96 protein-coding genes, 7 tRNA genes, 3 pseudogenes and 1 riboswitch (1 of these 107 running past the window's edge) are annotated in these 115,343 nt (G+C 56.5%); of the genes and pseudogenes, 59 read left to right on the forward strand and 47 right to left on the reverse strand.

Annotated elements, in window-relative coordinates; all coding sequences use genetic code 11:
• Positions 1–260, forward strand: the 3' portion of a protein-coding gene (locus tag I6L44_RS04355) for a cob(I)yrinic acid a,c-diamide adenosyltransferase (RefSeq protein WP_216953393.1). The gene continues 316 nt to the left of window position 1, outside the view; 260 of the gene's 576 nt are visible here — the last part of the coding sequence; its start codon lies beyond the left edge, outside the window; it ends in the stop codon at positions 258–260.
• Between the two features lie 71 nt (positions 261–331).
• Here I6L44_RS04355 and I6L44_RS04360 read toward each other — a convergent pair whose 3' ends face one another.
• Entirely contained in the window at positions 332–736 is a 405-nt protein-coding gene (locus I6L44_RS04360) for an H-NS family nucleoid-associated regulatory protein (RefSeq protein WP_075115902.1), read from the reverse strand.
• Between the two features lie 302 nt (positions 737–1,038).
• Positions 1,039–1,210: riboswitch (Lysine riboswitch) on the forward strand.
• A gap of 88 nt (positions 1,211–1,298) precedes the next feature.
• On the opposite strand from I6L44_RS04360, the gene I6L44_RS04365 reads away from it, so the two are divergent.
• Positions 1,299–2,879 carry a Na+/H+ antiporter NhaC family protein gene (locus I6L44_RS04365; protein WP_216953394.1) on the forward strand — a complete coding sequence of 527 codons (1,581 nt, stop codon included), beginning with the start codon at positions 1,299–1,301 and terminating at the stop codon, positions 2,877–2,879.
• Positions 2,880–2,970: 91 nt separating this feature from the next.
• The gene (locus I6L44_RS04370) at positions 2,971–3,552 is read left to right on the forward strand and encodes a thymidine kinase (protein WP_005351181.1); all 582 of its coding nucleotides are present in this window, start codon (positions 2,971–2,973) and stop codon (positions 3,550–3,552) included.
• A gap of 80 nt (positions 3,553–3,632) precedes the next feature.
• On the opposite strand, the gene I6L44_RS04375 is transcribed toward I6L44_RS04370, so the two are convergent.
• Positions 3,633–4,970, reverse strand: coding sequence for a flavohemoglobin expression-modulating QEGLA motif protein (locus tag I6L44_RS04375; protein ID WP_216953395.1), 1,338 nt, complete (start codon positions 4,968–4,970; stop codon positions 3,633–3,635).
• A gap of 158 nt (positions 4,971–5,128) precedes the next feature.
• On the opposite strand from I6L44_RS04375, the gene I6L44_RS04380 reads away from it, so the two are divergent.
• Both I6L44_RS04380 and I6L44_RS04385 read left to right on the forward strand, forming a co-directional pair.
• The gene (locus I6L44_RS04380) at positions 5,129–5,584 is read left to right on the forward strand and encodes a YbjN domain-containing protein (protein ID WP_005337119.1); all 456 of its coding nucleotides are present in this window, start codon (positions 5,129–5,131) and stop codon (positions 5,582–5,584) included.
• 134 nt (positions 5,585–5,718) lie between these two features.
• A tRNA-Ser gene (locus tag I6L44_RS04385) sits at positions 5,719–5,806 on the forward strand.
• Positions 5,807–6,100: 294 nt separating this feature from the next.
• On the opposite strand, the gene I6L44_RS04390 is transcribed toward I6L44_RS04385, so the two are convergent.
• The 8 genes from I6L44_RS04390 to I6L44_RS04425 form a co-directional block, all read right to left on the reverse strand.
• Positions 6,101–6,823 (reverse strand): virulence factor, encoded by a 723-nt coding sequence (locus I6L44_RS04390; protein WP_216953396.1) that lies wholly within the window; start codon positions 6,821–6,823, stop codon positions 6,101–6,103.
• 11 nt (positions 6,824–6,834) lie between these two features.
• A complete protein-coding gene (gene mprF, locus I6L44_RS04395) occupies positions 6,835–9,384 on the reverse strand; it encodes a bifunctional lysylphosphatidylglycerol flippase/synthetase MprF (RefSeq protein ID WP_216953397.1) in 2,550 nt (849 codons plus the stop codon).
• 152 nt (positions 9,385–9,536) lie between these two features.
• Complete coding sequence (locus tag I6L44_RS04400) at positions 9,537–9,719, reverse strand: hypothetical protein (protein WP_005337116.1); 183 nt, start codon at positions 9,717–9,719, stop codon at positions 9,537–9,539.
• A gap of 54 nt (positions 9,720–9,773) precedes the next feature.
• The gene (gene rstB / locus I6L44_RS04405; protein WP_216953398.1) at positions 9,774–11,099 is read right to left on the reverse strand and encodes a two-component system sensor histidine kinase RstB; all 1,326 of its coding nucleotides are present in this window, start codon (positions 11,097–11,099) and stop codon (positions 9,774–9,776) included.
• Positions 11,100–11,120: 21 nt separating this feature from the next.
• Positions 11,121–11,831, reverse strand: a complete 711-nt coding sequence (rstA, locus tag I6L44_RS04410; RefSeq protein ID WP_021230547.1) for a two-component system response regulator RstA — start codon at positions 11,829–11,831, stop codon at positions 11,121–11,123.
• A gap of 316 nt (positions 11,832–12,147) precedes the next feature.
• A tRNA-His gene (locus I6L44_RS04415) sits at positions 12,148–12,223 on the reverse strand.
• A gap of 52 nt (positions 12,224–12,275) precedes the next feature.
• Positions 12,276–12,352 (reverse strand) — tRNA-Arg (locus tag I6L44_RS04420).
• Between the two features lie 37 nt (positions 12,353–12,389).
• Positions 12,390–12,466, reverse strand: a tRNA-Pro gene (locus tag I6L44_RS04425).
• A 213-nt stretch (positions 12,467–12,679) separates the two neighbouring features.
• On the opposite strand from I6L44_RS04425, the gene folD reads away from it, so the two are divergent.
• Positions 12,680–13,534 (forward strand): bifunctional methylenetetrahydrofolate dehydrogenase/methenyltetrahydrofolate cyclohydrolase FolD, encoded by an 855-nt coding sequence (folD, locus tag I6L44_RS04430; protein ID WP_005337113.1) that lies wholly within the window; start codon positions 12,680–12,682, stop codon positions 13,532–13,534.
• 116 nt (positions 13,535–13,650) lie between these two features.
• Here folD and cspD read toward each other — a convergent pair whose 3' ends face one another.
• Entirely contained in the window at positions 13,651–13,869 is a 219-nt protein-coding gene (gene cspD, locus I6L44_RS04435) for a cold shock-like protein CspD (protein WP_005300025.1), read from the reverse strand.
• Positions 13,870–14,098: 229 nt separating this feature from the next.
• Here cspD and clpS point away from each other — a divergent pair, with 229 nt between their 5' ends.
• Both clpS and clpA read left to right on the forward strand, forming a co-directional pair.
• The gene (clpS, locus tag I6L44_RS04440; protein WP_005337111.1) at positions 14,099–14,416 is read left to right on the forward strand and encodes an ATP-dependent Clp protease adapter ClpS; all 318 of its coding nucleotides are present in this window, start codon (positions 14,099–14,101) and stop codon (positions 14,414–14,416) included.
• A 59-nt stretch (positions 14,417–14,475) separates the two neighbouring features.
• On the forward strand, positions 14,476–16,728 hold the full coding sequence (clpA, locus tag I6L44_RS04445) for an ATP-dependent Clp protease ATP-binding subunit ClpA (protein WP_216950968.1): 2,253 nt from the start codon (positions 14,476–14,478) through the stop codon (positions 16,726–16,728).
• A 68-nt stretch (positions 16,729–16,796) separates the two neighbouring features.
• Here clpA and infA read toward each other — a convergent pair whose 3' ends face one another.
• The 3 genes from infA to aat all read right to left on the reverse strand — a co-directional run bounded on the left by infA (position 16,797) and on the right by aat (position 18,504).
• Positions 16,797–17,015, reverse strand: a complete 219-nt coding sequence (gene infA, locus I6L44_RS04450) for a translation initiation factor IF-1 (RefSeq protein ID WP_005300033.1) — start codon at positions 17,013–17,015, stop codon at positions 16,797–16,799.
• A gap of 68 nt (positions 17,016–17,083) precedes the next feature.
• A complete protein-coding gene (locus I6L44_RS04455) occupies positions 17,084–17,800 on the reverse strand; it encodes an arginyltransferase (RefSeq protein WP_127006603.1) in 717 nt (238 codons plus the stop codon).
• On the reverse strand, positions 17,797–18,504 hold the full coding sequence (gene aat, locus I6L44_RS04460) for a leucyl/phenylalanyl-tRNA--protein transferase (protein WP_158113151.1): 708 nt from the start codon (positions 18,502–18,504) through the stop codon (positions 17,797–17,799). The genes I6L44_RS04455 and aat overlap by 4 nt, the downstream gene beginning before the upstream one ends.
• Before the next feature lie 19 nt (positions 18,505–18,523).
• Between aat and I6L44_RS04465 the strand changes: the two genes are divergently transcribed.
• Complete coding sequence (locus I6L44_RS04465; RefSeq protein WP_005337104.1) at positions 18,524–18,994, forward strand: glycine zipper 2TM domain-containing protein; 471 nt, start codon at positions 18,524–18,526, stop codon at positions 18,992–18,994.
• Positions 18,995–19,102: 108 nt separating this feature from the next.
• Here the strand turns inward: I6L44_RS04465 and I6L44_RS04470 are convergent, their stop codons facing one another.
• From I6L44_RS04470 to ald, 3 genes are all read right to left on the reverse strand, one after another.
• Complete coding sequence (locus I6L44_RS04470) at positions 19,103–20,350, reverse strand: diguanylate cyclase (protein WP_005351207.1); 1,248 nt, start codon at positions 20,348–20,350, stop codon at positions 19,103–19,105.
• Between the two features lie 62 nt (positions 20,351–20,412).
• Entirely contained in the window at positions 20,413–21,363 is a 951-nt protein-coding gene (gene trxB, locus I6L44_RS04475; protein WP_042062225.1) for a thioredoxin-disulfide reductase, read from the reverse strand.
• A gap of 185 nt (positions 21,364–21,548) precedes the next feature.
• A complete protein-coding gene (gene ald / locus I6L44_RS04480; RefSeq protein WP_058059143.1) occupies positions 21,549–22,664 on the reverse strand; it encodes an alanine dehydrogenase in 1,116 nt (371 codons plus the stop codon).
• Positions 22,665–22,814: 150 nt separating this feature from the next.
• Here ald and lrp point away from each other — a divergent pair, with 150 nt between their 5' ends.
• From lrp to I6L44_RS04550, 14 genes are all read left to right on the forward strand, one after another.
• Entirely contained in the window at positions 22,815–23,306 is a 492-nt protein-coding gene (gene lrp / locus I6L44_RS04485; protein WP_005300047.1) for a leucine-responsive transcriptional regulator Lrp, read from the forward strand.
• A 202-nt stretch (positions 23,307–23,508) separates the two neighbouring features.
• Entirely contained in the window at positions 23,509–26,025 is a 2,517-nt protein-coding gene (locus tag I6L44_RS04490; RefSeq protein WP_272953436.1) for a DNA translocase FtsK, read from the forward strand.
• Positions 26,026–26,104: 79 nt separating this feature from the next.
• Positions 26,105–26,713, forward strand: coding sequence for an outer membrane lipoprotein chaperone LolA (gene lolA, locus I6L44_RS04495; protein ID WP_041202312.1), 609 nt, complete (start codon positions 26,105–26,107; stop codon positions 26,711–26,713).
• 76 nt (positions 26,714–26,789) lie between these two features.
• Positions 26,790–28,127 carry a replication-associated recombination protein A gene (locus tag I6L44_RS04500; RefSeq protein ID WP_216953399.1) on the forward strand — a complete coding sequence of 446 codons (1,338 nt, stop codon included), beginning with the start codon at positions 26,790–26,792 and terminating at the stop codon, positions 28,125–28,127.
• Positions 28,128–28,414: 287 nt separating this feature from the next.
• Positions 28,415–29,710 carry a serine--tRNA ligase gene (gene serS, locus I6L44_RS04505; protein WP_216953400.1) on the forward strand — a complete coding sequence of 432 codons (1,296 nt, stop codon included), beginning with the start codon at positions 28,415–28,417 and terminating at the stop codon, positions 29,708–29,710.
• A 188-nt stretch (positions 29,711–29,898) separates the two neighbouring features.
• A complete protein-coding gene (locus I6L44_RS04510) occupies positions 29,899–30,387 on the forward strand; it encodes a CvpA family protein (protein ID WP_005337086.1) in 489 nt (162 codons plus the stop codon).
• A gap of 21 nt (positions 30,388–30,408) precedes the next feature.
• Positions 30,409–31,929: an amidophosphoribosyltransferase gene (purF, locus tag I6L44_RS04515; protein ID WP_005351229.1), complete on the forward strand. Its 1,521-nt coding sequence runs from the start codon at positions 30,409–30,411 to the stop codon at positions 31,927–31,929.
• Between the two features lie 205 nt (positions 31,930–32,134).
• Positions 32,135–32,893, forward strand: a complete 759-nt coding sequence (miaE, locus tag I6L44_RS04520; protein ID WP_005346385.1) for a tRNA-(ms[2]io[6]A)-hydroxylase — start codon at positions 32,135–32,137, stop codon at positions 32,891–32,893.
• Positions 32,894–33,196: 303 nt separating this feature from the next.
• Complete coding sequence (adk, locus tag I6L44_RS04525) at positions 33,197–33,841, forward strand: adenylate kinase (RefSeq protein ID WP_005337083.1); 645 nt, start codon at positions 33,197–33,199, stop codon at positions 33,839–33,841.
• 98 nt (positions 33,842–33,939) lie between these two features.
• Positions 33,940–34,914 (forward strand): ferrochelatase, encoded by a 975-nt coding sequence (gene hemH, locus I6L44_RS04530; RefSeq protein WP_201946924.1) that lies wholly within the window; start codon positions 33,940–33,942, stop codon positions 34,912–34,914.
• A 34-nt stretch (positions 34,915–34,948) separates the two neighbouring features.
• Positions 34,949–35,341 carry an MAPEG family protein gene (locus I6L44_RS04535; protein ID WP_216953401.1) on the forward strand — a complete coding sequence of 131 codons (393 nt, stop codon included), beginning with the start codon at positions 34,949–34,951 and terminating at the stop codon, positions 35,339–35,341.
• A gap of 185 nt (positions 35,342–35,526) precedes the next feature.
• Positions 35,527–36,831, forward strand: a complete 1,305-nt coding sequence (locus I6L44_RS04540) for an inosine/guanosine kinase (protein WP_216953402.1) — start codon at positions 35,527–35,529, stop codon at positions 36,829–36,831.
• A gap of 179 nt (positions 36,832–37,010) precedes the next feature.
• Positions 37,011–37,373 carry a DUF2750 domain-containing protein gene (locus I6L44_RS04545; protein ID WP_005337077.1) on the forward strand — a complete coding sequence of 121 codons (363 nt, stop codon included), beginning with the start codon at positions 37,011–37,013 and terminating at the stop codon, positions 37,371–37,373.
• A gap of 175 nt (positions 37,374–37,548) precedes the next feature.
• Positions 37,549–38,043 (forward strand): hypothetical protein, encoded by a 495-nt coding sequence (locus tag I6L44_RS04550; RefSeq protein ID WP_042055706.1) that lies wholly within the window; start codon positions 37,549–37,551, stop codon positions 38,041–38,043.
• Here I6L44_RS04550 and I6L44_RS04555 read toward each other — a convergent pair.
• Positions 38,006–39,646, reverse strand: a complete 1,641-nt coding sequence (locus I6L44_RS04555) for an EAL domain-containing protein (protein ID WP_216953403.1) — start codon at positions 39,644–39,646, stop codon at positions 38,006–38,008. The two genes, I6L44_RS04550 and I6L44_RS04555, sit on opposite strands and share 38 nt — an antisense overlap.
• Positions 39,647–39,835: 189 nt before the next feature.
• On the opposite strand from I6L44_RS04555, the gene glgC reads away from it, so the two are divergent.
• Complete coding sequence (glgC, locus tag I6L44_RS04560; protein ID WP_139459496.1) at positions 39,836–41,110, forward strand: glucose-1-phosphate adenylyltransferase; 1,275 nt, start codon at positions 39,836–39,838, stop codon at positions 41,108–41,110.
• Positions 41,111–41,194: 84 nt separating this feature from the next.
• Here glgC and I6L44_RS04565 read toward each other — a convergent pair whose 3' ends face one another.
• Together I6L44_RS04565 and I6L44_RS04570 are read right to left on the reverse strand one after the other, a co-directional pair.
• A complete protein-coding gene (locus I6L44_RS04565; protein ID WP_216953404.1) occupies positions 41,195–43,192 on the reverse strand; it encodes a hypothetical protein in 1,998 nt (665 codons plus the stop codon).
• Between the two features lie 199 nt (positions 43,193–43,391).
• On the reverse strand, positions 43,392–43,943 hold the full coding sequence (locus tag I6L44_RS04570) for a lipoprotein (protein ID WP_216953405.1): 552 nt from the start codon (positions 43,941–43,943) through the stop codon (positions 43,392–43,394).
• Positions 43,944–44,188: 245 nt separating this feature from the next.
• On the opposite strand from I6L44_RS04570, the gene I6L44_RS04575 reads away from it, so the two are divergent.
• Together I6L44_RS04575 and I6L44_RS04580 are read left to right on the forward strand one after the other, a co-directional pair.
• On the forward strand, positions 44,189–44,959 hold the full coding sequence (locus tag I6L44_RS04575; protein ID WP_216953406.1) for a hypothetical protein: 771 nt from the start codon (positions 44,189–44,191) through the stop codon (positions 44,957–44,959).
• Between the two features lie 72 nt (positions 44,960–45,031).
• Positions 45,032–45,274: pseudogene (locus I6L44_RS04580) on the forward strand (transposase); the annotation flags it as partial.
• A 30-nt stretch (positions 45,275–45,304) separates the two neighbouring features.
• Here I6L44_RS04580 and I6L44_RS04585 read toward each other — a convergent pair.
• A protein-coding gene (locus tag I6L44_RS04585; RefSeq protein ID WP_216954356.1) for an IS3 family transposase occupies positions 45,305–46,530 on the reverse strand; the annotation gives its coding sequence in 2 pieces (ribosomal slippage) (positions 45,305–46,179 and positions 46,179–46,530; 1,227 coding nt in all).
• Positions 46,531–46,866: 336 nt separating this feature from the next.
• Between I6L44_RS04585 and dptF the strand changes: the two genes are divergently transcribed.
• From dptF to I6L44_RS04610, 5 genes are read left to right on the forward strand one after another with little or no spacing between them, the layout of a single operon-like run.
• Positions 46,867–48,486, forward strand: coding sequence for a DNA phosphorothioation-dependent restriction protein DptF (dptF, locus tag I6L44_RS04590; RefSeq protein ID WP_216953407.1), 1,620 nt, complete (start codon positions 46,867–46,869; stop codon positions 48,484–48,486).
• 2 nt (positions 48,487–48,488) lie between these two features.
• Positions 48,489–49,817, forward strand: a complete 1,329-nt coding sequence (dptG, locus tag I6L44_RS04595; protein WP_216953408.1) for a DNA phosphorothioation-dependent restriction protein DptG — start codon at positions 48,489–48,491, stop codon at positions 49,815–49,817.
• Entirely contained in the window at positions 49,798–54,906 is a 5,109-nt protein-coding gene (gene dptH, locus I6L44_RS04600) for a DNA phosphorothioation-dependent restriction protein DptH (protein WP_216953409.1), read from the forward strand. Before dptG ends, dptH begins: the two co-directional genes overlap by 20 nt.
• 2 nt (positions 54,907–54,908) lie before the next feature.
• Entirely contained in the window at positions 54,909–56,630 is a 1,722-nt protein-coding gene (locus I6L44_RS04605; protein ID WP_216953410.1) for an ATP-binding protein, read from the forward strand.
• On the forward strand, positions 56,623–57,096 hold the full coding sequence (locus I6L44_RS04610) for a GIY-YIG nuclease family protein (RefSeq protein WP_216953411.1): 474 nt from the start codon (positions 56,623–56,625) through the stop codon (positions 57,094–57,096). The genes I6L44_RS04605 and I6L44_RS04610 overlap by 8 nt, the downstream gene beginning before the upstream one ends.
• On the opposite strand, the gene dndE is transcribed toward I6L44_RS04610, so the two are convergent.
• Genes dndE through dndB form a run of 4 tightly spaced genes read right to left on the reverse strand, consistent with a single transcriptional unit; the run spans position 57,089 to position 62,166 of the window.
• Positions 57,089–57,445: a DNA sulfur modification protein DndE gene (dndE, locus tag I6L44_RS04615; protein ID WP_216953412.1), complete on the reverse strand. Its 357-nt coding sequence runs from the start codon at positions 57,443–57,445 to the stop codon at positions 57,089–57,091. The genes I6L44_RS04610 and dndE overlap by 8 nt on opposite strands.
• Entirely contained in the window at positions 57,438–59,417 is a 1,980-nt protein-coding gene (gene dndD, locus I6L44_RS04620) for a DNA sulfur modification protein DndD (protein WP_216953413.1), read from the reverse strand. Before dndD ends, dndE begins: the two co-directional genes overlap by 8 nt.
• A complete protein-coding gene (gene dndC / locus I6L44_RS04625) occupies positions 59,414–61,078 on the reverse strand; it encodes a DNA phosphorothioation system sulfurtransferase DndC (protein ID WP_216953414.1) in 1,665 nt (554 codons plus the stop codon). Before dndC ends, dndD begins: the two co-directional genes overlap by 4 nt.
• Complete coding sequence (dndB, locus tag I6L44_RS04630) at positions 61,075–62,166, reverse strand: DNA sulfur modification protein DndB (RefSeq protein ID WP_216953415.1); 1,092 nt, start codon at positions 62,164–62,166, stop codon at positions 61,075–61,077. The genes dndC and dndB overlap by 4 nt, the downstream gene beginning before the upstream one ends.
• Positions 62,167–62,264: 98 nt before the next feature.
• Between dndB and dndA the strand changes: the two genes are divergently transcribed.
• Positions 62,265–63,389, forward strand: a complete 1,125-nt coding sequence (dndA, locus tag I6L44_RS04635) for a cysteine desulfurase DndA (RefSeq protein ID WP_216953416.1) — start codon at positions 62,265–62,267, stop codon at positions 63,387–63,389.
• Positions 63,386–64,207, forward strand: coding sequence for a restriction endonuclease (locus I6L44_RS04640; RefSeq protein ID WP_211162445.1), 822 nt, complete (start codon positions 63,386–63,388; stop codon positions 64,205–64,207). Before dndA ends, I6L44_RS04640 begins: the two co-directional genes overlap by 4 nt.
• On the opposite strand, the gene I6L44_RS04645 is transcribed toward I6L44_RS04640, so the two are convergent.
• Together I6L44_RS04645 and I6L44_RS04650 are read right to left on the reverse strand one after the other, a co-directional pair.
• A complete protein-coding gene (locus I6L44_RS04645; RefSeq protein WP_216953417.1) occupies positions 64,204–66,231 on the reverse strand; it encodes a DNA phosphorothioation-associated putative methyltransferase in 2,028 nt (675 codons plus the stop codon). The two genes, I6L44_RS04640 and I6L44_RS04645, sit on opposite strands and share 4 nt — an antisense overlap.
• The gene (locus I6L44_RS04650; RefSeq protein ID WP_216953418.1) at positions 66,231–66,680 is read right to left on the reverse strand and encodes a hypothetical protein; all 450 of its coding nucleotides are present in this window, start codon (positions 66,678–66,680) and stop codon (positions 66,231–66,233) included. The genes I6L44_RS04645 and I6L44_RS04650 overlap by 1 nt, the downstream gene beginning before the upstream one ends.
• A 360-nt stretch (positions 66,681–67,040) precedes the next feature.
• Here I6L44_RS04650 and umuD point away from each other — a divergent pair, with 360 nt between their 5' ends.
• Positions 67,041–67,484: a translesion error-prone DNA polymerase V autoproteolytic subunit gene (umuD, locus tag I6L44_RS04655; RefSeq protein ID WP_025327594.1), complete on the forward strand. Its 444-nt coding sequence runs from the start codon at positions 67,041–67,043 to the stop codon at positions 67,482–67,484.
• On the forward strand, positions 67,465–68,724 hold the full coding sequence (gene umuC / locus I6L44_RS04660) for a translesion error-prone DNA polymerase V subunit UmuC (protein WP_216953419.1): 1,260 nt from the start codon (positions 67,465–67,467) through the stop codon (positions 68,722–68,724). The genes umuD and umuC overlap by 20 nt, the downstream gene beginning before the upstream one ends.
• A 202-nt stretch (positions 68,725–68,926) precedes the next feature.
• Here umuC and I6L44_RS04665 read toward each other — a convergent pair.
• A tRNA-Asn gene (locus I6L44_RS04665) sits at positions 68,927–69,002 on the reverse strand.
• A 2-nt stretch (positions 69,003–69,004) separates the two neighbouring features.
• Positions 69,005–69,080: transfer RNA gene (locus I6L44_RS04670), tRNA-Asn, on the reverse strand.
• A 488-nt stretch (positions 69,081–69,568) separates the two neighbouring features.
• Between I6L44_RS04670 and dauA the strand changes: the two genes are divergently transcribed.
• Both dauA and I6L44_RS04680 read left to right on the forward strand, forming a co-directional pair.
• Entirely contained in the window at positions 69,569–71,305 is a 1,737-nt protein-coding gene (gene dauA, locus I6L44_RS04675; RefSeq protein ID WP_216953420.1) for a C4-dicarboxylic acid transporter DauA, read from the forward strand.
• Positions 71,306–71,488: 183 nt separating this feature from the next.
• Positions 71,489–71,576, forward strand: a tRNA-Ser gene (locus I6L44_RS04680).
• A 360-nt stretch (positions 71,577–71,936) separates the two neighbouring features.
• Here I6L44_RS04680 and I6L44_RS04685 read toward each other — a convergent pair.
• The 9 genes from I6L44_RS04685 to I6L44_RS04725 all read right to left on the reverse strand — a co-directional run bounded on the left by I6L44_RS04685 (position 71,937) and on the right by I6L44_RS04725 (position 81,707).
• Positions 71,937–72,704 (reverse strand): SDR family NAD(P)-dependent oxidoreductase, encoded by a 768-nt coding sequence (locus I6L44_RS04685; protein ID WP_216953421.1) that lies wholly within the window; start codon positions 72,702–72,704, stop codon positions 71,937–71,939.
• Between the two features lie 42 nt (positions 72,705–72,746).
• Positions 72,747–73,436: a porin OmpL gene (ompL, locus tag I6L44_RS04690; RefSeq protein WP_216953422.1), complete on the reverse strand. Its 690-nt coding sequence runs from the start codon at positions 73,434–73,436 to the stop codon at positions 72,747–72,749.
• 95 nt (positions 73,437–73,531) lie between these two features.
• On the reverse strand, positions 73,532–74,398 hold the full coding sequence (locus I6L44_RS04695) for an NAD(P)-dependent oxidoreductase (protein WP_216953423.1): 867 nt from the start codon (positions 74,396–74,398) through the stop codon (positions 73,532–73,534).
• Positions 74,395–75,282 (reverse strand): SMP-30/gluconolactonase/LRE family protein, encoded by an 888-nt coding sequence (locus tag I6L44_RS04700; protein WP_216953424.1) that lies wholly within the window; start codon positions 75,280–75,282, stop codon positions 74,395–74,397. The genes I6L44_RS04695 and I6L44_RS04700 overlap by 4 nt, the downstream gene beginning before the upstream one ends.
• Positions 75,275–76,168 (reverse strand): aldose 1-epimerase, encoded by an 894-nt coding sequence (locus tag I6L44_RS04705; protein ID WP_005346308.1) that lies wholly within the window; start codon positions 76,166–76,168, stop codon positions 75,275–75,277. Before I6L44_RS04705 ends, I6L44_RS04700 begins: the two co-directional genes overlap by 8 nt.
• Positions 76,168–76,956 carry an HpcH/HpaI aldolase/citrate lyase family protein gene (locus tag I6L44_RS04710; RefSeq protein WP_069556388.1) on the reverse strand — a complete coding sequence of 263 codons (789 nt, stop codon included), beginning with the start codon at positions 76,954–76,956 and terminating at the stop codon, positions 76,168–76,170. The genes I6L44_RS04705 and I6L44_RS04710 overlap by 1 nt, the downstream gene beginning before the upstream one ends.
• Before the next feature lie 11 nt (positions 76,957–76,967).
• Entirely contained in the window at positions 76,968–78,722 is a 1,755-nt protein-coding gene (araD, locus tag I6L44_RS04715) for an L-arabinonate dehydratase (protein WP_216953425.1), read from the reverse strand.
• A 64-nt stretch (positions 78,723–78,786) separates the two neighbouring features.
• Positions 78,787–80,244, reverse strand: a complete 1,458-nt coding sequence (locus tag I6L44_RS04720) for a glycoside-pentoside-hexuronide (GPH):cation symporter (protein WP_216953426.1) — start codon at positions 80,242–80,244, stop codon at positions 78,787–78,789.
• Between the two features lie 62 nt (positions 80,245–80,306).
• Entirely contained in the window at positions 80,307–81,707 is a 1,401-nt protein-coding gene (locus tag I6L44_RS04725) for a glycoside-pentoside-hexuronide (GPH):cation symporter (RefSeq protein ID WP_254204261.1), read from the reverse strand.
• A gap of 277 nt (positions 81,708–81,984) precedes the next feature.
• Here I6L44_RS04725 and I6L44_RS04730 point away from each other — a divergent pair, with 277 nt between their 5' ends.
• Both I6L44_RS04730 and I6L44_RS04735 read left to right on the forward strand, forming a co-directional pair.
• Positions 81,985–84,006 (forward strand): alpha-glucosidase, encoded by a 2,022-nt coding sequence (locus tag I6L44_RS04730; RefSeq protein ID WP_216953428.1) that lies wholly within the window; start codon positions 81,985–81,987, stop codon positions 84,004–84,006.
• A 96-nt stretch (positions 84,007–84,102) separates the two neighbouring features.
• Positions 84,103–84,606 carry a GNAT family N-acetyltransferase gene (locus tag I6L44_RS04735; protein ID WP_216953429.1) on the forward strand — a complete coding sequence of 168 codons (504 nt, stop codon included), beginning with the start codon at positions 84,103–84,105 and terminating at the stop codon, positions 84,604–84,606.
• A 145-nt stretch (positions 84,607–84,751) separates the two neighbouring features.
• Here I6L44_RS04735 and I6L44_RS04740 read toward each other — a convergent pair whose 3' ends face one another.
• Together I6L44_RS04740 and I6L44_RS04745 are read right to left on the reverse strand one after the other, a co-directional pair.
• A complete protein-coding gene (locus I6L44_RS04740; protein ID WP_216953430.1) occupies positions 84,752–85,783 on the reverse strand; it encodes a LacI family DNA-binding transcriptional regulator in 1,032 nt (343 codons plus the stop codon).
• A 468-nt stretch (positions 85,784–86,251) separates the two neighbouring features.
• A complete protein-coding gene (locus tag I6L44_RS04745; protein ID WP_216953431.1) occupies positions 86,252–86,977 on the reverse strand; it encodes a DUF2982 domain-containing protein in 726 nt (241 codons plus the stop codon).
• 214 nt (positions 86,978–87,191) lie between these two features.
• Between I6L44_RS04745 and recR the strand changes: the two genes are divergently transcribed.
• The 3 genes and pseudogenes from recR to I6L44_RS04760 form a co-directional block, all read left to right on the forward strand.
• Positions 87,192–87,794, forward strand: coding sequence for a recombination mediator RecR (gene recR, locus I6L44_RS04750; protein WP_019444931.1), 603 nt, complete (start codon positions 87,192–87,194; stop codon positions 87,792–87,794).
• Positions 87,795–87,959: 165 nt separating this feature from the next.
• Positions 87,960–89,873 carry a molecular chaperone HtpG gene (htpG, locus tag I6L44_RS04755; RefSeq protein WP_216953432.1) on the forward strand — a complete coding sequence of 638 codons (1,914 nt, stop codon included), beginning with the start codon at positions 87,960–87,962 and terminating at the stop codon, positions 89,871–89,873.
• A gap of 167 nt (positions 89,874–90,040) precedes the next feature.
• Positions 90,041–91,197, forward strand: a pseudogene (locus I6L44_RS04760) (IS3 family transposase); the annotation flags it as partial.
• Positions 91,198–91,304: 107 nt separating this feature from the next.
• On the opposite strand, the gene I6L44_RS04765 reads toward I6L44_RS04760, so the two are convergent.
• From I6L44_RS04765 to pspF, 6 genes are all read right to left on the reverse strand, one after another.
• The gene (locus tag I6L44_RS04765) at positions 91,305–92,090 is read right to left on the reverse strand and encodes an ABC transporter ATP-binding protein (RefSeq protein ID WP_005333681.1); all 786 of its coding nucleotides are present in this window, start codon (positions 92,088–92,090) and stop codon (positions 91,305–91,307) included.
• A gap of 34 nt (positions 92,091–92,124) precedes the next feature.
• Positions 92,125–93,123, reverse strand: coding sequence for an oligopeptide/dipeptide ABC transporter ATP-binding protein (locus I6L44_RS04770; RefSeq protein WP_005333679.1), 999 nt, complete (start codon positions 93,121–93,123; stop codon positions 92,125–92,127).
• Positions 93,123–94,016 carry an ABC transporter permease subunit gene (locus tag I6L44_RS04775; protein WP_216953434.1) on the reverse strand — a complete coding sequence of 298 codons (894 nt, stop codon included), beginning with the start codon at positions 94,014–94,016 and terminating at the stop codon, positions 93,123–93,125. Before I6L44_RS04775 ends, I6L44_RS04770 begins: the two co-directional genes overlap by 1 nt.
• 35 nt (positions 94,017–94,051) lie before the next feature.
• Positions 94,052–95,011, reverse strand: coding sequence for an ABC transporter permease subunit (locus I6L44_RS04780; protein ID WP_158109240.1), 960 nt, complete (start codon positions 95,009–95,011; stop codon positions 94,052–94,054).
• 2 nt (positions 95,012–95,013) lie between these two features.
• Positions 95,014–96,609, reverse strand: a complete 1,596-nt coding sequence (gene sapA / locus I6L44_RS04785) for an ABC transporter substrate-binding protein SapA (protein WP_041202111.1) — start codon at positions 96,607–96,609, stop codon at positions 95,014–95,016.
• Positions 96,610–96,717: 108 nt separating this feature from the next.
• Entirely contained in the window at positions 96,718–97,746 is a 1,029-nt protein-coding gene (gene pspF / locus I6L44_RS04790; RefSeq protein WP_129503869.1) for a phage shock protein operon transcriptional activator, read from the reverse strand.
• Between the two features lie 196 nt (positions 97,747–97,942).
• On the opposite strand from pspF, the gene pspA reads away from it, so the two are divergent.
• The 17 genes and pseudogenes from pspA (at position 97,943) to I6L44_RS04880 (ending at position 114,490) form a co-directional block, all read left to right on the forward strand.
• Positions 97,943–98,629: a phage shock protein PspA gene (gene pspA / locus I6L44_RS04795; protein WP_005361184.1), complete on the forward strand. Its 687-nt coding sequence runs from the start codon at positions 97,943–97,945 to the stop codon at positions 98,627–98,629.
• Positions 98,630–98,632: 3 nt separating this feature from the next.
• Entirely contained in the window at positions 98,633–98,869 is a 237-nt protein-coding gene (gene pspB, locus I6L44_RS04800) for an envelope stress response membrane protein PspB (protein WP_005333672.1), read from the forward strand.
• A complete protein-coding gene (gene pspC / locus I6L44_RS04805; RefSeq protein WP_005333670.1) occupies positions 98,866–99,270 on the forward strand; it encodes an envelope stress response membrane protein PspC in 405 nt (134 codons plus the stop codon). Before pspB ends, pspC begins: the two co-directional genes overlap by 4 nt.
• A gap of 145 nt (positions 99,271–99,415) precedes the next feature.
• Positions 99,416–100,822: a YcjX family protein gene (locus I6L44_RS04810; protein ID WP_216953435.1), complete on the forward strand. Its 1,407-nt coding sequence runs from the start codon at positions 99,416–99,418 to the stop codon at positions 100,820–100,822.
• Between the two features lie 53 nt (positions 100,823–100,875).
• Positions 100,876–101,907 (forward strand): YcjF family protein, encoded by a 1,032-nt coding sequence (locus tag I6L44_RS04815; protein WP_216953436.1) that lies wholly within the window; start codon positions 100,876–100,878, stop codon positions 101,905–101,907.
• A 190-nt stretch (positions 101,908–102,097) separates the two neighbouring features.
• Positions 102,098–103,021 (forward strand): LysR family transcriptional regulator, encoded by a 924-nt coding sequence (locus I6L44_RS04820; RefSeq protein ID WP_005361174.1) that lies wholly within the window; start codon positions 102,098–102,100, stop codon positions 103,019–103,021.
• Between the two features lie 197 nt (positions 103,022–103,218).
• Positions 103,219–104,364, forward strand: coding sequence for an ABC transporter substrate-binding protein (locus tag I6L44_RS04825; RefSeq protein ID WP_139433233.1), 1,146 nt, complete (start codon positions 103,219–103,221; stop codon positions 104,362–104,364).
• Between the two features lie 143 nt (positions 104,365–104,507).
• Positions 104,508–105,521, forward strand: a complete 1,014-nt coding sequence (locus I6L44_RS04830) for an ABC transporter ATP-binding protein (protein WP_040069348.1) — start codon at positions 104,508–104,510, stop codon at positions 105,519–105,521.
• Entirely contained in the window at positions 105,518–106,486 is a 969-nt protein-coding gene (locus tag I6L44_RS04835) for an ABC transporter permease (RefSeq protein ID WP_058056952.1), read from the forward strand. Before I6L44_RS04830 ends, I6L44_RS04835 begins: the two co-directional genes overlap by 4 nt.
• A gap of 35 nt (positions 106,487–106,521) precedes the next feature.
• Entirely contained in the window at positions 106,522–107,349 is an 828-nt protein-coding gene (locus tag I6L44_RS04840; protein WP_216953437.1) for an ABC transporter permease, read from the forward strand.
• Between the two features lie 29 nt (positions 107,350–107,378).
• Positions 107,379–108,809 carry a gamma-aminobutyraldehyde dehydrogenase gene (locus I6L44_RS04845; RefSeq protein WP_216953438.1) on the forward strand — a complete coding sequence of 477 codons (1,431 nt, stop codon included), beginning with the start codon at positions 107,379–107,381 and terminating at the stop codon, positions 108,807–108,809.
• A 153-nt stretch (positions 108,810–108,962) separates the two neighbouring features.
• Positions 108,963–109,757, forward strand: coding sequence for a phenylalanine 4-monooxygenase (gene phhA / locus I6L44_RS04850; protein WP_043824799.1), 795 nt, complete (start codon positions 108,963–108,965; stop codon positions 109,755–109,757).
• Between the two features lie 52 nt (positions 109,758–109,809).
• Positions 109,810–110,298: pseudogene (locus I6L44_RS04855) on the forward strand (4a-hydroxytetrahydrobiopterin dehydratase).
• A 148-nt stretch (positions 110,299–110,446) separates the two neighbouring features.
• Entirely contained in the window at positions 110,447–111,994 is a 1,548-nt protein-coding gene (gene tyrR, locus I6L44_RS04865) for a transcriptional regulator TyrR (RefSeq protein WP_216953439.1), read from the forward strand.
• 188 nt (positions 111,995–112,182) lie between these two features.
• The gene (locus I6L44_RS04870; RefSeq protein WP_216953440.1) at positions 112,183–112,740 is read left to right on the forward strand and encodes a YfiR family protein; all 558 of its coding nucleotides are present in this window, start codon (positions 112,183–112,185) and stop codon (positions 112,738–112,740) included.
• Positions 112,737–113,966: a diguanylate cyclase gene (locus I6L44_RS04875; RefSeq protein ID WP_216953441.1), complete on the forward strand. Its 1,230-nt coding sequence runs from the start codon at positions 112,737–112,739 to the stop codon at positions 113,964–113,966. Before I6L44_RS04870 ends, I6L44_RS04875 begins: the two co-directional genes overlap by 4 nt.
• 35 nt (positions 113,967–114,001) lie before the next feature.
• A complete protein-coding gene (locus I6L44_RS04880) occupies positions 114,002–114,490 on the forward strand; it encodes an OmpA family protein (RefSeq protein ID WP_005333642.1) in 489 nt (162 codons plus the stop codon).
• Positions 114,491–114,585: 95 nt separating this feature from the next.
• Here I6L44_RS04880 and I6L44_RS04885 read toward each other — a convergent pair whose 3' ends face one another.
• Positions 114,586–115,323, reverse strand: a complete 738-nt coding sequence (locus I6L44_RS04885) for a TerC family protein (protein ID WP_216953442.1) — start codon at positions 115,321–115,323, stop codon at positions 114,586–114,588.
• Positions 115,324–115,343 lie beyond the last annotated feature (20 nt).

Here is a 115,343-nt window from a genome sequence, read left to right on the forward strand (position 1 = left end):
TGCCACCGCTGCGCCAATTTATATTGCCCGGTGGTTCCCGTGCCGCGGCGCAAGCACATGTGGTGCGTACTCTGGTGCGTCATTGCGAGCGCTTGCTGCTGACATTGAGCCGGGAAGAGCGGGTCAATCCCGAGGTGCTGCCCTATCTGAACCGGATGAGTGACTGGTTCTTTACCGTTGCCCGCTATCTCATCTGCGTAGCAGGGGATCGTGAAGTGCTGTGGGTTAAGGCAGCAGATCGCCCGCAATCGGCTATCTGATATTTCACGTTTAAGCTGCAATAAAAAAACCTCGCCAAGGCGAGGTTTTTTTATTCGCAACGCAAAAGCTGTCAGATAGCAAAATCTTCCAGTGATTTGCCTGCTGCCACTGCGCTGGCAATGACCGAAGGCATACGGCCCTGGCCGGTCCAGGTTTTCTCTACGCCATTATCCTGATAGCGATATTTGGCCGGACGTGGCGCCCGCTTGGCTTTTTCTGATTTGCCGGGGTTGGTAGCGACAGCGCTTACCAATTCTGCCGGGTCAATACCGGCGGCTTTCAGCATTTCGCTATATTCGTTAATTTTCCGCAGATGCTCTTCACGGGCCTGACGCTCGGCAGCTTCATCCTGCTGACGTTCGGCAACGATAGTAGAGAGTTTTTCCAGTGCCTCTTCCAGTTGTTCCAGAGAAAGCTCGCGGCAGGTCGCACGCAGACTGCGGATATTAAGCAGTACCTTTAAAAATTCATTCATAGGAGTTACCACGTCGAGTCAGAGAAAAATAATATGTTCCAGCAGATTCTTGCTTGGCGATTTAAATAAGTCAAGCTGGGTTAAATATTATATCCGTGGGGAACATCAATACAGATATTTAATATGGCCAGCAATAGGCTTGGTGATTGGATGCCAATGAAACCGCAGCAGGTGAAAATAGCGTCAAAGCTGGCGTTGTTGCATCATTTGACTACCATTTTCCGACCTTGATCTGTTTATCATGACTATTTAATCAAAAAACTTGCTATAAGCCGCCATCTCGATAAAATGTGCGGCGAATACCTTTAAGTAGAGGCGCGCTGCCTATGAGTATTTGTGCGGAGGGTGATGCCTGTGATGCACAAGGAAAGGAGTCAGCGCCGAAGTGGCCAGGCCATCATACCGGGCTGCTGGTTCTGCATCTAATAGGTGCAGGACTGCCATAGTCATCCACTATGGAGCGCTACCTGAAGGGGCTGAGGAGTATGACCTCCCCATAGGTTTTGTTTCTTTAGATCCTCTCGGTAGATCTCCACCTGTAATCTTTAGGTGCAAAGAGATCATGGACATTAGTCATTTCGCCGACTCCGGTTGGTCCGTTCTTCCCCCCCTGTTGGCTGTCGCGCTGGCGATCATGACCCGCCGCGTGCTTCTGTCCCTTGGTGTGGGCATCGTCACCGGCAGTTTGCTGCTCAATCAGTTTTCACCCCTCGAATCCCTGCATTACATGTTGAATACCGTGCTCAAGATCTTCTGGGTCGATGGCGCGCTCAATCGTGACAACGTCAACATGATCCTGTTTATGCTGCTGCTGGGTGGCCTCATCAGCCTGATGAGCGTCTCCGGGGCGACCCGTGCCTTTGCCGAGTGGGCCGAGCGTCGTGCCAAGACCCGCAAGGGCGCCAAAGCGCTGACTGGCATGATGGTGTTTGCCTTCTTTATCGATGACTTCTTCCACAGCCTGTCGGTGGGGGCTATCTGCCGTCCGGTGACCGACCGCTTCCAGATCTCCCGTGCCAAATTGGCCTATCTGCTGGACTCCACCGCGGCGCCGGTCTGCGTGCTGATGCCCATCTCCTCCTGGGGGGCTTATATCATCGCCCTGGTTGGCGGCATCATGGCGGCCCACGGTCTGACCGAGCAGAGCCCCATCGCGGCGTTTGTCGAGATGATCCCGATGAACCTCTACGCCGTCTTCACCCTGATCATGGTGTTGGTGGTGATCGCCTGTCAGCTGGATATCGGCCCGATGCGTCAACACGAATCGTGGGCGCTGGAAGGCAAGCTGTGGGATGAGTCCAAGGGCCGCCCCATCGGTCTGGATATGGAGAGCCCGGAAGAGAGCAACGGCGGCATGATCGACATGGTACTGCCGATCCTGACCCTGACCGCCGCCACCATCTATTTCATGATTGATTCCGGTGCTGCGGTGCTGAGCGAGAAAGGGCTGCCGTTTAGCGTGCTCGGCTCGTTCGAAAACACCAACGTCGGCTCTTCGCTGGTCTACGGTGCCCTGTGCAGTCTGGTGGTCTCCATCGGTCTGGCGATGCGCCTGAAGCTGGGTGCCAAGAACTGGATCAAGGCCGCGCCGCAGGGCGTCATGGCCATGCTGCCAGCCATCAACATCCTGCTGTTTGCCTGGACCATAGGTGCCGTGGTGCGTGACGTTGAGACCGGCAAGTATCTGGCTTCGCTGGCTAACGGCAACCTGCCGATCGAAGTGCTGCCTGCTGTGGTCTTTATCCTCTCCTGTGCCATGGCGTTTGCTACCGGCACCAGTTGGGGTACCTTCGGCATCATGCTGCCGCTGGCCGGTGACATGGCCGCCGCCAGCGACATCAGCCTGATGCTGCCGATGCTGGCGGCGGTACTGGCTGGCTCGGTGTTCGGGGATCACAGCTCACCCATCTCCAGCACCAGTATCCTCTCTGCTACCGGTGCCGGTTGCCATCACATCGATCACGTGATGACCCAGCTGCCCTATGCACTGGCCATCGCCTTCGGTGCGGCCATCGGTTACCTGGCGATGGGCTTGATGCACTCCAGCCTGGCCGGTTTCAGTGTCAGTGCCCTCTGGTTCGTGCTCTTTACCGGCTATCACCTGAAAAAGGCCAAAGCGCGGCCAGTGCTGGCCACCGCGTAACATTTATAGAGCAAGGGGCCCGCGGGCCCCTTGGTTTTGTCAGGGGCTTTGGTTAGCATGCGCCCCATAAATTCAGTTTCGGAACAGTATCATGGCTTCACTGCACTACAAATTTGCCACCATGAATTCAGGCAAATCCACCCAGCTCATTCAGGCGCACTTCAACTATCTGGAGCGGGGCATGCATCCTCTGGCGATGACGCCAGCCATCGATGACCGTTTCGGGGTCGGGGTGATCAGTGCCCGAGTAGGCCTTGAACTGAAGGTGGACGTGTTCAGCGACAGCTGTGATCTGTTTGAAATGGTGAAAGCGCGCCATGCGAAGAAACATATCGATGTTTTCATCGTGGACGAGGCCCAGTTCCTGACCCGTGAGCAGGTCTACCAGTTAGCCCGCATCGTCGATGAGCAGGATATTCCGGTGATGGCCTATGGCCTCAAGACCGATTTTCGCGGCGAGCTGTTCCCGGGCTCCTACCATCTGCTCTGTCTGGCCGACAAGTTTGAAGAGCTGAAGAGCATCTGTTGGTGTGGCAACAAGGCTCACATGAACTCCCGGGTCAATGAAGCGGGGCAGGTGATGCGTGATGGCGAACAGGTGGAGATCGGTGGCAACGATCGCTATGTGTCGCTCTGTCGCAAACACTATCTCGAAGGTCGGGCTTACAAGTAATTCGGCTGCGATATTTGAATCGTTGAGCAGGGCGCCAATCTGGCGCCCTTTTTATTTTCCCCAACTTCTATCGCTGTGGTTCAGTCGATCTCGATATCCACCGGCGCAATGATGGGGTCGGCCACCGGCAGGCGTTGAAACAGCTGGCGAAAATGGTGCTGTACCCGACCGATATCCACTAGCGACATGCCGGAGGCAAAACCGAACCAGACATAGAGGCCGGTGAGATCGCGAAACATCGGCGGCAAATAGCGGGGTGCGGCAATCAGCCCCTCCAGATAGTGCTGATAGAGCACCGGAATGTCATCCAGTGTCACCTTGCCGACAAACAGCATCGGCAGGATTTCGGGCACCCCTTCCAGTACGGCGCTGCGGATGAAGTTGACCGTCTCCACATAGCCACGCACGTAAGAGAGATCCTTGGTAAAGCAGGCTCCGCCGCCCACCATGCCGCCACGAAAGACCCGCTGGGTGATCTTGTAGGCGTCGTGCTCGCTGGTGCCCTGCTGTACGAAGTGCTTAAACACCTCGATAAAATCGGCGCCGCGCTCGGCCATGTCGATGGCCATCACCCGATCGGAGATGCGCTTGGCCCGATCCGGAAAGGAGCTGAAGGTGAGGGTCTCTATCAGGACAGCCAGCCCCTCCTGACAGGCGGTGATCCGCGGTGAACCGGCGCTCAGCCAAGTGGCATAGGGCTGCTGGCGACCGTTGAGGGTGGTGCCGACATGGACCCACCCCTCGTGCACCTCCAGCACCTGCAAGTCCAGCTCGGAGAAACGGGCGTGGGAGTTGAGCTTGATGTAGTCGCCACCGGCAGCGGCATCGGAGACAATCCCATCGCTCAGCTTCACCTGCACAGTGCCGTCACTGAAGTAGCTCGACAGCTTGCCCTGCAGTTTGGCGACCGCGGCCTCTCCTTCGAACTCCTTGGGGTAGGGGCGCACTAGATGGCGGGCGCCGGGCAGGGAGAAGATATCGCACAGGCGGGCGCCCAGCTCCTTGAGAGTCTTGCGATCCCCGCGCAGGTGATCGCTGGCAGAGCCATAAAGCAGCTGGCTGTAACGCTGAAAATCGGGTTGGCCGCGCTGGCGCAGCATCTCGATCACCACCATGTACTGATCGACCGTCTCTTGCAGGATCCGGCCAAGATCGTCCTGTGGCCCCAGTTTTCTGCGGATCCTGTCCCGCAGCTCCTTGAGTTCCAGATACTTGTTGCGCGGATCGAAGCCGAGGGGGAGGGCATCATAGAAGTGCCTGTCGATAGCGGGCAGCTCCCTGCCACCGCTTGCCAGAAAGCGATCCTGCAGATGGCGTGGCCATTTGATGGCATCCAGAATGCGGATGGGTTTTTGCAGGGTGAGCAGCTCATCCGAGAGTGATTTCAGATGAAGGCGATACTTTTCTTGGATAGTCATGGGGCCCCCTGTGGGGCAAGCGTCGTCGTGGATTTGGCTGAGTATATGCATAGCTCTTGCCAAAAAGAAGCGAGCCGCAGGGTTATTGGGTTGGCGTGCTTTTTGTTGATAGCAAATTGGTTTAGACTGCGCCCCTTGATCCCAATCTTGTCGTGGAAATGATGAATATCCCCAGCTCCGAAATGATAATGCGTTGGTTGCAACAGGCTCGTATCGAGCACTATGTCTGCGACCAGTGTCACGGTATCCACATTGTCTCTTTGCAGTCGGTCGATGGTATTCAGGAGAGCCGGATCTTCGTGGAAGAGGAAGGCCTGCTGTTCTCCTCCGAGCTGGAAGTGCGCCCCTCCGCAATGCTGCCGCTGGTTGCCGAACTGGGCCGACTCAATATGCAGTACCCCTCCCTCAAGGTGTTCCTCGATATCATCGATGACAACCTGCCGCGGCTGGTGGTCGGGCACACCGTCTTTACCAAGGCCGGACTCAGCGTCGAGCAGTTCCTGCTGTTCGTGCAAAGCACCATCGCTGCCACCCACGAACTGGTTGCCGAATGCGAACGTTCCGGCTTCCTCAACCTGCCGGAAATCCAGGTTGCACCGGAATCTGTGCATTAAGTGTTCGAACGGTTCGCCAGGTGAAAAAAGCCGTTGACGCGGGCGGGGCTTTCCCCTAAATTACGCCCCGTTCCAGCGCAACAGCGCAGCGAACACCGTGTTGGCTGAACACGTTAAACCACAGACCAAAATTTGGTGAGGTGTCCGAGTGGCTGAAGGAGCACGCCTGGAAAGTGTGTATACGGCAACGTATCGAGGGTTCGAATCCCTCCCTCACCGCCACATTGCAAAGCCCTGATGGAAACATCAGGGCTTTTTGCTTTCTGGCGCAATCCCCGCGTGGTTGCTGGCATAGGAATGCAAATCCTCATTGTTGATAGCCCAGCATCTGGCTGAACCTCTTGGGCAATCGTAGTGAAAAGCCTCGGTGACTTTGACGCCACGGCCAACCCATTGGTCGATCCTTTTAAAGTTTCCGCCCAATTCAGTAAAAGGGCCTCTCGCAAGAGAGGCCCTTTTCATTGCTCGCTGATTTGCCCTGCTCGGTACTTGAAAGGCATTCCGTGGTGATACGGGTTAATGCTCCACAGTCAGCGGATCCGGGGGCAGGTTCAGATGCTTGGTGATGGCCTGATAGAGCTGGGGGTAGTTATCGTCAAAATGGTGTCCTCCCGGCAGGGTGACGGTGGTGACGTTGGGTTGGTTGAGACGGGGGCAGAGGCGGTCGCCGTTATCGTCATCGGTTCCTTGCAGGCAGAGCATCGGCAGGTCGCGGATGGTTTTCACCTGCGGTTCGGTCGGGTAGCTGCGCACCTTGTGGGTCAGCATATCGCTGACGTGGATCTCGAAGTCCGAGCTGGTGGAGGGGGAGAGCATCACGGCCCCGACCAGCCCCTGACGATAGTGCTCCGGCAACCGGTTGATGACGAAGGGGACAATCTCGGCACCAAACGAGAAGCCTACCAGCAGCCAGTGAGGGCGCTGCCAGCGAGTCTGGTAATCATTGAGGATCCGCTCCAGATCGGCGGTCACCTGCTCCGGGGTTTTCTTCTTCCAGTAGTAGGTGAGGGAGCTCCAGCCCACGACCGGCATGCCGTTCAGCTGAAACTGGGCGCTCAGCCCCTTGTCGAGGGCCGCCCAGCCACCATCGCCGCTGAGAAAGATCACCATGGGGGTGTCGGATGACTGCTTGACCGGCAGCTCAATCAGGCTCAGGTCATCCTTGACCGGGGCGGCGTGCGCCGCAAAAGATGAAACGGGCAGTACGAGACTGAGTAACAGCAATATCAGGGCTCTCATTGGCCATCCTCCTATTTCTTGATCAGCCCTAGCGGGCCGCGGCTAATCAGGGTGATCAGGTGAGTCAGGGTTCTGGGCAGTACCAGCTTGCTGCTGCAGAGCAGGTAGCGGGGTTCCCAGCGGGGCGAAAATTTCTCCTTGTAGCGTCTGAGCCCCTGAAAGTTGTAAAAACGGCTGCCACGCACAAACAGGGTATTGCCAAGGCGGGCCCAGTAGCTGTTGAGCGGGTGATCGTTGAAGCCGGACATGGGGGCCATCCCCAGATTGAAGCTGGCGTACCCTTGCGCCTTGCCCCACAGCAGCAGTTCGACAAAGAGAAAATCCATGATGGGGGCGGTGCCGGTATCCAGGCTGTAGCGCATCAGATCGATGGAGAGCATCTCCTTGTTATCGCTCACCCAGAGGTTGGCAAAGCCGACGATCTGCCCCTCGTGCCACACCAGCGCAGCCGGGCTCAAGGTCAGGTAGTCAGGCTCGAAACGGCCGACCGAGAAACCCTTCTCCTTGCCCATTTTGCTCTGCAGCCAAGTATCGGAGACGGTCTGCAACCTAGGCAGCAGGGGGGCCACGGCGCTTGCCTCGACCTCCTCGAAGGTCAACCCTTCCCGTTTGCCCTTGGCGTGGCTCTGGCGCAGGTTGCGCAGCCGGCTGCCAGCCAGATCGAAGGTGGCCAGATCGACCATCGCCTCTTCACCGAGCTTGAAGGGGATCAGCCCCAGCTCCAGATAGAGCGGAAGATAGCGGGCCGAGACCTGATAAAAGACCGGATTGGCGTCGTGCTCGTCGCATCGCTCGCGAAATTGCCAGAGCAGCTCTTCGATCTGCTCGGGGCGACCGACGGGATCCCCCATCACAATCCAGCTGTTGCCCTCGATGCCATACATCAGGAAGGCGTCGCCGGCGGGGTGGAACAGCAGGGACTTGTCCTGCAGCTGGGCCAGATAACCGTGGATCCCCCCTTCGCGAACCACCAGCTCGTGAGCGCGCGCCAGCGTCTCCTTGTCCGGTTTTTCACCGACCACGCGCAGCGGCGCAAGCAGCTGGGCAGCCCCGGCCACGGCCAGCACTGCCACCACGCTCCCCATGGCGCGCAGGCCGCGGGCAGCCCCGCCGTGGGGCGAGAAGTGGAACCAGAGGGCGTGGTCATACTCCACCTGACGGTAGGAGAAGAGCAGCAGCCACAGCGCCCCCAGCAGCACGGCGCCGACCGAAATGAGCCAGCCCGGTGTGTACTGGGGATAGAGCAGCGACCCCTTGCGATAGAAGAGGGAACGGCAAGGGGTCATGATGAGCAGGAAGCTGCCGAGCAGCAGGGCTGACTCCCAGTCACCCCCCTTGAGCAGGGAGAAGGCGATACCCAGAGCCAGCAGCAGCTGGGTGATGCGAAACGCGGCGTCGTGACGGCGATAGAGGCTGCGCGCCAGCAGGATCAGGAGGATACCGCTCACGCTGCCGAGCACGTGGGAGAGCTCCAGCAGATGGAGCGGCAACACCTGCAGCCACACTTCGATGTGGCTGCGCATGGTCGGGATCATGCCCGAGCAGAGCAGCAGGCTACCGGCGGCGAAGGTTCCCATGCTGATAAGGGCGGGAAGAAATTCGCGCACTGCGCTCATCAGCCCCTGTAGCCGCTGCCAGCGCGCTTTTTGTTGCAGCATCTCCTGACTCGCAAAGAGCAGCAGGGCACAGAGAAAGGGAAGCAGGTAATAGATGCAGCGATAGAGCAGCAGCGAGGCGAGCAGCTTGTCGGTTGGCAGGTAGTTAGCCAGCAACAGGCTCATGCTCGCTTCGAACACCCCGATCCCGCCCGGCACGTGGGCCAGCACCCCTAGGAAGCTGGCCAGCACGAAGGCACTGAGCAGCACAGGGTAGGGGACGCTATCTGCGGGTAACAGGACAAACAGCACGGCGGCGGCGGCCATCCAGTCGGCCAGCGCGACCAACAGCTGCAACAGACGAACCTTGAAGCCGGGCAGGATCAGGCTGTGTTCGCGCCAGGAGAGACGGTGTGTGGGCCAGCAGAGGTAGCAGGCCACCAACAGCAGAGCCATCATGCCCGCCAGCTTGAGCAGGGTATCAGCCCATTGCGGCCAGTCAGGCAGCAACTGTGATACATCGCAGGTCAGTAGGGCGCCACCTCCCCACGCCAACAGGCCGAGGAAGAAGGTGATGGAGCAGAACAGCACCACGCGGGCCACTTCCCCGGTGGCGAGCCCCAGTGCGGAGTAGAGGCGATAGCGTACCGAGGTGCCGGTCAGCAGGGCAAATCCCAGGGTGTTGGAGAAGGTGTAGGCGATAAAGGAGGTGATGCTGACCTGTTGCCAGGGAAGGCGCTTGCCCAGCGCATGGAGCGCCAGCATGTCATAGCTGCAGAGGCAACCATAACTGAGCAGGGTCAGCAACAGGGCACCCGCCAGTCGCAGCAGGGGTTGGGACCAGATGGCCACACGAATATCGTGCCAGTGCCATGCCTGAGTCAGGTGATACAGCACGGTCAGTGCGGTGCCGAGCAGCAGCAAGCTGCACAAGGGGCCTAGCCATTTAAGCAGATGACGCCACATGCCATGTTCCTGTGGTCATTGACCGTTTCCCGCAAAAGGGGAGCCGGGTCGTGGATCCGGTTTGGACGAGGGAGGCGCTCGTCAGGAAATTTCGGGAAGAGATGGAAAGGGAGGCGTCAGCCTCCCTCTGTGATATCCAGTGACCGGTTGGATCACTTGGTTTTCGGCGCGACTTTGACGGCAGGGGTCTTGGCGTGGGTGGCTTTATGGTGTTTTTTCACCACCTTGGTCTGGGTAGCCTGCGGTGTGGCTGTCTTGGTCGGGGTGGCCGCCATGGTGAAACCGGAAGTGAGGGCGAAGACGGCTGCCAGGGTCAGGGGAATGATCTTTTTCATGTTCAATTTCCTTATTCGGGTTGATGTTATGGAGCGTTCTCCATGACAGTCATCCTATGACGGTTGCGGCGGCCCTTCAGTGAGCAGTTGGTGACGGTTTGTATCCAAATGTACAGGCAGGGTGAGGCAGAAGCGGGCGCCTTGGTCACTGGCCAACAGCACCACATCGCCTCCGTGATGACGGGCAATGCTGCGCACGATGGCCAGTCCCAAACCAGTGCCGCCGGTGCGACGATCCCGGCTTTGATCAAGGCGTACGAACGGCTCGAAGATCTGGGGCGCCAGCGCCGGATCGATCCCCGGTCCATCGTCGCTCACCTCCAGCAGATAGTTTTCCTGAAGTCGCGAGATGGAGAGGGTAACCTCGCTCTCGGCGTAGCGCAGAGCATTGCCGATGAGGTTCTCCACCGCGCGCGTCAGCAGACGCTGATCGCCGCACCAGGGCATGTGACGTGGCGGCAGATCGAGGGTGAGCCTCTTCTCGGGGGCCAGCGCTTGCCAGTCGCCAAGATGCGCTTGTGCCCAGTGACTGAGCTCCAGCTCGTCGCGCTGCAACGGCAGCTCCGGCCTGTCCAGCTTGGCGTAGGTGAGCATCTCTTCGATCAGGGCGTCCAGCGCTCCCAGATCTCGCTCCAGCGCCTGCTGCTCCTGTTCGGCAGGGGCAGGATCGAGCATGGCAAGCCGATAGCGCAACCGGACCAGTGGGGTGCGCAACTCGTGTGCGATGGCATCGGTCAGCTGCTTGCGGCTGGCAATCATGGCCTGCAATTGGGTCGCCATTTGATCGAAGGTGCGTCCCACCCGGGCCAGACTGCTGCCCGGTGGCAGATTGGTTCGGCAGGAGAGATCCCCATCGCCTACGCGACGTGCGGTTTGCTCCAACTGCTGCAATCCGTGCCAGTGGGGACGCAACCAGAGCAGAATGGGCAGGCCGAGGGATAGGCCGATCACCAGCAGCAGCCCCACATCGACCCAGTGCAGCTCATGCAGGTAGGAGAGGTAGGGTACAGGGCCGACAATCAGCACCCGGTCAGTATCGGGGATGCGCTGCAGGAAGGTGTCATCCTCCTCGACGATGACAATGTTGCCGGCAGCCAGAAAGGCCTGATCCTCGCTGGCCAAGGGCTGGCGCACCAGCTCGCCGATCTTGAGGGGGAGGGTAAACTGACTGCTCTGCTCGGCCAGTCGATCGGGCCAGCGCTCTGGCGGGGTTCTTGCCAACTCGCCGGTCAACAGGCCAAGGGAGCCTTGCATCATGCGTTCGAGATAGCGATCACCCGCCCGTTCGGCGGTGACCTGATAGACCACGCCAACCAGCAGGATGGCCAGGGTGAAGCAGCCGATCAGCAACAGATAGAATTGGATAAAGAGACGGCGCATGGCGGTGCTCCCGAAAGAGGGTTATTCCCAGGCGTGGGGGACGAAGAGGTAGCCTTTCTGGCGCACCGTCTTGATCCGGGTCGGGTTGTCGGGGTTATCACCCAGTTTGCGGCGCAGGCGGGAGATGGCCACATCCATGCTGCGATCCTGACCGTCGTACTCCCGGCCGCGCAAGCTGCGAAAGAGGGCTTCCCGACTCAAGATTTGGCCCGCGTGGCAGGCGAGCTCCCACAGCAGATCAAAGTCGGCGGTCGAGAGAGCAATGCTCTCGCCATCGAGTCGCACATCTCGCCCCGGGCCATCCACCCGCAGCCGACCAAATTGCAGTTGCTGGGGAACGCTGCTGGTGGCTGCCGGTTGGGTTGATGCTTGCTGGTGCTGGCGAAATTGCACCCTCAGTCTGGCCAGTAGCACCGGTGGTGGTGTCGTTTTGAGGATGTAGTCGTTGGCGCCCAGCTCCAGACTAAGGATCTGGTTCATGTCGCTATCCAGCGAGGTGAGCATTACGATGGGGCCGTCGAAGCGCGGCCGCAGATCCCGACAGAGGGACATGCCATCCTGCCCCGGCAACATGATATCGAGCAGCACCAGATCGGGCTGTTCGGCCTCGACCCGGGCCAGCGCCATATCCCCTCTGGGCTCGAGGATCACGTCCATATCGTGGCGACCGAGCCAACTGCTGATGAGCTGGCCAATCTCGGGATCATCTTCGACAAAAAGAATGCGTTGCATAGAAAAGCTCCAACGGAAAGCAGGAGAAAAGAAGAGCGATCAGCATATCAATGGCGCTTGGGAAATACAGAAAAAGAACCGGGCAGGCTGATGTGTGGGGGAGTGTGGCTGTGTGTATCGATGGGGAGGCGCGAATCGTGACAAATGGGCGGAGCCGCGTTTATCGATCTGGAGGATGATGGCCTTGCAGACAAGGCAAGGCGCTGTCGGGCGTAAAAACAAAAAAACCGGCCAATGCCGGTTTTTCGCGGAGCAGACCAGAAGTCACTGCACCAAGTCGATGGACATCACCTTGCGGTGATTATCGACAGAATAATGGGGTGGCTGATGGGGCTCGAACCCACGACAACCGGAATCACAATCCGGGACTCTACCAACTGAGCTACAGCCACCACTGAAATCTTCATCAACGCTCACCAATCCAGAAGGATTGGGGAACATCAATGGCGCGCCCTGCAGGATTCGAACCTGCGACCCACGGCTTAGAAGGCCGTTGCTCTATCCAACTGAGCTAAGGGCGCTTTGTATCAACACGTCTTAAGGACGAGTCGATGAACATGGTCGGTGATAAAGGATTCGAACCTTTGACCCTCTGGTCCCAAACCAGATGCGCTACCGGACTGCGCTAATCACCGAAAATCCCTGACCAGCATATCGACATGAGTCGTACTGGGCAACGGGCGGGCATCATAGCCAAGCGTAAGGGGCAGCGTCAACGACTTTTTCCCCCAGTAAATTCAAGTGCCTACTTATTACCCGCTACAGGTATGGCGTGCGTCTGCCGCTAACATCCCGGCTAAAAAAATGCGACAATGCGAGGCAGTTGAACACATGGTGAGTGGAGAACGATGTCTGCCAAAATCATAGATGGAAAACAGGTTGCGCAAACGATTCGCAGCCAGGTCGCGGCGCAAGTCCAACAGCGGTTGGCGGCAGGGAAACGGGCTCCAGGGCTGGCAGTCATTCTGGTGGGGGCGGATCCCGCCTCTCAGGTTTATGTCGGCAGCAAACGTCGGGCGTGCGAGGAGGTGGGTTTTCTCTCCCGCTCCTATGATCTGAGTGCAACCGCCAGTCAGGAAGAGCTGCTGGCGCTGATCGACCAGTTGAATGCGGATAGCCACGTAGATGGCATTCTGGTTCAGCTGCCGTTGCCGGATCACTTTGATACCACTCAGGTGCTGGAGCGGATCCAGCCTGACAAGGATGTAGATGGATTCCACCCGTATAACGTCGGCCGTCTGGCACAACGTATTCCGGCGCTGCGCCCCTGCACTCCGAAAGGGATCATGACGCTGATCGAGACCACCGGCGTGAAGACGCACGGTCTGCATGCTGTCGTGGTGGGAGCGTCCAACATAGTGGGGCGTCCCATGACTCTCGAATTGCTGCTGGCGGGCTGCACAACCACGACCTGTCACCGTTTTACGCGGGATCTGGAAGAGCAGGTTCGCCGTGCCGATCTGCTGGTTGTTGCGGTCGGCAAGCCCAACTTCATACCTGGCGAGTGGATCAAACCGGGAGCACTGGTAATTGATGTGGGTATCAATCGCCTGGCTGATGGCTCGCTGGTTGGGGATGTGGAGTTTGAGACGGCGCGCAGCCATGCCTCCTTCATTACTCCGGTACCCGGTGGCGTGGGCCCGATGACGGTCGCCAGCCTGATGGAAAATACCCTGATCGCCTGCAGTGAATATCACGACTGATCATGGCTGGCGATAACCTGTGATCCCGTGAGGAGGCAGGGTTCTCCAGAAATCTGACAATAAAAAACCGGTTGCTCAGAGAGGAACCGGTTTTTTATTTATCCAACGGGTGTTATTTACATATTTTGTGCTTCGTTTGGCACAATCACAGAGGCGTGATTTCCTTTCGGCCCCTGTTGCAGTTCAAAATTGACAGCCTGACCCGCTTTCAGGGTCTTGTAGCCCTCCATTTGAATCGTGGAGTAGTGAGCGAAGATATCCTCACCGCCCCCTTCCGGACAGATAAACCCAAATCCTTTTGCGTTGTTAAACCACTTAACTGTGCCGGTTGCCATACTTCTACATCCTTTTATTGATTACCCAGAAGTCGTTGAGTAACCTGCGCCAGCCCTTTATAACTAGGGACATGGGCCCATAGCAGACGGGCACAGATTAGCAAGTAACCAATCTAGTCTAACTTTTGAGCGAGTCAAGAAGTTGTTAACAGCTGATGTGATCTGGTTAACAAGTCTATTGACAACCTTGTGTTAGACGGTAGTAATCTAGAGGTACCAAAGCGCGATTATGAGCAAGCAGAAAGAACTCTTTGCTAATGAAGAGATTGCAGAAGCAGAGAAAACAAAGCTGCAGCCGCCACCCATGTATAAAGTTGTGTTGAACAACGATGACTACACCCCGATGGAGTTCGTGGTGGAGGTGCTGCAAAAGTTCTTTGGTATGGATTTGGACAAGGCGACTCAGGTCATGCTGAGTGTGCATTATAGTGGTAAGGGTGTCTGCGGCATGTTTACCGCAGAGATCGCCGAAACCAAGGTTGTCCAGGTCAACACCTATGCACGTAACAACGAACATCCACTGCTCTGTACTATGGAAAAGGCTTGAATCTGATGACTTGATGGCGAGTGTGACACCACATTGTAGCTGTACTAGGGGAGGTGCCTATGTTGAATAAAGATCTAGAAAAGACGCTGAACGAGGCTTTCAAACTGGCCCGTGACGAGCGCCACGAATTCATGACCGTCGAGCACCTGTTGTTAGCCCTTCTGGATAACAGTTCAGCCCATGAGGCGCTGAGCTCTTGTGGTGCCGATGTTGAGCAGATGCGCAAGGAGATCCGCGCATTCATCACCCAAACTACTCCGCTCATACCGCGCGACGATGAAGATCGGGAAACCCAGCCGACTTTGGGCTTCCAGCGCGTGTTGCAGCGTGCAGTCTTCCATGTGCAATCCTCCGGCAATACTGAAGTCAGTGGTGCCAACGTACTGGTCGCGATCTTCAGCGAGCAGGAGTCGCAAGCTGCCTATTTCCTGAAAAAAGCCGAGATCAGCCGTCTCGACGTCGTCAATTTCCTCTCCCACGGGGTGCGCAAGGACAGCAAACCGGATGTTGGTAGTAACAATCCGGAGTCCGACGACGATGTATCTGCAGCCCAGATCGAGAGCTTTGCCACCAACCTGAACCAGCTGGTGCTGGAAGGGCGCATCGATCCGCTGATTGGTCGTGATCAGGAGCTTAATCGTACGATTCAGGTGCTCTGCCGTCGTCGCAAGAACAACCCGTTGCTGGTGGGTGAAGCGGGCGTGGGGAAAACCGCCATTGCCGAAGGGCTGGCCTATCGCATCGTCAAGGGTGATGTCCCCGAGGTGATTGCGGGCAGTACCATCTATTCGCTGGATATGGGTTCTCTGCTGGCGGGCACCAAATACCGTGGGGATTTCGAGAAGCGCCTCAAGGTACTGCTCAAGCAGATTGAGCGTCAGGAAGGGGCCATCCTCTTTATCGACGAGATCCATACCATCATTGGTGCCGGTGCGGCATCCGGTGGTCAGCTGGATGCGGCCAACCTGATCAAGCCGCTGCTCTCCAATGGTTTGCTCCGCTGTGTGGGATCCACCACTTATCAGGAGTACGCCCAGATCTTCGAGAAAGACCGTGCGTTGGCCCGTCGCTTCCAGAAGATCGATATTGTCGAGCCGACTATCGATGACACCACTCGCATACTGATGGGGCTCAAGAGTCGCTACGAAGCCCACCACGGTGTGCGCTACACAGCCAAGGCGATCCGTGCAGCTGCCGAACTCTCTGCCAAGTACATCAATGACCGTCATTTGCCCGACAAGGCGATCGACGTGATAGACGAGGCGGGTGCCGGTCAACGGCTATTGCCGGCGAGCAAGCGCAAGAAAGTGATCAATGTGCAGGAGATAGAAACCATCGTCGCCAAGATTGCCCGTATTCCGGAGAAATCAGTTTCTTCCTCGGATAAAGAGGTGCTGAAGAACCTGGAGCGCAATCTGAAGATGGTGGTCTTTGGTCAGGATAAAGCCATTGAGGTGCTGACAGATGCGATTCGCCTCTCACGCTCAGGTTTGGGTAATGAGCGTCGTCCGGTTGGCTGCTTCCTGTTTGCCGGTCCCACCGGTGTCGGTAAAACAGAGGTGACTCAGCAGTTGGGCAAGGCGTTGGGAGTCGAGGTGTTGCGCTTTGATATGTCCGAGTATATGGAACGCCACACCGTTTCTCGCCTGATCGGGGCACCTCCCGGTTATGTCGGTTTTGAGCAGGGCGGTTTGCTGACTGATTCGGTGATCAAGCATCCTCATTCCGTTGTGTTGCTCGACGAAATTGAGAAAGCTCACCCGGACGTATTCAATCTGCTGTTGCAGGTGATGGACAACGGCACCCTGACCGATAACAACGGGCGCAAGGCGGATTTCCGTAACGTCATTTTGGTGATGACTACCAACGCCGGTGTGCAGGAGACCCAACGCAAATCGATTGGCTTCCAGCAACAGGATTTGAGCCACGATGCCATGGCGGTGATCAACAAGACCTTCAGTCCGGAGTTCCGTAATCGGCTTGATCACACCATCTGGTTCAACCATCTCGATATGACGGTGATCCATCAGGTGGTCGACAAGTTCATTGTCGAGTTACAGGTTCAACTGGATGCGAAGGGGGTCTCTCTCGAGGTCTCCGAGCGTGCCCGCCACTGGTTGGCAGAGAAGGGATATGACAGAGCCATGGGCGCCAGACCGATGGGGCGGGTAATCCAGGAGCACCTCAAGAAACCCCTGGCCAACGAGATCCTTTTCGGTTCACTGGTTGACGGGGGAATTGTGAAGGTTGAGTTGGTAAATGACAGCCTCAGCTTTGATTTTCAGGTCAATGTTGAAGCTGTTTCCCACTAAGCGTCAGTGATCAGAAAACGACAAAAAACCCCAACCGAAAGGTTGGGGTTTTTTGCTGAATTCCTGGCTTAGCGAGAGCGGAAAACAATACGTCCCTTGGAGAGATCGTAGGGAGTCAGTGCTACCGTTACTTTGTCTCCAGTCAGGATACGAATGTAGTTTTTGCGCATCTTGCCTGAAATATGAGCGATAACCACGTGACCATTCTCCAGTTCCACACGGAACATGGTATTGGGCAGGGTTTCGAGAATAGTGCCCTGCATCTCAATACTGTCTTCTTTAGCCATTGAATCCTCTTGATAAGCCACAACAAAAAACCGCTGGATCATGCCGGATTTAAGGCTATGTGTAAAGTTTACTCGGGCTTGGTGTCGATATTTTTCCATTCCCCCTGAATTAACAGCTCGTGAGGGAGGTAATTGCGTTTGTAATTCATCTTGCGACACGCCTCTACCAGATAGCCAAGATAGAGCCAGCTTCGCCCGGTTCGCCTGGCCAGATCGAGCTGGCAGAGGATGGCAAAGGTGCCCAGGGAGCGATCGGCATAATCCGGATCGAAGAAGGTGTACATGGCGCTCAAGGAGTGGGGCAGCAGGTCTGTGGTGGCGACACCGATCAGGCGGCCATCTTTGCGCATCTCCAGATAGAGTGGCGGCATCCAGTCACAATGGAGAAACCCGCGATACTGGCTGCGGTTGGGGGGATACATGCTGCCATCGTGGTGGCGTTCGCGGATATAACGTTCGTAGAGCAGGTAATACTCGGGCTTGTCGTCGTAGCTCAGGACGATCTCGATATCTTTGTTGAGCTGGCGGATCCGCTTCTGGCCACGGCTGGGACGAAAGCGCTCGCTGTGAATTCGAAGGGATTGGCAGGCATGGCACGCCGGGCAGTGGGGGCGATAGATGTCGTTGCCACTGCGGCGAAAACCGGCAGTCAACAATCGCTCGTAACCGTTGGCGTTGAGCAGATTGTGATCCATCAGCACCAGCAACTGCTCCTGTTCATGGTCCAGATAACTGCAGGGATGCTTGGGAGTCAGCCCTACTTTTAGGATCACTTCTTCAGTCATAGGCTGATCTCCCCCTCTTGCCAGCAGGAAGCCAACAGTGGTTGATGGCCAAGGCGCGCCAGCTCAGCCAGAAAACGGGCCCGTGGCCACTCCTCGATACCCAGGGTCGCCAGAAACGGGTTTTGCATCTGGCAATCGATGAGGGCGCCGCGATGGCGGGCGAAGTGGCGACAGAGTGCCACCATGGCAAGTTTGGCGCCGTTATCAATCCGGCTGAACATGGACTCACCGCAAAACAGTCGGCCGATAGAGAGGCCATACAGTCCCGCTTGCAGCTCTCCCTCCTGCCAGATCTCGATAGAGTGGGCATGACCCAGTTGGTGCAACTGCTGGTAGGCCTCGATCATGGGTTGGCTGATCCAGGTGCCATCGGCAGTGCGACGAGGGGCGGCGCAGGCGGTAATAACTTCATTAAAGGCGCGATTGACGGAAATATCGAATGGGGTTTTGCGGATAATCTTCTGCAGTGTCCGCCCCACATGGAGTTGGTCGGGACGGATCACTCCGCGGGGATCCGGTGACCACCACAGGGTCGGCTGGTGGGGTTCATTCCACGGGAAGATCCCCTTGTGGTAAGCTGCCAGCAATCTGGCAGGGGAGAGATCCCCGCCGATCGCCAGCAAGCCGTTGGGCTCTTCCAGCGCATGGCTGGGGTCGGGAAACCAGCAAAGCTCATCATCCAGTTGGGTAAGATAGCGAGACATAAGGCAACGAGGTTCATAGATGAAGGCCATTATCCTGATAGTATCCAGCTTGCTCTGCTTTGTCACGGCGCCCGCCGGGGCGGAGGTCTACCAGCGCAATACCGCGCGGCCGGTCAATCAGGTTGTGTTTGGTCAGGTCGAAACGGTGCGCAATATTACCCAGCGCCAGATCCTGGAGTCCGAGCACTCTGGCTGGAAGACGCTGGGTGGTGCCGTGTTGGGCGGTCTGCTGGGCAACCAGTTTGGCGGCGGTCATGGCCGTGAAATCGCCACCGCCGTCGGCGCACTCGCGGGGGCTGCGGCTGCGCAGCAATACCAGTCCGGGGGAACCGTGGTGGAAAACAAGCTGGTGGAGCTGCTGATCCGCAACGAACAAAATGCTCTTATCAACGTGATCCAGGATTATGATCCCGCCATGGTCTTTGCCAATGGGGACAAGGTGCGCATTCTCTACTTCGATGATGGGGTGCGGGTCGACAAGACTTACTGACTTTCGATAGTCTCGGTGATGGGGAGACTGTGGCAGGGAAGGAACCCGCAGACTCTCCTGCTGGAAAGTCTGTCGGGCGGTAATACACGGGACTGATGCCCTGAGGATTCAGATAGCTGTCTCTTGAGAGACTATCTTGTCGCGACCGGTGTTCTTTGCCTGATAGAGCAGCCGATCCGCTACGCTCAGCGCCTCGTCCATGGATATCCGCCCGACACTGATCACGCCGTAACTGGCGCGAACAAAGAGCGGGGTTTCCGGTGACAAGGGTTGCTGGCGCAGCTGCTGGCGCAGCCCTTCAAGACGCTTGATCAACACGGGGACGGTACAGTGAGGCACCATCATGGCAAACTCCTCTCCGCCAAACCGGGCGATCATGGCATCGGGGAAGAACTGGGTCAGTAGCCGGGTCAGATGGCAGAGCAGTTGATCGCCGATGGCATGGCCCCAGTGATCGTTGACCTGCTTGAAGTGATCCACATCGAGCACACAGAGTGCCAGAGGCGTCTGCTGGCGCTGATGCTCTTCAAACCATTTTTGCCCTTCGTTGAACCAGTAGCGCCGGTTGTAGAGACCGGTCAGGTAGTCACGATTGGCTGACTCCTGAATGCTGTTGAACTGCTCGAGCGCTTCCAGATTGTGGCTGACCCGACACTGCAGCTCTTCCGGCTCGAACGGCTGGTTGAGAAAGTCGTTGGCGCCTTGCTTGAGGTAGCGAGCAGAGAGACCGCGCTTGTCCGAGACCGAGATCCCGATAATCGCGAGCTGCTGCTTGCTGTAACGCTCTCTCAGCATCCGCACCAGACTGATGCCATCGATATCCGGCATATAGTAGTCGACCAGTGCCAGCCGGATGTCCGGGTGTTGCTCCAGCATCGCCATCGCTTCACGGGCATGACTGGCCTCATGCACCTGCAACAACTGCTTGCGCAACTGGGCCATGGTGCGGTGACGGGAGGTGCGTGAGTCGTCGACCACCAGCACTTCGATGGACTGGTTGAGATAGAGGCGGTGCACCAGACTGACGGCATATTGCAGCGAATGGCGCGAATCCTTCATCACATAGTCCAGCACGCCGGTTTCCAGCCAGGCGGCACGTTTATCCTCGCTGATGTCGGCAGTGAGGATCACCACCGGCAAACCTCGAGCCAGCAGCTCGTTGACCGCTTCGCCACGGGGCGCATCCGGCAAGGTCAGGTCCACCAGCGCGACCACATACTCCTCTCCCCGACAGTGACGGGCACCTTCGAGGGTATCGAAGGCGTCAATCTCGAGGCCAGTTTGCTGGGCAATGGCCTGAGTCAGCATACGGCGGATGGTCAGGCTATCTTCGACAATCAATATCTTCTGTTTCATTAGACTCCTTTAAATAAAAAAGGCATACCGACTGGTATGCCTTATATCACAACTGCGCTTGTTTATTGCGCGTCGAGGTAGCGTTCGGCATCGAGGGCTGCCATGCAGCCGGTACCGGCAGAGGTGATCGCCTGACGGTAGTTGTGGTCGGCCACATCGCCAGCAGCGAAGACTCCTTCAATGCTGGTCTGGGTGGCAAAACCGTCGAGGCCGCCACGTACCTTCAGATAGCCGTTTTGCATCTCCAGCTGGCCATCGAAGATCTGGGTATTGGGCTGGTGGCCGATGGCGATGAAGACGCCCATCAGCGGCAGCTCGCTGGTGCTGTTGTCCTGAGTGTTGCGCAGGCGCACACCGGTGACCCCCATCTGATCACCCAGCACTTCGTCCAGGGTCTGGTGGGTGTGCAGCACGATGTTGCCGCTCGCAACCTTGTCGTGCAGACGCTTGATCAGGATCTTCTCGGCCCGGAACTCGTCGCGGCGGTGGATCAGGTGCACCTTCTTGGCGATGTTGGCCAGATACAAGGCTTCTTCAACGGCGGTGTTGCCGCCGCCAATCACCGCCACTTCCTGATTGCGGTAGAAGAAACCGTCACAGGTGGCACAGGCAGAGACACCGCGCCCCTTGAAGGCTTCTTCGGAGGGCAAACCCAGATACTTGGCGGAGGCGCCGGTCGCGATGATCAGGGCATCGCAGGTGTACTCGCCGTTGTCGCCCTTGAGACGGAACGGGCGCTGAGTCAGTTCGACACTGTTGATGTGATCAAACAGGATGCGGGTATCGAACTTCTCTGCATGGGCTTTCATGCGCTCCATCAGGGCCGGGCCGGTCAGGCCTTCCGGATCACCTGGCCAGTTCTCCACTTCGGTGGTGGTGGTCAGCTGACCCCCTTGCTGCATGCCGGTGATGAGCAGGGGATTGAGGTTGGCGCGGGCGGCGTAGACGGCCGCGGTGTAACCGGCTGGGCCTGACCCTAAGATCAGCAATTTGCTGTGAGTGACTTGGCTCATGATGTCATTTCCGGGATGTGATGAGTTTGCGCGATTGTAGGTAATTCGTGATCCGGGGTCAAAGGCTGGTGAGTCGATTGCACTAATCGTGTTCACAAGGGGTGACATGCAAAATAAAGGAATAAAAAAACCGCCCATCGCGGGCGGATTTTCACTCATCTCCAACTGGCGCGGGCCAGCGCAGATCAGTTCAGCAGGGTCAGGGGATCCGTGTAGGCAAGGCCATGTGCCACGGCCACTTCCTTGCAGGTGAGTTTGCCCTCCATCACGTTGAGCCCGTGCAGCAGGTTGGGATCGCTCAGCAGTGCCTGACGATACCCTTGCTGGGCCAGCTTGATAATAAAGGGGAGGGTGGCATTGTTGAGCGCCACGGTCGAGGTGCGGGCCACCGCCCCCGGCATGTTGGCGACACAGTAGTGCACCACCTCATCGACAATATAGGTCGGATCCTGGTGGGTGGTGGCGTGGGAGGTTTCCACACAGCCGCCCTGATCGATGGCCACATCGACGATGGCCGAACCCGGCTTCATGCGCGCAATGTGGTCACGGCTGACAAGTTTTGGCGCAGTGGCGCCCGGAACCAGCACGCCGCCGATGACCAGATCGGCCGCCAGCAGATGGCGTTCCAGCGTCTCGCTGTTGGAGTAGACCACCTTGGCCGCTCCCTGGAACTCGTTATCGAGACGACGCAAGGTATCGACGTTGTTGTCGAGGATGGTCACATCTGCGCGCAGGCCAATGGCCATACGAGCCGCATTGGAGCCGACCACGCCGCCGCCGATGATCACCACCTTGGCCGGTTCGACACCTGGTACGCCGCCGAGCAGCACACCGCTCCCACCGCGCGATTTTTCCAGCGCCTGGGCACCCGCCTGAATAGACATGCGTCCGGCCACTTCCGACATGGGGGCCAGCAGGGGCAGGCCGCCACGGCCGTCGGTGACGGTTTCATAGGCGATACAGATGGCGCCGCTTTTCAGCAGGGCTTCGGTCTGGGGCAAGTCTGGCGCCAGATGCAGATAGGTGAACAGGGTTTGACCCGGACGCAGCATGGCACATTCGACAGGCTGAGGTTCCTTGACCTTGACGATCATCTCGGCTTTGGCGAAAACCTCTGCTGCAGAGGCCAAAATTTCGGCTCCAACAGCGATATAATCTGCATCGCTGAAGCCAATGCCGTTTCCGGCACCGCTTTGGACGAAAACAGTATGGTTTCGTGCTGTCAGTTCACGTACACTGGCCGGAACCATGCCTACGCGGTATTCATGGTTTTTTATCTCTTTAGGTACACCGATAATCATGCTATCCCTCGTCTATAGATTGGTGTTTCATGTTGCCAAAATGTTAACCAACATTTGCGCCTAGTATATTCAGGTATTGACAGGATTTGTGACCATAATTATAAAATGACTGGTGATTCTTACCAAAAAATAGCCAAAGGATGGAATAAAATGATGGAAGCTAAGAGTCGGCTAAAGGATTTGGACAGGATTGACCGCAACATTCTTAATGAACTGCAAAAGGATGGCAGGATTTCGAATGTTGAGTTGTCCAAGCGAGTTGGCCTGAGTCCTACACCGTGTCTGGAACGGGTTCGTCGCCTCGAGCGACAAGGTTATATCGAAGGATATGCCGCTATTCTGAACCCTCATTATCTGGACGCATCTCTGCTGGTGTTTGTAGAGATAACCCTCAATCGCGGGGCGCCTGATGTGTTTGAACAGTTCAACAAGGCTGTTCAGGTGCTCGAAGAGATCCAGGAGTGTCATCTGGTTTCCGGTGACTTCGACTATCTGCTCAAGACCCGAGTCAGCGACATGTCGGCTTACCGCCGTCTGTTGGGGGAAACCCTGCTGCGTCTGCCCGGTGTCAATGACACCCGTACCTACGTGGTGATGGAAGAGGTCAAGCAGAGCAGTCGTCTGGTGATCAGCACCCGATAAAGCAGGTTATGCCGTGGTATCTTTTCCATATGAGACACCATGACAGTCAGAAACGAGCGGCCGGTCCGCTCGTTTCTTCTTGTAAAGATAATTGCAAATAGGGCCCCGTCCCATCAGGCTCTGGCTGACAATCGATGGGCTTTTCGGGGATACTAGGCCCCCTTATTTCCTGCATTACATGTTTTCAGAAAGGAGCCGGAGTTTGGCCGATAAAAAGCTGTTTACTCCTTTATCAGGTACACAACGGATCTTCGAAGCCGTCTTGATCGCCATCACCCTGATGGCTGCTTATCTTCTGCTTGCCCTGTTGTCCTATCATCCCGCTGATCCCGGCTGGTCCCAGACCTCCTGGCAAGGGGAGGTGAAGAACCTCGCCGGTAGTGCCGGTGCCTGGCTCGCCGACATCACCATGTTTACCTTTGGTGCCTTCTCCTATCTGGTGCCGCCGCTGGTGGTGCTGCTGGGCTGGAGTCTGTTCTGGCGCCCGAGCCGTCTGCTCGATGTGGATTACCTCACCCTGGGGGTGCGGATCATCGGCTTTATCCTGACCGTGCTCGGCATGTCGGCCATTGCCAGCATGAACTTCAACGATATGCAAAACTTCTCCGCCGGTGGTCTGGTGGGGGATGTGATCGCTTCTGCCGTGGTGCCGCTGTTTGGCGGCGTCGGGGCCAACCTGATGCTGCTCTGCTTCGTGGCAACCGGCATCACCCTGTTTACCGGCTGGTCCTGGCTCACCATCGTCGAGCAGATCGGCGCGGCCTGTACCGGTTCGGTCAGCGCTGTTTACCACTTCCCGACCACCCTTGGCCGCTGGTTGACCGGTGGCTGGCGTCAACCCCGCAACGAGGGGCCGGATCCCTTGCTGGAAGGCGGGGTAGGGGCCATCGCGTTTGATGACGAGGAAGATGAGCCGCACACCAGCTGGACTCGCAAGCCCAAGGCCAAGAATCAGAAGGCTGCCGCCGAAGAGTGGCTGCCGGAACTCGACGACGATACCTTCGAGTTCGACCCACAGTTTGATGATGAAGATGATGAGCCGACTCCGGCTGCCAAACCGAAACGTGCGGTGGCGGCTGCCAATGGGCGCCGTCAGCCGGTACTGGCTGTGGCCGATGACGATGATGAGGACGATCTGGAACTGCCGTGGGCCGAAGGGGACGACGAGGTCGCCGCGCCGGTAGCCGTCGCACCGACCAAGCCCAAGCGTCGTCCGCAATCTACGCTGCCGCCGTTGCCGAGTATCGAGCTGCTCGACCGTCCACCCGCCAAGACCCAGATGATGAGCAAGGATGAGCTGGATCGCATGGGGCGTCTGGTGGAGGCCAAGCTTGCCGACTACAACGTGCAGGCCAAGGTGGTGGGTGTCTATCCGGGCCCGGTCATTACCCGTTTCGAGCTGGATCTGGCGCCGGGCATGAAGGCGAGCAAGATCACCAACCTCTCGCGCGATCTGGCCCGTTCCCTCTCTGCCAGCAGTGTGCGGGTGGTTGAGGTGATCCCGGGCAAGACCTTCGTCGGTATTGAGCTGCCCAACCGGGTGCGTCAGACCGTTTACCTGCGCGAGACCCTCGACTGCGATGCCTTCCGCGATAGCCGCAACCCGCTCACCATGGGCCTGGGTCAGGACATCGCCGGCGAGCCGGTGGTGGTGAACCTGGCCAAGATGCCGCACCTGCTAGTGGCCGGTACCACAGGTTCCGGTAAGTCAGTGGGGGTCAACACCATGATCATCTCGATGCTCTACAAGTCATCCCCCGATGACCTGCGCTTTATCATGATCGACCCCAAGATGCTGGAACTCTCGGTCTACGAAGGGATCCCGCACCTGCTGACCGAGGTGGTGACCGATATGAAGGACGCCGCCAACGCCCTGCGCTGGTGCGTGGGGGAGATGGAACGCCGTTACAAGCTGATGTCGGCGGTCGGGGTGCGTAACCTCAAGGGCTACAACGACAAGGTACTGGCTGCCATCGAGGAGGGGGAACCCCTGCTGGATCCGTTGTGGCGCCCGGGTGATTCCATGGATCAGATGCCGCCGGAGCTGGAGAAGCTGCCCCACATCGTGGTGGTGGTGGACGAATTTGCCGACATGATGATGATCGTCGGCAAGAAGGTGGAAGAGCTGATTGCCCGTATCGCCCAGAAGGCGCGGGCCGCCGGTATTCACCTTATTCTGGCGACCCAGCGTCCATCAGTGGATGTCATCACCGGTCTTATCAAGGCCAACATCCCGACCCGTATTTCGTTCCAGGTGTCGAGCAAGATCGACTCGCGCACCATCATCGATCAGGGGGGCGCCGAATCCCTGCTTGGTATGGGCGACATGCTCTACATGCCGGCCGGGACCTCCAACCCGACCCGGGTACACGGAGCGTTCGTCGATGATCACGAAGTGCACAAGGTGGTGGCGGACTGGAAACTGCGCGGCGAGCCGAACTACATCGAGGAGATCCTCTCCGGTGAGTCGGGTGGCGAAGGTGGCAGCGGCGAATATGGCGGTGGTGGTGACGAAGAGCTCGACCCCCTGTTCGACGAAGCGGTCGCTTTTGTGGTGGAGTCCCGCCGTGGCTCGACCTCCAGCGTCCAGCGCAAGTTCAAGATTGGTTACAACCGGGCAGCCCGTCTCATCGAGCAGATGGAGAATCAGGGCATCGTCAGCTCACCGGGTGGCAATGGTCAGCGCGACGTGCTGGCACCGCCGCCGGTGCGGGACTAAGCCTCACCGTTTCATACTATCCCTGGCCATGCCCTCCGCGGGCGTGGCCTTTTATCGAGAGCGTCTTATGAAGAGCGTGATGAAAAAACAACTGTTGATGGGTACCGTGTTGCTGATGGCCAGCAGCCAGGTGTGGGCCGATGCGGCCAGCGATCTCAAACAGAAGCTGGCGGGTGTCAGCCTCTTCTCCGCCAAATTTGCCCAGACCGTCTATGACAGCAAGGGCAAGGAGCTGCAAAAGGCAAGCGGCGATCTGCTGGTGCAGCGGCCAAACCGTTTCAACTGGCACACCACCTCGCCGGACGAGAGCCTGATCGTGGCCGATGGTCAAGATGTCTGGGTCTATGATCCCTTCGTCGAGCAGGTCACCGCCCTAAAGCTGAAAGATGCGGTGCTCAACACCCCCTTTATTCTGATCGCTGGCAATGACGACAAGTTCTGGAAGAACTATGACGTGACCCAGCAGGGCGATGTCTACACCGTCACCAGCCGTAACAAGGATGAGCTGATTGCCTCCTTCCGAGTCACCTTCGACAGACAAGACAACATCAGTCGTTTCGATGTGAAAGAGGCGCAAGGGCAGTGGAGTGAATTCACCCTGAGCAGCTTCAACCGCAAGCCGGTGCTCAAGGGCAACGAATTTGTTTTCAAGATCCCGAAGGGGGTCGAGCTGGACGACCAGCGTTAATGAGCAAGCGGTCGTTGGATTGCTCGCCACTGCGCCAGTCAAAGGCGAGTGGCGTGACGCTGGGGGGTCAATACAGATGAGCAACTTGTCGCTGGATTTCTCATCGGACTTTCGTCCGCTGGCGGCCCGGATGCGGCCACAAAACCTCGATCAGTATATCGGTCAGCAACATATCCTGGGGGCTGACAAGCCCCTGCGCAAAGCGATCCTGGCGGGTCACTGTCACTCGATGATCCTGTGGGGGCCGCCCGGTACCGGCAAGACTACGCTGGCGGAGCTGATGGCTCACTACTGCCAGGCGGAAGTGGAGCGACTCTCTGCGGTCACCTCCGGTATCAAGGAGATCCGCGCCGCCATCGACAAGGCGAAGGAGAACAGCTGGCGCGGGGTGCGCACCATTCTGTTTGTGGATGAAGTGCACCGCTTCAACAAGAGCCAGCAGGATGTGTTCCTGCCTCACATCGAAGATGGCACCATCACCTTTATCGGTGCCACCACAGAAAACCCCTCGTTCGAACTCAACAACGCACTGCTCTCACGAGCCCGGGTCTATCTGCTCAAGCGACTGGAGGAGAGCGATATTCTCGCCATGCTCGATCAGGCGATCACCGATCCCCGTGGTCTCAATGATCCGGCACTCACCTTTGCCCCCGGCGTCAAAGAGGCGCTGGCCAAGGCGGTGGATGGGGACGGGCGAAAATCCCTCAACTATCTGGAGCTGTTGGCCGACATGGCCGAAACCGACAGCACAGGGGCGAGGGTGATCGACAGCGCGCTGCTTGCCGCCGTAGCGGGGGAACATGTGGCCCGCTTCGACAAGGGGGGGGATCACTTCTACGACCTCATCTCGGCGGTGCATAAATCTATCCGCGGCTCGGCACCGGATGCGGCACTCTACTGGTATGCCCGCATGGTGAGTGCCGGCTGCGATCCGCTCTACATTGCACGCCGATTGCTGGCGATTGCCTCGGAAGATGTGGGCAATGCTGATCCCCGTGCCATGCAGGTGGCGCTATCTGCCTGGGATTGTTTCCACCGCATCGGGCCGGCGGAAGGGGAGCGGGCCATCGCCCAGGCGATCGTCTACCTTGCCTGTGCTCCCAAGAGCAATGCGGTCTACACCGCCTGGAAGGCAGCGCTCCATGATGCCAAAAACCTCCCTGACTTCGAGGTGCCGGTGCACCTGCGCAATGCGCCGACCCGGCTGATGAGCGATCTGGGCTATGGCGCCGAGTATCGCTATGCCCATGACGAGCCGGGCGCCTATGCCGCGGGGGAGGAGTATTTTCCCCCCGAGCTTGCCGGCAAGCAGTACTATCAGCCTACCGATCGTGGCCTTGAAAAGCAGATCGGCCAGAAGCTCGATTATCTCCACGAGCTGGATCGACAGAGCTCGCAAAAACGGGGCCGATAGCCCCGCTTGTTTGTCAGCAGAATGAAAATTGGTCAAGTACCGGAATAATTGGGGTGTTTGACCGCACAAGTCGGCAAAAACGACCCAAATAGTCCCTGTTCGGGCAGGGGGGCGGTCTGCTACACTGCCCCTCTGACCCCGTTGGTTTCGGCCTGATACCATCTTCTTGATTTCGAAGGCCTGACTCTCAAGGCGACGGGGGCCAACCGATGTTAACTTCCGGATCTGTTTTTTAGCCCGTCATGATGACTCAGGCCCAGATCCCTTATTAAAAAAGTAGGTAACCCATGCTGGATCCCAAATATCTGCGCAGCGACATCGATGAAGCTGCCGCTCGTCTGGCGACACGTGGCTACGTTCTGGACGTAGCGGCTGTCAATGCTCTGGAAGAGAAGCGCAAGGATCTGCAGTCCCGTACCCAGGAGCTGCAGGCCGAGCGCAATGCCCGCTCCAAGTCCATCGGTGAGGCTGCCCGTCGCGGTGAAGATGTTGGCCCGCTCAAGGCCGAGGTGACCAAGATCAATGACGAGCTGGAAACCAGCAAAGTTGAGCTGGATGCGCTGCTGGCCGAGCTGAAAACCATTGCCGACGCCATCCCCAACCTGCCGAGCGAGACCACCCCTGTGGGTCGTGACGAGAACGACAACGTGGAAGTGCGCCGTTGGGGTACCCCGCGTCACTTCGACTTCCCGGTACGGGATCATATCGATCTGGGCGAAGCGGCCAAGGGCGTTGATTTCAAGAACGGCGTCAAGCTCTCCGGTTCCCGTTTCGTGGTGATGAAGGGCCAGATTGCCCGTCTGCACCGCGCCCTGGCCCAGTTCATGCTGGATCTGCACACCCTGCAGCACGGTTACACCGAGTGCTACGTGCCTTATCTGGTCAACCCGGACAGCCTGTACGGTACCGGCCAGCTGCCGAAGTTCTCCCAGGATCTGTTCAATACCGGTATTGACGGGGAAGGGGAAGAAGAGGGCAAGGTGCGCAAGTTCTCCCTGATCCCGACCTCCGAAGTGCCGCTCACCAACATGGCGCGCGACGAGATCTTCGACGAGCAGGAGCTGCCGATCAAGATGACCGCTCACAGCCCCTGCTTCCGCTCCGAAGCGGGCTCCTACGGTCGTGATACCCGTGGTCTCATCCGTATGCACCAGTTCGACAAGGTCGAGATGGTACAGCTGGTTCATCCGGAGAAATCCTGGGAAGCGCTGGAAGAGATGGTGGGTCACGCCGAGAAGGTGCTGCAACTGCTGGAGCTGCCGTATCGCGTGATGGCGCTTTCTACCGGTGACATGGGCTTCTGCGCGGCCAAGACCTACGATCTGGAAGTGTGGCTGCCGGCCCAGAACACCTACCGCGAGATCTCCTCTGTCTCCAACTGCACCGACTTCCAGGCGCGCCGCATGCAGGCTCGCGTGCGTGTCGATGGCAAGCCGCAGCTCATTCACACCTTGAATGGCTCAGGTCTGGCTGTGGGTCGTACCTTGGTCGCTGTGCTTGAGAACTACCAGCAGGCAGATGGTCGTATCGCCATTCCGGCCGCGCTGCAATCCTACATGGGTGGCCTGACCCACATCGGGTAAGCTCACGCAGCTGACCACAACGCCATGGCATTGCCATGGCGTTGTGCATTCTGGCGCCGAACAATCGTTTTAGTGCTGAAAAAAATGCAGCTTTTCGGCGCCGCTTTGAACAGTTAACACATTTTTATCAAGCAATGCGCAATCGTTTTTGTTAGACTGCGCCGCAATTTCGCAGGACATCTTTTTCTATGGTCTGGATTGATTACGCCATCATCGGCATCGTCGGTTTCTCTGCTCTCATCAGTCTGGTGCGCGGCTTCGTCAAGGAGGCCATGTCTCTCGTCACCTGGTTCGTCGCCTTCTTTATTGCCAGCCATTTCTATCCTGATCTCGCCGTCTATTTCACCTCCTTCTCCGATGCGCTGGTTCGCAACGGTCTGGCCATCGCAGCCCTGTTTGTGGCGACCCTGATCCTCGGCAGCGTGGTCAACTATGTGGTGGGTCTGTTGGTGGACAAGACGGGTCTCTCCGGTACCGATCGGGTGCTGGGGGTCTGCTTCGGTGCAATTCGCGGGGTGCTGATCGTCAGTGCCCTGCTTTTTTTCATGGATACCTTCACCAGCCTCTCCCAGAGCGACTGGTGGGTGGCGTCCAAGCTGGTGCCGGAGTTCAAGCCGGTGATCCAGTGGTTTTTCGGGTTCATGCTGAACTCATCCAGTTTTCTTAAACAGGTATAGTGACTTCGAGGTAGCAAAGACATGTGTGGTATTGTCGGTATAGTTGGCACCACCCCCGTCAATCAGGCCCTCTACGACGCCTTGACGGTGTTGCAGCACAGGGGACAGGATGCCGCCGGGATCGTGACCATTGATAGTGGAAACTTCCGGCAACGCAAGGCCAATGGCCTGGTGAAGGACGTGTTTGAAGTGCGCCACATGCAGCGTTTGCAAGGGAACATCGGCATAGGTCATGTCAGATATCCCACAGCAGGTAGCTCAAGTGCCGCTGAAGCCCAACCTTTTTATGTGAACTCGCCCTACGGCATGGTGCTGGCCCATAACGGCAACCTCACCAACGCCAAGGAGCTCAAGGAGCAGCAGTTCAAGGTCGCCCGCCGCCACATCAACACCACCTCCGACTCGGAAGTGTTGCTGAACGTGCTGGCCCACGAGCTGGATCGCTGTGACAAGATGGCCCTGCGCCCCGAAGATATCTTCGCCGCGGTGCGCAGAACCCATCAGCAGATCCGCGGCGCTTATGCGGTGGTCTCGCTGGTGATTGGCCATGGTCTCATCGGTTTTCGTGATCCCAACGGCATTCGCCCGCTGATCCTCGGTCGTCGTCAGGATGAGCAGGGCCAGGTGGAGTACATGCTCGCCTCAGAGAGCGTGGCGCTCGACGCCATCGGTTTCGAGACGGTGCGGGATATTGCGCCGGGTGAAGCCATCTACATCACCGAGCAGGGCCAGCTCTTCTCCGAGCAGTGTGCGGAGAACCCGCAGATGAGCTCCTGCATCTTCGAATACGTCTACTTCGCTCGTCCCGATTCGTGCATCGACAAGGTCTCGGTCTACGCTGCCCGCCTCAACATGGGTCGCAAGCTGGGTCAGAAGATAGCCCGCGAGTGGGAAGATCTCGATGTCGATGTGGTTATCCCCATCCCCGAGACCTCCTGTGACGTGGCGCTGGAGATCGCTCATACCCTCGACCTGCCATACCGTCAGGGCTTCGTGAAGAACCGCTACATCGGCCGTACCTTCATCATGCCGGGCCAGACCCAGCGCAAGAAGTCGGTGCGTCGCAAACTCAACGCCATCAGCTCCGAATTCAAGGGCAAAAAGGTGTTGCTGGTGGATGATTCCATCGTGCGTGGTACCACGTCCGAGCAGATCATCCAGATGGCCCGTGAAGCGGGGGCAGCCAAGGTCTACTTCGCCTCGGCGGCGCCGGAAATTCGCTTCCCCAACGTCTATGGCATCGATATGCCCACCGCCAACGAGCTGATCGCCCACGGCCGCGAAGTGGAAGAGGTGTGCAAGCTGATTGGCGCTGACGGTCTGATTTTCCAGGATCTGGAAGATCTGGAAGCCGCCGTACGGGAGATCAACCCGGATCTGCGTCACTTCGAGACCTCGGTCTTCAATGGCCACTACGTCACCTCCGACGTGGACCAGTCCTATCTGGATCACCTCAATGCCCTGCGCAACGATGACACCAAAGCGGTGCGTGAATGGCAGGAAGGCACCAGCAATCTGGAAATTTTTAACGAAGGCAGTTAAACGTTTGCGGTTTTGCCGGATGGGATAGCGAGATGGGGGCCCGTAGCCCCCATTGTCGTTTCTACTTAACACTGGCAGAAGGGGGAGGAGATATCTGTTTGAAAAATATCCGCTTATCTTGCCGGATATGGGCATGGCCAGCGGGATCCGCTAGCATAGGCGGCAACATATATGACCGATACGCTTTTAAGAGACGAGAGTTCAGATGGATGATCTGCTAGCCCCAGTGCGCCAGTTTTTGCAGTGCGAGACCCCGGATGAGTGGGTGGAGATGGCGCGGGATCCGGCCCGTTTGCCGACCCTGCTCATCGATCACGCCAACTGCGAGACCAAGGCAGCACTCACCGCCCACAGTCTGGTGCGCCGCTACTGCCTGCCCAAGGGCAAGCGCCATCTGCTGCCCAAGCTGGAGTTCTATCGCGAGCTGGATGCCATCCCGGAGAAGGCCGAGATCCTGGGCAAACGCAGCATGGGGGAGTCTGATCGTACCGTCTTTGCCGAGCTGGAGCGCAATCCGCTGCTGTTTCCCATGGTGCGGCTCATTCAGGAGGAGCTGCATCACTTCGAGCAGGTGCTGGAGATCATGCAGGCCCGCGGCATCGAATACGGGCCGGTGACGGCCTCCCGCTATGCCCGCCAGTTGATGCAGCATGTGCGCACCCATGAACCGGCCACCATCGTCGACAAGATGATCATCGGCGCCTACATCGAGGCACGCTCGTGCGAGCGCTTTGCCAAGCTGGCACCCCATCTGGACGAAGAGCTGAGCCGCTTCTATGTCTCTTTGCTGCGTTCCGAGGCGCGTCACTATCAGGATTACCTGAGCCTGGCCGAACAGTACGCAGGGGAGGATATCAGCGAGCGGGTGGCCTTCTTTGGCAAGCTGGAAGCCGAGCTTATCTGCTCGCCGGATCCGCAGTTCAGGTTTCATAGCGGTCTGCCTGTCACATCTGACAGTTGTTGACGCACAGGGGGCAAACTACTATTGCCCTGTTCCTACTACGAGCGACAAGTAGTTACTTTTGAGCGCAATTCCCGGCCCTGAGCCGGGATCTTTTTTTCTGCAGTACCTCCTTCCTGCTTTTGTCGCTCTATGCTGAATCCCTGGCTATTTTTGCGTCTTCCCCTTGCGATGAAATCCTGTTCGAACAGCCGGTTATTGTGGTGATAAAGTGCTCATTCAGGTGGCTCACCCTTGTAGAAACGGGCGAAACCGTGTACTTTTTTGCCTTCGCAAGATTTGAATAACCAATCAATAGGAGCGTGTATGCGCATTGTTCTGTTGGGGGCTCCGGGCGCCGGCAAAGGTACCCAGGCTCAGTTCATCATGGAAAAACACGGTATTCCCCAGATCTCCACCGGCGACATGCTGCGTGCGGCGATCAAAGCGGGCACCGAGCTCGGTCTGAAAGCCAAAGCTGTGATGGACGCAGGTCAGCTGGTCTCTGACGACATCATCATCGGTCTGGTCAAAGAGCGCATCGCTCAGCCGGACTGCGCCAAAGGCTTCCTGTTGGACGGTTTCCCGCGCACCATTCCCCAGGCGCAAGCCATGAAGGACGCCGGTGTCGTAGTTGATTTCGTGCTGGAGTTCGATGTGCCGGACGAAGAGATCGTCAAGCGCATGAGCGGCCGTCGCGTTCACTCCGGCTCCGGCCGTACCTACCACGTGGTGTTCAACCCGCCGAAAGTGGAAGGCAAGGATGACGTGACCGGTGAAGATCTGGTGATCCGCGCCGACGACGAAGAGACCACAGTACGCAAGCGTCTGGATGTATATCATCAGCAGACTGCGCCGCTGATCGGTTTCTACGGCAAAGAGGCGGAAGCGGGCCACACCCGTTATGTCAAGATCGACGGCACCCAGCCGGTTGATCTGGTCAGCAAGCAGCTTGCCACCATTCTGGGCTGATCTTTGCTGCCGGCACTGTTTCCCGTGCCATCAGATAAATAAAGAGAAGGGCCCTGTCGGGCCCTTTTTGCATAATGACAGATAGACAGGAAGCCAACGTGACCACGAAAACCGGAATATTGCTGGTCAATCTGGGTACCCCAGCCGCACCGACCACCGCTGCCGTCAAAGCGTTCCTCAGCCAGTTCCTGCACGATCCCCGTGTGGTTGACCTGCCCCGCTACCTCTGGTGCCCGCTGCTCCACTTCATCATCTTGCCGACGCGCTCGCCCAAAGTGGCCAAGCTCTATCAGCAGGTCTGGACCGAGCAGGGCTCGCCGCTGATGGTGATAAGCAAGCAGCAGCGCGCTGCGCTGGAGCAGGAGCTCAAGCGGGAGGGGGTCGATGTGCCGGTGGAGCTGGCGATGACCTATGGTTCCCCGTCAGTGAATGATGGCTGGCAGGCGCTCAAGGCCAAAGGGGTCAACCGGGTGATCCTGTTGCCGCTCTATCCGCAATATTCGGTCAGTACCACCGCCTCGGTCTTCGATGCCTGGAGCAAGGCGATGAAGAGAGAACGCAATCTGCCGGTGGTACGGCTCATTCGTGATTATCACGCCCATCCCGAATATATACAGGCGCTAGCCATGAGCGTGCGCCGTCACTGGGAGCAGCACGGTCAGGGTGATCACCTGCTGATGTCGTTCCACGGCATTCCCGAGCGCTACGAGAACGAAGGGGACCCCTATGGTCACCAGTGTCGCCACACCGCCACTCTGCTGGCCGAGGCGCTCGGGCTGGAGGCCGGGCAGTGGACGGCCAGTTTCCAGTCCCGCTTTGGCAAGGAGGAGTGGCTCAAGCCCTACACAGACGTGACCATTGGCGGTATGCCTGCTGCGGGCATCAAGCGGCTCGATGTGATTTGCCCTGCCTTTGCCGCCGACTGCCTCGAAACCCTTGAGGAAATTCAGGTACAGAATCGGGAGATCTTCATGGAGGCCGGTGGCGAGCGGTTTGAATATATTCCGGCCCTCAACAGCGATCAGGCCCACATCAGGATGATGGTCTCGCTCATCTGCCGCGAATTGGCATGAGTGACCGGCAGTCAGTCAAACAAGGAGTCGAGTCATGGTACATATCACGCTGATCTACGCAGGCCTGCTTGGGCTGCTGTTTCTGGGGCTCTCCTTCTGGGTGGTCAAACGCCGCGCCCAGTTCGGGGTGATGATAGGACAGGGGGAGGCCCCCGAGCTGCTGGCGGCGATCCGGGCCCACGGTAATTTTGCCGAGTATGTGCCGCTGACCCTGCTGCTGATGGCGCTGTGCGAGCTCTCCGGTGCCGGTGCGCTCTGGCTGCATGCCGGTGGCGCCATGCTACTGGTTGGCCGCCTCCTGCATGCCATCGGCATCCAGATCCCCAAAGCCCCCAATGTGCCCCGTTTTCTGGGCACCTTGCTGTTCTGGCTCGCCCTCGGTCTCTTCTCGCTGCTGGCTCTGTTGCAGGGCATGGCGGCCGCCTGAAAACAGGCGCTTTGTATGCTATGGAACCACCCCGGGCAGGGTGGTTTTTTTATGGTGAAAAGGCAAACGTTTTTCCTTGCAAGCCTTGTCTATACTGACTCCATTATTTAAACAGGGCGACTTTTCGGGGCGGCGGATTGTGTTAAAATCCCGCCCCTCTTTCCCCCAGAGCACAGAACATTGCCATGAAATTTCCCGGTCAGCGCAAGTCCAAACACTACTTCCCTGTCGACAGACGCGATCCCCTGGTGCCGCAAAATCCCCTGTTAACCGAACTGGGCAAAGCCTACGTGGTCGGGATTGATCAGACCCTGGTTGATATTGAAGCCCATGTGGATGAAGACTTTCTGACCCGTTATGGTCTGAGCAAGGGGCACTCCGTCGTCATCAACGACGATGTAGCCGAACGGATTTATGACGAGCTCAAGGCCAACAACATGGTAGTGAGCGAGTTTGCCGGTGGCACCATTGGCAACACGGTACACAACTACTCGGTACTGGCCGACTCCCACTCCATCCTGCTGGGTGTGATGAGTCAGGATATTCGCATCGGCTGCTACGCCTACCGTTATCTGTGCAACACCTCTTCCCGCGTCAATCTGGACTATCTGCAGCCGGTGGATGGCCCCATCGGTCGTTGCTTCACCTTCATCACCGAGTGCGGCGAGCGCAGCTTCGGCATCAACGCCGGCAAGATGAACCAGCTGGATGTGCAGCACATCCCGGAGGATGTGATCAAAGGGGCATCTGCCCTGGTGATCACCGCCTATCTGGTGCGTGGTGACGATGGTGATCCGATGAAAGAGGCGGCCATGACCGCGGTGCGTTATGCCCGCGAGGCCGGTATTCCCGTGGTGCTGACCCTGGGCACCCGTTTCGTCATCGATGAAAACCCCCAGTGGTGGCGCGACTTCATTGCCGAGAACGTGACTGTGCTGGCGATGAACGAAGACGAAGGTGAAGCCCTGACCGGCATCGCAGATCCGCTCGGTGCGGCCGACAAGGCGCTCGATTGGGCCGACATGGTGCTCTGTACCGCAGGCCCCATCGGTCTTTACATGGCGAGCTACACCGACGAGGACTACAAGCGCGAGACCACTCATACCCTGTTGCCGGGCGTCATCCCCGAGTTCAACATGTATGAGTTCAGCCGTCCGATGGCCCGCGCCAAGTGCCGCAAACCGACCCGGATCTACTCCCACATCTCCCCGTACATGGGTGGCCCGGAGAAGATCAAGAACACCAACGGGGCAGGGGATGGCGCGCTTTCCGCCGTGCTGCACGACATGGTGGCCAACTCCTATCACCGGATGAATGTGCCCAACTCCGCCAAACACATCTCCGAGTTCCTGACTTACTCCTCACTGGCCCAGGTGTGCAAATACGCCAACCGCGTCAGCTACGAGGTGTTGGCCCAGAGCAGTCCCCGTCTCTCCCGCGGTTTGCCGGAGAAAGAGGACAGCCTGGAAGAGGTTTACTGGGAGCGTTGATCTCCTAATCTGCAAGGCGCCTCCATCGGGAGGCGTTTTTGCAGGCTAATGGGGGTTATCCCGGCTTTTTTGCCGGAATAACCCCAATATGCTTGAGTCCATGTCACTTTTGCGACACCATTTGGCCATCGTATTGTCGCCCGACAATGCCGCAGCACCCGAAAGAAAGAGAGAACCCCATGAGCATGCTTAACGACAATCTTGACGCCAATTTCCAACTGTTTATCGAACAAGTCCGCGAGTCGGGTCAGGTGTGGGGACTGCGCTATGGGGAAGACTGGGTTGTCTGCCGCTCAGCCGAATTTGAAGATGCCGACGTGATGCCGCTCTGGTCTGCCGAAGAGGACGCTCGTCTGCACTGTGTTGACGAGTGGGCCGATTACGAGCCGGAAGTGATCGATCTGGAAGAGTTTCTCGATATCTGGATCAACGATCTGGATGAAGATGATGTACTGGTTGGCCCGAACTGGAACGCCGACCTGGAAGGTCAGGAGCTCGAACCCATCGAGCTGGCCAAGGCACTGGTTGAACTGGACGCCTGAAAGCGCCTCCATTGATGGCATGAACGCACAGGCCATCGGGACAAAGACCGGCATCCGCGAAGGTGCCGGTCTTTTTTATGGTCGAATGGCCCGATTGATGAGTTAAAAGCCGATTTGCCTTTGCACCTGTCAGGGGGATGGTCCATCATCAACCTTTTGCCAAGGGAGGAGCGCCATGTTTGTATTCGACGTAACGGGAGCTGCGGGTGAGAAGGCCAGCATTCGGGTGCAGGCGCTGGATTGGGCGCAAGCCGGACCAGTGACCTTCCAGTGCGATGATGATCAGCTGGCGGTCGTGCTCCTGAGCGGTTGTCGTTGCGATGCGGTGGGCTTTTTCAACCTGTTGGCGGGGTGCAAACCGCTCTATATCGAGCAGTGGCTCAGCTATCTGCAAGAGAGCGGTCGCATTGGCAAGTGGAGCCACCAGACCGAGAGTCCCGCCGATGGGGACTATCTGGCCAGAGCCGGTCTGGAGCACGATGAGCTCAATACCCTGCTTGGCCAGGTCTATCAGGTGGCGGGGTTCAATCGCCTGCAAATCAACCGTTACCTCAAAAATCGCCACAACCCCACCACGCTGGCGACCCGTTACGATCAGAAAGAGCTGGAGCGCTATCGCCAGCTCAATGACATCATTCTGACCCTGTTGAAGCTGAAGCATCCTCAGTAAAGAGCCCCAGCTGGCTGATATCCGGTCGCAGCGGTTGCGGCCGGGCGATCAGATAGCCCTGCAAGCCATCCACATACATCCCCTGCAGCAGCTGTTTCTGGCCAAGCTGTTCTACCCCCTCAGCAATCACCTGACATCCCATCCGATGTGATACATCGACGATCATCCGCACAAACTGCTGGTTGGTCTGATCCTGCTCCAGCCCGGTAATAAGGGCAGGATCCAGCTTGATGTAGTCGGGCTTGAGCTCGCGAAACAGGGTAAAGGAGCCGATCCCCTTGCCGAAATTGGCGATCGCCGAGCGGCTGCCGTTGCGGCGCAGCAGTTCAAATACCCGCTTGGCACCGGTCAGATTGCGTTCCAGATGCTCTTCATCCAGCTCGAACACCAGATTGGCGCTGGTATTGGGATCTTTGAGCAACTGGCGGTCAAGCCAGATCAGGAAGGCGCTGTTTTGCAGCAGGTTGGGGGAGAGATTGACTCCCCAGCGACTCTGATTGGCACCAAAAGCCCGGTATTGACGCATTATATGAACAATCACCAGTTGCTCCAGCCGCATCACCATATCGAGCCGCTGGGCCATGGCAAACAGGGTGTCGGTGGGCAGGGCGGTACCATCGCTGCCGCTGAAACGGGTGTAGATTTCGTTGTAGGCCAGCATGCTGCGGTGCAGGGGCTGGATTGGCTGATAGGTGAAGCTGAGTCGCTCCTGTGCCAGCACTTCAGTCAGCACCTCGCGCCAGTGATGCTGTCCCTGCAGATCGGAGACGTTGTCATCCTGCTGGATGGCCCAGCCATTGATGGTTTCGGTCTGGGCGCGTGCCAGCGCCAAATCCGCCCTGGCCAGCACGGCTTCGATTTTCTGGCCGCTGCTGAGCTTGGTCAACCCCGAGTAACCTGTGCTCTCCAGCTCGTGTTGAGCCTGATAGTGATCGAAAGCCACTTTCAAATCCTGTCCCAGCAGATGGGGGGGAATATTGGCCACCGGTTGCACCAGCACGGCGAAATCAGCCCCCGAAATGCGATAGACCTGATTGCCCGGGAAGCGGCTCACCACCCGCTTGATAAGGGCCGCCATGTCCTTGATGTAGGCATCACCAGACTGGAAGCCGCGCTGGGCGTTGATCTTGCCAAGCTCGGTGGCGCGGATCAGCACCAGACTTGCGGTCTGGGTGTCCTGATCCCGCTGCAGCAACTCGGTCATGTCGCGGCGAAAGGCGTGGCGGTTGAGTAGTTGAGTCAGCTCGTCGGTGGTGGCCAGATTGCTCAGTTCGGTCAGCTGACGATGGGCACTCTGTTCGGCACTCTCGAACTGTTCCAGCAGCTGTTGCAGCACTTCCCGGGAGGCGGGCTCATCAAGCTGTGAGGGATCCCGGCTCCTGATGGCCTTGACCCAGGTGAGCTCCTGATGCTGGACCATGCCGTCCATGGTGCGGATGGCCAGCATTAACAACAGGATCATGCCGAGCAGTGTGGTGGCCAGAATAACTGTCAGAGTGAGCGGTGTGCTCTGAAGGGCCAACCAAACTGCTTGCAGGAGCAGCAGGGGTATGGTCACTATGGTGGCGATCATGAAGAGGGGGCGTCCAAGCTTGTGAACCATCTTTTTATCCTTGAAGTGGCTGCTTTATGAGGGAATTTTAACCAAGCTTGCGGTGCAAAGCATGCTATTCCTCGCAACTCGGTGAAAAGGGTCAATTGAAATCGGTTAAATGTGAGTGAAACCACTTTCACAGGTACCGAAACAGGCGAAGATGAGTTGAAAACAGATCAAACAAGGCAGAGGTAAATCATGTTGTTAGAGCCAGAAAATAGTGCCAAAGCACGACAATTGTTGAACCAGAGTATGGCACTGGTGCTGGCAGGTGGACGTGGCAGTCGCCTGAAGCAGTTGACTGACAACCGCGCCAAGCCTGCCGTCCATTTCGGTGGCAAATTCCGGATCATCGACTTTGTGCTCTCCAACTGTATCAACTCGGGGATCCGCCGCGTTGGTGTAGTCACCCAATACAAATCTCACAGTCTGCTGCGTCACCTGCAATCGGGCTGGTCCTTCCTGCGTTACCAGATGAACGAGTTCATCGACCTGCTTCCAGCCCAGCAACGGGTGGATGAGGTGCACTGGTATCGCGGCACCGCCGATGCCATCTATCAGAACGTCGATATCATTCGTGACTACGGCCCCAAATACCTGGTGGTGCTGGCTGGGGATCACATCTACAAGATGGATTATGCCGCCATGCTGCTCGACCATGTACGCCTCGGTGCCAAGGTGACGGTAGCCTGCATCGAAGTGCCGCGGGCAGAGGCATCCGCCTTCGGGATCATGGATATCGACGAGCAGCGCAAGATCCGCGCCTTCGTCGAAAAACCGGCCAATCCGCCTGCCATGCCGGGTTGCGATGACCGCTCCCTCGCCTCCATGGGGATCTATATCTTCGAGGCGGAGTACCTCTACCAACTGCTGGAGGAGGATATTCACAATCAGGACTCCAAACACGACTTCGGGATGGACGTGATCCCCCGCATCGTGGAGGAGGGGATGGCATTTGCTCACCCCTTCAACATGTCCTGTGTCGGGGCGCGCGAGGGGCAAAAGCCCTATTGGCGTGACGTGGGTACGCTGGACTCCTTCTGGGAAGCGAACATGGATCTCGCCTCCGTGCTGCCCGAGCTCGACATCTACGATCAGAACTGGCCCATCTGGACCAGCCAGACCCTGACGCCACCGGCCAAGTTTGTGCAGGATCGCAATGGTCAGCATGGCATGACCATCAACTCCATGTTCTCGGGCGGTACCATCGTCAGCGGGTCGTTCGTGCTCAACTCGGTGCTCTTTACCAATGTGCGGGTGCACTCCTTCTGCACCCTGGATCAGGCCATCATCTTCCCCGGGGTCGAGATTGGCGCCGGTTGCCGTCTGCGCCGGGTGGTGGTGGACAAGGGATGTGTGCTGCCCGATGGGCTGGTGGTGGGCGAGAATGCCGATGAGGATAGCCGCCGCTTCTACCGCTCCGAGCAGGGGATTGTGCTGGTGACCAAGGAGATGTTGGACAAGCTGGTTTGAGGAAAGTCCTTGAAACTGTGTCAGACGCTGTAATGCAAAGGGAGCCAAGTTGGCTCCCTTTTTCATGCTGGTGAATGGCGAGGATTATTCGCTAACCACCGCTTTGGCGGCCATCACCATGGCGGTGCCGTGCTTGCCACCGGCGGCGGTCACTTGCGGTACGCCATCTTCGTCGGTGTCGCTACCGGCACCTTCGATGATGTTCTCGCCGGAGTCACCGATCCACTCGGCCATCTGCATGCCACCGTTGACGGTGCCACGGAACCAGCTGACGTACTGACCGGTCAGCTTGGCCAGCTCCAGCTCGGGCGCCTTCTCGGCCCCTTCGTTGCGCAGGTTCAGCATGGCAGAGCGCAGGGCGCCGGAGATGGCAGCCTGGGTCCAGGGGGTGTATTCACCCTGTTTACCCGCCAGCCAGGTGCCCGCCTTGGCATTGAAGTAGGCCTTGTCGGCAGCGACAAACAGCTCGCGGGCGGCGGTGCGGTACTTGGCATCCGAGGTAGCGAGGAAGGCGGCAGTCAGACCACGGATGGCTGCGAACTGTGCATCGATGGAGTGGCCGGCATCGAGCTTGCCACCCAGGGTGATGCCGTCATGCACCAGACCATTTTTGCCCTTGAGGTTGGCAAGGATGAAATCGGCCTGTTTGCGGATAAGCTCAAGCGCCTGCTGACCCTGCTGGGTCTTGAGGTTCAGCTCGCCATTGTCACCGGCGGCGTAACCGACCGGCAGCGCATCCTGAGCGCGCTGGAAGATCTGCAGGGCGACCAGTGCGTAAGCGGCGTCAAAGGTGGTGACGTGCTTACCCTGTTTGCCTGCCTGCCAGCTGTCGACCAGGGTGCCAGCCTTGGCATCAAAGTGCAGGGCAGCCAGGTTCTTGAAGGTGAGGTTGGAGAGATTGATCGCCAGCGAGAAGGCATCGCTGCCCGCAACGGCTTTGTCCAGGTCATTGGTCTTGTTGGCAGCCGGTGCGGTGGCAAACGGCGCACCGTCAAACACGGCGTGGAAGGCCGGGTTCTGGTTGGTGTTGGCGCTGCGCTGATCGCTGAAGGCATAGAACTCGGAGAGCGGCCACAGCATCATCCAGGCATCGCGCAGCTGGGCGGAACCATCCACCACCTCCAGCTTGCCGATGGCACCGGCATCGTTGTTGCTGGTTTCGGTCACTTTCACCTGATGGGGGAAGTAAATCACGCCCTTGGCCGGATCGTACTGCGGGGTGATTTTGGCGCCCAGTTGTTTACCATCGAAGCCGAGCTGGTTCTGCATGATTGCCAGCTTGTCGATGGATTGCTCGGTCAGCATCATGCCGTTGAAGCCGTCAGCGGCAGAGACGCCCAGCTTGTGCTTGCCATCCTGATCCATGGTGGCGGAGGCGGCTTCTACCTCTTCATCGGTCTCGGCCACGTGCATGCCGCCGAGGAAGTCTTGCGACCACATCACCTCTTTGAGCAGGATGCCGCCCACCGCTGCGGGCACCAGCAGGTTGTCGCTGCCGCTCCAGCGCAGGGTGCTGTAGTCGCGGAAGTAGGCGGGCACCTGGGTCTTGACGGTTTTCTCGGTCCCTTTGGCGGTCTTGATGGTGATCTGGTCGCCATTGACCGGGGTGGCGTTGACGGCCTGGGCAAACTCCGGATTGGCGGAGGCGTAGGGCAGGGAGAGGGGATACATGCCCTGCGGCACTTCATCAGCCGGGAAGCCAACGGCATCGGCCATGGCCAACACCCGTTGCCCCAGAGAGGCCATGGTGCCACCACGGGCCAGGTTTTGCGGCCCGTTCACCAGATGTGGGCCCATGCCGGATTGGTAGTTGAGGGCGTACATCGCCTCTTCGGAGTATTCGTAGGATTCGATGCCGGCAGCGAAGTCGAACGGAGTTGGTTCATCGGCACGGTTGGCATCCAGCACATCCAGATCCAGCCCCAGTGCTTCGGCTAGCGGCTCGCCAGAGAGCTCGAATTCGGTATAGGCCAGCATGTTGGCGGCGGTATTGAATGTCTTGTCTTCGACCTTGACGGCAGCGTGTGCGGCGCCGCTGATCAGTGCGCAGGCGATCGCCTGAACCAGTACGGTTTTTCTCATGTCCCTTCTCACCATTGGTTGGTTTTATTATTGACGCTTCTCATGACGAATCTAAATGAGAATGGTCTGCATTATGCTGTGTTGGAGGGGACTTGAGAAGTAAAAAACCGCCCCATTCGGCTGCACGTTAAACCGGATGTGCGTTGTCGAAGAGGGCGGTTATCTGTTTATTGCGATGAAAGTGCCAGTGCGGCGGTGATCAGAGCAGCTTGAACGGGATGACCAGACGGCCCGGCTCTACCTTGAGGGCTTCAACCTTGTCCTTGATCCTGGCTTCGTTCTTGCGGCTGCTGTCGAGGCGGTAAACCGGGGTCTGCGACAGGAACAGGGAGAGCGACTGATTGAAGGTGGGCAGCAGTGGGGTGAGGGCGGCCCCGATATCGGCCGGCTCGGTCTTGACCGAGATCAGTTCAAGGTCGCGCAGATAGATGGCGCCCTGATCGGCCACATAGTCGGGGCGGGCACTCAGGGCAAAGCGGATCTTCATCTGCTGGCTGCCAAGGGGGCTGCTCACCTGCAGGTCGCCAGCGGCATCCAGCTCGATGCGATCTGCTTGTTTGCGGCCGATACGGCTCTGCATCTCATCCAGACGGATCTTGCTCGACATGATGCCGGGGATCCCCAGCTGTTTTTCAAAAGAGACCTGATCTTTGAGGTACTGGTTGATTTCGGCCTCGCTGACATTGTACTGGGTCAGGGAGCAGGCCCCCAGCAGCAGGGCGAGGGGGAGTAACAACAACTGTTTCAACATGATGGATTCCGCTTGGGCAACTATGATGGCGCTATCTTACGCGATAACGGGCGTGGAATGAGAGCCTCATACCGTGGGAAATCACGGAGTTGCTGCATTCCCGATTGTTTTTTGGCAACCGCCGGGTTCATCATCGACGAGTGAGCGGAATAGGGCTGAGCTGTTGGCTGCGGGCGTAGGTCTACGCCTTAAGCAGAGAGAAGAGCACAGAGAGCGAGAAGAGCAAAGAGAACGAGGAGAGCGTAATGGTTCGGATGGGCAAGGTTGGCTGCAGGGCGCTGCTGTGGCTTGGCTGCATGATGGGACTCTGGAGCCCATCGCTGTGGGCCGAGGTGAAAGTGATCCCGGTATTCGAGGCGCAGGCCGCGGTGCAGACCCTCAAGGAGATCTATCCCCAGCTTGGGGTGAGTGCCATGGGTAATCAGCTGGTGCTGAGCGGGACGCCAGCCCAGCTGCAGGAGGCCGAAGCCACGCTGGCGCAGATCAACCAGCCACCGCAAAGCCTGCTTATCGAGTGGCGGGTCGATGGTGCCGCCAGCGGTCAGCAACTGGGAGGCTCAATCAGTCGCGACGAGGTCAAGCGGCAGTGGTTGCTCGATGGCAACTCCCAGCAGTACCAGCGCAGCCAAAACGACAGCTGGCAGGTGCGCGGGCTGTCGGGCCGTCCCGTGCTGCTGCAGATGGGCTCCTATCAGCCGGTGACTTTCTACCAATGGAACGGGGGCGCCGTAGTGGGGATGATGCCGTTGGTGAACGGCCTCTATGCCACGGCCACCTTGATTGGCGATCGGGTGCAGATTGCGCTGAGCAGCGAACAGGCGAGGCTGGATCAGGGCACCATCAATCGTGGGCAGAGTGCCACCGAGGTGAGCGGGGCCCCAGGCCAGTGGCTGACGGTGGGGGAGCTCTCGACCAGCTCGGCAGATCAGGGGAGTAGCCTCGGCACCCAGCTACAGGGCGGACGAGGCAGCCAGAGCGAGCGCCAGACCCTGCAGATCCGGGTCACCCGTCAATAAGCAATGTAGTGGTCTAATCATCCCGGACACCATTTTAGGTGGTACAGTCGCCACCATGACCTGAGGTGTTCAATGACAAGATTACGTCGCTCATTTACTGCCGCATTCAAACTCGAAGCCGCATCCCTGGTGCTCGACCAGGGATATTCTGTCCCTGAAGCCAGTCGTTCACTGGATGTCGGTGAAACCATACTTCGCCGCTGGGTTCAGCAACTGCAATCCGAACGCAGTGGCACTCCGGAGCAGCAGAAAATCCATGAGCTGGAAGCCCGTATCAACCGGCTCGAACGTGAGAAGGACTGTCTAGTCCTGAAATAGGTTTACACATTTTCAACTGGCATTTCTCTACTCAGAACCCCTATGTACCGCATCGGGGGTTCTGTATTTCAATGCATAATGCGGCCGTTCCACGTTGTAAATATTCACAGCTTCACGCACCATTTCCCGCGCTTGCGTCAAATCCTGCGGGCTTTGCAACAACAACTCTCCTTTCAAAATCCCGTTCACCCGCTCCGCCAACGCATTCTGATAACAGTCATACCCATCCGTCATCGAGCATTTCACCCCGTACCGTTCATGTAATGACTGATACAGCCCCGAGCAATACTGCACGCCGCGGTCTGAGTGATGGATTAGCTCCCCGCTGCCACACCGTTGCTTCAGCGCTTTCTTGAACGCCATCGCCACAGATTCGGCGTGCATCCCTTCGTGCACGTGATGGCCCACTATCTTACGTGAGTAGGCATCCGTCACCAGGCTCAGGTACAGCGGTCCGCTCCTGGCTGGCAGATAGGTGATATCAGCGACCCAGACCTGCTCCGGGGCCACCGGTGTGACCTGCCCTGGCCCCGCCTTGAGCAAGTTGGGATGACGGTAGAAACGGTGAAAACTGTGGGTGGTCTTGTGATACGCCCGCTTAGGTTGCACTAGCAGGCGGTGCTCGGCCAATATCTGAAACAGCCTGTCCCGCCCTACCTTGAGCCCGCCATCATCCTGACCCTGGAGCAGATAATGCAGCTTGCGAGTGCCCACCCGAGGTTGTCGCAGTCGAACCTGACGCACGAAGCGCACCACCTGCAGCCCTTGAGCATGGCGCTCGTCGGCGACTCGATTGCGCTTGTAGTAAGCCTGCCGGCTTATCCCCAGAAACAGGCAAGCCCTGACGATGGTCAGCTTCTCGACTTGCCGCTGCGAGAGGACTTGCCGGGTCGCTTTTTTACGATGGAGACGCCGTAGTCATTCTTCAGTACATCGACGACGGCCTCAAAGAACTGGGCCTTCTGACTCATCAGCGCCAGCTGTTGCTCAAGTTCCTTGATGCGCTGTTCGGGCGTCTGGTTGTCGGGGTCAGGCATGGTGATGCTCCTGCCGGCGCGCACAGAAGCCCCCTGGCTCCAATCTTGCCGACCATGTTTACGTAACCATACCAGAATGGTCGAATTGCCCTGAATGCCATATCGGGCTTGTGCTTGCTGGCAACTGAGCTCGCCTTTTTCAATCTGCTCGACCAGTGCCAGTTTAAAAGTCAGCGAGTAATCGCGCTGTGTCCGTTTCACACCTTGTCCCTTCAGGACGGGACACTAACCAAGTGTCCGGATTTAGTTGACCACTACAGCCTGCTAGAAAGCACCAAGTGTAGCGTTCATCTGGGGTAGAGAGGAGGTAATGACATACAGGTTGATTTGGGAAAAAACGGCATGAAAATCTCAAGAGTAATGCTATTTGTGCTGAGGGAAATTTAGACTAATAGCTGAATAAGTGGACTATGTGCCTGTATAAGATAAAAACAAATGTGAGTTCAGATTTGACGAACGTCAAGGATTCATACAAAGACTCATCCTTTCTTGTAGTCTCCCAATGATTCAATCAGTTAGTATCGGTCAGATATGAAATGATAGGGTTATACCGTGAGCACAATCTCCCTTCGCAAGGCCCTCGGGGTTTTGGCTAAATCTTCTTCCTTCTCGGTCAAGACGACAACACAACGTCAGAGAGATCTGTTTGATGACCTCAAGGATTATCTCTACGTTACACCCGAAATCGAGGATGATTTTGAGACGTGCCTCCGTTCATTGCAGCCTGGTGAGTGTGTGTTTTTATGCGGCAGTAGTGGTGATGGCAAATCTGAAATATTGTCACGTAGCTATGACCAATATAAAAACAGATATACCTTCCATCTGGATGCAACCCATAGCTTTTCGCCTCATCAATCAGCAATCGATGCGCTAAACGAACTCTTTGATCGTGCAGGAGATGGGGCTCAACCCCTGGTGGTTGGTATCAATATCGGTATGCTGGCCAACTTTGCCAAAGAAGGGGCTGAGCGGCACAGTGAGTTGCGTGGCGTGATCGAGCGTTTTTTGGATAGTGGCGAGAGAACGCAAGGGGCATATCACTTTCTGGATTTCGAGTCCTATCCAAAATTTCGTTTTAATGATGACGCTGGCAGCTATTCAAGCTTTATGCGTCAACTGCTCAAGCGGTTAACTCAGCCAACCGATGACAATCTGTTTCATGCTATTGCCCTTGCAGATGAGCAACGCCAACGCGACATGCGCCTCATCGCCAATTTCAGGCTGTTGGCCAATGAGCACGTGCAAGAGATTATCATTACCACGCTGTTCAAAACCCGTTTGATCAAGGATCAATTCATTACGACTCGCGCCTTGCTGGATCTGTTGCATCAGCTTCTGGCCGGGGAGCATTACCTCTTTGACAACCTGTTTCTGGCTAAAGACAGCGAGCTAAGCCTGCGTCTTGCTGACTTTGATCCTGCCTTGATTCATACCCAAGCGGTAGACCAGTTTGTGCTGCGTTATGAGCTGAATCTACCGGATGAGGCGCTGGATGCCTTTATGGTCGAGCTGGCAAAACTGGGGCTCATATTCAACGAGCCTCGTGATAAAGCGGGTCAAGCCGCATCCCTTCTGCGCCTTTTTTATCTGCTTAAGGACTGTGAGCTTGGCAATAACTACCATCACCAATTCAAAGTCGATTTTGAAGAGCAGGTACTTGAACACTATGCCACTGTCTGGCTGCAGCATAGTCAGTATCTTGGGGGGGGTGGAAGCCAGCTGGCCTTGCGCAATTTCTATGTGAAAGCGCTGATCCCGGCCATTTTTGTCTATGCCAACCGCAATGCCCCTGAGTTGTCAAAGCGTGAGCTTTCTCTTGGTCAATTTGGCCAGTGTCATGTCGCGGCACCTGTCGAGCTCAAAGCTGATTACAGCGCAATTCAGCGTCAGCATGTCGAGAAGCACGATCATTTCAGCGCCTATCTGAAGGTTGATGATCAGCCCTTGGCACCAATGGCAATCAACCTCAATCTGTTTGAGCTGATCTGCAAGCTCAACAACGGCTATCGGCCAAACAAGTACGACAAGAATGCCATCGTGTTGCTTGATGAGATGGTTGAACAAATCCGCGCTGTCGCTAAAAAGAGCCCTGTTCTTCATTATTACGAAGGTGATCAGCATTACCGTCTTGGTTTGGATGACGGCATGATCACTGTAGAAGGAACCAGATAGTCATGTCTCTGTATCCAATTCCTGTCGGATTAGCTCCGGTTGATAAAAACAAGCTCACTAACTACTGGCCCATTCGCAACAAAGGCAATGAGTTTGACTGGGATACCGTGACCGGAGTCGTGCTGGGGCTTTCCTTGCGCAAGCAGGTGACTGCCTATGAATTTGAGCAATTTAAGGAGGAGTGCAAAGCCCGGTTTGTAGACAAGCTCGACGATCCTGATTTTTGGCTGGTGCTTGAACGAGCCTATTTTTCAAATGACTCACTCTTTCACATATCACCGCTGTTCCTGTTGTTTAAGGCCAAAGGGAAGAAGATCGGACAAGCCGATCTCAGCGCACCAGATACGCGGTTGTGCAAATTGTTTGCAGGTCTGTTGGGGGATTTTTTCCTTGAAGATGCGCTCGATGACAAGCTCAACTTTGTCGAGCAAGAACTGTTGTCAGTTCTGCAAGGCAAGCTGCAAAGTGGCAGCCTGGTAGGAAATAAGGATGAGCAACCTTATCTGCCTTTTTTGAATGCCGTATTTCGTGAAGATATTCGCTTTTTGGCTGCACATCCCCAATACCTGCTGCAAGCCTTGCCTGGCGCACTCAAGCTGTATGCCTTTGCTTACTGTGCTCAGCTGGCACTGAATGTGACCGACTGGCAACATGAGCCCCAAAGCAAGCCTCTTTACTTTATTCTCGATTCGGAAAAGGCCAGCTCTGAACGTACTTCGGTAAAGCGTTCTGGCTACAAGCTGCTGGCAGCTGCCAGCGAGCGGGTTTTCCCGCTGCTTTCCGCCCTTGACGTGCTCCAGTTGCCGGGGGATGCCAAGAAAAGACCGCTCTGGCAGGTTTATCACGATGCCACGCAATATGCTGACCAGACTCAGTTGCTGGAAGATTTGAACAACTATCTACAGGCCTTTAGAGATAAGCGCGGGTTACGGCCTGAGCGTCCTCTCACAAACAGCGTGGCAGAAGCCTTTGAGCAGCTCAAAGAGTTGGCTCTGGAGCAATTCCGTGATGCCAATACCTCCCGTGGCGGCGTGAACAAGAAATATGTCAAAGAGCTGGAAGAGAAGCTGCTCAGTGATTTTATTCAGGCCCGGGGGGCCGCTGGCCGTACCCTGGTGCTGAATCAGGATCAGCTGTTGCTGTTGACCAATCTCACCATCGGCAAGGCCGACAAGCTGCGCCTGCACGATCTGCGCAAAGGCTTCGAACAGCGCGGTTTTTATCTTGATAACCAGTCATTGCAGCGACTGGTCAGCTTCTATGAGCGCATGGGCAATGTAGAACGAATGAGTGATAGTGGAGACGCCGTATATGTCCGCAAGACCCTTTGAGCATTTTCTGGCCGAACGTTTTATCGAGTGGGTCAGTGCCGACATTGAGCCGGGCTCTCGTTACCAGTTCAAATCCCCCAGCGCAGAAAACGGTCTGGTGCTCTATCAGTCACTGGTGACCTTTGCTGCCACAAATACGCTGGCTACGGCCGATGGCATTGACCTGCCGTATATAGAGTGCAATGGCGTGCGGGTTTTACCTGTGTTGCATGGTGAGGCTCCGGGATTTACCGAAAACTACATTTCCCGTTTGCGTGATCTGGTCGCAGGGCGCAGTGCAGAATTTGAAAAAGCAGCCCTGCTCATTATCCACAACAGCATGCTGGATACTCTGATCAACAGTGCCCTTGATTTGGGGGCGCCCGGTGCTATCTGGCATCCGGATAGTCTCTCGCAGCAGCTTGGCGTGCTGATAGATGTTGGCAGCAGTAACAAGGAGCTGTCAGCCTGCCTGCTTGAAGAGCAACTGGCCCTCATCACCGAAGAGGGGGCGACCGTGTTTGGTTTTGCTCCTCTGTTCAGTGCACTTGATCAAGATGGGGAACTGAAGTTTGATGAGCTTCAGCTATTCAATGACCCGGTCATTCGGAGCTGGAGCGGCAAGAAGGCCCAGATCAGCAAGCGGCTCCAAGCAAACCGCAAGCTGCGACGCGAGATTGAAGATGCGGTTGAGCATTATGATCTCGATCAGCTCGAGAGTGTCCTGAAAGAGTTCAGCGCCAAGTTTATCCGCCAGCATTTCCAGGATGAGAGCTGGCGTGAGCTGGAATTCGAGGCCTACCTCAAAGAGATTGAAGCCAACAAAGCGCAAAAGTTGCTATTGGAAGAGGTGGCTGTTGACAGTGGTTCGCTGCAACAAAGAGCCAAAAGCCAGAGCAAGGCGGGGCAGCGCGACCTGAGCCTGCTGATCCAGCTCCCGCCGGGAGAGAAAACCCTCAAACTTTCTTTTACCTTCATCGGCAATGATCTGGACGAGAGCCAGTTTAAGCTGATGCACAATGGGTCGCTCAAAAATTCGGTCACTTATTCTGTCAGCCGTGTCGGTGGTAAACGCTGCTGGGCGACGGTGACCTTGCCCGTCACAGGAGAACCCACCTTTTTTAGCCTTGAGCTTAAACGCGATAACCGCTCTGAAGAGTACAAGTTCCGCTGTCTGGTGGTAGAGCAGGGAGATTTCTATTTCGATGAGTTGTTGCACTGCTTCCGAGTGGATGCGGGCAAGAAGTGGCTGACCCTGCTGCTGGAAGAGAACAAGTTCAAGGTCAACTCAGAGCAAGACGCCATCATGCATCTGGCTGACGATGAGGGTGAAGTGGACTGCAGCGCCTGTGGCTGGGTGAACTTTGATGCGCTGGCCGAGCAGAGCGAACAGATCCAGTTTGAGCTGGTCAATGGCGAGCGTCGCTTGCCCATCAATATTGAAGGACCGGCCGCCGATGAGAGTATTTGCGTTCCGCTGCTGTTTGACCGGGATCGCTTCGCCAAGCTGCTCAGAGATGACCGTAATGCCGAGTATCTGCGGGCCAAAGGCAAGATCATTTTCGATAACAGCGAAAGTGGTGTGGTCGGGATCCGCCAGCAGCTGCTGAACCTCGAAGCTCGGATGGTTGATGAGCGGGCCTTGTATATCGGTCTGACTGCCGATCCAATGCCACTTGCGGCGATTAGTGCAAGGTTCCCTGATTTACATGGCGCTTATGCCGCCCTGTTTGACTATCTGCAACACAAGAAAACATTGCCGAGCCTGGTGGCCTGGGGCGATAGCTATTGCGCCCTGGTACAGCGGGTGCTGGATGCCTACGAAGCGGCATTAAGCGAGATACCGACCAATGCGGTGTTGGCGCTCGAGCACAAACAGCTGATGCGCATTGGCCTGTGCCGCCAGGATGAGTGGCAACGCCTTAGCCCGCTGCACCCCTTGGTACTTGCCTATCACCTGCAACTGGTGGCCGAGATAAAAGCCGATCGCGATGAAGATGGCGTCAGCTCTTTTGCCGAATTGGCAGAGGTGACCCGCGAGCGCCTGGTTGCATCTGGCTTGCTGCCTTTCGTCTATGACAATGACTCTGGCTACGCCCATCTGCTGCCGGTGCGGGAGAACAGCTTCTGGCTCGATGTGGTGCCACAAAAGCAGGAGAGCTACAGCTACATCAAGCGTTTGGTGCGCGACAAATTGGCCGAGTTTACCCAGGCCTATTCCCGGCTGTTCAGTGCCGGGGCCAAGAGCACCCTGATCGTCAATGCTATCAATCAGGCGAGTGCGGCAGAGCTCTTCCTCGGTTTGATCGAGCACTTCAAGCTGCACAAAGAGCAGGCGATCGCCATTCATGTGAACTTCTACGATGAGCGGTTGCAATTCAATGACTTCGACCGCTTTGCCGAAACGGCCGCTTATGACGAGCTGAAAGCCTGGCTTGGCTTGAACACCACTGCGCTGCGCGCTGAGGCCGATATGCTGATCGACCTGATCCGCTGCCGCCTGACCTACAGCAAGTTCACCCTGCCCAACGAGCGCGAGCAGTTTGCATATGCCCATCTGGCGTTCTTCCGTAACCAGGAGCCGGTAGAGTGCCATCCCATCAATACCGATGAAGCTCTGAGTGGTGTGCTGTGTGATGGCTTGATCGCCGGGGAAGCGGCCGAAACGAAAGGGGCGGCCTATTTCACCGCCTTTGGTTTGCGTGGCGTGCCCTATCAAGGGGTGCAGTCGCTGCGGGTGGCTCGCCTGCTGGGCAACCTGTGGCAACCGGCCAGCCAGAGCAATGCCCAGTATCTGGAAACCAGCCTGGGGCTGGCGGTCAGTGCTGATTTCAAGGCACTGCTGACCCGCTCTTATGACAGCGCACTGTGGACCACCATCATCGATCCCAAGGTGACTCTCGATTTCTTCACCAGTCAGCAGGATGTGGTGCTGATCCACTACTCGGATCAATACACCAGTGCGGCCGGTTATGACGCCATCACGGTGACCAAGCAGGTAGACCTCTTTAAACGCTTGCTGCAAAAAGAGGGTCACGGACAAGGGGAGACGCTGCTCTCCGAATTCAATGCCTTCAACGGCGAGTGGCTGCTCAAGATGCTCACGGCCAACGACAAGGAGCGCAAAGAGAAGAACGGCATCATCGGTGCTTACAAGTTTGTCTCGGCCTTGTTGCGGCATTCTGATATCTGCTGGGTCCCCCTCTCCGTGGCCGAGATGATCCGCGTCTCTGGCAATGTTGGCCTCAAGATGAGCGACAGCGAGTTCTCCCGTCAGGTGCATGGGTATCGCAAAGGGGCCATTTCCGATGACGTGCTCTTTGTCGGCTTCAAGGGCAAGCAACTCTATCTGCTGCCTCTGGAGGTCAAGACCGGTGTCAGACCTGACTTTGCCTATGCCGGGCAACAGGCGCTGGAGCTTAAACGTTACCTGATGGAAGAAGTACTTGGCCCCAACACTCTGGCCGCACGGCTATACCGTGGTCTCTTTATTCGCCAGGTGCTGATGCAGGTCGACAAGCTGTGCCTCTATCAGGTGATGCAGCCTGCACAGCTTGCACCGCTGTTGACCGAGCGGGAGTGGTGGCTCAAAGGGGAATATACCTTGGCTAGCGTGCCCGACTATCCCGAAGGCTTTGTGGTCGCCCATATCGAAAACGACAGCTTCTTTGTTCCTCACTACCAGATGACCGAGCGGGGGGTATTGCAGGTTGAACTGCCCTACGCCTTGCTGGGTAGCCTTATTCAGGCCAGCAGCGCCCCTGCGCTTGATGAGCTGGTGACCCTGTGCCACGTAGATAAACAATATCTGCTGGGGCACAGAGAAGAGGTGGCGGAGCCTGAATCTGGCTCTCAACCGCAGCCAAAAGAAGGGGGCAATCAGGCGGTGGATATGGCGCCATTGGCACCAGCCACTGATACCCAAAACACCGATCCGGTTACCCCAGTAGCGGTGGAAACCGGACTGACCATCGAGCCGACAGAGCCCATGCGTATCCTGTTTGGCCACGAGGCGCTGCGGCAAACGCCGCTCTATTGGGAGCCGACCAATACAGCCCGCTTTATGAATACCAATACCGGCATCATCGGCACCATGGGCACCGGCAAAACCCAGTTTACCAAGTCGCTGATCACCCAGCTGATGCGCCAGCAGGACAACAACGTCGAGGGCGCACGGATCGGCCTGCTGATCTTCGATTACAAATCTGACTATGTGGATGATGCTTTTAGCGAGGCAAACCAGAGCAAGCGGCTGCGGTTGTATCGCCTGCCGTACAATCCGCTCTCGCTCTATGGCGATATGCCGATGTTGCCGGTGCATACCGCGACCGGGTTTGCCGAGACCCTGGCCAAAGCCTTTGGCCTCGGGCCCAAGCAGCAGCTGCGGCTGCGCAAGTTAATCCTCGATGCCTATGAGCTGGCTGGGATCAGCAGAGCTGACGCCAGCACCTGGTCAAGGCCTGCGCCTACCTTGGCCCAGGTATGGGATCTCTATCTTGATCAGGAGAAGGTAGAAGAAGACTCTCTCTATGCGGCGCTCGACTCGCTGGTCACTTACGAGATCTTTGAAACCATGCCGGATGAGGTGAGCTCCCTGTATGAGCTGCTCGATGGGGTGACGGTGATCGAACTGGCGGGCTACTCACCCCAGATCCAGAACCTGGTGGTAGCCCTGACGCTGGATCTCTTCTATTCGCAGATGCAAAAGCGCGGCAAACCGCAAGTCAACGGCGATTATCGCCAGATCACCAAGATGATCCTGGTCGACGAGGCCGACAATTTCATGTCGCAGGACTTCCCCAGCCTGCGCAAGATCCTGAAAGAGGGGCGCGAGTATGGGGTAGGGGTGATCCTCTCAACCCAGGACTTGAGTCACTTTAAAACCGGGGAAAACAACTACGGCTCTTATATTTTGACCTGGGTGGTGCATCGCGTCGCCGAGATCAAGAATGCCGATATCAAGGCTATCTTTAATAAAGATGATAAGACCGAGCAAGAACAATTAATGGAAACCATCCGCAAGCTGGATAAGCACTTTAGTCTCTATATTGATGGGGATAAAAAGGTATCTATGATGCGGGATCGGGCATTTTGGGAAATATTGAGGTGAATATGTCAGAAATGAAAATAGATTTTAATCCAGTTAGGTTATGTGAGGCAATATCTAGGATTGGATATGAACCGCACTCGGCGATAATGGATATTGTTGATAACTCTGTTACAGCAAATTCAGATGAGGTGAAAATAACACTTATTTTGCAAAATGGAAAAACCTTAAAACAGCGAAACTCTGTGTCTAAATACCAAATAGTTGATAATGGACATGGGATGACTATTGATGAAATTAAATCCGCATTTTCTCTAGGTGCAAATGGGAATTATGGGCCTAAGAGCTTATCTAAGTATGGAATGGGGCTAAAGTCAGCTGGGTTATCTTTAGGGCAATGTATTTCTATAGTAAGCAAAAAAAATGGTAATCTATCAAACAAAATATCATTTGATAAAGATTATATAGAGAAGGAGAATGCATTTGTTTTAAAGCAGGATGTGCTTCTCTCCGCAGAGAAAAAGTACTATGAAGAATTGATTAAAAGTAGTCATGGAACAGTGATTGAAATCACAGGATGTGAGAGAGTTAACCATGCATCACCTAAAGCTACAATAGAGAAGTTAACACAAAGATTAGGTGTTGTTTATTATTCATTTATGAAACATGAAGTAAATCCGCTCAAGGTTTTCACAAGAGTCTGCGCGTTAAATCAAGACGATGATTATATCGAGGTTATTCCAAAAGATATTTTACATACTGATTCTAACTACTTTAGAGTGAACTACCAACCTGATAATTATGATTGTACATGTGCCTATCTTGCTCTAGATGATTACTTCGATGTACGTGGATTTGATAACGAGGAATTGGGAAAAATCAGGATACAAGGTGTTGTTTTTCCTCAAGCAAAGTTAACTCAAAAAAGGTCACCACTTTCAGAACAGCAAAAAAGCATAATAAAGTCATATGAAGTTTCACGAGAGAATATGGGATTCTTTGTTTATAGAAATGGTCGCCTTATTAGATGGGGTGATGATATTGGAAATCTCGTAGGCAAAGATGAAATTAACATTCGTTTTAGGATGGATTTAGAAACTGAGCATGATGACATACTGCATGTAGATGTTACTAAACAGAGATTGGAAATTGATGATGAGCATCGGCGGAGACTTGAGCAAATTATTAGCAGGGCTATTGAAACTGCTAAACAGGTAAGGGAGTATTGTCAAACAATAATGAAAAGTGGAAGTGATGATGAAGGTGCTGGGTTTAATTCCACAGTTATTAACGTGCCAGAAGATGATCCTGATGAATCAATAGGTAGGGAGCCATCTTCTGAGGTTATATCAAGGAAAAGGGCTAGTGCAGAAGAGGCTAAAGCCGTAGAAGATACTTCAGAAGATGATAAACCTTCGCAAGAAGGAGCAAATAGCATAGAAGGTAGCACTTCAGAGTTTCGTAAAATTAGATACACAGAAAATATACCTTATGGTCGCTTATGGAAGGCATATAGTGATGCTAAAGAGGGCGTCTTTGTTTGCATTAGTAAAAAACATCCATTTTATAATGAGATAATAACTAAATTCCCAGAAAATAGTATTGAACGAATATCTATTGAAGCACTTATATTCTCGGTGAGTGTCGCCGAAATGAACACTACGCATAATTTTGATAAAATAGAAAAATCAGTTATTGATACGCTATACGTAAAGTTTCATAAAAATATAGCAAATTGGTTGGCTGATTGGTCTTATGAAAATGTCAGCTTGAGCAGCGATGATTAAAATATCTGGCTATGTAGTAGGAGCACATAGGTGCTCCTATATATATTTAATTAAATCCAACGAATATATTTACGTTGGTGAAACGGGGAGCTTTCCGGTTATTCGCTGGGGGGCTCACTTATCCTCATCTGGTACGTTTACTGTAAATATGAAAAATCACGTTAATAATGATGAAGGTTTAATTAATGCTCAGTTTATTTGCTTTGAGTGTACAGACATTTTAAAAGAAGCAGATAATTACAAAAAAATTGCAAGAAGAGCTATCGAGGCTGAACTGCATAGGCAGCTCTCGCTTAATCCTTGGATTTTCGGTGAAGAGATTTTTTTAGTATCACGATCCCCTAATCATCCCGTTCGCCATAAATTTACTTTTGATCCAGTAGACTGTGCTAGGAAAATAATGACGATGCTACCCTCGATAATGAAAGATAGTGTTGTTATTAAAAATCATGATATGGTCATATGACCATATCATATATTGATTCAACATTATTTACATTGCTATTTAAAAAAGATATGCCCCGGTGAAGGTGTAATTTAAAATAAATATTTAAATCATCGATCGCAAGTTGATGAGAAAAGCTCTGTTTGATAATTGATTTTAGTATCTCACTATTGTCCCCAGCGAAAATTTTCCAGGTCATTTCAACAGAACTATCTGTTTGAATATCCTCAAATGGTGGAATTGATTCTTCTGCCAATGAAAGACACAAAGCCCAGCGACATAGTACATTCCAGTTTTCTATACTAGTCTTGCGCTTAATAACAATCAGCTGCTGTTTGGCCTTTTCTGATAAACGAATATTATCAATCATGTTTTCTCTCCGGGAAATATCCTGGATTAATAGTAGAGGTGAAATACTGCTCCTCGAAACAAATATGATACTCCTTGGCAATATAAGGCTTGAGCTCCTTATAGTATTTACCTTGGATCTCTTCATCGGTAGATAAAAGAATGACCTGAGATGCTGCTTGTGGGAAATAGTGCTTGATTAGATGGCTTCTATGCTGTCCATCAAGGCGCCCCATTGGAGTATCAATAATCGTTGGTAACTCTTTACCTGACTCATCAGCTAGGCCCCATAAGACGGCTATGGCCAGCAGCTGCCTTTCACCAGCAGAGAGTCGAGCAGGAGAGATAGGTTTATTATCTTGTGCATATAGAGTTAACACAAATGTATCAGTATCGATTTCAATCTTGGTGATTAAGCTGTCTTTACGTTTGACCTGGTTAAACTTGGAGATGATCTTGGTTTGTAGTTTATCGATATTATCTTTGATAAGATCTGCTTTAAAGGCATCTACAATACCTTGCAGTTTTCCCATATGAGAAAAGAGTTGCTGTTGCCGCTGCTGCTCAAAATCGATAGCATTACCTTGTACCCGAATTGAGGTAACTTGCATCTCTGCTTGCGTTATGTCTGCGGCCAATTTTTGTACAGCAAGAAGCAATTCCTCTTTCTCTTTCTTCGCTTTTTCAAGGTCATTATCCGCTGTGACTGAGCGTGTAATAATATGCTCAACAGATGCTAACTCAGGAATAGCAGCTAGTTGTCGTTCTACGAATTGCAGTTTTTCATATAATTTTTCTTTTTCCTGCATTAGTGACGACGCTTCCTGTTCTTCGGCAGCGAGCCGTTCAGCAAGACCATCGAAAATTGCAGGGCTACTGTTTAAATAGCAGGGTTCAGAGTAGAGCTGATCAGAAGCCTCTCGTTCTTTAGATAACTCGGTTTGCAGAGACTGGATAATACTTTGCTCTGTACCTCGTTTATTTAACAATCCAAATATTTTATTCTCTTGGTTAATAAGTAAAGAGCGAGCGATATGATAGCGTTTTATCTCATCTTCTTTATAAAGCTGAAACTTGGTCTGTTCTATTAATGAAGAGACGAGCTTCAAAGGCAATGACCCTGCAGCAAGTTTCATCAACTCGCTATTGATGCCATCTATCTTTGTTGTAATTTCAACTTGTTGACGAGAGATCTCATCTTTTTTATGTAAAAGATGAGCGCCATTATCTTTCAGTTGTTGTCGCCAATAGGCTACTTCAGCTTCTCTATCTAGAATCTGTTCATCTATATCAATTAGGTTATTCTGTAATGTATTTTGAGCTTCCAAAATGGCTGCAAGCCGAGTTTCAGCTTCTTCTAGTTTCACCTTTTGCTTGGGATCCAGCAGCTGGTTTTGACCTCGTTTTTTCAGCACGTCAAGGTCAATATTGAGCTGTGACAGCAATTCAAGACCGAGCAGACTTTCGATACCCGTCTTTACCAGACTTGCAGAGCGAGCGGGATCTGCTAGATGTTCAATCTTTTCACCATCAAAAAAGAACAATTCAGACAGTGATTGCGGGATAAATTCATTGATAAATTCTCCCCAATGCTCGCTCAATAGTGCATCTGGATGACCGTTATGGCTGACGACAACTACTTCCTTACACTCTTTGTCAGCCTCTTTCTCCCAAGCTCGATTTATTTCATAAGTATGATCTTTACCGAGAATGGTATGTCTGAAGCGAAGTGAGAGAGAAGCTTTTTTTTCCGTTGCGTAACGGTTTATCGCCTGCTCCAGATATGCTGGATAGCTAAGGCGACCACGATTGGAGCATTTGGCATGTTTGCCATAAAGAGCCAATTGCAAGGCATCTAAAAAGGTTGTTTTACCACCACCATTGAGTGCACCAAAGAGGATTATAGGTCTTTTATGATCGGGGCTATCAAGGTCAACCTCATGGCGTCCTTTATAGATACCAAAATTTTCTAACACGAGTTGTTCAAAAATCATGCTGATAGCTCTTCAATATCAATTTGTTCATCTTCCAAGAAATGGCTATTGTTAGTCAAAGCAAGTTGTAGCTTCTCATTCTCCCACAATAGTTGTTCTTTATCCTGCTCAGGTAAATTTGGTTGTAATAGTTTTATTTTGTTTTCATTGAGTTTTCTGTTCAGTGCAAAGTCTCTGGCCTCTTGAATATTGTTGAAGGCCATGGTTTGCAAGCTTGTGTCCAGCTCTTTATATAGATTTGCACGACGCAGCATATTGCTATGCTTATCTTCAATTGAGATCAGTGTTCTAATCTGTTCGTAGAGTAAACCATCGGGATCATTGTACGTGGAGCATTTATTTCTCAATTTTCCCATTATATTGCTATTTAATAAACTATGATATGAGCGTTTAATACCTGGATATTTTTTACCCAGCGTACGTTCATAAATATGAGGAACGCTATCTTCAACCTCGTGTTTATCTTCCAGCCATATATGTCTAATTGCCTCCAAATCTTCCAAAGAGAGTAGTTCTAGGTTGCGGACTTCATCTGGTCCTATCTCTTGTACGATTTTTTGTGCTTCAAGTACTTTTTGGAGCATGTGTTCTCTAAATGGCTGCCGATAAGGACCACGAACCAGATCCGCCCCATATTCATTGATATGAACGGTCAAGGAGCCATTCATTCGACGAAAATCACGACGCTCCTTGTCTGCTTGTATTTTTTTACCTTTGCGCTCTTTATTTGAATCATTAATGTCGATTTCGTTGCGGAGCTGCAGGAGGGGCAACATCCACTCTTTTTCAGTGTCATTTTGAATCATGGCAGCCATAGATTTATCTTCACCTACCATGGTACAGACATAACAGCCAAAACGACTATCTCCACAACTAGGAGTTGACTTATCAACGACGAGAGGACATTCACCATCCGCAGTTGCACCTTGATACATACCAAGTAGCTCTTGATTTTTAAAACCCCATGGATTTTTAACTTGCATCAGGTATTGCCAGACATCGTCATTACTCCAGTCGGCGATAGGAGTATATATCCAGACACGATCAAGCTGTTTGTTAACAGTTAATCCAACAGCGCTACGAGTATTATCTTCTCTGTTCTCGTAACTTTCCATTGTTGCTGCTCTTGTCGCGCTCTCCGCTTTTCGCGTACCAAGAACAAGAATCGCCTCACCGTTATTTTTAACGACTGTCTTAATAAAGTTATTAGATGGACTGATTTTGAGTCGATCGGTACACCAGCGAAACTTATAGCGAGGCGCAGGGTAACCACGACCAATCAAATTGACCCAGAAGCGATCTTTTACTTCTGGTGTCAGGCGATGTGGAATAATATTTAAGTGTTGCTCAGCTACCGCTTGTCGCATCTGTTCCAATGAGCGTCCTACCCACATGGCAACAATCGGATTTTCAACAAGCGTATCAGTACTGATCACATGGACAGGTTTATTGGCTTTACCTTCGGCATGCAGTTCCTGCATGGCATACCACACCAGCTGGAGTATAGCGGTGGAGTCTTTACCACCACTGTAACCAATTACCCAGGGGATCTGATCACTAAGATAAAGTGATTTGGTGCGGTCAACCAAGAACCGAATTGTCTCTGTAAACCCGGCCGCATCAAATGCGGAACGGGAAGGGGTATGTATTTCGGTACTCATGCCTTACCTTTTCTAAATAGATACTCAGCTTGTACCTCTCCTTCAGAGAGGGGGAGGTCAAGGTGTTGTTTGATCAGTGTTGCAGTTAATAACGTCGTATTTGATGTCTTTTGAATACGGCCCGCGATCAGAGCCCGACCTTCCCATATTTCTGCATTTTGACGTAGCCAATCTAGTGTCAATAACCCAGATAAGGATTGCTTCAGGTCATAATTCTTTTCAAGAAGAGTCTTACCAACCAAACCTAATGCGTGCAGTGTTACGGCATGGCTATGGATAAAGTCTTCACGAACTTCCCCAGCAGTCAGTTTGGATAGCCTGACGAGTTTCCATTCTGGTATGACATTATCTACTTCATTCCAAAAACGGCATGCCTCACGGGTCGCTTTAGTTATGTCAATGCTTTCCCAATTGCTAAACAAGGCATGAGTTGCCTGATGAATAGCGCTAAGAGTAAAGAGTTTGCGGGAGCGTTTACCAAGTTTGTTTTGCTCCATATCGACAATCCCTTTAAAGGCTTTGGATTTGGATGCAACAGCCCGAGCGACAGCAGCACTCTTATCTCGTTGGTCGTATGCGATGGCCAGAGATTTGCTGGCTTTGACCTGATTCTGATTGAGGTCTGTAAACATCTGCTGTGAACGAGCTAATCCCTGATCGAGGAAAAAAACCACAGAGATGCTTTCATCTGCCAAGGATGGATCTTCTTTTAGGGCTGCTTCAATGGCAGCTCTGCGATGTTGTCCGTCATTGATGATAAATTGTGCGTCCAACCCAATTCTGAGGGCCCCGATACGGCTCGCTTCACCACTGGTTCCCATTGGCTCAAATCTCACATCACCGTCAATCGAGGCGGTGATAGCAGAAAACACGTAGGAATCTCTATTGCGAACTATATAGTCAGCCATCACCGGGATCCGCCCTACGTTGAGGGTTCTCTGTGCGCGCAGTTCAGGCGAGAGATCCTCATCATCAAACCTGAAGATGCGTGGCAATAGCTTGAGAGGACACATTGACACGTAGTACTCAGAGCCCGCCTGGATACCACGAATTGCTGGAAAAACGAACTCAAAGGAGGGTTCAAACATGGTAACCTCTTGCGCTCCACACTGTATGTGACACCATGTCGATGGGTTCGAACAAAAATCGTGTGTACGTACGAACATTGAAAGAGGTGGCAAGGATAATGGCAGTTTACTTGGATTGCAATGCGACAACCCCGGTTTCTTCAGGGGTCGCAGAGGTTGTCGTGCGCTATATGACTGAGGAATATGGTAATTCTGGGAGCCGTACTCATGAGTTCGGTGTTGTAGCAAAGCAAGCTGTTGAGAGGGCGAGAGGGCAGGTTGCAGCTGTTGTTGGTGCTGACAAGTCTGATGTCTATTTCACCAGTGGTGCAACCGAAAGCAACAATTTAGCTATTTTGGGACTTGCTCAATATGCGGAACAACAGGGACGCAAACATATCATCACAACGCCTATTGAGCATAAGGCTGTATTGGAACCAATTGCTCAACTTGAGGCTAAAGGATTTGAGGTCACGTATTTGCCGATGGATTCTTCAGGCATGGTGGATCCTGCGCATCTTCGTGATGCATTGCGCCCCGACACCGTGCTGGTTTCGATCATGCACATTAATAATGAAACTGGGTCTATTCAGCCAATCAGCGAGTTGTGCAAAGTGCTTACTTCCCATGATGCTTTTTTCCATGTAGATGCGGCTCAGAGCTATGGCAAATATTCTGAGGTTCTTGAAGATCCACGTATCGACATGATCAGTGTCAGTGGTCATAAAATGTATGCTCCAAAAGGTGTGGGAGCTTTGTTACTGAAGCGGCGCAATTTTAAAAGGGCACCTCTTACCCCGCTGATGTTTGGTGGTGGGCAGGAGCGAGGCTTGCGGCCAGGCACTCTTCCTGTTGCCTTGATTGCAGGTTTAGGTCAAGCCTGTGAAGAAGCCAAACGTGATAGCGAGCAGCGTCGTCGTTATTGCGAGCAGATCAAGGAGCAATTACGTTCTGCCCTTCGCCCGCTCGGGTGTATTGAAAATGGCCAGAACACGGCTAGTCATGTTTTGAATGTCTCAATTCCTGGGATCAACTCTGAAGCAGCACTCGTTGTCCTTAAGGGCATTGTTGCGTTATCGAATGGTTCTGCATGTACCTCTCAAAGTTATGTGCCCAGCCATGTCTTGATGGCTATGGGTCTGGATGAAGAAAGAATTGAAGGTGCGATACGGATCTCTTGGTGCCACATGACAAAAGACATACCATTGGCAGAACTTGTTGATCGGATTAAGAAATTACAGTGACTAATCGAACCATCGTTGAAGCAGCTAAGCAGGCTTTGTTATTGATTGGGCATTCTGCCTCGGTAGATGAGGTGTATGACGTAATCGTGACACATCAGCTATATGAGTTTGGGGCCAAATCACCTCACTCGGTGATTCGTGTCACCATGGATCGCCACTGTGCCAACAAGTCACTAGGCTCCATGCATAAGCAGCGTTTTTTCCAAAAGAACGATGATGGGTCATATGAGCTGCTGTCAGATGTGAAAGAAGTCCTACAGCCTGAACAGAATACCTCTTCTTCGGAACAGCAACGCTCTGCTCAGGAAGTTGAGAACTATATAGAGCAGATCCTTGATTTGGCTGCTGTCCAGCGTGAGAAAGTAAAAGCTGAAATTTTAAGCAGCCTGCGGAGCTTTTCTCCTGAGCAGTTTGAATCGTTTTGTCGCTTATTTTTATCAAAATATGGATTTACTCGTATGGAGTTAACATCTCGTGGTCGAGATGGCGGCATTGATGTAAGAGGATTGTTGAAAATGGGGCTTGCTGAAATGCGCGTAGCAGTGCAGTGCAAGCGATATGCAGAAGATAATAAGGTCGGGCGTCCATCAGTATCTGCATTTCGGGGTGATATTACCGGCGATTTTGAGCAGGGAATATTCATGACGACCAGCGGATTTACCAAAGAAGCTGAGGAAATTTCATTCAAGCCTGGCTGTGTGCCTATTATTCTGATTGATGGTGAGCAACTGGCAGATATTATGATAGATAAAGGAATTGGTGTTCAGCGCCAGCTCATTGATGTATTTGATTTTGATGCCTCATTGTTTATCAATTAACGTTTTTTGCCTCGATGTATTCGGTAACCTATGATTTTCATATCAGCATGATCTAATGCACTGTTAAATTGGGAGCCGCTCAGGTTGAGGTCCTGAGCCAAGTCTATTGCTAGTAACTTGCTTAATCTTTGCTCCAGTGCTCGTTGTGCCTTGAAGCTCGGATCATCCGGTGCCATCAGATAGCTTTTGTTGAGCAGTGGTGGCCGGGTCTGCTCATTGATGTAGTCAAAGAAGTCGACCTCCTGCTCGGCCATCTTGATCTTGACCCGCTCCACCAGATGGGGAATGGGTTTGCTGAAGTCGTCATACCCCATCAGACTCACCTTGCCGGAGTGGATGTGCAGCTTGATCACGTCGATATCGGTCAAGTCACCGTAGAGCTGGCAGGCCGCGCCGAGGTAGACACGCAGCAGAGGCGGTAATTGCGCAACAAAGCATTTGTACAGTAGCAGTGAATGGCCAGGATAGAGCAGGCTGTTGGGTAGCTGTTGATGGGCCAGCTCGCAGGCCTGGTTGATGAGGGCGATATCCGCAATCTGGTAGAGCAGCGTTTTGGCTGCCTGCTGTGCCTGCGGGTTGCCACCGAAAAAGGCTTTGATATCCCGCTGCAGCTCGCTGGGGTACTGGGTATAGGCTTGGCGTTTGCCAAACAGGTTGAGCGCCAGGTAGACCAGCAAATCTTGCTGCCGCTCCAGCTCGGCCTGCTTTAACTGGGCAAGGTCAAAATGCTGGCCAAGCAGGGTCATGGCTTTGCGATGACTGCCTGCTATATCTCTTAACTCGTCGCTTTGTTCAAACTCGTCATTGGCCGGGATTCGCCCAAGGGTCAGCGCCCGCTGCCAGAAGGCTTCAAACAGCGTTTGATGACGAGTGATCAGTAGTGCTGCTGCGGCCTGATGGTTGGGGGTGGGCGAGGTCAGCTGCTGCCAGCTGTGGCTTCGGCGTTGACGCTGTGCCAAAAAGCGTTGCTCTTCGAGCTTGTCTTTGAACACGTAAAAGATGCCGGGCCCAACGGCGATGGCATTTTCATCCAGTGTTTTGTCTATGTAGTGCTTGAGCTCGCTTTGGTTGTAGTAGCGCTGAAAGGTGTTGCGCGAGGTGATGATGCCATCTTTATAAGGGGTGAACTGGGCAATAAAGCTGTCGTTGGCCAGCATGGCCGAGACGACCAGCAGGGTTTGGGTCAGCTCCCAGGCGCCGAGCAGTGCCTCCATTCGCTCATCTTGATCCTCAATCACGTTGATCACAAAACCGAGATTGACCAGATGGGAGACCACCTTCTCGCCATCCGGGCGAAAGTTCGGGTCCCAGCCCAGCGCGTCAATACCGTGTGCTTCGAGTTCCCGCAGGTCATCCCCTCGGCCGCAACCGTAATCAAACAGCGCATAGTCGCCGTTGAGATAACCATGGCGTGCCAGCATCTTCATGGGGGCCGAGAGTTCATGACGAACCAGCGCGGTTTTATGGCGATCAATTTGTGGGCCACCCTCTTCGGGCGGCAGGGCGGAGATGCGAAACAGGCGCCCATCAACCAGTTGGTAGCCGTGTCTTGCGATAAGCCGTTCCCACGAGGCTTTGAAGCCAATCATGCGGGGATGATCGTAAAGTCCCGCCAACTCCCCCTCTTCGGTGATCTGGCGACAGCTCTCTGCCTGTGGGTGATCGGGGGTCAGCATGCACTCTTTGCGATGCAGAATGGGGGGATTGTCCTGGCTGTCGTAGCGGGTAACGGTATGGCTTAGTTTGGCCAGGTCAACGGTCACGCTCTGCTTGAGGCTGGGGTAGGCCTCTTCGAAGAAGGTGGGGTAGCTGAGCAGGGACAGCCTAAAGTCCTGCTTTGCCAACTTCACCAGATCCCATTCACACTCCGGCAGTTTGAGCGCTTGTGCCACCGCACAGACAAAGCGGTAGAGCTGTGGGCTGGTTGTGGCCAGGGTCTCTTTGTGCAGATAGACCGCGTCGGGCAGCACTTTTTTGTATGGCAGGGCAGCGACCAGTTGCGTGAAGCGCTCGGGGGTCAGCATCAGCACATTCCTTTGAGTTGGGTGAGTGTCAGCCGCTTGGGCATTCGTCTTTCATGGTGAGTGGTGAGTTCGACCAAGGCGCGGTTTTGCTCGGGCCCATAGCTGATATGCAGTGGCCGGTCTGCGCCATAGAGATAGAGACGATCAAACGGGGTGTGTTGCGCCAACCAAAGGGCTACCTGATAGCTGTTCTTCCCTGGGTATATCAGATCAACCGCGGCCCCTTGCCGAGGACAGATAACGTTTCCTCGCTGATTGAGTTCACAGGCCGCATGTTGGTCCAGTGTGGGGGCTATACCGGGGGAGGCGTTGGAAAGAATAGCTTTGCGCAGTGTTACCCCACAAAACCCATAGGTCAGCAATGGGTGGCCAAATGTTTCTACCAGCGGATCGAGAATATGCGTTGCCAGTTTACGGTAGGCCAGCCAACTCTCGGTTTGTGCAGGCAAGTTTGGGCATTGGATGCGTTGCCAAGTTTCACCACAGTGAAACAGCATCTCGAAGGTGAAATGTTGGCTGCAGGATTCCTTTATATCTATGGAAATGCCTCCTAACAGCTATCACAAATGGAAATGAACATGCCACGTTAGGCTGGGAAACCACATTCTGCCTTGACGGTATTATCTGCGGAGTTCCTAGTCAGAAAGCAAAAATTAGCACGCGGTGAGCTTTTCCTGCTATGCCCTTTTGTTGGTGGAAGCATTGGAACTGTGGGTGTGCGTGTGATTCATACATCTGTGGATGAGGACTTGCGCTGGTTCAAAGGTGGTGCGCTATAATGGCTGTATATAAATACAGGTGTTGTTGCCATGAAGTTGTTAACCCCAGACCCATCACCCGCCGAGGTGACCATCCCGCTGTTTTTGCACCGCGCCTCTTGCGGCTTTCCCAGCCCAGCCAGCGACTATCTGGAAGGGAAGTTGGACCTCAACACCCACTGCGTGGCCCACCCTGCAGCAACCTTCTATCTGCGTGCCGAGGGGGAGAGCATGACCGGGGTCGGCATCTTTCCCGGTGACTTGCTGGTGGTCGATAAGAGCCTCACCCCGCGCCATGGTGATGTGGTGATTGCACTACTCGATGGCGGCTTCACGGTAAAGACCTTGCAGCTCAAGCCGAGGTTGCGGCTGTTGCCAGCCAATCCGGCGTTCGCGCCTATCGACCCTTGTATGAGCCTCTCCCTGGAGTTGTTCGGAGTGGTCACCCATGTGATTGGCAATCTGAGGCAGCGTGATGGCTATAGCGCTCGTTGATGTAAACAACTTCTACGCCAGCTGTGAGCGGCTGTTTCGCCCTGAGTTGCGTGGCCGCCCGATCGTGGTGCTCTCCAACAACGATGGATGCGTGGTGTCGCGCAGCCCCGAAGCCAAGGCGCTGGGTATCAAGATGGCCGGGCCCTACTTCAAGATCCGCGAGCAGTTCGAGGCGCATGGCGGTGTGGCATTCAGCTCCAACTACGCGCTCTATGGCGATATGTCGGGCCGGGTGATGAGCACGTTGGAGACCATGGCCCCTGAGCTTGAGGTCTACTCCATCGATGAAGCGTTCATGGCGTTGTCGGAGTCGTTTGCCGGGGACCTGACAGCCTATGGGCAACAGATCCGGCAGCGAGTGTGGCAGTGGACCGGCCTAACGGTAGGGGTCGGGATTGGCCCAACCAAGACCCTCGCCAAGCTGGCCAACTATGCCGCCAAGAAGTGGCCTGCCACAGGTGGTGTCGTGGACTTGCGTGACGAGCCGCGACGCACCCGGCTGATGGCCATCACCCCGGTGGATGAGGTGTGGGGCATCGGGCGGCGCTTGGGGGCCAAGTTGGTGGCACAAGGCATCAACACCGTGGCAGACCTGGTGGCCAGTGATGCCAAAGGGTTGCGCGCCCAATACGGCGTGGTGGTCGAGCGGATCGTACAGGAGCTGCGTGGCCTGCCTTGCGCGGAGCTGACCGTTGAACCGGCGGCGAAGCTGCAGATCCTCTCGAGCCGTTCCTTTGGTGAGCGAGTGACTGACCGTGGAGAAATGGCCCAAGCGTTGTCAGGCTTTATGGCTCGCGCAGCCGAGAAGCTGCGGGCCGAGGGGATGTGTTGCCAGCGGGTGCACCTGTTCGTGCGAACCAGCCCCTTTGATGAACGAGCCCCTTACTACAGTGAGCAGGCGGGCATCCGGCTGGTCTGCCCTAGCGATGATACCCGGTTGCTGCTGCAGCAAGTGAACGTGCTGCTACCGCAGATTTGGCGCGACGGTTACCGCTATCAGAAGGGTGGGGTCATGCTGAGTGAGTTCACCCCCAAGGGGCAGCAACAGGCTGACCTGTTTGCCCCGTCCTCCGCTCAATCGGACGCGCTGATGGCCGTGATGGACCAGATCAAAGCCAAGGGATTGGGGCGAGTAGGCTTTGCCAGCCAAGGCACGGGGTCGCCTGAGTGGATGATGCGACAAGAGCACCTGAGCCCCTGCTACACCACCCGCTGGGAGGACCTGCCGGTGGCGAGGTAACCAAGACACAATGAAGCAGCTACTTGGCTGTAGTAGGACGTTTTGGAAGTTAGTCGAATTTGAGTTGAGAGAAAACAGGGAGAGTGGATCGTTCACTGCGAGGGGAATGCGGCAGAGCAAGCGGTGAGGGGGAGCTGGCTCAGCTTGAAACAATGGAGAGATGGATATGAAAAAGCCCAGCTCGAAAACTGGGCTTTAAATGTGGCTCCCTCGACAGGACTTGAACCTGTGACATACGGATTAACAGTCCGCCGTTCTACCGACTGAACTACGAGGGAATTGGCTCCTCCTACTGGACTTGAACCAGTGACATACGGATTAACAGTCCGCCGTTCTACCGACTGAACTAAGGAGGAATTGCCTGTCTCGTTAAGACGGGGCGAATATTAATGACCAGGGCGGCGGGTGTCAACCCGCGAATTTCTCGAAAACCGGATTTTCGGATTGTTTGCCCAAAAGTTGCGCTTTGCGGTTTATTTTCAGCACAATCAGTCCCTTGCCATCGCTCCCCCCAACCGGCCCAAGGGGGCATTGGTTCGGTTCGCATCAACCTGATGATGACAGCATGATGTCGCGAACGTGCTGGTAACACAGTGAGGCTCAAATGGTAATCTTTGTGGCTAAAAGGGGGAGAGCTGGAGTCAAGATCGGCGATTTGGCGGTAAATGGGCCAAATCATGGGGCAGAGTGCTTTTCATTGATCCTGCCCATCGAAAAAATGGCCCGTCTGGAGTAAGGTTACGCAGGATACCATCGCCGCGTCGACAGCCCTGCCGGCCCTTGATGATGATCGGGCGCCGGATCTCTCCGGCCTTTATCTCCCTCTTCTGGTATTACGATATACATGCACAAGCAAGCCTCTTTAAATAGCGTGAAGCTCGCCATAGCCTTACGCCAGTCCTGTATTGATGAACCCTATAGCATGGCCCGCTTCGGCCGTGATCTTATCGCCGGTGTGACGGTGGGCATCATCGCCATCCCGCTCGCCATGGCACTGGCCATCGCCAGCGGTGTGCCGCCGCAACACGGTCTCTATACCGCCATCATTGCTGGAATCGTGATCGCCGTGACCGGTGGCTCCCGCTACTCCATCTCCGGCCCGACCGCTGCCTTTGTAGTGATCCTCTATCCGGTCGCCCAGCAGTTCGGGGTCGGTGGTCTGTTGATGGCGACGCTCATCTCAGGCCTCTTTCTGGTGGCGATGGGGATGGCCCGTCTTGGCCGCCTTATCGAGTACATTCCCCCGTCAGTGACGCTGGGTTTTACCGGTGGTATCGCCATCGTGATTGCCACCTTGCAGATCAAGGACTTCTTCGGCCTGAGCGTGCCCGAGATGCCGGAAACCTATCTGGGCAAAGTCGAGGCGCTGACCGCCGCCCTGCCAAGCTGGCAGTGGGGCGATACCCTGGTGGGGGTCGCAACGCTGGCCGTGCTGCTGCTCTGGCCGCGCCTGCGTCTGCCGGTGCCCGGCCACCTGCCCGCGGTGCTGGTCGGGGTAGGTCTGGGTTTTGGCCTCCATTACTTTGGGGTGGATGTGGCCACCATCGGCAGCAAGTTCAGCTATACCCTGGCCGATGGCAGCCAGGGGATGGGGATCCCGCCCATCGCGCCAACTCTGGTGATGCCCTGGGCCTTGCCCGGACCGGATGGCTTGCCGGTTGAATGGAACCTGGCGGCTGTTGAGCGGCTGCTGCCTGCCGCCTTCTCCATGGCAATGTTGGGGGCGATCGAATCGCTGCTCTGCGCCGTGGTGCTCGATGGCATGACCGGTCGCAAACACAGCTCCAACGCCGAGCTGGTGGGGCAGGGGCTTGGCAACATCTTCGCCCCCTTCTTTGGCGGCATTACCGCTACTGCTGCCATCGCCCGCTCTGCCGCCAACGTGCGTGCAGGCGCTACGTCCCCCGTCTCGGGGATCGTCCATGCGCTGGTGGTGCTGGCAGCCATTCTGGTGCTGGCCCCCTGGCTCTCCTGGTTGCCGCTCTCGGCCATGGCTGCCTTACTGCTCATCGTGGCCTGGAATATGAGTGAAGCGCACAAGGTGGTGGAGCTGATCCGTCGTGCCCCCAAATCCGATGTGCTGGTGCTGCTGGTCTGCCTGTCACTCACCGTCATTTTCGACATGGTTATCGCCATCACCTTCGGGGTGATTCTGGCCTCCCTGCTCTTTATGCGCGAAATCGCCAAGATGACCAAACTGCACGATTTGGCCGAGCACAAGCGCTATGCCCACGAGGTGCCGGACAATGGCCTGCTCTACAAGATCAACGGCCCGCTCTTCTTCGCCGCGGCCGAACGGGTCTTTGCCGAGCTGGAAGCGCAAGTGAAAGGGCACAAGGTGCTGGTGTTGCAGATGGAAGCGGTTTCCATCCTCGATGCGGGCGGCCTGTCTGCCTTCCTCCACTTTGGCAAGCAGATGGCCAAAGCCGGTGTCGAGTTGCGGGTGGCCGAGTTGCAGTTCCAACCGCTCAAGACCCTGGCTCGCGCCAAGGTGCGACCGCAGCCCGGCAAGCTGGAATTCTACGGTTCGCTGGAAGAGGCGCTCAAAGGTGAACATTTGCACGAAGCGGCAGTAAATTGATTGAAAGGGATACGAAACGGCATATTTTTAGTCACTTGGTTCGGATATTGAGCAAATGAACGCAAAAAGTAAAAAATTGCATTGACCAAAAGCCATCGTATCCCTTACATTACGCCCCGTCGCCGCGGCATGGTCCGCCAGCGAATGTGCAGCTCAAGCACATAAAGCAGTGAGCAAAAATTTGGTGAGGTGTCCGAGTGGCTGAAGGAGCACGCCTGGAAAGTGTGTATACGGCAACGTATCGAGGGTTCGAATCCCTCCCTCACCGCCAAACAGTAAACCCCTGCTTTAGAGCAGGGGTTTTTCTTTATGCATGATTTATTATGCGCCCCGACTATCTCAACTGTTGATGGTTTGCATATCAGTTGATCGCATCATTCTGAAGATGGTGGGATCTTCTTCCGGTACCCTCAGATGTAAGAGAGGGTCATGGAGACCACTCTTGCTCGGATTAATGGCGTTTTCCCCATTTGCATCGAGACCTGTCCCATCTAGCCAAGCGCGTATCTATAAAAACAAGCAATATCTGCAGCATTTGCCTCTTCTGGATTGCCCGGCATGGTTGAATGCCATGCCAGCCAGATATTGCTCAAACCTCATCATTTCAAGCAGACAGCCTTGGGACAGAGCCTTAGTTCAGAGTAAGCCCCGCATCAACAATGAAATCTTGGCCGGTACAGCCATTGGATTCGTCAGAACCCAGGAAGAGGGCCATGCGAGCACAATGTGAGCCATCGAGACGGAATTTGAGTGCTTGCAGTTCGACAAACTGGTTCACCGCGGCAGGGTCGAGTTGCGCCCACATCGCATCCTGTTTGGGGGTACGGATTGCGCCTGGGACCAGGCTGTTAACCCGAATGCCTCTTGCGCCCAACTCCTGCGCCAGGGTACGGGTAAAACCATGGATAGCGGCTTTTGACAGGGAGTAGCAGACTCTCCCGGGGCGGCCCCGCATCCAGTTGATGGATCCCATATTGATGATGCTGCCGCTCCCTTTTTGCTCCATGCCTGGCAACACGGCTTGGATCGCAAACAACTGGTGACGCAGATTGATATTGATGCGGTTTTCGAAATACTCCTCGGTCAGATCCTCAATTTTATGGTGATCATCGCTGCCCGCGTTGTTGATCAGGATATCGACACTGCCCAGCTGTTGTTCAATGGTCGTAAAACACGCTTTGAGCAGAGTCAGGTCGGTGACATCGCAAAACAGAAACAGGCAGTCGAGCTCATGCGCGAGTGCTTCGCCTGCAGATTTATCAAAATCGAGGAAGGCGACTTTGGCACCTTGGCTGACAAAGGCGCGCACCAACTCTTCGCCAATGCCACTGGCGCCACCTGTGATAACGGCGACCTTGCCGGCAATAGAGTGATATTGTACTTGCTGGGAATAGTTCATAACTGCTCTCCGTGAGTCATAGATTGAATTCATCTGGCAACATTAGAAAAAGTATTTAACACCAATACGGATCCGGTATGCCTCTGCATCATAGGCAATATTTCTATCGTACCACTGTAATTCCAGATAAGGCATCCATTGTGGATTGATTCGATAGCGGGTTTGACTGGTTAGCTCCCAGTGATGATCTTTCCCATTAGCACTGTTGAAATTATTGACGCGAGAAAAATAGTGCGATTCAAAAGTATGGGTCAAAGCTGGTGTTATTTTATTGACAATATACAGTGCGTATTCATTGGTATCGTTATTATCGCCATAACCATCAAGATCCGTAGTTAGATAATTTTGATGATTGTAACGGTATCGTGCAATAACGGAAAAGTTATCGGTAAAGTTGTACTTTCCATCCAGATACGCAGAGCCACCAGAGCCAGAGCTAGAGGAGTTAACCAAACCACCGGCATTGACCGAGAGTTTGGTGGTTAAATTTAATAGCGGATACCACCCTTCAATTTCGTTATAACTGTGCTTTAGCTTGTCTAGTTTATCGGTATTATACGCATTGCTGGCCATAATACCCGCACCAGATTCCCAGTTATAGCCGAGTCGCAACAATAACTCATGTTGGTCGGTAGCAAAGTTAAATGCCTCACGGCTTTCAAAATAACCGCCTGCGAAAGCTGCGTTGCAGCATATAAGAGGGATTAAGCATATTTTGGGGTGGATACGCATAGTGATTGACTCGCCAATGGTAAGTTGATATTAAATCGTACAGCGATTGGCATGAGGTAAATTAATTACCTCATGCGATGGTTTTTATCAGCCAGCTATTGAATGTTTTGCTTTACCAACTTATAAGTGGCACAGAAATCCTCATGGCCCAAACCGTTATTCAGGCCTTGCTGGTAAATGTTATTCACCAATTCGACTCCGGGCAGGGTCAGCGCTTCTTCGCCCATGAGGTTCTTCATAATGCCGATATCTTTGGCCATGTTCTCCAGCGAGAAGACAGTGTTGTAGTTCTCGGCGATCAGGGCACCTATCTTGCTGGTCAGATAGAAGTTGCTGCCGCCACCGTAAGAGACGGCGGTGTTGAAGCTCTCTTTATCGATGCCGAAATGATCGGCGGTGGCCAGCATTTCGTTGACACTGTTCTGAATTTGGGCGACCAAGGTGTTGTGCAGCACCTTCATGATCAAACCACGGCCGTTGCCCCCCAGGTGGATCTGGTTGCTGCCCATCATGGCTAGCAATGGCTTGACCTTTTTGTAGGCGGACAGGTCGCCACCTATGTAGATCCCGAGCTCGGCAGCCACGGCGGCAGGGACCGATTTGACCACGGGCGCATCGAGCATCACGGCACCGGTTTCTGCTACCTGGCGGGATAAGGCGATTGACACTGCCGGGTCAATGGTGGACATGTCGATGGTGATCTTGCCGGGGCCAAGGTGTGGCAGCAGTTCGGTATAGACCGCTTTGACGTGTTCGGAGCGCGGTACCATGGAGATGATCACATCCGCATCGGCTGCCAACCTGGCAATGGAAGGGGAGGCGATGGCGCCTGCATCGACCACCCGGGCGACAGCCTCCTGATTGATATCGAATACCAACACATTGCCATCAAATTTTTTGACGATGTTCTTTGACATCGCTTCGCCCATCAGACCAAGACCGATAAAGCCGATAGTTTTCATCCGTTGTTTTCCTTAAATGTGGGTTTAGCAAGACCGGCGATGTCAACACGCATGCTGAACAGCGCACCTGAGAGCGGACGTGCTGCCAGTTCGGCGGCGTCCATATTTTCGCGAGTGGTGGTGATGAAGAGGGTCTTCATGTCTTCACCACCAAAACAGACCATGGTGGGGCAACGTACCGGCAAGGGATATTCGGCCAGCAATACCCCCTCTGCAGAGAAGCGGGCGATACGATGGCCATCAAACAGGGCGCTCCAGTAGCATCCTTCGACATCGATTGCAGCCCCATCCGGGCGCCCTTCGTCGGCGCGGGCTGCAAACTCGCGCAGCAGTTGCCGTTGACCGAGTGAACCGTCGCGGGCCAACGGAGTGCGATAAAGGCGGCGGTTGGGGGTATCAGTGGTGTACATCCAGCGCATGTCTGGGCTGAATGCCAAGCCATTGGCTCCCAGAATGTCGCACTGGATCACCGACATCTGCAGCTCGGCATCAACCCGGCATAGCAGGGCGCCGTTGTAATCTCGTGGGCTCCAGTAAGTGCCCGCATAGAAACGACCCGCCTGATCGGTACCGCCATCATTAAAACGGGCCAGCGCTGGGTTATTGGGGTTATCGGCGACTTTACGCTCAATTTGCCCGTGTTGATCACACAGATAGATCCCGGTGCGCATCGCTGCGATAAAGCCACCCTGTTCGCGCAGGGCAAAACAGCCCACTTCTTCGGGGAAGGGGATTGTCGTCATGGCGCCGCTTTCGGGGTGATAGCGGTGCAGGCAACGCTCGAGAATATCGGTCCAGTAGAGCGCCTGTTCAGCAGTGCTCCAGGTCGGGCACTCGGGCAGATGGCCGCGGTAGTCGGCCAGTAGCAGAGCAGGATTAGGCATAGTGAGAAACCTCAAGCAGCATGGCGATCTGCAACTGCCCATTGGCTGGCACAGTGGCCATGGCCAGCGCAGGATCACCAAAGCCACCGTTGTTGATGGCATCGTTGATATGAGAAACCGGCTCGATGGCGATGAAGTCACGATCGGCGGGCGGCAGAAACAGGATGGCGTGAGGCGCATCGGGTGAGCTCAGGGTCACCATCAGCTTCTCATCTGGCCAGCGCACCCGTGCACAGCCACTCCAGTGATGGAAGCAGTTATCGACACTGGCGGGTTCAGGTTTGCGCCAGGTGCGATAGTTCCATTGGGCCGGTAGTGGCGCGAGACCAGTGGGCAGGGACTTGTGGTCGTTGAGTACCACACCGCCTGCGTCGAACTGGATCTCGGCGTGCGCCGCACGGGGAAAATAGGGGTGAAAGCCCAGCCCAGCCGGGACAGCGTGATCGGCCAGATTGTGGTAAGTGAGTACGATATGCAGCGCATTATCTTGCAGGGTAAAGCGCTGAGTTGCCCGATAAGGCCAGGGCCATTGCGCCGCGGATGCTCCCTGTGCGTCATGGTGCAGGGTCAGCACGACAGAGTCATCATCTGCATCCCCTTCTTGCCATGGCTGCTGCCAGCCGTTGCCATGAATTGAGTGGGGATGATCGCCAAAGTTACGCAGCAGGGCGTAATCACATCCGGCGAAGTGAAACCGTCCATGAGCGATACGGTTGGAGTAAGGTACCAGGGGAAAACAGCCCCCCTGGTTGACCGTGACGTTCTGACCATCGGGCAGAGAGCGCAAGATCTCCCTGCCATGCCAGGTCAGTTTGCCGATAGCGCCACCGAGCTCGGGGATGAGCTCCAGATCAAGCGGGCCGCTTTGGCGGTGAAGCCTCTTCATCAGTAAACCTCGCCACCGGATATGCTCAGACGTTCCCCCCGGATCGCGGCGAGCTGTTCACGGGCGCGAGCCAGCAGGTAACTCATGTCGGAGCCGAGCGCCACGAAGCTAAAACCCATCTCTTGATATTTGTTCACCAGCTCGGGGTTGCCACCGACGATCCCGCAAGGCAATCCCAATCGCTGGCACTTCTCCAGCCCTTCGCGGATCTTGGCTTGCACCTCGGGGTGAGAGGGATTGCCAATATGGCCCATGGCTGCGCTCATATCGCCGGGGCCGATAAAGAAGCCGGTCACTCCTTCAATGGCCATCTCTTCCATGGCATCAATGGCGTCAGGGGTCTCAATTTGCAGGATCAGGCAGAGCTCTTCCCGGGCTTTACGCACGAATTCGGGGTCGGCACCGTAACCGGACGCACGATGCACCGCGGCAAAGCCGCGTTTGCCTAGGGGAGGGTAGTAGGCCGCCTCTACCGCTTTGCGGGCTTCTGCTGCACTGTTGACAAACGGCACCATCAGCGACGTTGCACCGCCATCCAGCGCCCGTTTGATCAACACAGTGTCGTTCCAGGCCAGGCGGTAGAGTGGGGTGGTGGCTGGGTTGCTGGCACGAATGGCGCGATCGATGCGGATCGCATCCAGGCTATCGACCGGTACATGTTCCTGGTCCAGCACCAAAAAATCGAAACCGACAGTCGCCATGGCTTCCGCCACCGTATCGCTGCCAGTCATCATCCAGGTGCCCAGTGGGCGTGGACCTTGAGTAATCGCAAGTTTGAACGGATTCATTGTTTGCTCCTTTAAAAAATCGGGGGCTCGGGCACTTTGCTGCCAGCCTGGAGGAAATCGAAGTCACAGCCCTGATCGGCCTGGGTCACATGTTGTTGATAGAGTGCGGCATAAGAGCGTTCATAAACTTTGTGTACCGGTTTGAGCGTGCAGCGGCGCTCGGCCAGCTCTTCATCACTGACCAGCATGTTGAGACGGCCATTGGCGATATCGAGCTCGATGAGGTCACCGGTACGTACCAGTGCCAGTGGGCCACCAATGGCCGCTTCAGGGGCAACGTGCAGGATGCAGGTGCCATAGTGAGTACCGGACATGCGGGCATCGCTGATCCGCACCATGTCGGTGACGCCTTGTTGCAGCAGCTTTTTCGGGATTGGCAGGTTGCCCCACTCCGGCATGCCCGGCGCGCCGACCGGGCCGGCATTGCGCAGGATAATCACTGACTCCTTGGTTACCTCAAGGGCTGGGTCATCGATGCGATCCGAGAGCTCTTGATGGCTGTCAAAGACGATGGCGGGGCCCTTGTGGTGACGCAGTTCGGGTTTGGCGGCAGATGATTTCATCACAGCTCCGTTGGGACACAGATTGCCGCGCAATACTGTCAATGCACATCCACGGGAGAGCGGTACCACAGGGTTATCGAGCGAGCGGATCACGTTGTCGTCATAACATGTCGCGTTGGCAATCCACTGTGCAACGGGACGATTGGTGACCCCGATCGCATCGAGGTGGAGGAATGACTCCACCTTTTTCAGCTGGGCCATCAGACCGCCGGCGAAGAAGAACTCCTCCATCAACTGATCACCAGAGGGAAACAGATTGGCCAGCACAGGGACTTCCCGTGCTACCGACTCCATGTCTTCCAGAGTGAGGTTGATGCCTGCCCGGTTGGCCATCGCAATCATGTGGATCGCGGCATTGGTGGAGCCGCCGAGCGCCATGTAGGCCACTACGCCATTGAGGAAGTTGGCTCGGGTCAGCCAGCGGGAAGGTTTGTGATCATGCCACACCATGTCGACGATGATTTGGCCGCATTGGGCTGCCATCTGGACGTGTCGCGAGTCAGCGGCGGGGATGGAGCTGGCCCCCGGCAACATAAAGCCCATGGCATCGGCGATGGAGGTCATGGTGGATGCCGTGCCCATGGTATTGCAGGTGCCGATGGAGCGAGTCATCGCCCCCTCCAGCTCGATCCAGTCATGCTGGGTAATGGCCCCCAAGCGCAATTGGTCCCAGAACTTCTTGGTATGGGTACCGGCACCGGTGACATGGCCGCGCCATTTGCCGCTCGACATGGGGCCGGCGGGGCAGAAGATCACCGGCAAGTCCATCGAAATGGCACCCATCAGCAGGGCTGGCGTGGATTTGTCGCAACCGCCGAGCAGCACGGCCCCATCGATAGGATGCTGGCGCAGCAGCTCTTCTGCCTCCATCGCCAGAAAGTTGCGATAGAGCATGGTGGTCGGCTTGACCAATACTTCCCCGACCGACAGCGCGGGCAATTCAACGGGGTAGCCTCCCGCGGCCCAGACGGCTCGCTTGACGGCCTCGGCGCGCTCACGCAGGTGGCTATGGCAGGGGCTCATTTCACTCCAGGTATTGATGATCCCGATCACTGGCTTGCCCATGAATTCGTCGCGGTTCAAGCCACTTTGCTGACTGCGCTGACGGTGAGCGAAGGCACGGATGGTGTCGGGGGCATACCAGCGTTGGCTACGCAGCGCCGAGATATCGAGCTTGGCCAGGTTTTCACTGTTGAATGACATAGGAATAGCGCTCTCTTTGTCTGATTTGATTAAGGATTAATTCAATAAAAACAGTATGTTAAATTCAGCCATTCTGACCTGCGCGAAGAGGATGGCTGTCAGGCGATGGAGTAGATTGCTCATTTATCCGGTGATGGGGTCTCCGGGGAGAAGCAAGGGCATGGCGTTGTGCCAGCTCCCGGACGATCTGTTGATAGCGGGCATCAGTGAGCGGGTAGAACAGCAACATCAAGGCTGCAGCGCAAATCAGGGCGCAGATCGGGTAGAGAAACATCAGATTGGCGATGCTGCTTTGGGTCTCGGTGCTTTGCGTCGCGTTGGGAACATAGCCTGACCATGCCAGCACCAGCCCGGGAATGAGGCCCGCAAGCGCGGCCGAGCATTTGCGGCAGAAGGTCAGACTGCAGTAGACCAGCCCCTCGGTGCGGATGCCGGTTTTCCATTCCCCATACTCGACGGTGTCAGAGATGAACGCCCAGTTGAGACTGTTGACGAAAGCGGATCCCCACAGGGCCAGGGAGGTGAAGAGGATGTAATCGAGAGCACTCTCGCTGTAGAGGTAGTTGAGCAGGTCACCGCATATCCACACGCCAATGCCGGCCAGATAGACAGGCAGTTTGCCAAAACGGTGCACGGCAAAGGGGACCAGCAATACACCCAGGTAGATACACCCTATGCTGATGAAGCTCATGTAGGCGATCATCGATACGTCGCCAATCACATATTGGGCGTAAAAAACCTGAACAATCAGCTTGGTGTTGAACGCTGCTAGCGTCAGCAGATTGGCCAGCGCCAGGATGCCCAGCGGACGGTTTGCCAGCACGGCCCGTGCGTTGGTTTGTACTGCCGAAAACCCCGATTCGTTGACAACCGATGGCAGCACATGGCGTTCACGAACTCTGCTGTAGCAAAAGAGTACTGCTGCTGCCCCCATGACCGAATAAATCAGTACCGCAACGCTATAGCCGACCTGTGGTTTGTCAAACAGCAATACCAGCGGCATGAACCCCACCGAGCAGAGCAGTAATCCGGTATTGGCTCCGCCCTGGCGCCAGGCGGCGAGCTCGGCTCGGTCCTGGAGTCGCTTGGTGAGGGCCGGGACCATGGCGCCATAGGAGGCATTGCCAAAACTGTAAAAGGCACCAAACATCATGAACAGCAGGGTAAACAGTACTGTTTTAGCGATGACCGGGAGCTCAACGCTGGTAAACAGGGCGGTGTTGATAAGAGCCAGTGGCACTATGGTCCAGAGCAGGAAGGGGCGAAATTTACCTCTGGGGCCGAGCTCGGAACGATTATCCAGCACGCTGCCGGTCACCAGATCGGTGCAGGCGGTAAAGAACTTCGAAACCAGAAAGATTGCTCCGGCCCATGCTGCCGGAATGGCTGCCACATCGGTCAGGAAGATCAGCAAATAGAGAGTTGTGCAGTTGAGCAGGAAGTTATAGCCGAGATCACCCACTCCGTAGGCCATCTTTTCCTGCCATGCCAGACGGTCACTTGCCACATTGCGATATGTCATGGGATCACATCCTTGAAGAGAGCAACAGCGTGGCCAGCACGCCGCTGCCAGTTGCATGAGAGTCAGCTTTGGGTGGTCGCCACACGGCGGGCACCAAGGCTGGCGATGATCTCTTGATAGCGCTGCTCGTTGAGGGTGTAGAAGAGGGCCATCACCAGTGCCGTTACGATGGCCAGGCTTGCCGGGTAGATGAAAATCAGTCCGGTGATCCCGGCTTTGGCGGCATCGGTTTGCTCCACATTGGGCATGTAGCCAACCAGTGCCAGAGCAAACCCGGGGACGAACCCTGCGATAGCTTGCGAACACTTTCTAAAGAAGGTCATGCCGCAGTAGACCAAGCCTTCGGTACGGGTACCGGTTTTCCACTCACCGTACTCAACGGTATCTGAGACAAACGCCCAGTTAAGGCTGTTGACGAAAGAGGTGCCAAAGAACGCCAGCGAGGTGAACAGCACGTAACTCATGACGGTGCCACCGAACAGGTAGTTGGCAATGTCGCCGGAGATCCACAGGCACAATCCGGCCAGATAGACAGGTTTTTTGCCAAAGCGGCGTACCAGCGCAGGCACAGACAACACCCCGAGGTAGATGCACCCCATGCTGACAAAGCTCATGTAAGAGACCATGGAGACATCACCCAGAATGTACTGGGCGTAGAAGACCTGCACGGTGAGTTTGACGTTGAATGCGGAGAGGGTCAGCAGGTTGGCTACTGCCAGCACCAGCAACTGGTTGTTCTTGAGTACCGCCTTGAGCCCCTCCTTGATGGTGGGCTTCTCGACTATCTGGTCAGGGTCATTACCTATGATGGTGTGGTGTTCTTTGACGTTGAGGTAGCAAAAGAGCACCGCCGCCAAGCCGACCGAGGTGTAGGCCAGGGCTGCCACCATGTAGCCGGTCTCCTGGGATTCAAACAACATGGCGATGGGCATGAAACCGACGGTGGCTAACAACAGGCCGGTGTTGGCTCCGCCCTGACGCCATGCTGCCAGCTCTGCGCGATCCTGAACATTTTTGGTCATAGAGGGCACCATGGCGCCATAGCTGGCATTGCCCAAGCTAAAGAACAGGCCAAAGGCCATAAAGCAGACGATGAACAGGGTGGTCTTGGTCTCGCTGTCGAGCTCAAAATTGCAAAACAGCAACATGTTGCAGACAAACAGGGGCACTATGGTCCAGAGCAGCATCGGACGAAACTTGCCGCGAGGTCCGAAGCTCTTGCGGGTGTCGAGGAAAATGCCGGTGCCCAGGTCGGTGAAGCCGGTGAACACTTTCGCCACCAAAAAGATGACGCCTGCCCACGCCGCATTGATACCTGCTACATCGGTCAGAAATTTAAGCAGGTAGAGGGTGGTGATATTCAATACAAAGTTGTAACCAAAATCGCCGACGCCATAGGCAAGTTTTTCCCTAAAAGGCAGTCTGCTTTCGATATGCGCCTGAACAACCATTTTATTCTCCATAGTGTGGAATCCATCCGGCAGTCCAATAATCGTAGCGATGCGATTATTGGCGCAAGTGTCATTGTTGAAAAGTGGGATCCAGATCGAGAGATTGCGCTGGTGGTTAAGGATTCTCTTACAAATAGTGTTTGCAAGCGAGCCAAACCTTTTCATGTGGCGGGTGTTGATTGGTGATCGAGATCGCTGTTTGGGTTTTACGCGATTGAAATGAAATCGTAGCGCTATTATTGTGTTTGCGAGCAAGCGGGGATGGCCCGACTAAACAGGAGCTTATGCAATGCAACTCGAATTTTCGTCACAGGCGTTAACGATTCAGCACCAGCAGCAGTTGTTATTTTCTCATCAAGCGGATGCCCCAGCGTTTTATATAGGCAAGGGCCGGGAAAAAATGGAAATTTATCGCGGCAACTTTGACATCGAAGACTACATCGAGTCTCGCGTCGCATTGACTCATATCGAACAGGTTGACAACAACCTGTTCGTTTTTGCCCCGAATGCCTTGACCCCGGCTTTGCTACAGGTGGCTGTGGTGTGTGATGGCGATGATGTGATGCTTTATCCGACCATACTGGACGAGGCATATAACCGCTTTTGGGTCAGATTGCCGGCCGAACGTAAAGAGCATGTCTGGGGTTGTGGCGAGCAGATGTCCTATTTTGATTTGCGTGGCCGTCACTTTCCGTTGTGGACCTCAGAGCCCGGTGTTGGTCGCCATCCCCACAGCGAGATCAAATGGAAAGCCGATGTGATGGGCAAAGCCGGTGGGGATTACTACCACACCAACTATCCGCAACCCACGTTTGTCTCCTCTCGCAAATACAGCTGCCATATCGACACCACCGCTTATGCCGATTTCGATTTTCGTCACGAAGGGTTTCATGAGCTGCAAGTGTGGGCGATCCCGCAGGCCATCGAGTTGCGCACCGCAGAGAGCTATCTGGGCATTATCGAAAAACTGTCCGCCCGGTTTGGCCGCCAGCCCAGGTTGCCTGAGTGGGTTTACAAGGGGGCGATCCTTGGTCTGAAGGGGGGAGAGGTCAATACCTTCAGTCGTCTGGAAAACGCCCTTGACCATGGTATCAAGGTTTCGGGTTTGTGGAGTGAAGACTGGTGCGGCTTGCGGGTCACCTCGTTTGGCAAGCGCCTGTTCTGGGACTGGGATTGGCAGCACCATCAGGATCGCTACCCCAATCTGCCCGCCAGGATCAAGGAGCTCAATGACCAGGGCATCGAGTTCATGGCCTACGTCAACCCCTACTTGTGTGAAGATGGCAAGCTGTTTCCGATCGCCAAAGAGCTCGGCTATATGGCGCTGGACAAGGATGGTCAGGTTGCGCTGGTCGACTTTGGCGAATTCTATTGCGGCTGTATCGACTTTACCAATCCAGACGCCATGGCCTGGTTCCGTGATACCGTGCTGCGTAAAAACATGCTGGACATGGGGATCAAGGGGTGGATGGCTGACTTTGGCGAGTACCTGCCGACCGATAACATCTACCTGCACAACGGTGTCGATGCCAAGCTGATGCACAATGCCTGGCCGACTCTGTGGGCCCAGTGCAACGCAGAAGCGATCGCGATGAACGGCCAAACCGGTGATGCCCTTTTCTTTATGCGAGCCGGTTACACCGGGGTGCAGCAATACTGCCCGCTACTGTGGGCAGGCGATCAATGTGTCGATTTCAGCCGTCACGACGGTCTGGTCACGGTGATCTCGGGGGCGCTCTCCTCCGGTATGTTGGGGAACGCGTATCACCACTCGGATATCGGTGGCTACACCTCACTGTTTGGCAACCGTCGAACCAAGGAGCTGTTTGACCGCTGGGTTGAAATGGCTGCCTTTACCCCAGTCATGCGTACCCACGAAGGTAACCGCCCTGATGAGAACTTCCAGTTTGACCAGGATGGCAGTACGTTGGCGCATTTTGCCCGGATGACCCGAGTTTATTGCCACCTGACTCCTTACTTACGTAGCCTGGTGGATGAAGCGGCTGAGAAAGGGTATCCGGTTCAACGTGCCATGATGCTGCATTTTGAACATGATCCCGAGGTCTACGTCATACAGGATCAATACCTCTATGGGTCAGAGTTGCTGGTGGCACCGGTTCACCAAGGGGATGTGCGTGAGTGGACAACTTACCTGCCTGCAGGTGAGCAGTGGACTCATATCTGGAGCGGCCAGCGCTTTACAGGGGGCCAGCGGGTCACTCTGCCTGCACCGATTGGCCAGCCCCCGGTGTTCTATCGTGCCAAAAGTCCCTGGGCTTCGCTGTTTGCCGAGCTAAAGGATCTGGCGTAAATCGCACCGGCGTTCGCCATAGAGGATGCGACCCGGATAACCCATGGCCGTGACAATGTTCACGGCCATTATGTTTCACCAGAGGAGCAGAGCAGCATGATTGACACTCTTGACGTTGTGCAAAACCCCAGCCAGGACGACATCGATTTTTTACGAGACAATCTGATCACAACCAATCGTGAGTTTGTCGGTGAACAGATACGTCGCCCACTTGCCATCTTCTATCAGGATGAGCAGCAACGTCGTGCCGGAGGATGCAGCGGCTATCAGGATGAGCAGCAACGTCGTGCCGGAGGATGCAGCGGCTATCAGGATGAGCAGCAACGTCGTGCCGGAGGATGCAGCGGCCATACCTACGGCAACTGGCTCTATATCGAGTATCTGTGGGTGGCCAGCAGTCTGCGGGGGCGCGGTGTAGGAGGCCGGTTATTGGCAGCGATGGAGCAGGCTGCCCGCGAGCGCGGCTGCCGTTTTTCACAGCTCGATACTTTTAGTTTTCAAGCAAAGCCTTTTTACCAAGCGCGGGGGTATTCAGTCGTCATGACGTTGGAAAAGTGCCCGGTGTTTCATCAGCGATATTACTTAACCAAAACCTTGTAGCGCTGGCAGTAACTGGTGCCCTGCTTAAAAATATCTGACGCAATGGATAGTGTTCTGGTAGATACATGGGGGGCATTTATCTTCATGGGCTATTTATCAAGGCCATGGTTTTGTGATGGATCATGGTGTGACTATATTGGCTTGGTCACAAAACAAACCGGGTACTCTGTCTGGGGATCAAGTCAAATCCGGCATCAATGATCTCGCCTCTATAATCGGGATCGCGAGCCATCCGTAACATCATGGATGCAGCCTGGCTGGCAACAGAGTGAATATTGATATTGATACTGGACAAGGTCACGGGGGCCAGATAACCGCTGCCTGGAAAATCGCCAAACCCGATGATAGAGAGTTGCTCTGGTACCGGGATATTGCGTGCAATCGCCTCCATCAGCAATGCAGTACCAATGGTATCGTTTGATGCAAAAATGCCGTCGAGTTTGCGCTCTTTGAGCAGTGTCTTGATGAGTAGTTCGCGTGCGGCGGGGTAAATATTGTCGCTGTAAGGGATTTCGACCAACAAGGGATCCATACCCGCCGTCTCAAGTGCCTGGCAAAAGCCGCTGTAGCGGCTCTGCGCACGCACGTCATCGTTAAAACGGGTCGTGAAATAGGCAATTTTATGGCAGCCGGAGCGTATCAGGTAAGATGCGGCATCGTAACCCACCTGAAAATGATCGATACCGACCTGCGCGACAAACGGACTGGCTTCACCGATTTGCCATGCTTGAACCACAGGCACCGCACTGTGCTCCAGCATACGAATCGTAGTATCACTGTGCTTCGCGCCAGTGAGGGTTATGGCGGCAGGAGACCATTGTAAAATGGAGCGGATCTGCTGCTCCTCTTTTTCCATTGAGTGATCATGAGATGCGATATAGAGCTGAAAACCTGCATCACTCACGATATGTTCAATCTGCTGGACAAAGGTACTAAAGGTAATATTGGAAATGGAAGGAACGATAATTGCCATTGCCGAGCTTCGCCCGGCAGTAAACTGACTGGCAATTTTGTTGTGCACATAACCCAATTCATCAATGGCACGCTGAATTTTATGGCCGGTATTGGCTTTTACCTTGTCTGGATGACGTACATAAAGTGAGACTGTCGAGGGGGACACCTTGGCCAGGGCCGCGACATCATCAAGCTTGACGGTTTGTTTGCTTCTCGAGGACACGTGTTCTGCTTCCTGATTGGTTTTACTCGGCTCGACATCCTTCGTTATCTGAGGGAAAAGCCATCCAATAATCTCCCGACATGTATTTAAGTGTATAAAAAATAAGGCTTAAATAAAAGTGATGATTCGCTGTAGGAGGTGCGTCGGCAATTCGGGTTACTTGTATGGTAATTAGATTTTGGTTAGCCATTACAAATAAAAACGTGTTGCCAAGAGCGCTTGAGCGTTTTGGCATCCAATGTCGAAAAATGAGCCTCTTTAACTGCCATGACCCATGGCAGTTAACTGTTCAAATAAACACCGCACCACATGGTGAAGGGTGGTTACTTCAGGGTATGAGTATTTAGTGTTATGGGAATCGGTAGTTCTCATCAGCACTCTCTGCAATCGTCTAATGGGTGTTACAACCGCGTTGGATAGCTCACCGTTTAGTGCCTGGGACGTAGCGACAACCACTTGGCAGGGGGGTTATTGAGCGTGTGGCTCTGATGAAGGTAGTGGAGAGACGATCGCCTCCTGCCTGTATTGGCGCAGCAGTTTGAGGAAATCATCCGGTTCCCGATCCAGGCTGCCTACCGGGATCAACAGGTCATAACCGAGCAAGTGGCGCATGCGAATCATCCGTTGAGCCAGCATGGCCAATGCGCCATCGTAGTGCAGCCCTTGCGGGGAGCAAAAGTGACTCTCCTCCAGCCAGTCGATGCCTTGTAAGGGGTCATTTGTATGCACTGGCTGCCCATGGAGCTGCTCATTATGCAGGGCATGCAGCAACACAGGGCGCTGCTCTGTCAACAGATGCACGGCCAGTCTGGGAGTGATCAGTGTCAGAAACTCGTCATACTGTTTTATCTTGAAACCGATATAGGGCAGGGGCTGGAGATCCCAACCAACATGGATTCTGGGTTGATCGATACGCTGGATGTTGTGCCACTTCAGTGCCCAGCCGCCATATTTGTGGTGATAGTGGAGGGAGTGCTGGCATAGGGATAGGCTGATCGGGGGCTCATTGAGCTTGAACCAGCCTATCAAGGTTATCATCATGCCACTCAGTAGCAACAATATATAGGCCGGGAGCACCCGGCCTTCCACAAGCAACCAGAGTAGTAATAGCATCAGGCTGGTGATGAGCCCCCCGGCCCAGATCAGGGTTAGTCCGTTTCGGCGGACCAGAGGCTTTATATGTTGTGTCTCCATTTAACCTCCTTGTCCTGATGAGGGGAGCGATCTTTTATTACACCACCCGTTTGTCTTTGACCAAGTATAAGCGCCGCGTTTTTGCGCTGGCCAGCAAAGCAAATGGCAGTCATGGGCCGGCTCGGGTATAGTCCTGCGCCATTGGCGTTATCCTGTTTTGCTGACCCGTCGTGGCCCTGGTGGTGGCGAGGGGCAGGCCCGTGTAAGGAGTGTTATGAAGTTCAGTCCCCTGCTCGATGAGATGATGAAAGCCCTGCAGGTATTGCCGGGGGTGGGGCCCAAGTCTGCCCAGCGGATGGCTTTTACCCTGCTCGAGCGTGAGCGCAGCGGCGGTTTGCGTCTGGCCCAGCTGCTCTCTCGCGCCCTGACCGAGATTGGTCACTGCAGCCACTGTCGCACCTTTACCGAGAACGACCGCTGCGATATCTGCGCCAATCCCAAGCGGGAAGAGAATGGCCTGCTCTGCGTGGTGGAGAGCCCGGCGGACGTGGCGGCCATCGAGCAGACCGGTCAGTTTTCCGGTCGTTACTTTGTGCTGATGGGCCATCTGTCGCCGCTGGACGGCATCGGCCCGGAGGAGCTGGGGCTCGATATTCTCGAGCGCCGTCTGAAGGAAGAGCACATCAGTGAGCTGATCCTCGCTACTAATCCCACCATCGAGGGGGATGCTACCGCCTGGTATATCGCTGATATGGCCCGTGCTGCCGGGGTAGAGGTGAGCCGCATCGCCCACGGTGTGCCGGTGGGCGGAGAGCTGGAGCTGGTGGATGGCACCACGCTCTCCCACTCCCTGATGGGGCGTCAGCGCCTCAAATAAGGGGCGGGATAGGGCTGTATCATTGCGGCTTGATCAGAAAATCGGCAGTTGAATGGAAAAAGGGGGCGAATGAGCAGGATTGCACATTCGCCCCCTTGATATTTGATTGGCCGTCCCCATCTAGGTTGGGCATATGTTCAACCCGATGTTTCTGAGGATTGGTCCATGACCCAAAGTGTTCATGCCGAAACCCACGGCTTTCAGACTGAAGTCAAACAACTGCTGAGCCTGATGGCTCACAGCCTCTACTCCAACAAAGAAGTATTCCTGCGCGAGCTGATCTCCAACGCATCCGATGCGGCGGACAAGCTGCGCTTCAAGGCGCTTTCCGATGCCTCTTTGTTTGAAAACGACGGCCAGTTGCGTGTGCGCCTGGTGGTGGACAAAGAGAAGCGTACCCTGACCATCTCCGATAACGGGATCGGTATGACCCGTGATCAGGTGATCGAGCATCTGGGTACCATCGCCAAGTCCGGCACCGCCGAATTCTTCAAAAACCTCTCCGGCGATCAGGGTAAGGATTCCCAGCTGATCGGTCAGTTCGGGGTCGGTTTCTACTCCGCCTTTATCGTGGCCGACAAGGTGACCGTGGTCTCCCGCGCCGCCGGCACCGCGCCGGAGCAGGGCGTACAGTGGGAATCGGAAGGGGAAGGCTCCTTCACCGTGGCTGACGTGACCAAAGAGGGTCGCGGTACCGATGTTATCCTGCACCTGCGTGCCGAAGAGGACGAGTTCCTCGACGACTGGCGTCTGCGCTCCGTGGTGAGCAAATACTCCGACCACATCAGCGTGCCGGTGGAAATGTACAAAGAGGGTACCCCGGATCGGGAAGAGGATGGTGAGACCATCGTCGGCACCCCGGGCGAGTGGGAGCAGGTCAACCGCGCCACGGCACTGTGGACCCGTAACCCGAAAGATATCAAGGACGAGGAGTATCAGGAGTTCTACAAGCACGTCGCCCACGACTTTGAAGACCCGCTTCTGTGGGGTCACAACCGGGTGGAAGGGGCGCAGGAGTATACCAGCCTGCTCTACGTACCGGCCCGCGCACCGTTTGACCTCTATAACCGCGAGCAGAAGCACGGTCTGAAGCTCTACGTACAGCGCGTCTTTATCATGGACGACGCCGAGCAGTTTATGCCGACCTACCTGCGCTTTGTCAAAGGGGTGCTGGACTCCAACGATCTGCCGCTCAACGTTAGCCGTGAAATCCTGCAGGACAACAAGGTGACCGCCTCCCTGCGCAAGGCTTGCTCCAAGCGCGTCCTGACCATGCTCTCCAAGCTGGCGAAAGACGATGCCGAGAAGTACGCCAAGTTCTGGAAAGAGTTCGGTAACGTGCTCAAAGAGGGCCCGGCCGAGGATTACGCCAACCGCGAAGAGATCGCGAAGCTCCTGCGCTTTGCCAGCACCGCTGGCGAGGGCGAAGCCCAGACAGTCTCTCTCGAGGATTACGTTGGCCGCATGAAGGAAGGTCAGCAGAAGATTTACTACATCACCGCCGACTCCTATGCCGCTGCCAAGAACAGCCCGCATCTCGAGATCTTCCGCAAGAAGGGTGTCGAAGTGCTGCTGATGTGGGAGCGAGTGGACGAGTGGCTGATGAGCCACCTGACCGAGTTCGACGGCAAGCAGCTCATCTCCGTCACCCGTGGCGAACTGGATCTCGGCGATCTGGAAGATGAAGCCTCCAAGCAGGCGCAGGAAGAGGCCGAAAAAGCTAACGCCGGTCTGGTGGAGCGGGTCAAGAAGAGCCTGGGCGATGCAGTGAAAGAGGTGCGTGTCACTCACCGTCTGACCGATTCACCCTCTTGCATCGTCACTGACGCCTACGCTATGAGCACCCAGATGATCAAGCTCATGCGTGCGGCCGGCCAGCCGGTACCGGAGCAGAAGTACATTCTGGAGCTCAACCCTGACCATGCGCTGGTGAAGAAACTCGACACCATTGAAGACGAGGCTCTGTTCGGTGAGTGGGTCACCCTGCTGCACGAACAGGCCCAGCTGGCCGAGCAGGGCGGGCTGAACGATCCGGCGAGCTTCGTCTCCCGTATCAACCGTCTGCTGCTGCAAGCCTAAGCAGCAACGCTGGTAACAGAAAGCCCACTGCATGCAGTGGGCTTTTTTGATCCTGCTGTCCCGTCCTGAATATGGTTTACACCTTTCCCCCCCAATAAATGGAGAACCCGATGGGACAAGGTGTGAAACGAACACAGCGCGATTACTCACTGACTTTTAAACTGGCACTGGTCGAGCAGATTGAAAAAGGCGAGCTCAGTTGCCAGCAAGCACAAGCCCGATATGGCATTCAGGGCAATTCGACCATTCTGGTATGGTTACGTAAACATGGTCGGCAAGATTGGAGCCAGGGGGCTTCTGTACGTGCCGGCAGGAGCATCACCATGCCTGACCCCGACAACCAGACGCCAGAACAGCGCATCAAGGAACTTGAGCAACAGCTGGCGCTGATGAGCCAGAAGGCCCAGTTCTTTGAGGCCATCGTCGATGTACTGAAGAATGACTACGGCGTCTCCATCGTAAAAAAGCGACCCGGCAAGTCCTCTCGCAGCGGCAAGTAGAGAGGCTGACCATTGTCAGGGCTTGCCTGTTTCTGGGGATAAGCCGGCAGGCTTACTACAAGCGCAATCGAGTCGCCGACGAGCGCCATGCTCAAGGGCTGCAGGTGGTGCGCTTCGTGCGTCAGGTTCGACTGCGACAACCTCGGGTGGGCACTCGCAAGCTGCATTATCTGCTCCAGGGTCAGGATGATGGCGGGCTCAAGGTAGGGCGGGACAGGCTGTTTCAGATATTGGCCGAGCACCGCCTGCTAGTGCAGCCTAAGCGGGCGTATCACAAGACCACCCACAGTTTTCACCGTTTCAACCGCCATCCCAACTTGCTCAAGGCGGGGCCAGGGCAGGTCACACCGGTGGCCCCGGAGCAGGTCTGGGTCGCAGATATCACCTATCTGCCAGCCAGGAGCGGACCGCTGTACCTGAGCCTGGTGACGGATGCGTACTCACGCAAGATAGTAGGCCATCACGTGCACGAAGGGATGCATGCCGAGTCGGTGGCGATGGCGTTCAGGAAAGCACTGAAGCAACGACGTGGCGGCGGGGAGCTAATCCATCACTCGGACCGCGGCGTGCAGTATTGCTCTGGGCTGTATCAGTCACTACATGAACGGTACGGGGTGAAATGCTCGATGACGGATGGGTATGACTGTTACCAGAATGCGTTGGCGGAGCGGGTGAACGGGATTTTGAAAGGAGAGTTATTGTTGCAAAGCCCGCAGGATTTGACGCAAGCGCGGGAAATGGTGCGTGAAGCTGTGAATATTTACAACGAGGAGCGGCCGCATCATGCGTTGAAATACAGAACCCCCGATGCGGTACATAGGGGGGGCTGAGTAGAGAAATGCTAGTTGAAAATGTGTAAACCTATTTCAGGACTAGACATGCCGAGTGAGCTCGGCGAAACACAGCGGCAAGGGAGGCGGCCAGCGCCTCTCTATTTGCGGTATTCGTTGTTGTAGTTCTGGATGAGACGCCGGGTCACCTCATGCTGGGGATCGGCAAATACCTTGAGGGTTTTGCCGCGCTCCACCACCCGACCTTCGTGCATTACCAGCACCTCGTCGCTGATATGGCTGACGATACCCAGATCGTTGGCTACCAGCACATAGCTGAGCCCCATGGTCTCCTGCATCTCCAGCAGCAGGTTGATGATCTGGGAGCGCACCGAGATATCCAGGGTGGAGAGCGCCTCATCGGCCACCACTATCTTGGGGTTGAGGATCAGTGCCCGCGCCAGCGCCACCCGCTGCTGCTGACCGGAGGAGAGCATCTGCGGATAGAACAGGGCGTGATCCGGCAGCATCCCCACCATACGCAGGGTCTGCACCACCTTCTCGCGGCGCTCCTCCTCGGTCATCTCGGTGTTGAGACGCAGCGGCGTCTCCAGGATCTGGCCGACCCGGATCTTGCGGTTCAGCGAGGTGTTGGGATCCTGAAAAATCATCCGCAGCAGTTTGCAGCGAGTCTGGTAATCGCCATGCACCATCAGCTGGCCGTCGATGGCGATGTCGCCGCTGGTGGGTTCGATCATACCAGCCAGAATGCGGGCGAGGGTGCTCTTGCCGGAGCCTGCCTCGCCGACGATGGCGAGGGTCTGACCCACTTCGAGATCGAACGAGAGGGGCTTGATCGCCTCCACCGCCTGACGACGAAACAGACCGGTACGGTTCTGGTAGGTTTTGCTAAGGCCTCTGACCTGCAACAGGGATGGCTCGATCACAAGCGGGGCTCCTTCATGGGGGCATTAACGGTCATCATTTTTTTGGCTCCTCCATGTTCAGCGGGAAGTGGCAGCTGAACTGATGGCCCTTGATCTTGTTCATCAACGGAGTTTGCACGCACTGCTTCTGGGCGTAGGGGCAGCGCGGCCCCAGACGGCAGCCGATGGGCAGGTGTTGCAGCGGCGGGATGACGCCGGGCAGGGTCTCGAGGCGCGACTTGTGGCGCACCAGCTTGTCAAAGTCGGGGATCGATTTGAGCAGGGCATCGGTATAGGGGTGATGCGGGGTCTCGAGGATCTGCTCCCGGGTGCCCACTTCCACCATCTGGCCGCAATACATCACGTTGATGGTATCGGTCAGATTGGCGATGGCGGCGATGTCGTTACTGATGATCAGGATGGTGGTGTTGCCCAGCTTGTTCATCTTGTCCAGCAGTCGCAGGATCTGGGAGTGGGTGGTGGACTCCATGGCGCTGGTGGGCTCGTCGGCTACCAGCAGACGCGGCTGGTTGGCAATGGCCATGGCGATCATCACCTTCTGGCACATGCCATCCGACAGCTCGTGGGGATAGGCGCGCATCACCTTGCGGTGATCCTTGACGCCTACCCGGTGCAGCAGGGCGATGGCTTTCTTCTTGCGCCACTGGAAGCGCTGCCAGAATTGTCCCTCGAACGAATCGGTCGGGATCGCCTCTTCCAGCTGGGTGCCGATCTCCTCGGAGGGATCGAGACAGCTGATGGGGTCCTGGAAGATCATGGCGATCTCGCGGCCCATGATGCGCCGGCGCTCCTTGGGGGCCATGGTCAGCAGATCCATGTCGTTGAAGCGCATCCGGTCGGCACGTACCGTCCAGTTGTCCTTCTCGATTCCGACGATCACTTTGGCGATCAGACTTTTACCGGAGCCGGATTCACCCACCAGACCGCGGATCTCCCCCTCGGTCAGGGTCAGGCTCACCTTGTCCACCGCCTTGACCTTGCCTTGCGGGGTGTCGATCTCGATGGTGAGATTGCGAATATCGAGCAGCGGCATCAGTCATTCCCCTCTTTGAGTGCTTCGCGGATGCCTTCACCAACCAGGTTGGTGGCCAGCACGCTGAACAGGATAGCCATGCCCGGCAAAGTGACGGTCCAGGGTGCGAGATAGATAAGATCGCTCGAATCGGCCAGCATGGTGCCCCACTCAGGTTGGGGAGACTGGGCGCCGAGACCGAGAAACCCGACCGCCGAGATATCGAGAATGGCCGCCGACAAGGTGCGGGTGGTCTGGGCCACCAGGGTCTCGACGATATTGGGCAAAATAGCCAGCCGCATGATCCTGAAGGGGGGCGAGCCATCGAGCCGACTGGCAATGATGTACTCCTTCTGCATCTCGGCATGCACCGCGTTGTAAGTGGCCCGGATAAAGGGGGGGATCAATGCCAGGGTAATGGCGATCAGGGTATTGCCAAGGCCCGGCCCCAGAATGGCAACCATGATGATGGCCATCAGCAGGGAGGGGATGGAGAGCAGGGTATCGAGCAGGTGGTGCAGCACGCTCGATTTCAGCCCCTTGCTCATGCCGCCGAGTATGCCGATGGCGGAGCCCACCACCATGGCGATCACCACCACGACAAGGGCACAGCCGAAGGTGAGACGTGCCCCCACCACCAGCCGGGAGAGCATGTCGCGCCCCAAATCATCGGTGCCGAGGAAGTAGTCGATGTTGCCGGTCGCCGCCCACGAGGGGGCGAGCAGCAGCTTGTCGGTGTGCTGTTCATCGATGCCGTAGGGGACGACCAGCGGCCCCACCAGCGTGATGAGCAGCAACAGCAAAAAGCACCAGAGCCCCGCCATCGCCAACGGATTGCGGCTGTAGGAGGCCCACGTCTGCTCAAGGGGCGAGAGGATCTTGAGCTCGGGATAGATGTTCGATTTATCTTGCATAGGATACCTGGCTCCTGGTCACGCCATGAGCGCGTTCAATCTTGTTTGGCATACAACTCTTTGCGCCGTGCCGGATAGATAAGGGTGGTCAGCAACTCGGTGCTGACGCTGGTCAGGATCACGAAACTGGCCACCACCAGAGTCGCGCCGCGAATGGCGGCGTAATCCTGCAGGGCGATGCTGCTGATGAGCCAGCGGCCGATCCCGTGCCACTCGAACACCACCTCGGTGATCATGGCGGAGGTGAGCACGCTACCCAGTTGCAGACCCAGCAGCGGCAGTACCGGCGGCAGGGCGTTCTTCAGACCATGGCGCCAGACGATCTGCGCCTTGGAAAGGCCCCGGCTCGCCGCCGCCTTGATGTAGTTCTGCTTCATCACGTCGATGAGGGAGCTGCGCACATGGCGGATCACCTCGGTGGTGGGCACCACCGCCAGCACCAGTGATGGGAGAATGAGGTGGCGCAGGGCATCGTGCAGCGCCGCTTGCCGCCAGGGTTCGTTGCTGAGCAGCACATCGATCACCGCGATGCCGGTAATGGGGGGCACGTCGTAGAGCAGGCTGATCTGCCCGGAGGCTGGCAACCAGCCGAGATCCAGCGAAAAGAGCATTACCACCAGCAGCGCCAGCCAGAACACAGGCACCGCATAGCCGATAAGACCGGCAGCCATGATGGAGAGATCCAGCGTCTTGCCCTGGGACAGGGCCGCCAGGGTGCCGAGAGGAATGCCCACCAGCAATGAGATGGCGAACGCCGCCAGACAGAGGATCAGGGTCGCCGGGAAGTAGTGGCGGATCTCGTCCAGCACCGGTAGCCCGGAGACGCTGGAGAGCCCCAGGTCACCTGCGAAAATGCGGCGCAGGAAGTCGGGATAGCCGCTCCAGAAGCTGAGCTGATTGCCGATCAGCCGATAGTCCAGCAGATAGGCGACAAAGGTCAGCGCCAGCAGGGTGATGAGCAGCAGGTTGATGCGGCGCAAGGTGTATAGAAGCATGCTTACTCCCTGTGAGCCTGGTTGAAGGAGGTGCCGCCAAAGGGCATCAGCGTCAGCCCCTCGATGTCGCTGCGGCTGACCTGGGTACGCAAGGCGTGTGCCAGCGGGATCAGCGGCAGCTGTTCGTTGAGCAGGGTCTGGGCATAGTAGTAGTTGCGCAGCCGGAACGAGAGCTGGGGCGTGGTGACCGCATCATCCAGCAGCTGATCGAAGGCCGGGCTACACCAGCGGCTGTAGTTGTTGCCGCGCTCCACTGCCGAGCAGCTCAGCAGCTGGCGGAAGAAGTTGTCCGGGTCGGCGTTGTCGGCAATCCAGCCGGAGAGCAGGCTGTCGTACTGCCCCTTGGTGAGACGGCCTTCAATCACCGGCCACTCCCGTTGCACGATCTTGAGCTTGATCCCGACCTTGGCCAGATCGCTGCGGATCAGCTGGGCGGTCTTGACCGCATCCGGGTTGTAGGGGCGGGCGTCCGGCTGTACCAGTACCTGCATCTCGAACCCTTTCTCCAGTCCCGCCTCCTTGAGCAGCTGGCGCGCCCGTTTCAGGTCGGGCTTGCGCTCGGGCAGGCTGGGGTTGTACCCCCATGAGAGGGTCGGCAGCAGGCTGTTGGCGGGCAGGCCGGTATCGAAATAGACCGCTTGCAGCAGGTTGTCGATATTGATGGCGCTGGCAATGGCCTGCCGCACCTTGACGTTGTTGAATGGCGGCTTGCGGGTATTGAGGGCCAAAAAGGCGACGTTCATCCCCGACTGGACCGAGAGGCTCAGCGCCGGATTTTGCTTGATCACCGAGAGCTGGCTGGCGGAAGGGGTGCTCATCACGTCGCACTCGCCGGTCAGCAGCTTGGCCAGCCGTTTGGCGGATTTGGGGGTAATGTCGTAGACCAGCTGTTCAATCTTGGCATCGCCGCCCCAATAGCCGGGGTGGCGCAGATAGCGAATGAACTCGTTGTGGCGATACTCCTTGAAGCTGAACGGCCCGGTGCCGATAGGGCGGCTATCGAGCAGGGCTGGGGTGCCCGCCTGCAACATCTGCTCGGCGTATTCGGCGGAGAGGATCACCGCATAGTCGCTGGCCAGAGTGGCGAGGAAGGAGGCGTTCGGCTGGTTCAGCTCGAACACTACCGTCTGCGGCCCCTTTTTGCTCACCCGCTTGATCAGCAGATCTTGCCCCAGGCTGTAGAAGTAGGGGTAATCGCCGCCGGAGACATTGTGATAGGGGTGCTGCTCGTCAAGCTGGCGGGCATAGGTGAAGACCACGTCATCGGCATTGAAAGTGCGGGTGGGCTTGAACCAGGGGGTATGGTGAAACGTCACCCCCTTGCGCAGGGTCAGGGTATAGGTGAGGCCATCCTCGCTGACATGCCAGTTGGTGGCGAGCGCCGGCTCCAGCGCCAGGGTGTTGGGGTTCACCTCCAGCAGGCGGTCGTAGAGCGGACGGGCACTGGCATCCAGTGTCACCCCGGAGTTGGAAACATGGGGATTGAAGGAGAGGGGGGATCCCTCAGCACAATAGATGAGTCCGGTTTTGGAGGCCTCGGGTTGCTTCTGGCAGCCGGTGACCAGCACCAGCAGACCCAGCAGCAAGGGTGTGAGCATTCTCATTGTTGAACCATGTTCTTATAGGGGTTTTGTACGCACGTTTTGATACAAATGTGCCAGCGCGAAGGCTGGCGTGTTGCTGGAGTCGGCATCAACCGCGCTCCTTCACTCTTGTTCTGCATCGTTATCGCCATCCAGCAGCTGATATTTGCGTAGCATGCCACGGAACTGGTGATAGCTTAAGGCCAGCAGTTGAGCGGCTTTGCGCTGATTATACTGGGATTGCTGCATCGCTTGCTTGAGTAAATTAATCTCGTACTCCGCCACCGCCTGCTTGAGATCGAGCGGCAAGGCGAGGGGGGATGCAGATTGTACCTCGCTTCGGGCCTCTTGCGCAGGTTGCGTGGCCTGTGGTCGCCAGGGGGAATCAAACGGGTTGAGCACCAGGGTCGAGAGCGGCAGTTGGGGATTGCCCTGACGGTAGATGCTGCGCTCCACCACGTTCTTCAGCTCCCGTACGTTGCCCGGCCAGTGGTAATCCAGCAGCAGCTGGGTTGCCTTGCGCGAGAAACCGGCAAACAGCGGATAACCCAGCTCCCGGGTCATGCTGTGGGCGAAATGCTCCGCCAGCATCAGGATATCTTCCCGCCGCTCCCGCAAGGGGGGGAGGGTGATCACATCAAACGCGAGCCGGTCGAGCAGATCGTGGCGAAACTGCCCCTTGTCGGCCAGCGCAGGGAGATCCTCGTTGGTGGCGCAGACCAGCCGCACATCCACCTTGAGGGGCTTGGCCCCACCCACCCGCTCGAACTCGCCATACTCGATGACCCGCAGCAACTTCTCCTGCACCCTGGCGCTGGTGGTGGCCAGCTCGTCGAGGAAGAGGGTGCCGCCATCGGCCCGCTCGAAGCGGCCCTGATGGCGCTTGGCCGCGCCGGTAAACGATCCCGCTTCGTGACCGAACAGCTCGGTCTCCAGCAGGCTCTCGCTCAGGGTGGCGCAGTTGATGGTGACAAAGCTTTGATCCCAGCGCGCCGAGAGATAATGTAGGCGGTGGGCGATCAGCTCCTTGCCCGTCCCCCGCTCACCGATGATCAACACGGGTTTGCGCAGCGGGGCGAGCCGTGAGGCCTGCTCAATGATCTCGAGAAATGCGTTGGATTCCCCCAGCAGGCTTTCCGTGGCCGTGGTCATAGTGATCCCTGTCAGTTGTAAAAGCTGGTAAATCTTACCAAAAGTTGGTGATTTTAATCATCTCTTGCGCGAGGAATCTTGCAATCCGGCTATTCTGCCCCATATAAATCAACAAGTTAAATTTTGTTCCAGATTGGCACACAAGTTGCCATTGTCAATGGAGAAACAACGCCATGCCAATAACAGGAGTGCAATCATGAGTATTTTTTCCCGTCTGGCCGACATCATCAATTCCAACCTGACGGCCCTGCTCGACAAGGCAGAAGATCCCCAGAAGATGGTGCGCCTGATCATCCAGGAGATGGAGGACGAGCTGGTCAAGGAACGCTCCAATCTGGCTCGCTTCCTCGCCAGCCAGAAAGAGATTGGCCGTCAGGTCGCCCGTCATCAGGAGCGGGTCGACGAGTGGCAAGCCAAGGCCGAGCTGGCCCTGACCAAGGGGCGTGAAGATCTGGCCCGCGCCGCCCTTATCGAGAAGAAGAAACAGACCGAGTTGTCAGAGACCCTCTACCGCGAGCAGCAAGCGGTCGACAGCGGTATCGAGAAGCTGGGTGAGGAGATCCGCCAGCTCGAAGCCAAGCTGGAAGATGCCCGCGCCCGTCAAAAGGCGATGGCCATTCGCACCGAAGCGGCCAGCAGCCGTCTCAATGTGCAGAGCCAGGTAGCCCGTGGCGAGAGCCAGGCGGTGGTGAGCAAGTTTGAGCGGATGGAGCGTCGCATCGACGAAATGGAAGCGCGCGCCGATCTGGGTCAGTCCGACAAGGCGCTGGCGCAGCAGTTTGCCGAGCTGGAAGTGGACGATCAGATAAGCCGTGAGCTGGAAGCCATGCGCCAGAAGCTGGGTCAGGGCGACAGTAAAAGCGAAGGCAAACAGGGGGAGTAACAGATGGAAGATCTGCTGGGCGTATTGATGGTTCCCATGGTGGTCTTCATGGTGGTGGTGGCTCCCATCTGGCTGGTGCTGCACTATCGTGCCAAGGGGCGGATTGGCGCCGGTCTTGCCGATAGCGAGCGGGAACAGCTGCAAGGGCTGCTGGCTCGCACCGAGAAGATGCAGGAGCGAGTGGGCGCGCTGGAATCGATTCTGGATGCGGAAGTACCCGGTTGGAGGAACAAGGTATGAGCAGTGTCAGTCGTGAAGGGCGTAACCTTTATCGCGATCCCCAGCGCGGCAAGATAGCCGGGATCTGTGCCGGTTTGGCAGAGTACTTCGGGGTGGAGACCTGGATCGTGCGGCTGCTCGCCATCAGTGGCCTTATCTTCGCAGGTTTCATTACCTTCACCGCCTATATCGCAGCCTGGTTCCTGCTCGACAAAAAGCCGGTCACCCTCTATTCGCAAGAGGATGCCGACTTTGCCGAGGTGCGGATGAAAGCGCGCAGCTGGCAGGCGGGGATCACCCCTCATCAGGCGCTGGGCCGCATCGCGCAGGAACTTGACGCGCTGGAGCCCAGAGTTCAGCGGATCGAGAAGCTGGTGACCTCCAGGGAGTTCACCCTGCAGCGGGAGTTTCGCAAGCTGTAGTGCTTGCCAAAGCACTCAATGTCGATGGTGGAATCTTCTGTGATGATCCACCATCGACGACAACTATCCAGACGTGGATAAGCGGTCGACCTCTCGCACGGCCAATCACGCCGGATGCAACCACCAAGGGAGAACGGATCAAGCCTTGATACTCAATAAACTGGAACAGAAGTTGACTCGCCTGCAACACAAGGCGAACGACGTGGTGAACCGGGTGCGGGATCGCCATATCCGGCTGGCGGTGACCGGCCTCTCTCGCAGCGGCAAGACCGCCTTTATCACGGCACTGGTCAACCAGCTGGAACACGCGGCCATCGACGGCCGTTTGCCGTTGTGGGATGCCCTGCGTCAGGGGCGTATCCTCGGCGCCCGCCGGGTGCCGCAGCTCAATGCCCACATTCCCACCTTTGCCTACGAACGTGGCCTCGACTCCCTGTTGGGCGTTCCACCAGCCTGGCCCGAGCCCACCCGCGGCGTGGCCGAAGTGCGTCTCGAAATTCGCTATCGCACCCGTCATCCTCTGCGCAAGCATCTGGGGGAGATCTCGACCCTCTACGTGGATCTGGTGGACTACCCCGGGGAGTGGCTGCTCGACTTGCCGCTCCTTGAGATGAGCTACGAGCAGTGGAGCGAACAGGTGCGCGAGCAGCTTCGTCGCCCAGAGCTGCAGGCACTTGCCGCCAGCTGGCTGACACCCGGGTGGCAGGTCGATCAGCGCTTCGAAGAGCGGCCGGTGGCTGAGCTAGCCGAGCGTTACACCGCCTACTTGCATGCTTGCAAACAGGAGCTGGGGCTGCACCTGATCCAGCCCGGCCGCTTCGTCTTGCCGGGCGAGTATGCCGGTGCCCCCATGCTGCAGTTTGTCCCCTGGGTGTGGGATATGCCTGCCAGCGAGCCCGCCGATGGCACTCTTTACGCCACTCTCAAGCAGCGCTTCGAGCAGTACAAACAGCATCTGGTGCAGGGTTTTTATGAGCAGCACTTTGCCGGCTTTGATCGCCAGATCGTGCTGGTGGATTGCCTACAGCCTCTCAACGCCGGGGCGGCCAGCTTTGGCGACATGCAGCAGGCCATCGCCCGCATCATGGAGAGCTTTGCCTACGGCAAGAGCAACTGGTGGCGGCGACTCTTTTCGCCCCGTATTGACAAGCTGCTGTTTGTGGCGAGCAAAGCCGATCACGTCACCCCCGAACAGCATGCGCCCATGGTCTCCCTGCTGCAGCATCTGGTGCGCAGCGGCCGCGGTCAGGCCCGTTTTGAGGGGATCACCACTGAGTGTCTGGCGCTCGCCGCCATCAAGGCGACCGAGGTGGGCAAGGGGGTGGCCAATGGCCGCGAGTTTCCCGCCATCCGTGGCACCAGCCTGAGCGGTGAGCCGCTGCTGCTGTTCCCGGGTGAAGTGCCGCCTCATATTCCCCCCGCACAGTGGTGGAACAGTCAGGGTTTTGATTTTCAGGCGTTTCGTCCCATGCCCATGAGCGCCCATCAGGCGCTGCCCCATATCCGGCTCGATGCAGCGCTGGAGTTTCTGCTCGGGGATCACCTCGAATAACGGTGTGCGGTCTTGGCACCTGAGCCGAAGGCTGCGCACAGGAGAACAATGCGATGAACGATCAGATAAAAGAGCGGCCACCGCTGCAGGGCAAGGTGATCCTTGAGCCTGCCTTGACGGTGGCCAGTGACGAGCGCCCGCCCGCACCGGCCCAGCGGCTGGAGGAGGCGAGTTTCGAGCGCCTCGACGAGCTGGACGAGTTCACCGAGGTGGAGAGCACCCTCGTCAGCAAACCGCGCCGCCGCCATCGGCTGCTGGCGTGGGGGCTGGGGGCGGTCGGTCTGCTCTCGTTGGGCCAGTATGGCGCCTTTCTTTACGATCAATTCCTCACCACCCCGCTCTGGGGCAGCGCCTGGCTGGCGGCCTCGGCGCTGGTGGCGGCGGGAACCGCCAGCGTGGTGGGGCGCGAGTGGCTGCGGCTGCGCACTCTCAAACGGCGTCAGGATGTGCGCTCACGGGCAGAAGATCTGCTGGCCCATCAGGGGGTCGGGCAGGGGCAGGCATTCTGCGAAGGGTTGGCGGTCAAAAGTGGCGACAAGGGGCGCGAGGGGTATCAGACCTGGCTGGCCCAGCTCGACGAGAGCCACAGCGATCGGGAGGTGCTGACCCTCTACAGCCAGCTGGTACTCGGCGAGCGCGACAAGCTGGCGCAGGCGCGGGTGGCCAAATGGTCGGGGGAGGCTGCCGTGCTGGTGGCGCTAAGCCCGCTCGCCACCGTCGACATGATGCTGATGCTGTGGCGCAACCTGCGGATGATCGAGGATATCGCCGATGTCTACGCCATCGAGCTTGGCTATTGGAGCCGCATACGCCTCATCCGTCAGGTGTTTCGCAACATGCTCTACGCCGGCGCCACCGAGCTGGTGACCGAGGTGGGGATGGACTTGCTGGGGGCCGAGCTTAGCGCCAAGCTCTCTGCCCGCGCGGCGCAAGGGGTGGGGGCGGGCCTGCTCACCGCTCGCCTTGGCCTGCGCACCATAGAGGCGTGCCGCCCGCTGCCCTGGTGTGCGGACGAGAAGCCGAAACTGGGCGAGCTGCGCAAGCGGCTGATCGGCCAGCTGGCGGGGTATCTCAACAAATCCTGATAGCCCTGTCTGCACCTTGCTGCGATGACCCATGCCCCTGTTGTGCTCACCAAGCCGCAGGGGCATGGTTTTAATCGGCAGATCATTGAGTTGGCAGCAGTGTCCGGTTTTGGCGAGGCGCCCGTTTACGGTTAAGCTGGCAGTCAATCTTACCAATCACACTCATTGTACCAATCGGCAAGGATGCCCGATGAACTTTACCTTTCGCCAGATCCGTTATTTTGTGGCCGTGGCCGACAGCTTCTCAGTGAGTCGCGCCGCCGCCGAGCTGCATATCTCCCAGTCGGCGGTGACCAGCGCCATTCGCGAGCTGGAGACCGAGCTCGGCGCCCCGCTATTCGAGCGCAATCCGCGCGGCGTCACTCTCACCACTCAGGGCCACCAGTTTTTGCTCCACGCCCGCCGCATTCTCGGCGCCATGACCGAGGCGAGCCACTCCCTCAAAGCGGTGGCCCAGCAGGATCAGGGGCGACTCACCATCGGCGTGACCACCTTGGTGGCGGGTTACTACCTCTCAGAGGCGCTCGGCCGTTTTCGCCGTGCCTTTCCGGCGGTACAGATTGAGGTGAAGGAGGATGAACAGCCTTTTCTGGAGCACCAGATCGTCAACGGTGAGGTGGATGTGGGGATCCTGATGACCAACCGCACCATCCGGCAAGAGGCGTTTGATACCGAGTTGCTGACCCGTTCGCCGCTGCGGCTCTGGCTGGCCGCCAACCACCCGCTCTGCGCCGAGTCGACCCTCTCGCTCACCGCGCTGGGGGAGGAGCCGATGATCTCGCTGACCGCCGATCAGCTCGATCAGATCATCGGTGGCGGCCTGCGCCGCTACGGCATCTCCCCCCGTATCGTGCTGCGCACCGCGTCGGTGGAGGCAGTGCGCAGTCTGGTGGCGAGCCAGCTCGGGGTCGCCTTGTTGCCCGATTTTGCCTATCGCCCCTGGTCGCTGGAGCAGGAGCGGGTCGAGGCGCGCGCCATCAAGGAGCCCATTCCCGCCATCGATATCGGGCTGGTGTGGCGCCGTGGTTCTCGGCTGGATTGGACGGCGCGGGAATTTATCGATATTGCGCGGGATCAGAGCCGGTTGCGGGCCCGTCAGGCGCTCCCTCGCTAGCCATCTCTTGCGGGGTAGCCACCAAAAAACAGATTCATCTGCACTCGATATCGATTTAGCTGATACCTGAGCCATCAAAAATTGAAATATTCATCGTATTGCCACTCCCCTAAGCTCATTGCTGGTTAACAGGATGTTAACGCCGATGGTGGCGTTCCTTCACCTGATGCAAGTCAACACAATGCAAGGAGTGCATGATGAAATTGACCCCTCTGATGCTGGCTCTTGTTCCGGCGCTGCTGGCAGGCCAGACCCAGGCTGCCCCGACCGAGCTCGGCAAGGGTGAAGGCCAGCTCAATATCGTGGCCTGGGCTGGCTACGTTGAGCGTGGCGAGACCGACAAGAACTACGACTGGGTGACCGGATTCGAGAAAGAGACCGGCTGCAAGGTGAGCGTCAAGACGGCGGCCACCTCGGACGAGATGGTGGCCTTGATGAACGAGGGGGGCTTCGATCTGGTGACCGCCTCCGGCGATGCCAGTCTGCGTCTGATTGCCGGTGGCAAGGTGCAGGCGCTCAATCTGGCACTCATCCCGAGCTACAGCAAGATTGATCCCCGGCTGCAAAATGCCCCCTGGCACACTGTGGATGGCAAGCACTACGGCGTGCCCTACCAGTGGGGTGGCAATATCCTGATGTACAACACCAAGGTGTTCCCCAAGGCACCGGACTCCTGGAACGTGGTATTCGAGGAACAGACCCTGGCGGATGGCAAGTCTAACAAGGGGCGGGTGCAGGCCTTTGACGGCCCGATCCACATCGCCGATGCCGCCCTCTATCTGATGACCCATCAGCCTGCCCTGGGCATCAAGGATCCTTACGAGCTGAACGAGGATCAGTACAAGGCCTCCCTCGATCTGCTGCGCAAGCAGCGCCAGCTGGTGGGACGCTACTGGCATGATGCCTTCGTCCAGATCGATGACTTCAAGAATGAAGGAGTGGTTGCGTCAGGCTCCTGGCCGTTCCAGGCCAATACCCTGATCGCCGACAAGCAACCCATCGCCACCACTGTGCCGAAAGAGGGAGTGACTGGTTGGGCCGATACCAGCATGGTGCACAGCGATGCCAAGAACCTCACCTGCGCTTACAAGTGGCTGGAGCACTCCCTGAGCAACAAGCTGCAGGGGGATCTCGCCGCCTGGTTTGGCTCGGTGCCTGTGGTGCCTGCCGCCTGCGAGGGCAATGCCCTGCTGGGCCCGACCGGGTGCAAAACCAACGGTATCGACAACTTCGATCGGGTTCGCTTCTGGCGCACTCCGGTCTCCCAGTGCAAGAGCCAGGGAACTTGCGTGCCCTATTACCGCTGGGTCTCCGACTATATCGCCATTCTGGGCGGTCGCTAAGGCGGCGTGAGCAAGGTGGTCGGAACCGCTGCCACCTTGCCAACGGCAGGGGAGCTGCGCCTCCTCTGCACGACTGCCGAGAGCGGATAATCAAGCGGGCCGGACAGGAGTCCGGCCCATCCCAGCACAGACAAGGACGCCCCATGAACGCCGTACAATTTGACCGGGTCAGCCGCCACTATGGCGAGGTGAAGGCGGTCGATGACATCTCTTTCCAGATCCCCTCCGGGGAATTCTTTACCCTGCTGGGGCCGAGCGGTTCCGGCAAGACCACTTGCCTGCGGATGATCGCGGGCTTCGAGTACCCGAGCGACGGGGAGATCCGCCTGTTTGGCGAACCCTGCTCCACCGTGCCGCCCTATGATCGCAACCTCAACACCGTGTTTCAGGACTATGCCCTGTTTCCCAACATGGATGTGCGCGACAACATCGGCTATGGCCTGATGCTCAAGGGGGTCGCCAAGGCGGAGCGTTACCGCAAGGTGGACGAGATGCTGGAACTGGTGCGACTGCCCGGGGTCGGCAAGCGCCGCCCAAGCCAGCTCTCCGGCGGCCAGCGCCAGCGCATCGCCATCGCCCGGGCGCTTATCAACCAGCCACGCATCCTGCTGCTGGACGAGCCGCTGGGGGCCCTCGATCTCAAGTTGCGCGAGCAGATGCAGCTTGAGCTAAAGGCGTTGCAACGCCAGTTGGGCATCACCTTTATCTTCGTCACCCACGATCAGCAGGAGGCGCTCTCCATGAGCGACCGGATCTGCATCTTCAGTCAGGGCAAGATCGAGCAGATCGCTGCGCCCGATACCATCTACGACGCTCCGGCGACGCCGTTTGTAGCCCGCTTCGTCGGTACCGTCAATCTGTTCGAAGGGGAGCAGGCCAGACGGCTGTGCGGTGACGGCAGCCAGATGATGGTGCGCCCGGAGCGGATCCGGCTCGGTGAGGCGGGCGCGCCGGGCTGGTCGGGGGAGATCCGCGAGGTGGAGTATCTGGGTCCCTTCGTCCGTTATCGGGTTGATCTCGGGGAGCAGCTCGAGATCATCGTCAACCACCCCAATGAGGGGCAGGCCCGTCTGGCCCGTGGCAGCAGGGTCAGCCTCAGCTGGCCGGAGCAGGCCATCCATCGCCTGAGCGGCGCCCATCAGGGGGCGCAGCCATGAGTGCCCCTCACAGTGCGAGTCTTGCCATGAACCATCAGCCCGAACCAGCCCGTTTCAGGCCGCTACGGCGCCTCTCGACCCTGCTCTATGGGCGGCCCGGCCTGCTGCTGGCGATCCTGCTGGGGCCGCCGCTGCTGTGGCTCGGCATCATCTATGTCGGCTCCTTGCTGATGTTGCTCTCCAACTCCCTGTTCGGGCTGGACGAGTTCAGCGGTCAGGTGCGCCACGAGCTGGGGCTGCAAAACTTCGTCGCCCTGCTACGGCCGGAGAATCTGGATGTGATCGGCCGCACCGTCGGCATGTCGCTGCTGGTGACCCTGGCCTGCGCCCTGCTCGGTTTTCCGGTTGCCTACTACATGGCACGCTACACCAGTGGCAAGACCCGGGCGCTGTTCTATGTGGGGATCATGCTGCCGCTCTGGTCCAGCTATCTGGTGCGGGTCTACGCCTGGAAGCTGATTTTGGCCAAGGAGGGGGTAGTAAGCTGGCTGGCCGACAGCATAGGGCTGGAGTGGCTGCTCGATGCCATCCTCTCCTTGCCGGTGATAGGGGGCCCGTCGCTCTCCTTCTCGCGGCTCGGCACCTTTATCGTGTTCGTCTATGTCTGGCTGCCCTTCATGATCCTGCCCATTCAGGCGGCGGTGGAGCGTATTCCGCGATCCCTGCTGGAGGCGAGCAGCGATCTGGGGGCAACACCCGCCCAGACCTTTCGCAACCTGATCCTGCCGCTGGCGTTGCCCGGTGTGGTGGCGGGCTCCATTTTCACCTTTTCGCTGACCCTAGGTGATTACATCATCCCCGGCATCATCGGCAACTCGACCATGTATATCGGTCAGGTGGTCTACATGCAGCAGGGAACGGCGGGCAATCTGCCCTTTGCCGCCGCCTTCTCGCTGGTGCCGATCCTTATCATCGCCATCTATCTGGCGATTGCGAAACGGTTAGGAGCCTTTGATGCGCTTTGACTCTATCGCTTTGAACCGGCAGCAAGGAGGCCGTCATGTCAGCTAGCTTAGTGAGCCGTCAGGGAGAGCGCCCTTCGGGCCTGCTCAAGTACGCCTCCATCGGTGGACTCTTGTTCCTGCACTTTCCCATTCTGTTTATCTTCCTCTACGCCTTCACCAGCGAGAGCAAGAGTTACCAGTTTCCGCCCCCCGGGCTCACCCTCAAGTGGTTCGAGGTGACCCTCAATCGTCCCGATGTGTGGCGTGCTATCCAGCTGTCACTGGAGGTAGCGGGGCTGGCGACGCTGGCAGCCATGATCCTCGGTACCTTGGCGGCAGGGGCCATTGCCCGCAGCCGCTTCTTCGGTCAGGAGGTGGTGTCGCTCTTGCTGGTGCTGCCCATCGCGCTGCCCGGCATCGTCACCGGTATCGCGCTGCGCTCCGCCTACGGCTTGATGGAGATCCCGTTCAGCTTCTGGACCATCGTTATCGGCCACGCCACCTTCTGTGTGGTGGTGGTCTACAACAATGCGCTGGCCCGTTTTCGCCGCACCAACCAGAGCCTCATCGAGGCGTCGATGGATCTCGGGGCCGACGGCTTCCAGACCCTGCGCTACGTGATCCTGCCCAATCTGGCCACGGCGCTGCTGGCGGGGGGCATGCTGGCCTTTGCCCTGAGTTTTGACGAAGTGATCGTCACCACCTTTACGGCGGGCCAGCAGACCACGCTGCCCATCTGGATGTATCAGGAGCTGATCCGTCCCCGAGACAGGCCGGTCACCAACGTGGTGGCCCTCATCATAGTGGCCTTCACCACTATCCCCATTTTGCTTGCCTACTACCTCACTCGCGACACCCATGATGTTGCTGGCAGTGGCAAATGATGATTCAACGCGTGCGCAAGGATGCAACCATGAAACTCTCAACCCAACTCTTGATTGATGGCCAGTTTGTGACCGGCGAGGGGCAGGCCGAACCCATTCTCAACCCGGCTAACGGCGAACAGATCGCCGCCGTGCCCGAAGCCTCGTTCGAACAGGTGAACCGGGCGGTGAACGGTGCCCAGCGCGCCTTCGCCCAGTGGAGCCGCACCACCCCGGCAAGCCGCAGCAATCTGCTGCTGCGTCTGGCGGATCTCGTCGAGCGCCACGCCGAGGAGTTTGCGGCGCTGGAATCCCTCAACTGCGGCAAACCCTATCTGGCTGTGCTCAACGACGAGCTGCCCGCGGTGGTGGACTGCTTCCGCTTCTTTGCCGGGGCGGCCCGCTGCCTGCAAGGGCCGCTGGCGGGGGAGTATCTCGAGGGGCACACCAGCATGATCCGCCGTGATCCCATAGGTGTTGTGGGCAGTATCGCCCCCTGGAACTACCCGCTGATGATGGCGGCCTGGAAGATGGCGCCGGTGCTGGCGGCGGGCAATACGGTGGTGCTCAAACCCTCCGAACAGACCCCGCTCACCGCGCTGCGTTTGGCGGAGCTGGCCAGCGAGATCTTCCCCCGCGGCGTTATCAACGTCATCTGCGGGCGGGGCGAGAGTGTAGGGGCGCCGCTGGTGGAGCACCCGCTGGTGCGGATGGTGTCGCTCACCGGCGATATCGCCACCGGCCAGAAGATCCTGCAAAGCGCCGCCCGCACCATGAAACGCACCCACCTTGAACTGGGGGGCAAGGCGCCGGTGATCATCTTCGACGATGCGGATCTGGAGGCGGTGGTGGCAGGCATTCGCACCTTCGGTTTCTACAACGCAGGCCAGGATTGCACCGCCGCCTGCCGTATCTATGCCCAGGGCAAGATCTACGACAAGTTCGTCGCCGCCATGACCGATGCGGTGGCCTCCATCAAGGTGGGAAGCCAGTACGAGGAGGGGGTGGAGATGGGGCCGCTTATCTCGGACAGACAGCGCAACCGGGTCGCCAGCTTTGTCGAGCGGGCCCAGAGCAGCGGTCATGTGGAGGTGACGGCGGGGGGCAAGATCCGTCCCGGCAACGGCTTCTTCTTCGAGCCGACCCTGATTGTCGGGGCCCGGCAGGAGGATGAGATCGTGCGCCGCGAGGTGTTTGGCCCCGTGGTGTCGGTGACCCGTTTCAGCGATGCCGAGCAGGTGGTGCAGTGGGCCAACGACTCGGACTATGGCCTCGCCTCGTCGGTCTGGACCAAAGATCTGAGCCTCGCCAGCAAGGTGGCCAGCCACTTGCAATATGGCTGCACCTGGATCAACACCCACTTCATGCTCACCTCCGAGATGCCCCACGGCGGCATGAAGATGTCGGGCTACGGCAAGGATCTCTCCCTCTATGCGCTGGAGGATTACACAGTGCCGCGCCATATCATGGTCAAGCTGTAGTGGGGATTGGTGAGCGGGTTGTCACAATTTATTTACAACTGTTCCAGGCAGCCGACTCATGGGTCGGCTGCTTTTTTTGTTGCCATTTCGTTACAGTGAAGCCGTGATGAAACGGCAAGGCGCCTTGATGTGGCGCCAGAGGATGGAACCGCTATGGCAACCTTTTACACCGCCCACCAGCCGGATGCTGACGGGGTGATCCACTACAGCAACGAGGAGCATGGTACCTGGCAGATCCTGATCGAACGCCAGTTCGCCGCCCTCGATGGCAAGGGGTGTAACGAATATCTGGCCGGTCTCGACAGGCTGGGGCTGCCCCGTGATCGCATCCCCCAGCTGGCCGAGATCAACGCCGTCTTGCAGCCTGCGACCGGCTGGTCGGTGGCGGCAGTACCTGCACTTATCTCGTTCGATCGCTTCTTCGCCCTGCTGGCCAATCGCCAGTTTCCGGTGGCGACCTTTATCCGGCGCCGCGACGAGCTCGACTACCTGCAAGAGCCCGATATCTTTCACGAGATCTTCGGCCATTGCGCCATGCTGACCAATCCGGCCTTTGCCCACTTCACCCACCTATACGGTCAGTTGGGGCAGCAGGCGAGCAAGGAGCAGCGGGTTTTTCTGGCGCGGCTCTACTGGTTCACCGTGGAGTTTGGCCTCTTGGCAACGCCGGACGGGCTGCGTATCTACGGTGGCGGCATTCTCTCCTCCATCGGCGAGACCGCCTATGCCCTCTGTGGCAAACCGCTGCTGCAACCCTTCGATCTACTGACTGTGCTGCGCACCCCGTATCGCATCGACATCATGCAGCCCACCTATTTTGTGCTGCCGAGTCTCGATCATCTCTACCAGCTGACCGGGGAGGAGATCATGGCTGCTCTGGCCGAGGCCAGTCGGCTTGGCCTCTATCCGCCGCGCTTTGAGGTTCCCGCTGGCAAACAGGCGAGCTGACCAAAAGCAAACAACCCTATTTCATTTTCATTAATTCAAGCAGGAGTAACCCATGTCCGAACTGGCCAGCCAGCAGTGTGAAGCGTGCCGCGCCGATGCCCCCAAGGTGAGCGATGAGGAGCTGCGCGAGCTGATGCAGCTTATTCCCGACTGGCAGCCGCTGGTGGTGGAGGGGGCGCTGCAACTGCGGCGGGAATTTACGTTTCGCAACTTCAAGGATGCGCTGGCGTTTACCAACCGCCTGGGGGAGCTGGCGGAAGCGGAGTTCCATCATCCGGCCATCCTGACCGAGTGGGGGAAGGTGACCGTCAGCTGGTGGACCCACAAGATCGGCGGATTACACCGCAACGACTTCATCATGGCTGCGCGTACAGACCAATTGCCCAGATAATCTGAGAACAGGTTGAGGCGGAGTATCCCCCTTCCTGCATTTCTGACCGAATGGGGGAAGGTGACCGTCAGCTGGTGGATGCATAAGATCGGCGGTTTGCATCGCAACGACTTCATCATGGCGGCGCGCACCGATCAGTTGCTCCGCTAATCGCACCCCACACCAGCGTCATCGGTTGACTCGGGCCTGCCTGCGAAAGCGGGGCAGGCCCGCATTTTTATGGGCTGGCGCTCGCACTGGGGGGATCGAGACTGTATTATCCGCTCATTCATAGAGTTAGCTAGGAAGTGTGTCCCGAATGCGTCTTGAAGTCAGCTGTGAAGACCGCCTGGGCCTGACCCGGGAACTGCTCGACCGCCTGGTGGAGCACAATATCGATCTGCGCGGCATCGAAATCGATACCTCAGGCATCATCTATCTCAACTTTCCCGAGCTGGAGTTCAGTGATTTTCAGCATTTGATGCCGGAGATCCGCCGCATTCCCGGCGTCTACGACGTCAAGACCATCCCTTACATGCCTTCCGAGCGAGAGCACCACGAAATCGAGGCGCTGCTCAAGGCGCTGCCGGATCTGGTCTTCTCTCTCGACAGCAAGGGCAAGGTGACCCAGGCCAATCAGTCTGCCCTCACCACCCTCGGCTTGCCGGTGGAGGAGGTGCGCGGGGTGGCGCTCGGTTCGCTGGTCAAGGGGTTCTCCTTCACCCGCTGGCTGGAGGCGAGCGAGATCAAGCCGCAGACCTGCAAGCTCAGTTTCAATGGCGAAGAGTATCTGGCAGATCTGATGCCGCTGTTCGTGGCAGAAGCCCGCGGCAAGCAGGCGCTGGCCGGTGCCGTGGTGGTGCTCAAATCTGCCCGTCGGGTCGGCCTGCACTTCAGCGCGCTTCATGCGGTGGAAGTGGGAGGCTTCGAGCATCTGCAGGCCGAGAGCCCCAAGATGAAAGAGGTGCTGTCGCAAGCGCGCAAACTGGCGATGCAGGACGCGCCGCTGCTGATTGTCGGTGAGACCGGTACCGGCAAGGAGCTGCTGGCCCGTGCCTGTCACGGGGCCAGCCTGCGCTCCAGCCACCCCTTTATGGCCCTCAACTGCGCCGCCATGCCCGATAACGTGGCCGAGAGCGAGCTGTTTGGTTATGCCCCCGGCGCCTTTGGCAACAACACCGAGGGCAAGCGCGGCGTGCTGGAGCTGGCGAGCGGCGGCACCCTGATGCTGGACGAGATCGGCGACATGTCTCCCCATCTGCAGACCAAGTTTTTGCGGGTGCTGCAGGATGGGGTGTTCCGCCGGGTCGGTGACGAGCAGGAGGTGAAGGTCAACGTGCGTTTCATCTGCACCACCCAGAAGCAGTTGCTGGATCTGGTGCACGAAGGAACCTTCCGCGAGGATCTCTACTATCGCCTCAACGTGCTCAGTCTGACGCTGCCCCCCCTGCGAGAGCGCAAGGCAGACATCATGGTGCTGGCCCAGCAGTTTGTCTCCCGCTTTGCCAGCGAGTTGCAGCGACCCCGTCCGCGCTTTACCCGCAACATGGCCGACTACCTGACCGCCTACCGCTGGCCGGGCAACGTGCGTCAGCTGCGCAACTGTCTCTACCGCGCCATGACACTGCTGGAAGGGGATGAGCTGGGGCCCGAGCAGATCGACCTGCCGGTGGCGGCCGATACCATGCCGCTGATCGACGAGTGGTTTGAGGGGAACCTCGACGATGCGGTGAAGCGCTTCGAGAGCCAGCTGCTGGCCCGGCTCTATCCCGCCTTCCCGTCGACCCGTCAGCTGGCCAAACGCCTGGGCGTGTCGCATACCGCCATCGCCAACAAGCTGCGGGAATATGGCATCAGCAAGAAGTAAGTTGTTCCGGATGCCAGCCAACAGAGAGCCCGTCACCAGACGGGCTCTCTGTTTTCTTTACACGGCTTCCGGGCGGGAGGGCTTCGGGAGACTTGTCAGGCCAGTGTCCACCAACTTACTATCTGGATACATGTACCCGAACCGCTATGCCACTGCAGCGGTGTTGTCAAGGCGGCCACTTCCCGATCATGCTGTTACTCTTTTCTCCCCGTTTCGCCGCTCGCCTGGCGCCCTTGCTGTTAGGGTTTGGTCTGCTGTTGCCTCACGCGCTGGCGGAAACGGCCGCAGAGAGCCGGGCGACGGCGGTCAGAGAGCTGGTGCTCGATATCATGAGTTACACTCGCTGGCCCACCGAGCCTGCGGTGCTGCGCCTGTGTGTGGCGGCGCCGACGGAGTATGCCGGAGCCCTCTTTACCATCGATCGTCAGGCCAATGGCCGTGCCGTGCAGGTCAATCGCTACGAGGCGAGTGATCCGGCCATCAGTGATAATTGCGATGTGCTCTATCTCGGCGTCGTCGACGAGCCGACCCGGATTGCGTTGTTTGCGCGCTTGCAGGGTCATTCAGTGCTCAGCATCAGCGAATACAACCACGACTGTTCCACCAGCTCGGTGTTCTGCCTGCAGACCTCGCCGGACAGCGTGCGAGTGCGGTTTAAAGTGAACCTCGATGCCCTGGCCCTGAGCGGCGTACGAGTACATCCCGCTGTGCTCAAGCTGGCCCGTGCCGACAAGGGGGTCCCATGAGACGACAGGTCAGCGCGGATCCCCGTCGTCCGACCCTACGTCAGAGCCTGGGGCGAACCCATCTGGTGGCCGCCATCACGGCCGTCAGCGTGGCGGGACTCTTCTTTACCCTGGTTGCTTTGCTGGTAGTACGCTTCTACGCCGATCACAATCTGGAACTGGTGGCCCGCGCCATCAGCTACAGCGCCGAGGCTGCGGTGGTGTTCCACGATGAGGAGGCTGCGAGCGAGGCACTTAGCGGCATCGTTGCCAAGGAAGAGGTGGCCGAAGCCAGTATCTTGCTGGCCAATGGTCAACAGCTCGCTAAATGGGTTCGTCCCGTCAGCAATCCGCTGGCCACAGTCGAAGATTATCTTGCCCGCCTGCTGTTACCGGGACCGGTCACCTATCCCATGCTGCGGGGCGGTGAGCAGATTGCCACCATAGAGCTGCGCGGTCATGGCGAGTATCTGTTGCTGTTCTTGCTCTCGGTGCTGCTGGTGATGGTGGTTTGCCTGGTGTTGAGTGTGATGGGCGCCTTCTATGTCGCCGGGCGGATGCAGGTCGCGATCACCTCGCCACTGCGACAACTGGCACAGGTCGCCCACTCGGTGCGTCGACAGCGCACCCTGGGAATGCGGGCGCCACCGGCCGATATCGTCGAGCTCAATGAGCTGGGAGAGGATTTCAACGCCCTGCTGGACGAGCTGCAAGCCTGGCAGGCCCAGCAGGCCCGCGAAAATGCCAGCCTGCTCCATCAGGCGACCCACGATGCCCTCACCGGACTGCCCAATCGCGCCCTGTTTGAAGCGCGGCTCGCGCAGGCCATCTCCCTCGGCGAGCAAGAGGGGTTTGCGCTGCTCTATCTCGACTGCGATCGTTTCAAGCAAATTAATGACACGCTGGGGCACAACGCCGGTGACGATGTGCTGATCGCGCTCTCAAGACGGGTGCAACATCAGCTGCGTCCGGATGATCTGGTGTTTCGCCTCGGTGGTGACGAGTTTGCGGTGCTGGTTGGCCCACTCCAGCGACAGCATGAGGTGGAAGAGGTGATTGGCCGCATCCAGCAAGCGATGAGCGAACCGGTGGCGCTGCGTGACGGTCGTCAGCTGGTGGCAGAGGTGAGTGTCGGCTTCGCCGTCTATCAGGCGGGCATGAGTGCCAGCGTGCTGTGTGATCAGGCCGATGCAGCCATGTATCTGGCGAAACGGGCGCGCCGCAGCGAACAGCAAACCATCGCCTGACTGGCAAGAATAACAACATAAACAAGGAGCAAACCATGAAGATCACCCACCTGTTGAAAGTGACCCTGCTGGGGTTGATGTTGTCGCTGCTGGCCGGTTGCCAGAGCGCCCCCAAGGGGTTGACCCCGGAGCAAATCGCCGTGCTCAAGGAGCAAGGCTTTTATCTGACCGATGAGGGGTGGACGCTGGATCTGGCCAACCGGGTGCTGTTTGCCAACAACGTGGGGGCGCTCAATCCCCAGACTCGCCAATCCGTTGAAAAACTGGGTAAAACACTGCTTGGCGTAGGGTTGGACAAGGCGCGGGTGGATGGCCACACCGACAATACCGGCGAGAGCAGCTACAACCAGCAGCTCTCCCTGAAGCGGGCTCAGTCGGTGGCCGATGTGCTGGTCTCGGTCGGCATGAAGCCAGCCAATCTGGAGATCCATGGCCGTGGCGAGACCATGCCGCTGGCGGATAACAAGACCAGAGAGGGCCGGGCCGCCAACCGCCGGGTTGCCATCGTCATCAGCGATCAATAACCCTTTCATCGTTTCGTTACCCATAAAAAAGAGCGCCCGATCGGCGCTCTTTTTGATCGCGACAGCTGGGGTCGCGAGGGCATGTGGGGGCAGGGTTACTGCGCGCTATTTTGCCCGTTATTGTCGTGATGGCTGCGCAGGCGGATGTTGATCATCTCCACCACCAGCGAGAAGGCCATGGCGAAGTAGATGTAGCCTTTCGGTATGTGCAGATCCATCCCCTCCGCCATCAGGGCAAACCCCACCAGGGTGAGGAAGGAGAGGGCCAGCATCTTGATGGTGGGGTGGTTATCGACGAAATCGCCAATAGACTTGGCGGCAAACATCATGATGAAGACGGCAATCATGATGGCCAGCACCATCACCGGCACGTGATCGGCCATGCCGACCGCAGTGATCACCGAGTCCAGGCTGAACACTATGTCCAGAATGGCGATCTGGATCAGGGTGCTGATAAAGCCCGAGGCCGCTTTGCTGACGCTCTGTGGCTCGGCGGCGCCTTCCAGAGTGGCGTGGATCTCGTGGGTACTCTTGCCGATAAGGAACAGACCCCCCAGCAGCAGGATGAGATCGCGGCCCGAGATAGCCTCGTTCAGCACTGTGAAGAGCGGTTCGGTGAGACGCATCACCCAGGCGAGCGAGAGCAGCAACAGGATCCGGGTGCCCATGGCGAGCCCCAGACCCAGAATGCGCGCTTTTTGGCGCTGAGCCTCCGGCAGGCGACCTACCAGGATGGAGATAAAGATGATGTTGTCGATGCCCAGCACGATTTCGAGCAGGGTAAGGGTAGCGAGAGCGACCCAGGCGGAGGGATCAAGAACCCATTCCAGCATGATTGAACCTTGATTGAACA

The organism is Aeromonas sp. FDAARGOS 1414, from assembly GCF_019047065.1.
Classification (GTDB): Bacteria; Pseudomonadota; Gammaproteobacteria; order Enterobacterales; family Aeromonadaceae; genus Aeromonas; species Aeromonas veronii_A.

Coding starts and splice junctions, on each gene's coding strand:
- I6L44_RS04360 (WP_075115902.1), bottom strand. CDS start 736: ATGAATGAATTTTTAAAGGTACTGCTTAATATCCGCAGTCTGCGTGCG.
- I6L44_RS04365 (WP_216953394.1), top strand. CDS start 1,299: ATGGACATTAGTCATTTCGCCGACTCCGGTTGGTCCGTTCTTCCCCCC.
- I6L44_RS04370 (WP_005351181.1), top strand. CDS start 2,971: ATGGCTTCACTGCACTACAAATTTGCCACCATGAATTCAGGCAAATCC.
- I6L44_RS04375 (WP_216953395.1), bottom strand. CDS start 4,970: ATGACTATCCAAGAAAAGTATCGCCTTCATCTGAAATCACTCTCGGAT.
- I6L44_RS04380 (WP_005337119.1), top strand. CDS start 5,129: ATGATGAATATCCCCAGCTCCGAAATGATAATGCGTTGGTTGCAACAG.
- I6L44_RS04390 (WP_216953396.1), bottom strand. CDS start 6,823: ATGAGAGCCCTGATATTGCTGTTACTCAGTCTCGTACTGCCCGTTTCA.
- mprF (WP_216953397.1), bottom strand. CDS start 9,384: ATGTGGCGTCATCTGCTTAAATGGCTAGGCCCCTTGTGCAGCTTGCTG.
- I6L44_RS04400 (WP_005337116.1), bottom strand. CDS start 9,719: ATGAAAAAGATCATTCCCCTGACCCTGGCAGCCGTCTTCGCCCTCACT.
- rstB (WP_216953398.1), bottom strand. CDS start 11,099: ATGCGCCGTCTCTTTATCCAATTCTATCTGTTGCTGATCGGCTGCTTC.
- rstA (WP_021230547.1), bottom strand. CDS start 11,831: ATGCAACGCATTCTTTTTGTCGAAGATGATCCCGAGATTGGCCAGCTC.
- folD (WP_005337113.1), top strand. CDS start 12,680: ATGTCTGCCAAAATCATAGATGGAAAACAGGTTGCGCAAACGATTCGC.
- cspD (WP_005300025.1), bottom strand. CDS start 13,869: ATGGCAACCGGCACAGTTAAGTGGTTTAACAACGCAAAAGGATTTGGG.
- clpS (WP_005337111.1), top strand. CDS start 14,099: ATGAGCAAGCAGAAAGAACTCTTTGCTAATGAAGAGATTGCAGAAGCA.
- clpA (WP_216950968.1), top strand. CDS start 14,476: ATGTTGAATAAAGATCTAGAAAAGACGCTGAACGAGGCTTTCAAACTG.
- infA (WP_005300033.1), bottom strand. CDS start 17,015: ATGGCTAAAGAAGACAGTATTGAGATGCAGGGCACTATTCTCGAAACC.
- I6L44_RS04455 (WP_127006603.1), bottom strand. CDS start 17,800: ATGACTGAAGAAGTGATCCTAAAAGTAGGGCTGACTCCCAAGCATCCC.
- aat (WP_158113151.1), bottom strand. CDS start 18,504: ATGTCTCGCTATCTTACCCAACTGGATGATGAGCTTTGCTGGTTTCCC.
- I6L44_RS04465 (WP_005337104.1), top strand. CDS start 18,524: ATGAAGGCCATTATCCTGATAGTATCCAGCTTGCTCTGCTTTGTCACG.
- I6L44_RS04470 (WP_005351207.1), bottom strand. CDS start 20,350: ATGAAACAGAAGATATTGATTGTCGAAGATAGCCTGACCATCCGCCGT.
- trxB (WP_042062225.1), bottom strand. CDS start 21,363: ATGAGCCAAGTCACTCACAGCAAATTGCTGATCTTAGGGTCAGGCCCA.
- ald (WP_058059143.1), bottom strand. CDS start 22,664: ATGATTATCGGTGTACCTAAAGAGATAAAAAACCATGAATACCGCGTA.
- lrp (WP_005300047.1), top strand. CDS start 22,815: ATGATGGAAGCTAAGAGTCGGCTAAAGGATTTGGACAGGATTGACCGC.
- lolA (WP_041202312.1), top strand. CDS start 26,105: ATGAAAAAACAACTGTTGATGGGTACCGTGTTGCTGATGGCCAGCAGC.
- I6L44_RS04500 (WP_216953399.1), top strand. CDS start 26,790: ATGAGCAACTTGTCGCTGGATTTCTCATCGGACTTTCGTCCGCTGGCG.
- serS (WP_216953400.1), top strand. CDS start 28,415: ATGCTGGATCCCAAATATCTGCGCAGCGACATCGATGAAGCTGCCGCT.
- I6L44_RS04510 (WP_005337086.1), top strand. CDS start 29,899: ATGGTCTGGATTGATTACGCCATCATCGGCATCGTCGGTTTCTCTGCT.
- purF (WP_005351229.1), top strand. CDS start 30,409: ATGTGTGGTATTGTCGGTATAGTTGGCACCACCCCCGTCAATCAGGCC.
- miaE (WP_005346385.1), top strand. CDS start 32,135: ATGGATGATCTGCTAGCCCCAGTGCGCCAGTTTTTGCAGTGCGAGACC.
- adk (WP_005337083.1), top strand. CDS start 33,197: ATGCGCATTGTTCTGTTGGGGGCTCCGGGCGCCGGCAAAGGTACCCAG.
- I6L44_RS04535 (WP_216953401.1), top strand. CDS start 34,949: ATGGTACATATCACGCTGATCTACGCAGGCCTGCTTGGGCTGCTGTTT.
- I6L44_RS04540 (WP_216953402.1), top strand. CDS start 35,527: ATGAAATTTCCCGGTCAGCGCAAGTCCAAACACTACTTCCCTGTCGAC.
- I6L44_RS04545 (WP_005337077.1), top strand. CDS start 37,011: ATGAGCATGCTTAACGACAATCTTGACGCCAATTTCCAACTGTTTATC.
- I6L44_RS04550 (WP_042055706.1), top strand. CDS start 37,549: ATGTTTGTATTCGACGTAACGGGAGCTGCGGGTGAGAAGGCCAGCATT.
- I6L44_RS04555 (WP_216953403.1), bottom strand. CDS start 39,646: ATGGTTCACAAGCTTGGACGCCCCCTCTTCATGATCGCCACCATAGTG.
- glgC (WP_139459496.1), top strand. CDS start 39,836: ATGTTGTTAGAGCCAGAAAATAGTGCCAAAGCACGACAATTGTTGAAC.
- I6L44_RS04565 (WP_216953404.1), bottom strand. CDS start 43,192: ATGAGAAAAACCGTACTGGTTCAGGCGATCGCCTGCGCACTGATCAGC.
- I6L44_RS04570 (WP_216953405.1), bottom strand. CDS start 43,943: ATGTTGAAACAGTTGTTGTTACTCCCCCTCGCCCTGCTGCTGGGGGCC.
- I6L44_RS04575 (WP_216953406.1), top strand. CDS start 44,189: ATGGTTCGGATGGGCAAGGTTGGCTGCAGGGCGCTGCTGTGGCTTGGC.
- dptG (WP_216953408.1), top strand. CDS start 48,489: ATGTCTCTGTATCCAATTCCTGTCGGATTAGCTCCGGTTGATAAAAAC.
- dptH (WP_216953409.1), top strand. CDS start 49,798: ATGTCCGCAAGACCCTTTGAGCATTTTCTGGCCGAACGTTTTATCGAG.
- I6L44_RS04605 (WP_216953410.1), top strand. CDS start 54,909: ATGTCAGAAATGAAAATAGATTTTAATCCAGTTAGGTTATGTGAGGCA.
- I6L44_RS04610 (WP_216953411.1), top strand. CDS start 56,623: ATGATTAAAATATCTGGCTATGTAGTAGGAGCACATAGGTGCTCCTAT.
- dndE (WP_216953412.1), bottom strand. CDS start 57,445: ATGATTGATAATATTCGTTTATCAGAAAAGGCCAAACAGCAGCTGATT.
- dndD (WP_216953413.1), bottom strand. CDS start 59,417: ATGATTTTTGAACAACTCGTGTTAGAAAATTTTGGTATCTATAAAGGA.
- dndC (WP_216953414.1), bottom strand. CDS start 61,078: ATGAGTACCGAAATACATACCCCTTCCCGTTCCGCATTTGATGCGGCC.
- dndB (WP_216953415.1), bottom strand. CDS start 62,166: ATGTTTGAACCCTCCTTTGAGTTCGTTTTTCCAGCAATTCGTGGTATC.
- dndA (WP_216953416.1), top strand. CDS start 62,265: ATGGCAGTTTACTTGGATTGCAATGCGACAACCCCGGTTTCTTCAGGG.
- I6L44_RS04645 (WP_216953417.1), bottom strand. CDS start 66,231: ATGCTGACCCCCGAGCGCTTCACGCAACTGGTCGCTGCCCTGCCATAC.
- umuD (WP_025327594.1), top strand. CDS start 67,041: ATGAAGTTGTTAACCCCAGACCCATCACCCGCCGAGGTGACCATCCCG.
- umuC (WP_216953419.1), top strand. CDS start 67,465: ATGGCTATAGCGCTCGTTGATGTAAACAACTTCTACGCCAGCTGTGAG.
- dauA (WP_216953420.1), top strand. CDS start 69,569: ATGCACAAGCAAGCCTCTTTAAATAGCGTGAAGCTCGCCATAGCCTTA.
- I6L44_RS04685 (WP_216953421.1), bottom strand. CDS start 72,704: ATGAACTATTCCCAGCAAGTACAATATCACTCTATTGCCGGCAAGGTC.
- ompL (WP_216953422.1), bottom strand. CDS start 73,436: ATGCGTATCCACCCCAAAATATGCTTAATCCCTCTTATATGCTGCAAC.
- I6L44_RS04695 (WP_216953423.1), bottom strand. CDS start 74,398: ATGAAAACTATCGGCTTTATCGGTCTTGGTCTGATGGGCGAAGCGATG.
- I6L44_RS04700 (WP_216953424.1), bottom strand. CDS start 75,282: ATGCCTAATCCTGCTCTGCTACTGGCCGACTACCGCGGCCATCTGCCC.
- I6L44_RS04705 (WP_005346308.1), bottom strand. CDS start 76,168: ATGAAGAGGCTTCACCGCCAAAGCGGCCCGCTTGATCTGGAGCTCATC.
- I6L44_RS04710 (WP_069556388.1), bottom strand. CDS start 76,956: ATGAATCCGTTCAAACTTGCGATTACTCAAGGTCCACGCCCACTGGGC.
- araD (WP_216953425.1), bottom strand. CDS start 78,722: ATGTCATTCAACAGTGAAAACCTGGCCAAGCTCGATATCTCGGCGCTG.
- I6L44_RS04720 (WP_216953426.1), bottom strand. CDS start 80,244: ATGACATATCGCAATGTGGCAAGTGACCGTCTGGCATGGCAGGAAAAG.
- I6L44_RS04725 (WP_254204261.1), bottom strand. CDS start 81,707: ATGGAGAATAAAATGGTTGTTCAGGCGCATATCGAAAGCAGACTGCCT.
- I6L44_RS04730 (WP_216953428.1), top strand. CDS start 81,985: ATGCAACTCGAATTTTCGTCACAGGCGTTAACGATTCAGCACCAGCAG.
- I6L44_RS04735 (WP_216953429.1), top strand. CDS start 84,103: ATGATTGACACTCTTGACGTTGTGCAAAACCCCAGCCAGGACGACATC.
- I6L44_RS04745 (WP_216953431.1), bottom strand. CDS start 86,977: ATGGAGACACAACATATAAAGCCTCTGGTCCGCCGAAACGGACTAACC.
- recR (WP_019444931.1), top strand. CDS start 87,192: ATGAAGTTCAGTCCCCTGCTCGATGAGATGATGAAAGCCCTGCAGGTA.
- htpG (WP_216953432.1), top strand. CDS start 87,960: ATGACCCAAAGTGTTCATGCCGAAACCCACGGCTTTCAGACTGAAGTC.
- I6L44_RS04770 (WP_005333679.1), bottom strand. CDS start 93,123: ATGCCGCTGCTCGATATTCGCAATCTCACCATCGAGATCGACACCCCG.
- I6L44_RS04775 (WP_216953434.1), bottom strand. CDS start 94,016: ATGCAAGATAAATCGAACATCTATCCCGAGCTCAAGATCCTCTCGCCC.
- I6L44_RS04780 (WP_158109240.1), bottom strand. CDS start 95,011: ATGCTTCTATACACCTTGCGCCGCATCAACCTGCTGCTCATCACCCTG.
- sapA (WP_041202111.1), bottom strand. CDS start 96,609: ATGCTCACACCCTTGCTGCTGGGTCTGCTGGTGCTGGTCACCGGCTGC.
- pspF (WP_129503869.1), bottom strand. CDS start 97,746: ATGACCACGGCCACGGAAAGCCTGCTGGGGGAATCCAACGCATTTCTC.
- pspA (WP_005361184.1), top strand. CDS start 97,943: ATGAGTATTTTTTCCCGTCTGGCCGACATCATCAATTCCAACCTGACG.
- pspB (WP_005333672.1), top strand. CDS start 98,633: ATGGAAGATCTGCTGGGCGTATTGATGGTTCCCATGGTGGTCTTCATG.
- pspC (WP_005333670.1), top strand. CDS start 98,866: ATGAGCAGTGTCAGTCGTGAAGGGCGTAACCTTTATCGCGATCCCCAG.
- I6L44_RS04815 (WP_216953436.1), top strand. CDS start 100,876: ATGAACGATCAGATAAAAGAGCGGCCACCGCTGCAGGGCAAGGTGATC.
- I6L44_RS04820 (WP_005361174.1), top strand. CDS start 102,098: ATGAACTTTACCTTTCGCCAGATCCGTTATTTTGTGGCCGTGGCCGAC.
- I6L44_RS04825 (WP_139433233.1), top strand. CDS start 103,219: ATGAAATTGACCCCTCTGATGCTGGCTCTTGTTCCGGCGCTGCTGGCA.
- I6L44_RS04830 (WP_040069348.1), top strand. CDS start 104,508: ATGAACGCCGTACAATTTGACCGGGTCAGCCGCCACTATGGCGAGGTG.
- I6L44_RS04835 (WP_058056952.1), top strand. CDS start 105,518: ATGAGTGCCCCTCACAGTGCGAGTCTTGCCATGAACCATCAGCCCGAA.
- I6L44_RS04840 (WP_216953437.1), top strand. CDS start 106,522: ATGTCAGCTAGCTTAGTGAGCCGTCAGGGAGAGCGCCCTTCGGGCCTG.
- I6L44_RS04845 (WP_216953438.1), top strand. CDS start 107,379: ATGAAACTCTCAACCCAACTCTTGATTGATGGCCAGTTTGTGACCGGC.
- phhA (WP_043824799.1), top strand. CDS start 108,963: ATGGCAACCTTTTACACCGCCCACCAGCCGGATGCTGACGGGGTGATC.
- tyrR (WP_216953439.1), top strand. CDS start 110,447: ATGCGTCTTGAAGTCAGCTGTGAAGACCGCCTGGGCCTGACCCGGGAA.
- I6L44_RS04870 (WP_216953440.1), top strand. CDS start 112,183: ATGCTGTTACTCTTTTCTCCCCGTTTCGCCGCTCGCCTGGCGCCCTTG.
- I6L44_RS04875 (WP_216953441.1), top strand. CDS start 112,737: ATGAGACGACAGGTCAGCGCGGATCCCCGTCGTCCGACCCTACGTCAG.
- I6L44_RS04880 (WP_005333642.1), top strand. CDS start 114,002: ATGAAGATCACCCACCTGTTGAAAGTGACCCTGCTGGGGTTGATGTTG.
- I6L44_RS04885 (WP_216953442.1), bottom strand. CDS start 115,323: ATGCTGGAATGGGTTCTTGATCCCTCCGCCTGGGTCGCTCTCGCTACC.